Consider the following 109391-nt stretch of genomic DNA (forward strand, 5'->3'; position numbering starts at 1 on the left):
ATGAACGTCCCGACCGTGCAAATTCATCAGTTGCGCCTGCCGTTGCAGCAGGAGGCGCCCCAGCGCGCCTCCGACCTGGCGGTGTCGGAAGCCAACGCCGCGGGCGTGGCCGCCCTGGCCGCCTGGCCCGAGACGCCGGGCGCCGTCCTGGCCCTGTTCGGCCCGGCGGGTTGCGGCAAGAGCCACCTGGCCGCCGCCTGGGTCGAGCGCACCGGCGCCGTCGCCCTGCACGGCGCCGAGGCGGCCCTGGTCGATCCGCTGGAGCTGGAGGGCCGCCCCGTCCTGCTCGACCGGGCCCAGGACGCGGACGACGAGAGCCTGTTCCACCTGATCAACCTGACCCAGTCGGGCGGCGGCGCCCTGCTGCTGGTGTCGCGCGATCCGCCGGGCGCCTGGACGACGGACCTGCCGGACCTGCGCTCGCGCCTGAACGCCATCCGCACCGTGGGGATCGAGGCGCCCGACGACGTGGTGTTCGCCGCCATGCTGCGCCGCGCCTTCGCCAGCCGCAACATCACCCCGGCCGACGAACTGATCGACTATCTGATCCGCCGCATCGACCGCTCGGCCGAGGCCGCCGAGGCCGTCGTCGACCGCCTGGACGCCCTGCACCGCCCGGTGACGCGCGTGCTGGCCCGGCAGGTGCTGGACGGGGAGTAGCCCTAACCCCCCGCTCATCCCGGCGGACGCTGGGATGAGCGGAATTATACGTGGCGTTCCAAAGTCTCGCCTACCGCGACACAATCCCGGTTGCAGCCGTCACAGGCCCGCGCGACAACGGCGTCATGACTGATATCGCGCCTATCGCCGTCGACACCACCGGCGAGGAAGTCCCCTCCTCGCGCGCGCCGCAGCTGGAGCTGTCCGAGGCGCTGATGACCTCGCCCGCGCGCTTCATCAACCGCGAGCTGTCGTGGCTGGCCTTCAACGGCCGGGTGCTGGAGGAGGCGGCGAACGAAGGCCACCCCCTGCTGGAACGGGTGCGCTTCCTGTCCATCTCGGCCAACAACCTGGACGAGTTCTTCATGACCCGCGTCGCCGGCCTGAAGGGCCAGGTGCGCGAGCGGGTGCGCGTGGTGTCGCCCGACGGCCTGACGCCCGCCGAACAACTGGAGAAAGTCAACGCCGCGGCCGGCGGCCTGATGGCCGAGCAGCAGCGCCAGTGGCGCGTCCTGCGCAAGGAGATGGCGGCGGCGGGCATCGAGATCGTCGAGCGCGCTCGCATCACCAAGACCGAGCGCGAGCGGCTGGAACCGGAGTTCCTGAACCAGCTGTTCGCCGTGCTGACGCCCATGGCCATCGACCCGGCGCACCCCTTCCCCTTCCTGCCGAACCTGGGCTTCTCCCTGGCGCTGAAGCTGCGGCGCAACAGCGACAACCGCGTCCTTTACGCCCTGGTGCCGGTGCCGACCCAGGTGCGGCGCTTCTGGGCTCTGGCGACGGACGGGCGCTCGACGCCCGGGCGGACGCGCTACGTCTCGCTGGAAAACCTGCTGCTGCTGTTCATCGACCACATGTTCCCGGGCTGCGAGATCCTGGAAAAGGGTCTGTTCCGCCTGATCCGCGACTCGGACATCGAGATCGAGGAAGAGGCCGAAGACCTGGTCATGGAGTTCGAGGAGGCGCTGAAGCAGCGCCGCATGGGCTCGGTCGTGCGCATCAAGATCCAGGCGGACATGCCGGACGACCTGCGCGACTTCATCATCGGCCAGCTTCACGCCCAGCCGCAGGACGTGGTCCTGGTCGACGGCATGCTGGGGCTGGCGCAGTTGTCCGAACTGATCCCCGGCGGCCATCCCGACCTGAAGTTCAAGGGCTATGAGCCGCGCTATCCCGAGCGGGTGCGCGACAACGGCGGCGACATCTTCGCGGCCGTGCGCGAAAAGGACATGCTGATCCACCACCCGTTCGAGAGCTTCGACGTGGTGGTCCAGTTCCTGCGCCAGGCGGCGCGCGACCCCAACGTCATCGCCATCAAGCAGACGCTGTATCGCACCTCCAAGGACAGCCCCATCGTCGCCGCCCTGATCGAGGCGGCCGAGAACGGCAAGAACGTCACCGCCCTGGTCGAGCTGAAGGCCCGCTTCGACGAGGAGGCCAACCTGCGTTGGGCGCGACAGCTGGAGCGGGCGGGCGTCCACGTCGTCTTCGGCTTCATGGAGTACAAGACCCACGCCAAGATGAGCGTCGTGGTGCGGCGCGAGGGCGACAGCCTTCGCACCTACTGCCACTTCGGCACCGGCAACTATCACCCGGTCACGGCCAAGATCTACACGGACCTGAGTCTGTTCACCTGCGACCCGATCCTGAGCCGGGACGCCACGCGGGTGTTCAACTACATCACCGGCTATGCGACGCCCGACGAGCTGGAGGCTCTGGTCGTCTCGCCGCTGAACATGAAGTCGACCCTGATCGAGCTCATCGGCAAGGAGATGGCCGCCGCCGCCAAGGGCAAGCCGGCCGCCATCTGGGCCAAGATGAACGCCCTGGTCGATCCCGAGATCATCGACGCCCTGTATCGCGCCAGTCAGCAGGGCGTGCGCATCGAACTGGTGGTGCGCGGCATCTGCTGCCTGCGGCCGGGCGTGTCGGGCCTGTCGGAGAACATCCGGGTCAAGTCGATCGTCGGCCGCTTCCTGGAGCATAGCCGCATCGTCGCCTTCGCCAACGGCCACGACCTGCCCAGCAACCGGGCGCGGCTCTACATCTCCTCGGCCGACTGGATGCCGCGCAACCTGGACCGCCGGGTCGAATTGATGACGCCGATCCTGAACCCGACGGTGCACGACCAGGTTCTGGATCAGATCATGGTCGCAAACCTGAAGGATGACGCCCAGAGCTGGGTGCTGGAGCCGGACGGCTCCTATCGCCGGGTCGTGCCCAATGGGGCCGAACGCCCCTTCTCGGCGCACAAGTATTTCATGACCAATCCCAGCCTGTCGGGTCGGGGGCGCAAGGTGAAGACCCTGCCCAGCGCCCTGTCCTACCCCGGCGCCAAGGCAAGGAAACGCCGCGGATGAGCCCCGAGCGCGAATACGATTCGCAGCAGATCGCGGTCATCGACATCGGCTCCAACTCGGTGCGCCTGGTACTGTACCGGCTGGAGGGCCGGGCCGTCTGGACCATGTTCAACGAGAAGGTCCTGGCGGGCCTGGGCCGCGACCTGACCGCCACCCGGCGGCTGTCGGAGCCGGGCGTGGCCATGGCCATGACGGCGCTGCGCCGCTTCGCCGCCGTGATCGAGGGCGTCCAGCCGGACCAGGTGCTGGTCGCCGCCACCGCCGCCGTGCGCGAGGCCGAGGACGGCCCCGCCTTCTGCGAGCGCGTGGTCGCCGAGACGGGGCTGCGCATCCGCGTGCTGAGCGGCGAGGAAGAGGCGAAATACTCGGCCCTGGGCGTGCTGGCAGGCGACCCCGGCGCGCGCGGCGTGGCGGCCGACATGGGCGGCGCCAGCCTGGAGCTCACGCGCATCGGCGACGGTCCCCGCGGCAAGGGGGTGACGCTGCCGCTGGGCCCCTTCGCCCTGCTGGAGGCCAAGGGGTTCGACGCCGAGCGCCTGCGCGCCCGCATCGCCAAGCGGCTAGAGCCGGTTCAGGACGCCTATGCGGCCCAGACGCTCTACGCCGTCGGCGGCGCCTGGCGCAGCCTGGCCCAGATGCACATGGCCATGGTCGACCACCCGATCCGCATCGTCCACCAGTACGCCATGAGCGCCGCCGACGCGCGCGACATGGCCCGGCTGGTCGCGCGCCAGTCCAAGGCGTCGCTGGAGAAGCTGCCGGGGGTGTCCAAGCGCCGCGCCGAGACCCTGCCCTACGCCGCCCTGGTGCTGGAGGGGCTGATCGATCAGCTGGGCCTGGTCTCGGTCAGCTTTTCAGCCTGGGGGGTGCGCGAAGGCCTGCTCTATCACGGCCTGACGCCGGCCATGCGGGCCATCGACCCCCTGCTGGCCGGCTGTTCGGCCTGGGGCGGCCGTCAGGGCGTGGACCCGGCCCTGCCCCGAGCCCTCGACGGCTGGCTGCAATCGGTCGTCTCGGCCCTGCCGGAAGTGTTCGGTGAGGAGCGCGACGCCCTGCTGACGGCCTCGGTCTGCCGCCTGGCCGACCTGGGCGCGCGCCTGCATCCCGACCATCGCATCAACCTCGTCTTCGATCAGGTGCTGTGGTCGCCGATTCCCGGCCAGACCCACGCCGAGCGCGCCTTCATGGCCGTGGCGATGAACGCACGCTACGGCGGCGACGCCAAGACGCCCGCGCCCGAGGCCATCCGGCGTCTTCTGTCCGAACAGGGCCAAAAGCGGGCCCGCGCCCTGGGCCTGGCCATGCGACTGGCCTGCGACCTGTCGGGCCGCTCGCCGCAACTGCTGGCCAACGCCACGGCCACGGTCGAAAAGGGCGCGCTGCGGGTCACGGCGGCCAGCGGCTACGCCGACATGCTGCTGGGCGAACAGACGAAACGGCGCGCCAAGGCCTTGGCCGAAGCGATGGATCTGGCGCTGAAGATCTAAAACCCTCTCCCGATGGGAGAGGGTTGGTCAGCCCTCGATCTCGACCACTTCGACGCGGGCGCCGTTCAGCACCAGGGCGATCTCGCCGCGCTTGAGCTTCAGCGCGTCCTCGCCGAACAACTGGCGGCGCCAGCCCTTCATGGCCTCGACGTCGGCGTGGTCGTTCAGCGCGATCTTCTCGAGGTCGGAGACCGTGGCGATCAGCTTGGAGGCCACGCCGGCATTGTCGCTCTTGGCTTTCAGCAGCACCTTCAGCAGTTCGACCACCGAGGGCGGGGCCGGCTGATTGTGGGCCGGACGTTCCAGCTTGGGCGCATGGGCCTCCGGGTCGGCCAGGACACGCTTCAACTCGGCCGCCAGCTCCAGCCCCAGGCGCGAGCCGCCGAAGCCCTTGGGCACCGAGCGCAGGCGGTTGAAGGCGTCGGGGTCGGTCGGCGCCTGGACGGCGATTTCGTCGATGGCCTCGTCCTTGAGGATGCGGCCGCGCGGCTGGTCGCGCTCTTGGGCCGCGCGCTCGCGCCACACGGCGACGGCGACGAAGGCGGCCAGGTATTTGGCGTTGAACTTCTTGGGCTTCAGCCGCTTCCAGGCGTTCTCGGGCGAGGTGTCGTAGAGCGCCGGGTCCGTGACCGCGCCCATTTCCGACATGACCCAGTCCAGGCGGCCTTCCTTCTGCAGCCGGTCGCGCAGCTTGGGATAGAGGGCGGCCAGGTGCGTCACGTCGCCGACCGCATAGGTCAGTTGGGCGTCGCTGAGCGGACGGCGCGCCCAGTCGGTGAAGCGGCTGCCCTTGTCCAGCTCCTGGCGCAGCATCTGGCGGACCAGGGCCTCATAGCTGACCTGATCGCCGAAACCGGCGGCCATGGCGGCGACCTGGGTGTCGAACAGCGGACGCGGCATGGCGCCCAGCTTGTTGAAGATCTCCACGTCCTGCCGGGCGGCGTGGAAGACCTTCAGAATCGATTCGTCGCGCAGGATGTCGAGGAAGGGGGTCAAATCCAGCCCCTCGGCCATCGGGTCGATGATGGCGGCGTCCGTAGGCGAAGCCGCGGCCTGGATCAGGCACAGCTTGGGCCAGTAGGTGGTTTCCCGCATGAATTCCGTATCAACGGTGATGTACGGGGCCTTGGCCAAACGCTCGCAGAAGGCGATCAGCGCGTCATTGGTGGTGATTGGCGTCATTCCGATGCTATAGCCCCGCGCGACGCCGTCGTGGCAAGAGCGCCGCGACATATTTTCGCCCCCGATTTCGAGCCGTGACCGATGAGCGACACCCCCGAAGCCCTGAAAAACGGCCTCACCTACGCCGATGCGGGCGTGGACATCGACGCCGGAGAAATGCTGGTCAACGCCATCAAGCCCCTGGCCAAGTCGACGCGCCGCCCCGGCGCCGAGGCCTCGCTGGGCGGATTCGGCGCCCTGTTCGACCTGAAGGCCGCCGGGTTCGAGGACCCGCTGATCGTCACCACGACGGACGGCGTGGGCACCAAGCTGAAGATCGCCATCGAAACCGGCCGTCATGACGGCGTGGGCGTCGATCTGGTCGCCATGTGCGTCAACGACCTGCTGGCGCAGGGCGCCGAGCCGCTGATGTTCCTGGACTACTACGCCACCGGCAAGCTGGACGTGGACGCCGCGCGCCGCGTCGTCGCCGGCATCGCCGAAGGCTGCCGCCAGTCGGGCAGCGCCCTGGTGGGCGGCGAGACGGCCGAAATGCCGGGCATGTATTCGGGCGGCGACTACGACCTGGCCGGCTTCTCGGTCGGCGCGGTCGAGCGCGGCAAGGTCCTGCCCTATCTGGACCAGCAGAAGCCGGGCGACGTCATCATCGGCCTGGCCTCCTCGGGTCCGCACTCGAACGGCTATTCGCTGATCCGCAAGGTGGTCGAGAAGTCCGGCCTGGCCTGGGGCGACGACGCCCCCTTCGCCAAGGACCTGTCCCTGGCCCAGGCCCTGATGGAGCCGACCCGCATCTATGTGAAGCCGGTCCTGCCGCTGATGAAGGCGGGCCTGGTCAAGGGCGCGGCCCACATCACGGGCGGCGGCCTGATCGAGAACCCGCCGCGCTGCATCGCCGAGGGCCTGGAAGCCAGCTTCGACTGGGACGCCTGGCCGATGCCCGCCGTCTTCCAGTGGCTGGCCGAGACCGGCGGCATTTCGGACCACGAGATGCGCCGCACCTTCAACTGCGGCGTGGGCTTCATCCTGATCGTCGCGCCCGAGAACGTCGAGCCCGTGCTGGCCGCCCTGCTGAACGCGGGCGAGACGGCGTTTGTGTGCGGGCAGCTGCAGGCGGCGTAAGAGGCCTCCCCGCCCCCTACCACCGTGAATGAAAAAGGCCCCGGTCAGCACTGACCGGGGCCTTTATTGTTGCCAATCCTATCCCGCTCACCCCGGCGTCCGCCGGGGTGAGCGGGATGGAAGGCGCCCTTACCGCAGGCCGCCGTTCTGCGTCTCGTCATAGAACTTGGCCATGTCGGTGTAGAGCTGCTCCAGGGCCTTGCGGCTCGTGTACATCATGTGGCCGCCCTCGTAGTAGGTGAACTCGAGGTTGTCGCGCAGGTGCGGCTCCAGCATCATCTGGGCCAGGTCGTACTCCGTGCTGAAGAAGGGCGTGGCCGCGTCGTAGTAGCCGTTCAGCGCCAGCACCTTCAGATGCGGATTGCGCCGCATGGTCGTGGCCAGGTCGACCGCCGTGTTCGGCGTGGTCTGCGGGCCGCCGACCGGCGGACGGTGGCTCCAGTCCCAATCGAAGCCCGGCAGGCCGCGCGCCGACTGGCGATAGTCCAGATCGGTGCGGTAGTTCAGCGTCGTGGCCACATAGTCGCGGAAGATGCCGAAATAGGCGCCCGTGACGGCGCTGCTCGAGGGATCTTCCTCGGGCGAGCCCCCGATGGCGTTGGCGTCGATGCCCAGATAGCGGGTGTCCAGGCGGCCGATGGTCTGGCGACGATCACGCAGCAGCTCCTTGCGAAAGGGGCTGAGTTCAAGGCGCAGGTTGGCCTGGTCGATGACGGTCGGCGATATGCCGATCAGCTCGCTCATCTGCTGGGCGATCTGGGCGCGCTCGGCGTCCGAGATCAGGTGCCCCTTGGCCAGGGCGGCGGCGTAGGGGCCCATGGCGAAGTCGCGGGCGCGCTGGACGTGCTCCTCGACCGTGGCGGAGCGGTTCGGCACCTTGTTGTGATACCAGGCCGTCGCCGCATAGGTCGGCAGCAAGGTGATGAAGTTCTGCGCATAGCCCGGCTGGCGCACGCCGTAGTTCATGATCGACGACAGCAGGACGACGCCGTTCAGCGCCATGCCGCGCTCTTCCAGCTGGTGGGCCACCGCGCCGGTGCGCAGGGTGCCGTAGCTTTCGCCCAGCACGTATTTGGGGCTGGACCAGCGGTTGAACTTGGTCGTGTAGCGCATGATGGCGCGGGTGAAGGTGTCCGCGTCCTGGTCCACGCCCCAGAAGGTCGAGCCCGGGGTCTCGCCCAGCGGACGCGAATAGCCGGCGCCGACCATGTCGATGAAGACCAGGTCGGTCTTGTCCAGCAGGGTCATGTCGTTCGGGGCGACGTTGAACGGCGCCGGGCGTTCGACCACCGGCGAATCCGTCTGGACGCGCACCGGACCGAAGGCGCCCATGTGCAGCCAGATCGTCGGCGAGCCCGGCCCGCCGTTGTACATGAAGGTGATCGGCCGACGGCCGACCGGCTGGCCGTCCAGGGTATAGGCCACGTAGAACAGGCTGGCGGTCGGCATGCCCGCGTCGTTGCGGACGGTCAGGGTCCCGGCCGTGGCCTTGTAGCGCATGGCGCGGCCGTGGGCGGTGATCGAATGGCTGGTCGTCACCTCCTGCTCTTCGGCCGTGGCGCGAGCCCAGTTCTTCTCGATCTGCTCGGCGTTGGCGTTGCGCAGGCGATCGGCGGCCGAGCGGATCGGCCCCGAACCGCCCGAAGCGGCTTCCTGAGCCATGGAAACGGCCGGCGCGGCCAACAGGGCCGCAGCGCAGGCGGCGGTCAACAAACGACGCATAATGACAGGTACTCCCCCTGAGGCGCCGGACATCCGGCGCGGCGACGCTAACGCCGCAACAGCCGAAGAAGCAACGGAGTTCGCGACAGTTCGGCGACAATGGTTCAACGGCGCCGCGCCCTCCCCCTTCGCCGCGCCTTTCTCTTGCTAAGTCGCCTTCGGGGCCGCATGGCAGTCGCGCTCCCTCCAACGCACGAGCCCGTCATGTCCGTCGTCCCCCAAAGTCCGTCCGCCAAGGTCCGCGTGGCCGTGCTGATCTCGGGGACCGGCTCGAACATGGTCAGCCTGGTCGCGGCGGGTCAGGCGGCCGACGCGCCCTATGAGGTGGTGGCCGTCGTCTCCAACATCGCCGGCGCCGCGGGCCTGGCCAAGGCCCAGGCGGCGGGCGTCGAGGCCCTGACGGTCGAGCATCGCCCCTTCGGCAAGGACCGCGAGGCGCACGAGCGCGCCATCGACGCCCTGCTGGCCGAACGCGGCGTGCAGGTGGTGGCCTTGGCCGGCTACATGCGGCTGCTGACGCCCTGGCTGGTGGGCCGGTGGGCCGGGAGGATGGTCAACATCCACCCGTCGCTGCTGCCCCTCTATCCGGGACTGAACACCCACGCCCGCGCCCTCGAGGCCGGCGACGCCGAAGCCGGCTGCACCGTCCACCTGGTCACCGAAGGCGTCGATGAAGGCCCCGTCCTGGGCCAGGCGCGCGTGCCGGTCCAGGCCGGCGACACCCCGGAAATCCTGGCCGAACGGGTCAAGGCGGCCGAGCACCGCCTGTATCCCCAGGCCCTGGCCGACTTCGTGCGCAGGCTCAAACCTTAACGATTATTAATGCGACAGCGGGTCGCGGGCGGGCGCAGGCTGCCCGCAAGCATGGCCGTGGCCGCGTTTACGGGCCGGTCGTGCACCTTCGCACCACTGGGAAAGACCCGAAGATGAAGACCCGCCTGATGGGCGCCGCCGGACTGGCGCTGGCCCTCGCCCTCTCGGCCCAGCCGACTCTCGCGCAACACGCCCACGCCTCGACGGCCGCCTCGGCCGAGACGCCCGAGATCAAGCCCTGGGGCTTTGACCTGAACGGCCGGGACCTGACCGTGAAGCCGGGCGACGACTTCAACGAATACGCCAACGGGACCTATCTGAAGATCACCGAGATTCCGGCCGACAAGGCCAGATTTGGCCCGTGGGACACCCTGTATGAAAACGCCCAGAGCCAGCTGAAGGCCATCATCGAGGCCAGCGCCGCCAATCCGGTCAACGCCAACGCCCAGAAGGTCGGCGCCCTGTACGCCAGCTTCATGGACGAGGCCCGCGTCAACCAGCTGGGCGCCCAGCCGCTGACCGCCGACCTGGCCGCCATCCGCGCGGTCAAGGATCACTCCGGCATGGCCCGGCTGATGGGCGCCGGCCACGAAGGCTTCGGCGGCTCCCTGTTCGCCGTCGACGTGATGGAGGATCTGAAGGACCCCAACATCAACTCGGCCTATATGGGCCAGGGCGCGCTCGGCCTGCCCGACCGCGACTACTATCTGAAGGCCGATTTCGCCCCGCAGCGCGAGGCCTATGTCGCCTACGTCACCCGCGCGCTGACCGCCGTCGGCTGGCCGAACCCGGCCCAGGCCGCCGCCGACATCATGGCCTTCGAGACCAGGGTGGCCGAGAAGCACTGGACCACGGTCGAGCGTCGTCAGATCGACAAGCTCTACAACCCGGTCGCCGCCGCCGACCTGGGCCAGACGGCGCCCGGCTTCGACTGGCCCGCCTTCCTGCAGGGCGCACGACTGTCGGACGTGCCGACCCTGGTGCTAATGGAAAACACCGCCATCCCCGGCATCGCCCAGGTGTTCGCCGATGCGCCGATCGAGACGCTGAAGGCCTGGCAGGCCTTCCAGACCGTCGATCAGGCCAGCCCCTATCTGTCCGACGCCTTCGTCGACTCGCGCTTCGAGTTCCGCGGCAAGGTCCTGCGCGGTCAGCCCGAGAACCGTCCCCGCTGGAACCGCGGCGTCGTCCTGGTCGATACCCGCCTGGGCGAGGTGCTGGGCCAGGAATACGTGCGCCTGCACTTCCCGGCCTCGTCCAAGACGCAGATGGAGCAGTTGGTCGCCAACCTCGGCGCCGCCATGACCGAACGCCTGAAGGGCCTGGACTGGATGAGCGAGCCGACGCGCGAACAGGCTCTGCTCAAGATGTCCAAGTTCGGCGTGAAGATCGGCTATCCCGAGACATGGCGCAGCTATGACGGCCTGGAACTGACGGCAGGCGACCTCTACGGCAACGTCGAGCGCGCCACCGCCTTCGACTGGGCCTGGAAGCGCGGCAAGATCGGCAAGCCCGTCGATCCGCTGGAATGGCTCATGACGCCCCAGACGGTGAACGCCTATTACCACCCCATGCGGAACGAGATCGTCTTCCCGGCCGCCATCCTGCAGTCGCCCTTCTTCGATCCGAACGCCGACATGGCGGTGAACTACGGCGGCATCGGCGCCGTGATCGGCCACGAGATCACCCATGGCTTCGACGACCAGGGCCGCAAGACCGACGCTGACGGCGTGCTGCGCGACTGGTGGACGCCCGAGGACGCAACCCGCTTCGAGGAACGCGCCAAGGTGCTGGGCGCCATCTACGACGCCCAGGAACCGGTTCCGGGCATGCATATCAACGGCGACCTGACGATGGGCGAGAACATCGCCGACCTGGGCGGACTGCTGATAGCGCTGGACGCCTATCACCGCAGCCTGAACGGCCGTCCCGCCCCGGTGATCGACGGCCTGACGGGCGAGCAGCGCGTCTTCCTCGGCTGGGCCCAGGTCTGGCGCGAGAAGACGCGCGAGGCGGCCCTGAAGGAACAGCTGACCACCGACCCGCACTCGCCGGGCATGGCCCGCGCCGCCACTCCGCCGCGCAACATCGACGCCTGGTACGCCGCCTTCGGCGTCACCCCGGACCAGGCCGAATACATCGCCCCGGAAAGCCGCGCCCGCATCTGGTAAGCGGCGCGTCCGGCGACGGACAAGGAAAGGGCGTCGGCCTCCGCGGCCGACGCCCTTCTTCTTTCTCCTCCCCATGCCATGGGGAGGCGGATCGGCGACGCAATCGACGAGACGGAGGGGCCGCTTGGTTCCGCTGACCCGAGCCAAACCATGGCCTACCTATGGTTCCGCCGCCCTGGCCCCTCCACCGCTACGCGGTCCCCCTCCCACTCGCGTGGGGAGGAAAATCACTCGTGCGGCTTCTTCTTCGGCGTCGTGACGGCGCCGGCGACCGCGCCGATGGCGGCGCCCGCGACCGTTGCGCCGGTGTTGCCGCCGATGGCCTGACCGGCGACCGCGCCGCCGATGGCGCCCGTGGCCGCGCGCTGTTCCGTGGTGGTGCCGCAGGCGGCCAGCAGGGCCGTCAGGCCGATCACCGGGGCGAGCCTCAAGAGCGTCTTCATAGCGGTCCTCCTTGTTCTTGCGAGCGAGAGTAACGAGACCGTGAAAACGAAACGGCCCGCCCCGGGTTCCGGGAGCGGGCCGCCTTATCGCTGAGCCAGGCCGCGCAGGGAGGCCTGTTTCAAACCTTAGCCGACGATGTCGGCGTCGGTGAAGAACTGCTCGATTTCGATCTTGGCGTTGTCCAGCGAGTCCGAACCGTGGACCGAGTTTTCGCCGATCGACAGGGCGAACAGCTTGCGGATGGTGCCTTCGGCGGCGTCGTTCGGGTTGGTGGCGCCCATGACTTCGCGGTACTTGGCGACGGCGTTGTCGCCTTCCAGCACCTGGACGACGACCGGCTCGGCGATCATCTGCGACACCAGCTCGCCGTAGAAGGGGCGCTCGGCGTGCACTTCGTAGAACTTCTTGGCTTGGGCTTCGGTCAGCTTGACGCGACGCTGGGCGACGATACGCAGGCCGGCGCCTTCGATCACGGCGTTGATGGCGCCGGTGATGTTGCGGCGCGTGGCGTCGGGCTTGATGATCGAGAAGGTGCGTTCGGTCATGGGAGTGACTTCTTGTTTGGGTGTTTGAGGGTCGGCGGCTTATAGCGAGCGCCGCACATCTTTCCAATATCCCCGCTTGTAAGCCTTTTTCGTTCCGGATCCCATGCTGCAGATCAAAAACCTGACCTACAACGCTTGGGGCCGAGAGTTCCTGGACGACGCCTCCGTCAGCCTGCCGCCGGGGTCCAAGGTCGGCCTGGTCGGCCGCAACGGCATCGGCAAATCGACCCTGTTCAAGCTGATCCTGGGCGAGCTGGCCGCCAACGGCGACGAAATCTCCCTGCCCAAGACCGCCCGCATCGGATCGGTTGATCAGGAACACCCCGCCACGCCCGTCAGCGTGCTGGACACCATCCTGGAGGCCGACGTCGAGCGCCACGACCTGCTGACCCGGCTGGAAACCGCCGAACCCGAGGAAATGGGCGAGATCTGGGGCCGCCTGATCGAGATCGACGCCGACAGCGCCCCCTCGCGCGCGTCTGAAATCCTGGTCGGCCTGGGCTTCAGCCAGGACGACATGCTTCGCCCGATGGCCGAGTTCTCGGGCGGCTGGCGGATGCGCGTGGCGCTGGCCGCCGCCCTGTTCGCCGAGCCGGACATGCTGCTGCTGGACGAACCGACCAACTACCTCGACTTGGAAGGCGCCCTGTGGCTGGAGCAGCGGCTCAAGCGCTATCCGCACACGGCCTTGATCATCAGCCACGACCGCGAGCTGCTGAACGGCGTCTGCACCCACATCCTGCAGCTTTCGAACCGCAAGCTGGACCTCTACACCGGCAACTACGACACCTTCGAAAAGACGCGGGCCGAGAAGCTGCGCCTGATGGAGGCCAACAAGTCCAAGCAGGACGCCGAGCGCGCCCACCTTCAGAAGTTCATCGACCGCTTCAAGGCCAAGGCCTCCAAGGCCACCCAGGCCCAGTCGCGCGTCAAGCGGCTGGAGAAGATGCAGCGCATCGAACTGCCGCCCGAAGAGCGCGTCGCCCCCTTCACCCTGCCCTCGCCCGAACGCCCCCTACCCCCGCCGCTGATCCGGCTGGAAAAGGCCAACGTCGGCTATGAGCCGGGCAAGCCGATCCTGAAGAACCTGAACCTGCGGATGGACCTGGACGACCGCATCGGTCTGCTGGGCGTCAACGGCGCGGGCAAGTCGACCTTCGCCAAGCTGATCGCCAAGGCGCTGACCATCGAAACGGGCGAGTTCCACCGCGACGGCAAGATGCGCGTGGGCTGGTTCCACCAGCACCAGATCGAGGCGATGGACCCGACCGATACGCCGCTGGAGATCATCCGCCGCGCCATGCCGGACGCCTCAGAAAGCAGCCGCCGCAGCCGTCTCGCTCAGTTCGGCCTGCCGTTCGAAAAGCAGGAAACCACCGTCGGCTCCCTGTCGGGCGGCGAGCGCGCGCGCCTGCTGCTGAACCTGGTGGCGATGGATGCGCCGCACATCTTGATCCTCGACGAACCGACCAACCACCTGGACATCGACAGCCGCCGCGCCCTGCTGGACGCGCTGAACGAATATACCGGCGCGGTCATCCTGATCACCCACGACCGCTCGCTGATGGAGTTGGTGGCCGACCGCCTGTGGCTGGCCGCCGACGGCTCGGTGAAGCCGTTCGACGGCGACATGGACGACTATCAGAAGTTCGTCCTCGACCGCGCCAAACAGGCCGGCATGAAGCCCAGCCAGGTCAAGCATGAAGACGCCGCCGTCGAGGCGCCGGCCCCCGTCGCCGCGCCCAAGGCCGAGAAGAAGAAGGGCCCCTCGCCTTCGACCCTTCGCCATGCGGTGAAGAAGGCCGAGGACCGGATGGCTCAGCTGACCGCCGATCTGGCCCGTCTGGACGACGACCTGGCAAACGCGGCCGTCAGTGACCCGAAGAAGCTGGAAGGCCTGACCCGCGCCCGCGCCAAGGCCCAGGCCGACCTGGATCAGGCCGAGGCCGACTGGATCGCCGCTGAAGAAGCCCTGGCCGAGGTGGCGTGATGAGCAAGGCGCCGCCGCCCGTGCTGACCAAGGACGAGATGCAGGAGGCGGCCGCCCGCCTGCACGCCTATCTCCGTGACGAGATGGAGGTCGAGGTCGGCCGCCTGCCCGCCGAAATGCTGGTCGAATTCATCGGCCGGGACATCGGCCGCCTGTTCTACAACCGCGGCCTGCGCGACGCCGAAACCGTAGTGCGCCAGAAGGTCGAGGACGTCGCCGACGCCCTCTACGGCCTGGAGCGATAGCCCCCTCCGCTCATCCCGGCGGACGCCGGGGCCCAGTGAGAACTTCACCCGCCGCGCTCGCAGCCAAAGCACTGGATCCCGGCATCCGCCGGGATGAGCGGGTAGTTAGCAGTCCTCAGCCGCAGCTGACCCGCGTCACGATCTCGGTCTTGTCGTCGTAGGTGAAGGTCACGCGGTTATCGCGATAGTCCATGGTCGCCGCGCAGCTACTGCACAGGACGCGGAAGATGCGGCCTCGCGGCGCGTCGGCGGGAATGGTCGAGCGGTGACGGCCGACGTAGTCCTGATAGTCGCCGGCCTTGCAGGCCACGGGAGTCGCCTCGCCGCCGGGCGTCGCGGCCGAGCCGCCGGTCTGGGTCGGAGCGCAGGCGGCCAGGGCCAGGAAGCCGACGGCCGCGCTCAGGGTCAGAATCGTCTTCATGAGGCGTCCTTCTCGATCAGCCGCAGCGAACCTGTTCGACCAGGCCGGTCTGCTGATTGTAGAAAATATTCAAACGGTAAGGCGAATAATCTTCGGTGATGGGGCAGGTGGTGCAGGCGACGCGCCGGTTCACCACGTCCACCGGAACGGGAATCTGGCTGCGCAGTTTCCCGACCAGCCATTGAAGCTCCTGTGCCTTGCACAGATCGGCGTCGGTCTGGGGCATCCGCGTGCCGACCGGTTGGCTTTGCTGGGCCTGGGCGACGACGCGGGGGGCGCTCGGCTGCGACGCGGGCGGCGGCGAGGCGCAGGCCGACAGGGCGGCTAGGCCAGCCCCCAGGATCAGGCCGCCTTTTCCCAGCGCCCTTCGTCCGACTGTTTCCAATAGGCCAGGTCGGCGCCCTCGGCCTTCAGCGCCCGCCAGCGCCCGCGCGCGTGCTGCAACGCCTGCTCGTCCCGGCCGTCGAAGATGATGAAGCAACGCGCGTAATCCTCCGTGGCCCCGAGTTCTGAATCATCGACGATGAACAGCGCCTGAGCGCCGTTCAGATTCTCGCCCGATTCGGAAAGGAGCACAGGCTGGCGCGCGGCGTGCTCGCCGTCGGCCCGGCCGTGCGGCAGGAAGCTGTCGTCGCGATAGGTCCACAGCAGCTCGTCGATGTCGTCGAGCCCGTGCGAGGTCGCCCCCCGGATCAGGGCGCGCCAGCCCCGCTGAAGCGTGCGCTCCAGCAGGGTCGGCAGCACCTGATCCAGCGTCGACCGCTCCAGGTGGTAGAACCAGATTTCCGGCTTGGCGTCAGACACCCGGCCCTGCCCTCCTGGACGTGCGTCAGCCTTCGTAGTGGTCGGCGACCAAGCGGTCGAGCAGACGCACGCCATAGCCCACGGCGCCGTCCGGCACGGTCGGGTTCTTGGAGTCCTTGACCCAGGCGGTCGAGGCGATGTCGATGTGCGCCCACGGCACGCCGTTGGTGAAGCGTTGCAGGAACAGGGCGGCGGTGATCGAGCCGCCGGCGCGGCCGTTGCCCATGTTCTTCACATCGGCGATGGGGCTGTCGATGTGGCGGTCGTATTCGGCCGGGATCGGCATGCGCCAGGACTTCTCGCCCACCTTGGAACCGGCGTCGGCGATGTTGGCGGCCAGTTCGTCGCTGTTGGTAAAGACGCCGGCGTATTCCAGGCCCAGGGAGATGATGATGGCGCCCGTCAGGGTGGCCAGATCGACCATGAACTTCGGCTTGAAGCGGTCCTGCGTGTACCAGAGGGCGTCGGCCAGGACGAGGCGGCCTTCGGCGTCGGTGTTCAGCACCTCGATGGTCTGACCCGACATGGAGGTGACCACGTCGCCCGGACGCTGGGCGTTGCCGTCGGGCATGTTCTCGACCAGGCCGAGGACGCCGACGGCGTTGACCTTGGCCTTGCGGCCCGCCAGGGCGTGCATCAGGCCAGCCACGGCGGCGGCCCCGCCCATGTCCCACTTCATCTCCTCCATGCCCTCGGCGGGCTTCAGGCTGATGCCGCCGGTGTCGAAGCAGACGCCCTTGCCGACGAAGGCGATGGGGGCCTCGCCCGCCTTGCCGCCGTTCCACTGGATGACGGCCAGCTGGCTTTCCCGCACCGAGCCCTGGCCGACGCCGAGCAGCGAGCCCATGCCCAGCTTCTCCATCTCGGCCTCGCCCAGGATCTCGACCTTGGCGCCCAGGGCCTCCAGCTCCTTCACGCGGCGCGCGAACTCGGCCGGGTAGAGGACGTTGGCGGGCTCCGACACCAGGTCGCGCGAGAACAAGACGGCGTCGGCCACGGCCGACAGCGGTTGGAAGGCGCCCTCGGCGGCCTTCACGTCCGAGGTCACGACGCGAACGGTCGTTACCGACGGAATCTTCTCCGGCTTCTGCTTGGTCAGGTATTTGGCGAAGCGATAGGCGGCCAGGCGCACGGCGAAACCGGCGCGGGCGGCCAGTTCCGGCGACAGGTGCGCCACGTCCAGGGTCAGGACTTCGGCGCCCGACATCTTGGCCGCGTGATAGGCGGCGGCGGCAGCGGTCTCGACCGCCAGGTCGTCCAGCTTGTCCGCCGCGCCCGCGCCGACCAGCAGGACCGCGTTCGCGTCGATGCCGGCCGGGGCGGCGACGTTCAGGCTGCTGTTGGCGGCGCCGGTGAAGCGGCTGTTGTTCATCGCCTTGGCCAAGGCGCCCGAGGCGGCATGATCCAGCGCCGTCCCTGCGCCCGCAAGGGCTCGTCCTTCATGCACCAGCACGGCGAGAATTTCGGCAGCGCCGGTCGAAGCGACGAATTCGATTTTCATTAAACTGACTCCAGACCGAGACTTCCGCGCCTCGATCACGCTTTGAATTTGCCATGGTCGCGGCGACGGTTCCGTCGGGGCGGCCGGATGTGTATTACATGGCTCGCATCGCCAAAGGTCGCAACACGTTCGCGGCCGATTATCCGACCTTTCCTGCTGCATGACCCTGATCCAGAGGTATCTTTTCCGCCAGATCGGCCTGCCCGTAGTGGCGGCGTGCGCGGCGCTGGCCGGGATCGGCCTGCTGAGCCAGAGCCTGGATCAGCTGGAGGTCATCGTCGAGCGCGGCCAGAGCGTCGGCGTCATGGTCAAGCTGACCCTGCTGGCCCTGCCGCAGCTGATCGCCGTCATCCTGCCCATCGGCCTGTTCGTCGGCGCCCTGATCGCCCTGACGCGGCTGCAGCGCGAGCAGGAGCTGACCGCCGCCTACGCCGCCGGGGTCAGCCGCTGGGCTCTGATCCGGCCCGCCCTGCAGATCGCTCTGATCGTGACGGTCGCGGCCCTGCTGGTGAACGTCTTCGTCCAGCCCTGGGCCCAGCGCGAGGGCCGCCGCCAGGCCTTCGCCATCCGCACCGACCTGGCCGCCTTGCTGGTCGAGGAAGGCCGCTTCGTCCAGGGGCCGGGCGGACTGACCGTCTATGTTCAGCAGATCGAGCAGAACGGCCTGATGAAGAACCTGTTCGTCTATCTGGACAACGGCAAGACGGTCACGACCTGGGACGCTGAGACCGCCCGTTTCGGCCGGGTCGACGGCCTGCCGGTCCTGACCATGCAGAACGGGTCGATGCAGCGCTATTCCTCGCGCCAGGTGTTGAACCAGCTGTCGTTCGACCAGCAGGTGTTCGACCTGTCGCCCTACGCCAAGACCACCGAGCGCATCCGCTTCAAGCCCTCTGACCTGTGGCTGACCGACCTGTTCGATCCAACCCCCGCTCTGCTGGAAAGCGCCGGCACGCGCGGGGAACTGGCGGCCGAGGGGCACTCGCGTCTGGCCTCCCCCTTCTACGCCCTGGCGGCCATGGCCTTCGCCCTGGCGGCCATCCTGGGCGGCGCCTTCAGCCGGACGGGCTACGCCGGACGAATCGCGCGGGCGGCGGGCGCCTTCCTGATCCTGCGGGTGATCGGCTACGGCCTGGTGGCGGCCAGCGCCTGGAACGAGGCGCTGAACATCCTGCAATACGTCGTGCCGCTGGCGGCCACGGCCCTGGCCCTGCGCATCCTGTTCCGCGCCCTGAAGCCGCGCCGCCGTCGCGCCTGGGCGCCGCTTGAACGCCTGAAGGCGAGGTTCGCATGAAGCTCCCCAGGTTCCGGTTGGGCCGCATCGAACGCTATGTGCTGCTCCAGCAGATGAAGTCGCTGGGCGTGGCCCTGGCGGTCATCGGCGCCCTGGTCATGCTGATCGACTTCGTCGAGGTGTCGCGCGGGCTGAACTCCTCGGGCGAACTGTCGAGCGCGCGGATCTTCGGCCTGGTGCTGGTCAAGTCTCCCTCGGTCATCATCCAGCTTCTGCCCTTCGTCTTTCTGTTCGGCACCCTGGGGGCGTTCGTCAGCCTGAACCGGCGCAGCGAACTGATCGCCATGCGGGCGGCGGGCGTCTCGGCCTGGCGCTTCGTCCTGCCGGCGGCCGGAGCGGCGGTGGCGCTGGGGGTGCTGACGGTCACGGTTCTGGGCCCGATGGCGGCGGCTGGCGACGGCATCTGGCAGCGCGAGCGCGCCCGCATCTCGGGCTCCGTGCCCGGGAGCGAATCGCATGAAGCGGTCTGGCTGCGCGAGGGCGACGCCAACCGGCAGATGATCATCCGCGCCGCGCGCCAGGAACAGGCCAGCGGCCGCCTGCTGGACGCGACCTTCTTCATCTACACCACCACCTCGTCGGGCCGTCGCGTCTTCACCGAACGCATCGACGCGGCCACGGCCGCCCTCAACGCCGGGCGCTGGCGCCTGACCGATGCGGCAGGCGCGCAGACCGGCCAGCGGGCCGTGCGCTACGCCACCCTGGACCTGCCGTCCAACCTGGCCGACGAAGAGGCCTTCCAGCGCTTCGCCCGGCCTCAATCGACGCCCTTCTGGTCCCTGCCCAACCAGATTCGCCGCATCGAGGACGCGGGCTTCGCCTCGACCGCCTACCGGCTGCGGCTGCAACAACTTCTGGCCACGCCGCTGATCTTCGGCGCCATGTCGATCCTGGCGGCAGCCTTCTCGCTGCGGCTGATGCGGCTGGGCGACCTGGCGCGGATGACGGTGGCGGCCGTGGTGCTGGGCTTCGCCTTCTTCTTCCTGAACCAGTTCTCGTCGGCCATGGGCTCGGCCGAGGTGGTCGCCCCGGTCATCGCCGCCTGGCTGCCGCCGGTCTTGACGGCCCTCGCAGCCTTCACCTTGCTGTTCTATACCGAAGACGGCTAATCGGGCGGTTCCGCCCAGCCGGCAATGAGTGGACACCGCATGACCAACCGCCGTCTCCCCCGCATGGGAGCCCTGCGCCTTCGGCTGCTGACCGGCGCGGCGTTGGTCATAGGCGCGCCCCTGTCTCAACTGGCGCTGCCCCAGCTGGCCCTGGCCCAGGAGGCGCCGGCCCCCGCAGCGGCCCAGCCCAAGGCCCAGACGACGGCGCAGGCCCCCGGCGCCGACGGCCTGACGCCCGACGCCGTCTTCATCGACGCCGATTCCGCCCAGCGTGACGGCGACGTCGTCTCGGCCCACGGCTCGGCCGAGGATCGCGTCTTCGCCCGGTTCCAGGACCACAGCCTGCGCGCCCAGGACGTCACCTACGATCTTCAAAAGCGCATCGCCACGGCCTCGGGCGACGCCGAGCTGACGGCGCCGGACGGCTCGGTCGTCCACGCCAGCCGCATCGAACTGGACTCCGACCTCAAGGCCGGCGTCGCGGTCGACCTGGCCACCCGCCTGTCGAACGGGGCCAGCCTGATGGCCGCCACGGCGGTGCGCCGGTCCGAGACGGTCAGCGAGCTGAACTCCGTCATCTTCACCCCCTGCCCCATCTGCGACGCCAACGGCCCCAAGACGCCGAGCGTCTCGATCCAGGCCGAGAAGGCGGTGCAGAACGAGGAACTGCGGGCGATCCTGTATCGCAACGTGGTATTCCGCCTGGGCGGCGTGCCTGTCTTCTACCTGCCGGCCTTCGCCCATCCCGACCCGTCGGTCGACCGCGCCTCCGGCTTCCTGGTGCCGACGGTCGACTATGAGGCCGGGCGCGGCTTTTCGCTCGAAGTTCCCTATCTGCGCGTGGTCTCCCCGTCCGAGGACTGGCTGTTCAGCCCGCAGTTCAACACCAAGGTCGCGCCCCTGATGAACGTGCAGTGGCGCCGCCGCTTCACGGACGGGACCATCGTCGCGCGCGGCGGCTACACCTACGGCCGCAGCTTCGGCGATTTCGACCTGGACGGCGACGGCCACGCCGAGAGCAATGTCCGCTTCGGCGATCGGACCAGCCGCAGCTATCTGCTGGCCCACGGCACGTTTGACCCCGACGGCGCCTGGCGCTGGGGCTTCACTGCCGAGCGGGTCTCGGACAAGACCCTGTTCGACCGCTACGACGTGCGCGACGCCTATCAGGACAACGGCCTCTACTACGGCGACAGCCGCCGCCTGATCAGCCAGATCTACGCCGAGCGTCAGACCACGCGTTCCTATCTGTCGGTCGCGGCCTTCACCCTGCAGAGCCTGCGCGTGGCCGAGATCAATCCGATCACGCCCGCCCTCAACGTCTTCGAGGACGACCACACCCTGCCCCTGGTCGCGCCCCTGATCGAGGCCCGCTGGGAGCCCGAGGGGCCGGTGTTCGGCGGACGGCTGCGGCTGCGCGGCTCGGCCGTGGCGCTGACCCGCCAGGCCTATGTCGGCTTCCCCACCCTGTCGCCGGAGCTGATTCCCCCGGGACCGACCGAAGGCCTGCCGGGCGTCGACAGCCGCCGCGTGACCGGCCAGGCCGAGTGGCGCCGCACCCTGATCTCGCCCCTGGGCGTGCGCTGGGAGCCGTTCGTCGACCTGCGCGCGGACTTCTATTCGGTCGGCGACCTGCCGCCCTCGCTGGGCATCGACGACGTCAACCACGCCCGCGCCCGCACCAGCGCGGGGGTCGACATCAGCTATCCGCTCTATCGTCGCCTCAGCGCCTCGTCGGACCTGATCCTCGAGCCGATGGCCCAGCTGTCGATCTCGAACAAGGCCGACCTGGACCCCCGCATCCCCAATGAGGACAGCCAGGTCACCGAACTGGATCACCTGTCCCTGTTCCGCATAGACCGCTTCCCCGGCTACGACCTGCTCGAAGGCGGCCTGCGCTTCACCGCCGGGGCGCGCGCCACCCTGCGCTGGGACGAGGTGCGCTCCGCCAGCCTCTTCATCGGCCGCAGCATGCGCGCCGACGACCTGGACGAGTTTCTGACGCCCATTCCCGACGATCCGACGCGTCTCTACGATCCCTCGGGCCTGGCGCACCGGACCTCGGACTGGGTGGTGCACGCGACGTTCAATCCCTCGGACCGGATGCGCGGCTGGTTCCACGCCACCCTGGACGGCGCCGGCGAAATTCACCGGGCCGAGGCCACGGTCGATGGCCGCTGGGGCCGCCGCAACCTGGCCAGCGTCAGCTACATCGTCGACCGCTCCAACCCGCTGGCGGGGCCGCTGAACCGCAACTATGAGTTCGTCCAGCTGTCGGCCAACCAGTTCATCTGGGGCAATTGGGGCGTGGCGGTGAACGGCATCGCCGACCTGGAGCGGGACATCATCACCCGCTCGGAGGTGGGCGTTCTGTTCGACGACGACTGCTTCCGGATCGAGGTGGGCTGGCGTCGCGACAACACCCGCGTGCGCCCCACCGGCCCCGCCGAGGGCGTGTATTTGCGTCTTAACCTCGCCACGTTTGGAGGTTCAGGCTATGATCGTGACAATATGCGGTAGGCATGGCGTGCATGGCGGCTTACGGGGACGTTCGCCCCTGGTTCGGCGGGGCTGCGCGCGCTGCCGGAACCGGGTCGGGACCGCTTTAGGGAATCAGGACTGACGATGCGTTTGATGCGTTACTCTACGGGAGCCGCCCTGGCCGCCCTCTTGGTCGTTGCGGCCGTGGAACCCTCGTCGGCCCAGACCAGCCCCGCCGCTCCGGCGCCGGCGGCCGGCGCCCTGAACCCGGCCGCCGAGGAGGCGCCGCAGCGCGCCGCGCCCGCGCCGCAGTTCCGCATGGCCGACGGCATCATCGCCACGGTCAACGACCGCATCATCACGGGCTATGACCTGCGCCAGCGGATGCTGGTGCTGATGGCCATGACCCAGGTCCAACCGACCGAGGAAAACATCGGCGCCATCCAGCAGCAGGCGCTGAACGACCTGATCGACCAGCACCTGCAGGCCGCGGAACTGGCCAAGTTCGAGCAGCTGAAGATTTCGGACCAGGAAGTCGATCAGGAAATCGCCGACATGGCTCGCCAGGCGGGCACGACGGCGGCCAACTACCTGGGCTTCCTGCAGCAAGGCGGCATCAGCATCCCCGCCTTCCGCGAGCAGATGCGCACCGAGATCGGCTGGCGCGAACTGGTCGGCGGCCGTTTCCGCGACCGCGCCCGCGTCAGCAAGAGCCAGGTCGAGCAGTCCATGCGCCAACTGACGGAATCGGCGACCAAGCCCCAGTATCTGGTCGGCGAGATTTATATCGAGGCCGCTCGCGTCGGCGGCATGCAGGAAGCCATGAACGGCGCTCGCCAGCTGGTCCAGCAGATGATCCAGGGCGCTCCCTTCATGGCCGTTGCGCGCCAGTTCTCGGCCGCCCCCTCGGCCGCGCGCGGCGGCGACGCCGGCTGGATCGTCAAGGGCACGGTGCAGCCCGCCCTGCAGACCGCCATGGACACCCTGGAGGTCGGCCAGCTGTCGAACCCGATCCCGGTCGATGGCGGCGTCTACATCCTCTACATGCGCGACAAGCGCTCGGGCGCCTCGACCAGCATGGTTCAGATGAAGCAGGTCATGATCGAACTGCCCGAGAACGCCGACGAGGCCCAGGTCGCGGCGGCGACCCAGCGGCTGGAGGCCCTGCGTGGCCAGCTGACCTGCGACAACATCCTGACCCGCGCCCGTTCGGAACAGGGGATGCTGGGCGCCGACCTTGGCGAGAGCGACGTCGACGACCTGCTGCCGCAGTTCCAGCAGGTCGCCCGCTCGGCCGAGGTGGGCTCGGTCAGCACGGCGGTACGCACCCCGCTGGGCGTTCACCTGCTGGCCGTCTGCGGCCGCCGCCTGGGCGGCCCCGAGGCGCCCTCGGCCCAGCAGGTCGAGGCCCGGCTGCAGAATCAGAATTACGCCATGCTGGGCCGTCGCTACCTGCGCGACCTGCGGGCGGACGCCCTGATCGAAATCAAGCAATGACCATGGGCCGGCCGCTCATCGTCACGATGGGCGATCCGGCCGGGGTCGGGCCCGAGATCATCGCCCGCGCCTGGCCGATCCTGGCCACGCCGCCCGGCCCCCTGGCCCCGGTCACGCCCTTCGTCGTGGTCGGCGACGCCGACGTCCTGGCCGCCCAGGGGCAGCCGGTCGAGCCGGTGCTCGGCCCCGCCGACGCGGCCGCCGTCTTCGGCCGCGCCATCCCCGTGCTGCACAGCCCCGCGCCCGCGCCCGTCGTGCCCGGCCGCCCCGATCCCGCCAATGCGCCCGCCGTGGCCGACTGGATCGAGCGGGGGGTCGACCTGATCCTGTCGGGCGAGGGCTCGGGCCTGGTCACGGCCCCCATCGCCAAGGCGCCCATGTATGCGTCCGGCTTCCGCTTCCCCGGCCACACCGAGTTCATCGCCGAGTTGACCATCGACGTTCCCTTCCGCGGCACGCGCGGCCCGGTGATGATGCTGACGGCCAAGAATCTGCGGGCCTGCCTGGTCACCATCCATGTCCCGATCGACCAACTGCCCGAACTGGTCACGGCCGAGCGGGTCAGCCGCGTGGCGCGGGTCGTCCATGAATCGATGAAACGCGATTTCGGCATCGCCGCCCCGCGCCTGGCCATGGCCGCGCTCAACCCCCACGCGGGCGAAGGCGGCGCCATCGGCCTGCAAGAGGTGACGGTGCTGCGCCCCGCCGCCGAAGCCCTGCGCGCCGAGGGGCTGAACATCACCGATCCCCTGCCCGCCGACACCCTGTTCCACGAGGAGGCGCGGGCGCGCTACGACGCCGTGGTCTGCCTCTATCACGACCAGGCGCTGATCCCGGTGAAGACGCTGGACTTCTGGGGCGGGGTGAACGCCACGCTCGGCCTGCCCATCATCCGCACCTCGCCCGACCACGGCACCGGCTTCGACATCGCCGGCAAGGGGATCGCCCGCGCCGACAGCTTCATCGCCGCCGTCCGCCTGGCCTCGGAGATGGCGGCGACGCGCCGTCAGCGATAGGCTGCCCTTCTCTCCGCTCAACATTAGAGATGGGAGAACTTCACGCGAAGAGACCATTCCAGCGGACAAATCTCCTCGGTTTGCGTATGAAGCTACAATACTGGTCCCCGCCAAAGGGGATGAGCGGATGGAGTTTCAGTGGCTGACGCCCTGCCGAGTTTGCGTGAAACGCTCGACGCCCATGGCCTCCTGGCCAAGAAGAGTTTCGGCCAGCACTTCCTGCTGGACCTGAACGTCACGCGGAAGATCGTCCGCTACGCCGGGCCGTTCGAGGGCCGCGCCGTGATCGAGGTCGGCCCCGGCCCCGGCGGCCTGACGCGCGCCCTGCTGGAAAGCGACGCTGGCAAGGTGGTGCTGGTCGAGAAAGACCCGCGCTTCATCCCCCTGCTGTCCGAACTGGACGACGGCTCGGGCCGCCTCAGCATCATCGAGGGCGACGCCCTGCGGGTGAAGGAGGCCGACCTGGTCGAGGGGCCGGCGCATCTGGTCTCCAACCTGCCCTACAACGTCGGCACGCCGCTGCTGATCAAATGGCTGACGGGGCCGTGGACGCCCTGCGCCCTGACCCTGATGTTCCAGAAGGAGGTCGCCGAGCGCGTGGTGGCCCAGCCGGGCGAGGACGCCTATGGCCGCCTGGCGGTCATCACCCAGGCCGTGGCCGAGGCGCGCATCGTCATGCACCTGCCCGCCGCCGCCTTCACCCCGCCGCCCAAGGTGGCCTCGGCGGTGGTGCATCTGGTACCCTTGGCCGAGCGCCCCGCCCCCGACCGCCTGAAGCGGCTGGAACGGGTCACGGCGGCCGCCTTCGGCCAGCGTCGCAAGATGCTGCGCTCCAGCCTGAAACAACTCGGCGGCGCCGCCCTGTGCGAAGCCGCTGGAATCGAACCCGACGCCCGCGCCGAGACCATTGACGTGGCGGGCTTCCTCAGATTGGCCGATGCTTTGAAATGACAGTAGAAATTCAACCCTTCCGCGCCATCGCCATCAGCCGCATCGCCCACGACCTGAAGGCCCAGGGGCGTTCGGTCATCCACATGGAGTTCGGCCAGCCCTCGACCGGCGCGCCCAGCCGCGCCATCGCCGAGGCCCACCGCGTGCTGGACGCCGAGGCCGGCGGCTATTGGGAAAGCCCCCTGCTGCGCGCCCGCGTGGCCAAGCTGTACAAGGACCGCTACGGCGTCGAGATCGACCCCGAGCGCGTCATCATGACGGCCGGCGCCTCGCCCGCTCTGGTGGTGGCGCTGAACATGCGCTTCGCCCCCGGCGACCGGGTGGCCATCGCCCGGCCCGGCTACGTCGCCTATCGCAACACGATGAAGGCCCTGCACATCGTCCCGCAGGAGATCGACTGCGGCGCCGACGTGCGCTTCCAGCTGACGGCCAAGGCCCTGCGCGAGCTGGACCCGGCGCCCCAGGGCGTCATCATCGCCAGCCCGGCCAACCCGACCGGCACCGTCATCGCCGAGGACGAGCTGAAGGCCATCGTCGAGGTCTGCCGCGAGCGCAACATCAGCATCATCTCGGACGAGATCTATCACGGCATCACCTACGGCCATGACACGCCCTGCATGCTGCAGTTCGATCCCAAGGCCATGATCGTCAACAGCTTCTCCAAATACTGGAGCATGGCGGGCTGGCGTCTAGGCTGGCTGATCCTGCCGGAAGAAGAGGTCCAGCAGGCCCGCGCGCGCATGGGCAACATGTTCCTGACGCCCGCCACGCTCAGCCAGTTCGCCGGCCTGATCGCCATGGACTGCGAGGACGAGCTGGAAGCCAACATCGCCGTCTATCGCGCCAACCGCGAGCGGATGCTGGAGGCCCTGCCGGCCATGGGCCTGCGCTCGATCGCCCCGCCGGACGGCGCCTTCTACATCTATGCGGACATCGGTCACCTGACCAACGACAGCATGGCCTTCTGCGAAAAGCTGGTGCGCGAGACGGGCGTGGCGACGGCGCCGGGCGTGGACTTCGACCCGGTTAACGGCCACCGCTTCATCCGCTTCAGCTTCGCCGTCTCGACGCCCGAGATCGAGGACGCCTTGGCGCGCATGAAGCCCTTCTTCGCCGCGCACACGGAAGCCGCGCAGGAACAGCAGACGGCCTAGGGGCGTTCGTCAGGCCCCGAAACCGTCTCGGAGCCTTCATGTCGAAATCGCGTCTCGCCGTCGCCGCCCTTCCCTTCGCCCTGGCCGCCTTGACGGCCTGCGGATCGCCCGCCGAAACGCCGAGACCCGAGCCGCAGCCGCCGGTCGTCGAAAGCCCGGCGCCGGCCCTGACGCGCGAGGCGGTCGAGACCGCCGTGTTCGAATCCGTGGCGGCCGCCCCCGTAGAGGGCCAGCCGGCACAGCCGGACGCGGCGACAGCGCGCGCTCAGATCCTGCTGGACCGGGCCAACTTCTCGCCGGGCGTGATCGACGGTCTGGGCGGCGACAACACCCGCCAGGCTGTCGCCGCCTTCGAAAAGGCCGCCGGCCTGCCGCAGGACGGGGTGCTGGACGCCGAGGTCTTCCGCCGCCTGACCGCCGGGGACGACGGCCGCGTCCTGACCGACTACGCGATCACCGCCGCCGACCTGGCCGGGCCCTTCATCGGTCAGGTCCCGGCCAAACTGGCCGACATGGCCAGGCTCCAGACCGTCGGCTACGCCACGCCGCTGGAGATGCTGGCCGAGAAGTTCCACATGACCGAGGGCCTGCTGCAGGCGCTCAACCCCGGCGTCGACTTCGGCAAGCCGGGCCAGACCATCGTCGTCGCCGCCGTGACCCAGACCGATCTGACGGGCGACGTGGCCCACATCGTCGTCGACAAGGCGGAACGGTCCGTGCGGGCCTATGACGCGTCGGACAGGCTGCTGGCCTTCTATCCGGCCACCATCGGCAGTTCCGCGCGCCCGGCGCCCTCGGGCGAGCTCCGCGTCGTCGGCGTCGCGCCCGAGCCCAACTACACCTACGACCCGGACCGGGTCAGCTATGACCGGGGCGACCGCAAGGTCATCGTGCCGCCGGGGCCGAACAATCCGGTCGGCTCGGTGTGGATCGACCTGTCGCGCGACACCTACGGCATCCACGGCACGCCGGACCCGTCCAAGGTCGGCAAGACCTTCTCCAGCGGCTGCGTGCGCCTGACCAACTGGGACGCCGAACAGCTGGCGTCCAAGGTCAAGCCGGGCGTTCGGGTGACCTTCCGCTAGGCGGCGTAAAGCTCCGCCGCCGTCCGCCCCGGCACGTCCAGTTGCCTCATCGGCAACGGCGGCGGGTCCAGCCTCACGCCCAGCGCCTGATAGGTCGCCGCGCTCGAGAAGCCGTAGGCCTCGGCGTCGTCGTTGCTGAAGGCGTAATAGACGGCGCTGACGCGCGTCATCACCGCCGCAGCCAGGCACATGGGGCACGGATGGCCGCTGGCGTAGAGGACAGCGCCCGACAGGTCGACCGTCCCCAGCGCGGGCCCCGCCTGGCGCAGGGCCTCCATTTCGGCGTGGGAGCTGGGGTCGCAGGTGGCCAGCATCCGGTTGACACCGGTCGCGACCACCGCGCCGTCCTTGACCAGCACCGCGCCGAACGGCCGCCCGCCGGCCTTGACGTTCTCCAGCGCCAGGTCGACGGCCTGGGCCAGCCAGCGGCGGTGCTCGGCGTCGCTCATGGCGTCAGACCACTTCCTTGAGCAGGGCCGCCTTGTAGCCCTCGACCCACAGGTTGCGGTGACGGCGGCTGCGCTCGGCGTGATAGATGTGGGCCAGCTCGGCGTAGGAGCGGTCGAAGTCCTCGTTGACCAGGACGTAGTCGAAGTCGTCGCAGTGTTCGATCTCGCCCTTGGCGTTGGCGACCCGGCGCTCGATCACGTCCTCGGCGTCCTGCGAGCGCGTCACCAGGCGGCGGCGCAGCTCTTCTAGGCTAGGCGGCAGGATGAAGACCCGCACGGCGTCGCCGGGGCATTTGACGGCCACGTCGCGGGCGCCCTGCCAGTCGATGTCGAACAGGACGTCGCGGCCCTCGGCCAGCGCCCGCTCGACCGGGGCGGCCGGGCTGCCGTAGCGGTTGCCGTGCACGTCGGCCCATTCCAGGAAGGCGTCGGCGTCGATCAGCCGCTGGAATTCTTCCTTGCTGACGAAGTTGTAGTCGCGACCGTCCACCTCGCCCGGGCGGATGCCGCGCGTGGTCATGGAGACCGACAGCTCCAGCCCCTTGTGATCGGCCATCAGGCGGCGGCACAGCGAGGTCTTTCCGGCCCCCGACGGACTGGCCACGATCAGCAGGACGCCACGGCGGGGGGTGCGGTTATTCGACATTCTGAACTTGTTCTCGAAGCTGCTCGATGACGGCCTTCAACTCCAGGCCGATTCCGGTGAGCGCGGTCGTAGCGGATTTCGAGCAGAGGGTGTTCGCCTCGCGCATGAATTCCTGCATCAGGAAGTCGAGTTTTCGACCGGCGGGGGGTTGCTGCAACAGTGCCCGGGCCGAGGCGACGTGGGCGGCCAGACGGTCCAGCTCCTCGCGCACGTCGGCCTTGGTCGCCAGGGCGGCCGCTTCCAGAAAGATGCGCTCGTCCAGGCCCGGCGCCTCGGGGGCCAGGTCCGCCATGCGGCGGGTGAAGCGGTCGCGGATCGCCTCGGTCTGGGCCGACGCCTCCAGTTCGGCGCGCGCGACCAGGGCCTCGATGGCGCCGACGAAGTCGTGGATGACCGGCGTCAGCTGCTCGCCTTCGCGCAGGCGCGAGGCTTTGAGCGCGTCCAGGGCGTGTTCGACCGTGGCGGCCATGGCGGCCTCCAGAGCGGCGCGGGCGTCCGCGTCCTCGTCCTCTTCTGCCACCTCGATGACGCCGCGCAGGGCCAGCAGGCCGTCGGCCGAGGGCGGCGTCGCCCCCTCCTCCGCGAGCTGGTTGGCCAGCCGCAGATAGGTGGCCAGCACGGCCTCGTTGACGCGAGGCGCGGGCTCGAAACCCTCGGCGCGCTTGGCCTGCAGGCCCAGCGTCACCTGGCCCCGGTTCAGGCGCGCCTGCGCCGCCGCCTTGGCCAGCCGTTCCAGGTTGTCGAAGCCGCCGGGGCCGCGAAAGCGCGTCTCCAGCGTCCGGCCGTTGACCGAGCGCGCCTCAACCGTCCAGGTCCAGCCGTCCAGCGTCCCGTCGGCCCGGCCAAAGCCCGTCATGCCGGAAATTTGGCCCGAGATCGCGTTGCTCATCGTCCAGCCTCCGTCGGCACGCGAATGACCTTGGCGCCCGGCGGAATGGCGATGGCTGGGCCAGCCGCTTCATCCGTCATCGGCGCAGGCGACGTCTCCGGCGCGTTTTCCCCCGCCGTCAGGCCGGCCTTGCGGCGCTCGATCTCGCGCCAGCGGGCCACGTTCAGCAGATGCTCCTGATAGGTGCGGGCGAAGACGTGGCCGCCGGTGCCGTCGGCGACGAAGAAGACGTATTCCGAACGCGGCGGGTTCAGCACCGCCTTCAGCGCCTCCTCGCCCGGATTGGCGATGGGCGTCGGCGGCAGGCCGTCGATCAGATAGGTGTTCCACGGCGTCGGCTTGCGCAGTTCCGACAGCAGGATGGGGCGTCCTAGAGGCCGCCCCTTGGTCACGCCGTAGATGATGGTCGGATCGCTCTCCAGCCGCATCCCCAGGCGCAGGCGGTTGGTGAAGACGGCCGCCACCTGCGGCCGTTCGGAGGCGATGCCCGTCTCCTTCTCGACGATGGAGGCCAGGACCAGGGCCTCTTGCGGGGTCGTGACCACGGTGGCGGGCGAACGGGCGGCCCACAGGGTCTCCAACTTGGCCTTGGCGGCGCGCTGCATGCGGGCGACGACGGCGGCGCGGGTCTCGCCGCGCGTGACTTCATAGGTCTCGGGCCACAGGGAGCCCTCGGGCGGGACCTCGACCTCGCCGGTCAGGACCGGCTGCTTCATCAGGATGTCGACCGCCTGGGCGCTGGACCAGCCCTCGGGCAGGGTCACGTAGTGGCGCACCACCTTGCCGTCGACCAGCAGGCCGACCACGGCGGCCAGGGAGGCGCCCGACGGCACCTGATATTCGCCCGCGCGGATCTTGCGGTCGGCGCCGGTCAGGCTGACGGCCGCGCGGAACAGGTCGGTGGAGCGGATCACCCCCGCCGACTTCAGATTGGCGGCGATGGCCGGCACGCCCGCCCCGGACGGCAGGGTGACGATGGTCGCCTGCCCTTCCGCCGCCTTCGGCCCCGGTCCCCAATAGACGGCCCACAGCGCCACCAGCGCCGCGACCAGGAACAGGCCCAGCGTCCCGGCGGCGGTGATCAGGCCCACGCCGAGACCTGAACGAGAGCCTCCGCCCCCGCCGCCCTTTTTCGGAACGCGCGACTTGGGAATGCGAACCTTGGGGGTGCGGCGGGACGGAGCCTTGGCCAAGTCAGTCGACCTTCTTGAAGATCACGGCCGCATTGGTGCCGCCGAAACCGAAGCTGTTGGACATCGCCACATCGATCTTCCTGGCCTTGCCCTTGTGCGGGACCAGGTCGATCGGCGTCTCCATTTCGGGATCGTCCAGGTTGATGGTCGGGGGCGCCATCTGGTCGCGGATGGCCAGGACCGAGAAGATGCTCTCGATGGCCCCGGCGGCGCCCAGCAGGTGGCCCGTCATCGACTTGGTCGACGACACGGCCAGGTCCTTGGCGTGGTCGCCGACCAGCCGTTCGACCGCCTTCAGCTCGATCCAGTCGGCCATGGTCGAGGTGCCGTGGGCGTTGACGTAGTCGATGTCGGAGGGCTGCATCCCGGCCCGCTTCAGCGCAGCCTTCATGGCCCGCAGGCCGCCGTCGCCGTCTTCCGACGGGGCGGTGATGTGATAGGCGTCGCCGCTCATGCCGTAGCCGACGACCTCGGCGTAGATCTTGGCGCCCCGCGCCTTGGCGTGTTCGTATTCTTCCAGAACCATCACGCCCGCGCCTTCGCCCATGACGAAGCCGGCGTGGCCGCGGTCATAGGGGCGCGAGGCCTTCTCGGGCGTGTCGTTGTAGGCGGTGCACAGGGCCTTGCAGGCCAGGAAGCCGGCGATGCCGATCGGCACGACCGAGCTTTCGGCGCCGCCCGCCACCATGACGTCGGCGTCGCCCAGGGCGATCATCCGGGCCGCGTCGCCGATGGCGTGGGCGCCGGTGGCGCAGGCGGTGACGACCGCGTGGTTCGGGCCCTTCAGGCCGTGGCGGATCGAAATCTGGCCCGAGGCCAGGTTGATCAGGGCCGAGGGGATGAAGAAGGGACTGACGCGGCGGACGCCCTGTTCCTTAAGCACGATGGCGGTGTCGGCGATGGGGCCCAGGCCGCCGATGCCCGACCCGACCATGACGCCCGTCGCTTCCTTGTCCTCTTCCGATTCCGGCTTCCAGTCCGCATCGGCCAGCGCCTCGTCGGCGGCGGCGATGGCGTACAGGATGAAGTCGTCGACGCGCTTGCGGTCCTTGGCCGACATCACCTGGTCGGGATCGAAGACGCCCGGCTGACCAGGCTCGCCGCCACCGCGCCCGTCGACGCTGGGCACCTCGCCCGCGATGGTGCAGCCGTAGCCCTCGGTGTCGAAGGCGGTGATCGGACGGATGCCCGAGCGGCCTTCCAGAATGCCTTTCCAGACGTGCTCGACGCCCGTTCCCAACGGAGTGACCAGGCCGAGGCCCGTGATGACGACGCGGCGCATGGTTCGCGCTCCTTCTTGGTCAGAATCGTAGCCAGAAACACTAATGGCCGCCGGACGGTCCCGCTAGGGTCCCGTCACGGCGGCCATCAGCTTGGTAGGTGCGACGAATCGCAGCCGGATCAGCCGGCCAGCTTCTCGTCGATGAACTTCACCGCGTCGCCGACGGTCTGGATGTGCTCAGCGGCGTCATCCGGGATCTCGACGTCGAATTCTTCTTCGAAGGCCATGACCAGTTCGACGTTGTCGAGCGAGTCGGCGCCCAGGTCGTCGATGAAGGAAGCCTTCTCGGTGACCTTGTCCGGATCGGCGTCCAGGTGGTCGATCACGATCTTGCGGACGCGTTCGAGGGTGTCGGACATGAGTGTCTCTCTTGCCTGTTTGAAATCGCCGTGAAGGCGGGTCTTGGGTTGCTTCGCCGTGTCACGGCTGCCTGCCGGGTGCAAGTCCGAATGAGACTCACCCCCGAAAGGCGTCCGTGCCCTTTAGCACAGGGGAGCGGGCTGGAAATAGTCTGTCGCGCGTCGTGATGACGGCGCACGACCGCTTAAATCATGGCCATGCCGCCGTTGACGTGCAGGGTCTGGCCCGTGACGTAGGCGGCTTCGTCCGACGACAGATAGACGGCGGCCGAGGCGATCTCGCCGCCCGTGCCCAGGCGGCCGGCCGGAATCTTGGTCAGGATGGCTTCGCGCTGCTGGTCGTTCAGCACGTCGGTCATCGGCGAGGCGATGAAGCCCGGCGCGATGCAATTGACCGTGATCCCGCGCGAGCCGACTTCCTGGGCCAGCGACTTGGAGAAGCCGATCATCCCGGCCTTGGAGGCGGAATAGTTGGTCTGGCCGGGGTTGCCGGTCACGCCCACCACCGAGGTGATGCCGATGATGCGGCCCGAACGGCGCTTCATCATCCCCTTCACCGCCGCGCGGGTCAGACGGAAATAGCTCTCCAGGTTGATCGACAGGACGGACAGGAAGTCCTCGTCCTTCATCCGCATCAGCAGGCCGTCCTTGGTGATGCCGGCGTTGGCGACCAGGATGTCCAGCGGCGCGCCGGCGGCTTCCTCGGCCTTGGCGACCAGGCCGTCGACCGATTCGGGGTCCGACAGGTTGGCGACGGCGTAGTGGGCGCGCTCGCCCAGTTCCTTGGCCAGGTCGGCCAGCACGGCTTCGCGGGTGCCGGACAGGACGACGGTCGCGCCCTGGGCGTGCAGGGCGCGGGCGATGGCCCCGCCGATGCCGCCGGTGGCGCCGGTCACGAGGGCGGTCTTGCCGGTAAGGTTGAACATCTCTGTCTCCTCTTCCTTCTCCCCTTGCGGGAGAAGGTGGCCCGTCAGGGCCGGATGAGGGGTCGCGCCGACCCCTGCCGTGTTTTCAATCCGAGAAACCGCTCAGGTGGAGCGACCCCTCATCCGTCTGGCTTCGCCAGCCACCTTCTCCCGCAAGGGGAGAAGGATCAAAGGCTTTTCGCGAACGCTTCCAGCTCTTCGGCCGTGTTCAGCGCCAGGGCCTCGGCGTCGGGGGCGATGCGCTTGGCCATGCCGGTCAGCACCTTGCCCGCGCCGACCTCGACGAAGCGGGTCACGCCGCCTTCAGAGGCCATCCACTCCATGCTCTCGCGCCAGCGCACGCGGCCGGTCACCTGCTCGACCAGCAGGCGGCGGATGACCTCGGCGTCGGTTTCCCGGCGGGCCGTGACGTTGGCGACCACCGGCACGACGGGCGCGATGATCTTCGCATCGGCCAGCGCGGCGGCCATTTCATCGGCGGCAGGCTGCATCAGCGGGCAGTGGAAAGGAGCCGAGACGTTCAGCGGGATCGCCCGCGCGCCCAGTTCCTTGGCCTTCTCGATGGCCAGGTCAACCGCGGCCTTGTCGCCGGAGATGACGACATTGCCCTTGTTGTTGTCGTTGGCGACGACGCAGACGCCCGCCGCCGAACCGGCCTTGGCCGCCTCTTCAGCCAGCGCCAGATCGGTCTTGGGGCCGATCAGCGAGGCCATCGCCCCCTTGCCCACCGGCACGGCGCGCTGCATGGCCTGGCCGCGCAGCTTCAGCAGGCGGGCGGTGTCCGACAGGCTGATCGCGCCCGCCGCCGCCAGGGCCGAATATTCGCCCAGCGAGTGACCCGCGACGAAGGCGGCGCGCGCCACGTCGACGCCGAACTCGACCTTCAGCACCCGCGCCGTGGCGACCGACACCGCCATCAGCGCGGGCTGGGCGTTTTCGGTCAGGGTCAGCTGATCCTCGGGCCCTTCGCGCATCAGCTCGAACAGCTTCTGGTTCAGGGCGTCGTCCACCTCGGCGAAGATTTCGCGCGCGCTGACGAAAGCGTCCGCCAGGGCGACGCCCATGCCCACCGACTGGCTGCCCTGACCGGGAAAGAGAAGCGCGAGGCTCATCCGGGATCGTCCGTCATCCGTTGAATCAAGCCGCGAGGGGTAGGCGAATCCCTCCCCTACGGCAAGAAAAAGGACAGTCGAACGCCCGGTCGACGCCCCCTGCGCCTTGCCATTGCGGGGGTTTTCCCGTATAGGCGCGCCCTTTCCAGGGCTTCGGTCCTGCTGCGGAACGTCAAAGGGCCGGGAAACTCCCGTCCGCCGCATCAGGAGCCATCGTGGACGAACTCCCCGGTTCGCCCGCGCCGATGTCCGCCAAGGGAGAATACCGCATGGCTCTTTACGAGCACACGGTCATGACGCGCCAGGATATCTCGGCGCAACAGGCCGAAGCGCTGAACGACACCATCAAGGCTCTGATCGAAGAAGGCGGCGGCTCCGTCGCCAAGATCGAGTACTGGGGTCTGCGCAACCTGACCTACCGGGTCAAGAAGAACCGCAAGGCTCACTATTCGCTGCTGGCCGTCGACTGCCCGCCGGCCGCCATGGCCGAAGTCGAGCGCCAGCTGTCGATCAACGAAGACGTGCTGCGCTGGCTGACCATCCGCGTCGAGGAACTCGACCTGGAGCTGTCGCCCCTGCTGGCCCGCCGCGAACGCGAGCGTGACCGCAGCGCCCCGCGCGGCGAAGACGCCGCGGCTTCGGAATAAGGAACCGGATCATGACCGATACGACTGCCCCCATCCCGGGCGCTCCGGCCGGCTCCGGCCCGGCCCGTCGCCCCTTCTATCGTCGCCGCAAGGTGTGCCCGTTCTCGGGCGCCAACGCGCCGAAGATCGACTACAAGGACGTGAAGCTGCTGCAGCGTTACGTCTCCGAACGCGGCAAGATCGTGCCTTCGCGCATCACCGCCGTTTCCGCCAAGAAGCAACGCGAACTGGCCAAGGCCATCAAGCGCGCCCGCTACCTGGCCCTCCTGCCGTACGTGGTGAAGTAAGATGAAGGTCGTTCTGCTGGAACGCGTCGAGAACCTCGGCGCCATCGGCGACGTCGTCACCGTCAAGGACGGCTTCGCCCGTAACTACCTTCTGCCGCGCGACAAGGCGCGTCGCGCCACCGAAGCCAACCTGAAGGCCTTCGAAATCGAACGCGTCGCCATTGAGCAGCGCAACGAGAAGAACAAGGCCGACGCTCAGAAGATCGCCGACAAGATCGACGGTCAGAGCTACGTCATGATCCGTCAGGCTGGCGAAACCGGCCAGCTGTACGGTTCGGTCGCTGGTCGCGACGTGGCGGAAGCCATCCGCGCCGAAGGCGGCAAGGTCGAGCGGTCGCAGGTCGTCCTGAACACGGCGATCAAGACGCTGGGCGTCCACGAAGTGCTGGTCCGCCTGCACGCCGAGGTCTCGGCCACCGTCAAGATCAACATCGCCCGTTCGGCCGACGAAGCCGAGCGTCAGGCGAAGGGCGAGGACGTGATCCGCGCTCAGTTCGACGACGAGCGTCAAGCTGCTGACCAGGCCGCTCAAGAGCTGCTGGAAGGCGGCGCCGGCCAACAGGAAGGCTTCGGCGACGAAGCCTGATCCTGTCGCTTCGGCGAGATGATCGAGGGGCGCTTCCGCAAGGAAGCGCCCCTTTTTTCTTCTTCACCCTCTCCCAATGGGAGAGGGAAAAAGGTTAGTTTCTCTAAACATCCCCTCACACAATCTCGATAGGCGTCGCCGCTTTCGCACCGCAATATCGCCATGGCTCGTCGCCGTTGACGGGCAGGAGATGACGATGCGCCCCGGCCTTTACGCCCGACTGCATCGCCCGGTCGTCCGACCGGCGCGATGTCCGTGCCAAGCACCCTGAAGCCGCCCTCCCCGACCGGTCCGCCGCCGGTCTGCGGTTTCCGCCCGCTTCCATAGCTTCGCTTCCCGACGCGCCCGACGCCCGCCCTCCCGCGGCGGCGTCCCCTGACGCGCGTCCAATCAGAAAAGACGACCTCTCGAGATGACCCCCCCCTCCGCCCCGCCCTTCTGGCCGCCGCATCCGGCGTCGCCCTGTTGATCGCCGGCGCCGCCAGCGCCCAGACCCTTCCCAATCTGGCCGCTCCTGACGACGCGACCTCGGTCGACGACATCGTGGTGACGGGCACGCGCGCCCCGGCCCGCTCGCGCCTGGACACCCTGGCCCCCGTCGACGTGGTGACGGCCGAGACGCTGCAGAACCGCGGCACCACCGAGTTCGCCGCCGCCCTGGCCCAGACCGTGCCGTCCCTGACCTTCCAGCGTCCCTCGGCCAACGACGGCACGGACTCGATCCGCCCCGCCACCCTGCGCGGCCTGTCGCCGGACCAGACCCTGGTGCTGGTCAACGGCACGCGCCGCCACGCCTCGGCCCTGGTCAACGTCAACGGCACGGTCGGGCGCGGCTCGGCCGCCGTCGACCTGAACGCCATCCCCAGCGGCGCCCTGGACCGGGTCGAGGTGCTGCGCGACGGCGCCTCGGCGCAATACGGCTCGGACGCCATCGCCGGGGTCGTCAACCTGCGCCTCAAGGAAGCCCGCGAAGGCGGCGGCGCCAGCATCACCACCGGCCAGTACTTCACCAATGTGAAGACCGCGCGCGGCGAGCGGGACGAGGAAGACGGCCGCGCCGTCACCGCCTCGGCCTGGCAAGGCTTCGGCCTGGGATCGGACGGCTTCCTGACCCTGTCGGCGGAATACTCCGACCGCGATCCCACCAACCGTTCGGACTACGACCCGCGCCCCGCCGCCAACGGCGCCGTGACCGCCCGCTTCGGCGACCCCGAGGTCGAGCAGTGGAGCGTCTTCGCCAATGCGGGCAAGCCGCTGAACGCCGATTGGGAAGCCTATGGCTGGGCCGGCTATCAGGCGCGCGACAGTTCTTCGGCCGCCTTCCCGCGCCTGTCGGACAACGCCAACAATGTGCCGTCCATCTATCCGAACGGCTTCCTGCCCAAAGTCGCCGTCAACTCCCAGGACGTTTCGGCCGCCGGCGGCGTGCGCGGGACGCTGGCCGGATGGGACGCGGACTTCAGCCTCGTCTATGGCCGCAACGCCCTGGACTTCCGCACCGAGGATTCGCTAAACGCCACCTATGGCGCCGACTCGCCGACCAGCTTCGATTCCGGCGGCCTGACCTATAACCAGCTGGTCTTCGGCGCCGATTTCACCCGCCAGTTCGAGGTCGGCCTCGACGGCGGCCCGCTGAACTTCGCCTGGGGCCTGGAGGCCCGCAAGGAGACCTACAAGATCGACGCCGGCCAGCCGGAATCCTGGAATCGCGGCCCGCTGGGCGCCAACACGGCCCTGGCCGGCGGCGCCCAGGGCTTCCCCGGCTTCCAGCCCTCGAACGAGGTCGATGAGGACCGCGACGCCGTCGCCCTCTACGCGGACGTCGAAATCCCCCTGACCGAAAAGCTGACGGTCGAAGGCGCGGTCCGGGTCGAGGACTACTCCGACTTCGGCGACGCCCAGACGGGCAAGCTGGCCGCCCGCTACGACTTCACGCCGAACTTCGCCCTGCGCGGCTCGGTCTCGACCGGCTTCCGCGCCCCGTCGCTGCAGCAGAGCTTCTTCACCTCGACCTCTTCGGTGATGCAGGACGGCGCCGTGGTCGAGACCGGCACCTTCCCCGCCACCAGCGCCGTCGCCTCGACGCTCGGCGCCCGGCCGCTGAAGGCCGAGACCTCGACCAACTACAGTCTGGGCGCGGTGATCCGCCTGGGGAATTTCGACCTGACCGTCGACGCCTACCGCATCGAGATCGAGGACCAGATCGTCCTGTCGGAGCTGATCAACCGCAGCTTCTCGCCCCAGGTCCGCGGCCTGCTGGACCCGCTGGGCGTCCAGGCCGCGCGTTTCTTCCTCAACGGCGTCTCCACCGAGACGCAGGGCGTCGACGTCGTCGGCCGCTATCGCCTGCGCACCGAGACGGCGGGCGACTGGGACTTCACCGTCGCCGCCAACGTCAACGAGGTCAGCGTGACACAGGTCCCGACCTCGTCCTCGGTTCTGAACCCGGTCCCGACCCTGTTCGCGCGCCAGCGCATCCTGACCATCGAGGAAGGCACGCCGGCCGCCAAGATTTCGGCGTCGGCCGACTGGAGCCTGGGCCGCTGGGGCGCGACGGCGCGGGCGACCCACTACGCCAGCGTGGTGCAGCCCGGTTCCGTCCCGGCCAACGACTACTTCACCGGCGACAAGACCACCGTCGACCTGGAAGGCCGCTTCCAGATCACCGACCGGGTCGGCCTGGCGGTCGGGGTCGACAACGTCTTCGACGAATACCCGGACTTCGTGCCCGCCAACCTGAACAGCAATGGCGTGCTGGGCTTCCCCTACTACTCGCCGTTCGGGTTCAACGGCCGCTACGGTTACGCTCGGCTGAGCGTGAAGTGGTGATTGGGTTGGAGCGCGCGCACAGGGGCTCACTCCCTGCCCTTTGAGCACGCGCTCCCTTGTCAGGCGCGGCGGCCGGCGCGGCCCCGCGCCTGACAAAAACTTAACGAATGACACGGTTCGTCGGCCATGGTTCCGCCATCGAGCCCGCGCTAAGCTTCGCCTTCCCTTGGGGAGGACACCATGAAAGCCGCCACATTCGCCGCCATCGCCGCCCTGGCGCTGTCCGCCGCTCCCACCATGGCGGTCGCCATGACCGTGCAGGAATTCCTGACCACCGCGAACCGCATCCCGCGCAATCCCACGGCCCTGCTGCGATCCGACGCGCGGCGCCTGATGAGCGAGATAAACGGCGCCTTCAAGTCGGTTCGCGACGATCAGGCAGCGGCCACGGCGGCGGGGCGGCGTGGCGCCACCTGCATTCCCGCAGGCACCAAGATCAGCGTGTCGCCCGACATGATCTTGAATCGGTTCAACGCCATCCCCGCCCACCGACGCAGCATCAGCGTCACCCAGGCCGTGCGCGAATGGATGGCGGAGGAGCATCCCTGCCCGGCCTGACGGCCGGCGGCGATCTTGCTTCGTGAAGCGTTGCAGCGCATCTAGCGCGCATGCTTTTCCGCGCCTTCCTCCGCCCCGCCGCGCCTGTCCTGGGCGCCGTGATGCTGCTCGCCTCCCCCCAGGCCGCCAAAGCCCAGTCGTCGGACATGACGGTCCAGCAGTTCCTGGCGATCGGCCAGAACATCCCGCGCAACCGCGCCGCCGCCGTCATGCGCCCCGACACCCGCCGCCTGATCCGCGAGGTCACCAGCGCCGTCAGCACGGTCAAGGCCGAGCAGGCCTCGGCCCTGTCGGCGGGCCGCCGCCCGGCCCACTGCATCCCCGCCTCCGGCACCGGCATCACGCCTGAAGCCCTGGTCGCGCGCTTCGAGACCATGCCCGAGCCGCGTCGCCGCATCACCGTGACCCAGGCGGTGCGCGACTGGATGGCCGAGCGCTACCCCTGCCGCGGCTGACGCCCGCGCACTGATCGGACAGCGGTTTTTGAGCGCCGTCCACAGACCTCGCCGACTGTCCACGATGACGAGGGCGCCCGCCTCTGACGCAGGGCGCGCCTATGCGTATTGAATGATGCCGATGAACGCCTTCGCCCCGATGCCCTACGACTCCGCCCCCGACGCCGTCCAGGTGTCGTCCATGCCCCACAACCTGGAGGCGGAGCAGGCCCTGCTGGGCTCGCTGATGTTCGACAACGCCGTGTTCGAGCGCCTGTCGGACCGGCTGCGCGGCAGCCATTTCTACGAGCCCTTCCACCAGCGCCTGTTCGACGCCATCGAGGACCACATCCGTCAGGGCCTGCTGGCCGAGCCCACCATCCTGATGGAGCGGTTCAAGCAGGATCCGGCGTTCCAGGAATTCGGCGGCCTGCGCTACCTGGCCGACCTGGTGGACCGGGCGCCGCCCGCCGCCAACGCCCCCGACTACGCCCGCGTTGTCTATGACCTGGCCCTGCGCCGCGACCTGATCCGCATCGGCGGCGAGATCATCAAGGAGGCGCCCAACCCCGAGACGCCCGCCGACGAACAGATCGAACAGGCCGAGCAGACGCTCTACTCCCTGGCCGAGACGGGCAAGCCGTCGTCGGGCTTCGTCAGCTTCTCGCAGGCCCTGTCGGGCGCTGTGGAAATGGCGGGCGAGGCCTATCAGCGCGAGGGCAAGCTGGCGGGCCTGGCCACCCGTCTGGACGACCTGGACCAGAAGCTGGGCGGCCTGCACCCCTCCGACCTTCTGATCCTCGCGGGCCGACCGTCGATGGGTAAGACGGCGCTGGCGACCAACATCGCCTTCAACGTCGCCCGCAACTATCGCTGGGAGCCGACCCCGGACGGCGGGCGCAAGACCGTCGACGGCGGCGTGGTCGCCTTCTACTCGCTGGAAATGAGCGCCGAACAGCTGGCCATGCGTATCCTGGCCGATGCGTCGGGCGTGTCCTCGGATAAGCTGCGCAAGGGCGAGATCGACGCCTCCGACTTCGGCAAGATTCGCGACGCCGCCATCGAGATCGGCGAAAGCCCCCTCTACATCGACGCCACCGGCGGCCTGTCCATCTCCAAGCTGGCGGCGCGCGCCCGACGCCTGAAGCGGATGGAGCACGGCCTCGACCTGATCGTGGTCGACTACCTCCAGCTCGTCACCACCGGCGACAGCGGCGGCCAGAAGAACCGCGTGCAGGAAGTGTCCGAGATCACCGGCGGCCTCAAGGCCCTGGCCAAGGAGCTGAACGTCCCCATCATCGCCCTGTCGCAGTTGTCGCGTCAGGTCGAAAACCGCGAGGACAAGCGGCCCCAGCTGTCGGACCTTCGTGAATCGGGCTCGATCGAGCAGGACGCCGACTGCGTGATGTTCGTGTACCGCGAAAGCTACTACCTGGGCCGGGCCGAGCCGCGCGAGGGCACCGAAGAGCACCTGAAGTGGCAGGAAGACATGGACCGCCTGCAGCATCAGGCCGAGGTGGTCATCGGCAAGCAACGTCACGGCCCCATCGGCATCGTCAAGCTGGCCTTCGATTCCAACACCACCCGCTTCGGCAACCTGGCCAACGACGGCCGCTACGGCAGCGCCTATGCGGATATTCCGGAGTAGGGCGAGACGTCGCCCCTCTCCCATTCTCCGTCATCCTCGCCCCCATTCTCCGTCGTCCTCGCCCCCATTCTCCGTCATCCTCGGGCTTGACCCGAGGATCGAGCGCAGGGCGCGCTCAGCCTTTTCCAATGTCGCGCAGACGGACAGCCCGATCCTCGGGTCAAGCCCGAGGATGACGGCGGAAAGCGCGGATGGCGGCGCCAGAACAGCCCAAGACGCAAAAGCCGGTAGCGCGGCCTGAACAGCGGCCTATAACCGCCTTCATGACCTCCCCCGCCTTCGCTCCCGCCGTGCTGCACGTCGACCTGGACGCGCTCGCCCGCAACTTCCGCACCCTGGGCGCCGTCACCGGCGTTCCGGTCAATCCGGTCGTCAAGGCCGACGGCTACGGCCTGGGCGCGGCGGCGGTGGCCAGGCGGCTGATGGCCGAGGGGGCGCGCACCTTCTTCGTGGCCCGCGCGGCCGAGGGCGTGCGCCTGCGCGAGGCGATCGGCCCCGAGCCGGTCATCTACATCCTGGACGGTTGCCACGGCGACGGGGCGGCCCTGCTCAAGGCGTCCAACCTGCGGCCGGTGATCAACCACCCGACCCAGCTCCAGACCTGGCGGGCGGCGGGCGGCGGCGCCTGCGCCCTGCAACTGGACACCGGCATGAACCGGCTGGGCTTCCGCGTCGAGGACGCGCCCGAACCGTTCGAGGGGCTGGAGCTGGTGATGACCCACCTGGCCTGCGCCGACGAGCCCGCCAACCCGATGAACCGCGCCCAGCGTGACGCCTATGCGGCGGCGGTCCAGCGCTATCCCGGCGTGACGCGCTCCTTCGCCAACTCGGGCGGCTGCTTCCTGGGGCCGGACTTCGCCTTCGACGTGGTGCGGCCGGGCATCTGCCTGTACGGCGGCGGGCCGGAAGGCCGCCCGCATGACAGGATCGCCCCCGTCGCCAGCCTGATCGCCCAGGCGGTGCAGGTGCGCGACGTCCCGGCCGGCGAAACCGTCGGCTATTCGCAAGGGTTCAAGGCGGAGCGGCCGATGCGCGTGGCCACCTGCGGCGCGGGCTACGCCGACGGCGTGCTGCGCAGCTACAGCCCCAGGGGCCAGGTCTTCGTCGGCGGCGAACTGCGGCCGATCATCGGCCGGGTGTCGATGGACGTGCTGGCGGTCGATGTGACCGGCCTGGACGTGCAGGCGGGCGATCCGGTCGAGATCTTCGGCGCCAACCGTCTGATCGACGACGCGGCCACGGCGGCGGGCACCATCAGCTATGAGCTGCTGACCTCGATCACGCCGCGCGTGCCGCGCGTCTATAAGGGCTGAGGCTGAGGCTGACGCTATCCATCCGTCATCGTCGGGCCTGACCCGCGATCCAGCCGCGCCGCCATTTGACGGCGCACCCTTCCCGATCGCGCCTGCTGGATGCCCGGATCAAGTCCGGGCATGACGGCTCAGGGGGACGGCACAGGGGACAGTCTGCCCGTCCCCTTCCGTCGCCTCAGCTCAGAGCGAACGCCGCCGCGCCCAGGCCGACGATGGCGAAGCTGGCGATCACGGCGCCGACCAGGGCGGCCACGATGGTCCACAGGATGATGGCCGCGACCACCACCACGATGGTGTAGCCCAGCGCCTTGTCCGCCGTGGTCTTCATCAGCGCGGGCAGGCCCAGATACAGCAGGTAGAAGCCGTAGAGGCCCAGCAGGCCCGCCAGCCAACTCAGGGTCGGCACGACGTTCAGCACGCCCGCGACCCAGGCCGGCGTCATCGAATAGACCGCGACCTGCATCGCCTTCACCGGGTTCCTGGTCCCGCCAAAGGTCGGCGCCAGGGCGTCGATGATCAGGCCCAGCACATAGACGCTGACCAGGGACAGCACATAGCTCATGACCGCGCCCAGCAGCGGCGCGACCGGCCCGCGGTGCCAGAAGGCGATCTGGCCGACCAGGGTCGCCACCGCCGGAATGGCCGCCAGCACCATGGCGTAGCGGGTGAACAGCCCCTTGATGGTCGCCGACTCGGCGTCGATCACCGGCCATTCGAACTTGGGCCGGCTCAGGATGTATTTGACGCGCGAGACCAGCGACGGATCGATGGCGGGGGGATTTTCCAGGGTCATGCGATAGCCTTCGGTTGAGTCGGGACTCGGCCTAATCATGGCAGAATGACGGCGATAGGGGCGCAGGCGCAAGCTTGACGATAAAGCCACGTCAGAATCGGACGTCGCCGCCCACGCCCCGCCTCCCTTCGGCCCGGCGATCTGCTAGGTCTGGGCCATGGCGCGCGACTCTCTTCTCTTCGTCTGCAAATCCTGCGGGGCGGTTCATTCCAAATGGGCCGGGCAATGCTCGTCCTGCGGCGAGTGGAACGCCCTGGTCGAGGAGTCCAAGGCGGCCCCGCCGGGCGCGATGAAGCCCGCGGCGACCGCGCGCGGGCGCGGCGTCCAGTTCGAGACGCTTCAGTCCGACACGCCCGAGCCGCCGCGCATCGTCACCGGCGTGACCGAGTTCGACCGCGTCTGCGGAGGCGGCGTGGTGCCCGGCTCGGCCATCCTGCTGGGCGGCGACCCCGGCGTCGGCAAGTCGACCCTGCTGCTGGAAGTAACGGCCAAGGCGGCGCGCAACGGCGCGCGCGTGGCCTACATCTCGGGCGAAGAGGCGATCGAGCAGATCCGCGCCCGCGCCAAGCGCATGGGGGTGGCCGACGCAGCCGTCTCCCTGGCCTCGGCCACGGCGCTGCGCGACATTCTGACGACGCTGAAACGCGATCAGTTCGACATCGTCATCATCGACTCCATCCAGACCCTGTGGTCCAACGTGCACGAGGCCGGCCCCGGCTCGATCACCCAGGTGCGCGCCTGCGCCGCCGAACTGGTGCGCCTGGCCAAGAACGGCGGCCCCGCCATCGTCCTGGTCGGCCACGTCACCAAGGACGGCCAGATCGCCGGGCCGCGCGTGGTCGAACACATGGTCGACGCCGTGCTCAGCTTCGAGGGCGAGCGCGGCTATCCCTTCCGCATCCTGCGCGCGGGCAAGAACCGTTTCGGCGCCACGGACGAGATCGGCGTCTTCGAGATGGGCGACTCCGGCCTGCGCGAAGTGCCCAACCCCTCGGCTCTGTTCCTGGGCGAGGGCAAGGACCGGGCGCCCGGCGCCGCCGTCTTCGCCGGGATCGAGGGATCGCGCCCCGTTCTGGTGGAAATTCAAGCTCTTGTCGCGCCATCCGCATACGGCACGCCAAGACGCGCCGTCGTCGGTTGGGATTCCGGCCGCCTGGCCATGCTGCTGGCGGTGCTGGAGGCGCGCTGCGGCCTGGGGTTCGGGGACAAGGACGTCTATCTGAACATCGCGGGCGGAATGCGGATCAACGAGCCCGCCGCCGACCTGGCCGCCGCTGCCGCCCTGATCTCGTCGACGCTCGACATGCCCCTGCCGCAGGGCTGCGTCGTCTTCGGCGAGATCGGCTTGTCGGGCGAGGTGCGCGCCGTCGGCCGCGCCGAGGCCCGCATACGCGAGGCGCAGAAGCTGGGCTTCGAACGCGCCCTGGCCCCGCCCCATGCCAACGGCAAGGTCAAGAAGGGCGACGTCGCCCTGACCGTCGTCAATCGCCTGGCCGAAGCGGTCGAGCGAATCTCCCAGAACCGCTACTGAGGGCGTCTTCCCACTCGATGAGGCTGACGCGCGCGTGACCGGCTACGACGTCTTCGTGATTCTGGCCCTGCTGGCCTCGGGCGCCGCCGGATGGTTCCGGGGCGGCGTGCGCGAGCTGACGGCCGTGTTCAGCTTCTTCCTGGCTGGACTGCTGGCCCTGATCACCCTGCCGTGGACCGCCCCAGTCGGCCGGTCCCTGGTCGATCCCGACTGGGCCGGGTCGGTGCTGGCCGTGGGCCTGGTCTTCGTCGTCCTCTATTTCGGCTTGCGCTTCCTGGGCTCGGCCATTTCGCAGGGCGCGCGCGGCCACGCCCTGGGCGTATTGGACCAGACCCTGGGCCTGGGCGTCGGCCTGGTGCGGGCCCTGGTCCTGGTGGGGGCGGTGCACCTGATCATCATGGGCGCCATGCGAGACAACCCGCCCCGCTGGCTGGGGGAGGCCGCCACCGCGCCGCTCAGCCAGGGGTCCGCCCGCGCCATCCAGATCGTGCTGCCGACCCTGGGCAAGGGTGCCGACGTCCTGACTCCCGTGGTCGGTTCTTCCGTTCGGGAAGGGTTTTCCGATCAATGAGCCTTGCCCCGGACGCAATCGCGGACTACGTGCGCGACGCCGCCTACTGAGTTATCCTGTCCCGGTCATCGGAGCCTGACGATGCGCCACCATATCGCCGAACCCGTCGTTCACCGTGAGCATCAGCGTGAGCCGGGAGATGACCAGCTTCGTCTCGAGTGCGGCGTCTGCGGCGTCTGGGGCGCGCCGGACAACGAGGCCTCCTCCATCGTCGCCCTGGGCCTGCACGCCCTGCAGCATCGCGGCCAGGAAGCCTGCGGCATCGCCAGCGTTCATGAAGAGCGCTTCTACACCGAACGGCATCAGGGCCTGGTCGGCGACGCCTTCGGCAACGCCGAACTGGGCGCCCGCCTGCCGGGACAGTCCGCCATCGGCCACACCCGCTACTCCACCGCCGGCGGCAGCTTCCTGCGCAACATCCAGCCGATGTTCGCCGACCTGGACCAGGGCGGCATCGCCATCGCCCACAACGGCAACCTGACCAACTTCAAATACCTGCACGCGCAACTGGTGCAGGAAGGCGCGATCTTCCAGTCGACCTCGGACTCCGAGGCCATCCTTCACCTGATCGCCCGCAGCCGTAAGGCCAAGATCGTCGACCGCTTCATCGACGCCCTGAGCCGGATCGAGGGCGGCTACGCCCTGGTGGCCCAGACGCGCCTCAAGCTGATCGGCGCCCGCGATCCTCTAGGCATCCGTCCCCTGGTGCTGGGCAAGATCGGCGAGGCCTGGGTGCTGGCGTCCGAAACCTGCGCCCTGGACACCATCGGCGCCACCTTCGTGCGCGACGTCGAGCACGGCGAGGTCGTAGTCATCGACGACGAGGGCCTGACCTCCATCAAGCCCTTCCCTGCGCGCCCCGCCCGCCCCTGCCTGTTCGAGTACGTCTATTTCGCCCGCCCCGACTCGGTCGTGAACGGCCTGCCGGTCTATGAGGTCCGCAAGGAGATGGGCCGCCGCCTGGCGCGCGAGCACGTGGTCGAGGCCGACGTCGTGGTGCCGGTGCCCGACTCGGGCGTCCCGGCCGCCCTCGGCTACGCCCAGGAAAGCGGCCTGCCCTATGAGATGGGCATCATCCGCAGCCACTACCTGGGCCGCACCTTCATCCAGCCCAGCCAGGGCGCCCGTCAGAAGGGCGTGCGCATGAAGCACAGCCCCAACCGCGCCGCCCTGGAGGGCAAGCGCGTGGTGCTGATCGACGATTCCATCGTGCGCGGCACCACCTCGCTGAAGCTGGTCCGCGCCGTGCGCGCGGCGGGCGCCAAGGAGGTGCACCTGCGCTCGGCCAGCCCGCAGATCCTCTTCCCGGACTTCTACGGCATCGACATGCCCGAGCGGTCGCAGCTGATGGCCGCCACCCACACCATGGAAGAGATGCGCGCCGTGCTGGAGGTCGATTCCCTCGGCTTCCTGTCGATCGACGGCCTCTATGGCGCCATGGGCGCGGGGGCGAGGGACCAGGCCAATCCGCAGTTCACCGACCACTATTTCACCGGCGACTACCCGACCCGCCTGCTGGACCGGGAGATCGAGGAAGGCGGCCGCGACGTGCGCGGTCGGCAACTTTCCCTGCTGGTGACCGCTTAAGGCTGGATGATCCAGCTCGGCTACTTCACGCTCGACACCCCCGACGTCGACAGGGCGCGCGCCTTCTACGCCGCCCTGTTCGGCTGGCGCTTCGACGAGGACTCGTCCAGCCCGACCTACGCCCATGTGGCGGAGGGGACGCCGCCGTTCGGCTTCACAAAGGGCGAGCACAAGGCCTTTCCCCACCTCTATTTCCGCGTCGACGACATAGAGGCCGCCTGCGACCGCGTGGTCGAACTGGGCGGCAAGGCGGCGGTGCCCGCCGAGAGCCCCTCGGGCATGTCGGCCGTGGTCTGCGACGACCAGGGCGTCAGCTTCAGCCTGTGGCAGCCCGCGCCGGGGTACTAACCCTCTCCCGATGGGAGAGGGTGGTGGCGCTGCCCTTCCACCCCGCGCCCGCGCGCGCTATCAGCGGGCCATGTCCGAACATGCTTCCCTCCCCCTCGCCAACCGCGTCGCCCTGGTCGTCGGCGCCTCTCGCGGCATCGGCTATGAGGCCGCCCTGGCCCTGGCCAAGGCCGGCGCCCACGTCATCGCCGCCGCCCGCACCCAGGGCGGGCTGGAGGAGCTGGACGACGCCATCTTCGCGGCGACGGGCCGCCACGCCACCCTGATCCCGTTCGACCTGGTCGACGGCGGCGCCATCGACCGCCTGGGCGGCGCCCTCTACGAACGTTTCGGCAAGCTGGACATCTGGGTCCAGGCGGCGGCCACCATGGGCCCCTCGGGCCTGACGCCCGTGTCCCACGCCGAGCCGCGCGAGTTCGCCAAGGTCGAGAAGATCAACTTCACCGGCGTCTATCGCCTGATCCGCTCGCTGGAGCCGCTGCTGCGCGCCTCGGACGCCGGCCGCGCCATCCACCTGACCACTAGCGTGGCCAGCGCGCCCCGCGCCTTCTGGGGCATGTACGCCGCCACCAAGGCCGGCGCCGAGGCCCTGGTGAAGTGCTGGGCCGATGAGATCGAGAGCACGCCGATCCGCGTCGCCATCGTCGATCCGGGCCGGATGCGCACCCAGTTGCGCGCCCAGGCGTTCCCGGGCGAAGATCCCGAGACCCTGCCCCATCCCTCGGAGATCGGCCCCCTGATCGTGGAACTGGCCCGCCCCGACTACGTCCCGCCGCTGACGGTCAGCTTCAAGGAATGGAAGCACGGCCTCTCGGCGGAAGCCCTGGTCTGACCCCCCGGTGGCCGGGGGGACGCCTGCGAGCGCAAGGATCGGCGTCGCGCCGCGACGCCCGGCCGCTCCCCTGGTTCGCGCCGTCCCCTACGGCGACATCCTGGCCTTCGCCGCCTCGGTCGGCCTGATCCTGATCTTTTCAGGGTCGTGGGGCGCGATACTGACCGACTATGGCAAGAAGTCCGCCGACTTCCTGCGCAACGGCTACTACCCCGGCTATCTTCTGGCCCTTGCCCTGGTCGCCAGCCGCCCCAGCGCGGCGGCCCTGGCCGTGCTGCGCTCGCCCCTGCTGATCGGCCTCCTGCTGCTGACCGCCGCCTCCTTTTTCTGGTCGATCGCGCCGGACCTGACGCTCAGGCGCTTTCCCGCCCTGGCCTTCACCACCCTGGCCGGGGTGGCCCTCGCGGCGCGCTGGCGGTGGCGGACCCTGGCCGAGATCATCGCCGTGTCCATGGCGGTCATGGCCGTCGCCTCCTTCCTTCTGGGCGCCCTTCTGCCCGACATGGGGCGGATGCAGGAGCTGTTCCCGGGCGCCTGGCGCGGCCTGTGGCTGGAGAAGAACGGCCTGGGCAACACCATGGTCATGGGCGTCGGGGCCATGCTGGCCGCGGGCGCCATGGTCCCCGAGCGGCGGCGGCTGTGGTTCGCCCTCTCGGCGGTTCCTCTGGCCCTGATCGTCCTGTCCACCTCCAAGACGGCGCTGATCGTCCTCGTCCTGTCCCTGGCCAGCATGGCCTTCGTCGGCCTGGTCAAGGCCGGGCCGCTCCGGGCGGTGATCGTCACCTGGCTGGCCGTCGTCGGGGTCATCGCGGCGGCCCTGCTCATCACCACGCGCTCCGAACTGTTCTTCGACCTTTTGGGCAAGGACGCCACCCTCACCGGCCGGACCGAAATCTGGGCGGGCGCGATCCAGCAGATGGCCGACCATCCCTGGCGCGGCTTCGGCTATGGCGCGGTCTGGGACGATCCCAACCTCACCGGCCCCAAGGCCTGGATCGGCCACCGGGCCAACTTCACTCCCGCCAACGCCCATAGCGGCTGGCTGGAGATCTACCTCGGTCTGGGCCTGGGCGGGGTCATCCTGTTCGCGGCCTGGCTGCTGCAGGTGTGGGGGCAGTCGCTGTGGGCGGCCTACACCAGCCCCTCGGCCTGGCTGCTGATGCCGATGATGACCTCCTACACCGTCACCATGCTGAGCGAGAGCATCAGCATGAACTGGCACGACCTGCGGTGGATCCTGTTCGTCGCCCTGGCGCTGAAACTGGCGCTGGGCGAGACGTCGACCGCCGCAGGCCGCGTCCAGACGCCGCCGTCGCCTAGGCCGACACGCTGATCTGGGCCTGCATCGCCGGGTGAAAGCGGCAGTAGTAGGCGATGGTCCCCGCCCGGTTCATCACCGCCGAGGCCGAGGCGCCCGGCGGCAGATCGACGTTGAAGGCCCCGTTTCGCGCCGTCGCCGTGTGGCGGACGATGTCGCGGTTGGTCCAGGTGACGGTGTCGCCGACCTTGATCCCCATCGGCGCCGCGCCGAAGGCCATCTTGTCGACGACGATCACATGGCTCCGCCCGCCCGCTCGCGCCGGCAAGGCCGGGGCCAGCGCCGCCAGGGCCGCCGCGGTCAGGACGCCGCGCCGCGACAGCCCCCTCTTCGCGCGATCAGTGGACATGACGGGCCAACTGTTCGGCATGGGCCTGATGCTGCTCGAACAGGGCCAGGCCGCGCTCCAGCAAGGCTTTCAGCTCGGCGTTGTCGGCGCTGGGGATCAGGGTCCCGCGCAGGGCCTCGTTGACGGTGCGGTGATAGGCGACCTCGTTGTCGATGTAGGCCTTGTCGAAAGCCATGCCCGACAGGCCCGCCAGCCGCTGCCGCTCGGCCGCCGCCGACTGGGTCAGGGCCGTCGAGGTCGGATTGGCCTCCGGCGTCACCTTCAGCCGCCCGACCAGGGCCAGGGCCTGTTCATTCACCGCCGTATGATCGCGCTTCATCGTCTCGGCGAAGGCCCGGACCTCGGCGTTGGTCGTCTTGGCCAGGGCCTGGTCCGCCGCCTCAATGTCCAGCTGGCCCGCCGTATAGGCGATGTGGGCGATCTGGGGGTCGCTGGGTCCCGCACTTTGGGCCTGGGCCGCAGCGAGGGGCGCCAGCGCCAGGGCGCCGGCCAAAACAAGGCTCTTCAACATGGCTTCGCTTCCTCTCTCGCGGCGGCCAAGCGCCGCCGTCTGGCCATTGGAGGTTCACGCTCGCGAAAAGGTTCCCGTTTCTGTCCGCAGGCGGCCCGCCCGCTCCAGCCGCGCCAGCACCCGGTCGGTGATCCGGCTGCAGCGCAGACCCAGGAAGGGAAAGGCCCCCACCAGGGTGGCCGACACCCGCGCGTCCAACGCCTGGCGCAGCATTCGCCGCGCGCGATGCAGGCGGGTCTTCACCGTTTCGATCTTGAGGCCCAGGCTCGCCGCCGTCTCCTCGGTCGTGCATTCCTCAACGTCGCGCATGATGAAGACGACGCGATAGCCGGGCGGAAGGTCGTCCACCGCCTGTTCGATCAGGCCGCGAATCTGGCTGCGCGCCGCGTCGCTTTCGGGTCCGGCGTCGACCGGCGCGCCCGGAAACGGGATGATCTGCCCCTTCCCGCCCTGAGCCTTTTCGACGGCGTCCAGGGACTCGCTCGGACGGCGGCGGCGCAGACGGCTGCGCGACTCGTTCAGCACGATCCGGGTCAGCCAGGTGACGATGTCCGCGTCGCCGCGAAAGCGGGCCAGGCCGAGGAAGGCCCGCACATAGGCGTCCTGGAGCGCGTCTTCGGCCTCGATCTCATCGCGCAGGACCGAGCGGGCGACGCGGAACAGGCGCTGGTTGGCGCGCTGCATGATGACGCGGAAGGCGTCGGGATCGCCGCCCTGCGCCCGCCCGACCAGATCGGACGTCTTCAGGGCGACATAGTCGATGCGGGCGCTGTTCATGGGACCTGCTCCGTCTATTGCGCCACAACTGACGCCCTGGACGGAGCAAAAGTTCCCGCGGGCGTCAGCGCTTGGCGCCGCCCTTCTGGCCCGTGCGGACGCGGCCCGAACGGGACACCTGACGCGCCCCGCCGCGCGCGCCCTTGCCGACGAAGGCGTTGGAGCCCGACTTCTTGGACGCGCTGGCCTTGAGCCCGCCCAAGGGCTTCACCTTGGGCTTGATGCCGGCCTTGGCCTTCTGCTCCAGCGCCTTGCCGGGCAGGTTGGACAGCTTCTCTTCCTTCTCGGCCTTCAGCACGCGGCGCGGCGCGGTCTTGGCGTCGCCCTTGAAGCGTTCCGGCCCCGACTTGGCGCCGCCCTCGGCGTAGGGGTTGGCCGAGCCCGACTTGACCGTCAGGCGGATCGGCGTGCCCGGCAGGTCGAAGCTCTCGCGGATCGAGTTGATCAGATAGCGCTTGTAATGGTCCGGCATGGCCGAGGCGCGGCTGGCGAACATGACGAACGTCGGAGGACGCGCCTTGGTCTGGGCCACGTATTTCGGCTTGATGCGCTTGCCGTCCACGGCGGGCGGCGGGTGCCTCTGGGTCGCCAGGGACAGCCAGTCGTTCAGGTCGCGGGTCTTCACCTTCACCGACCAGGTGTCATAGGCCTGCAGCACGGCGGGCATCAGCCGCTCGACCCCGCGCCCGTTGAAGGACGACAGGGCCACGAAGGGCGAGCCGCGCAGCTGCGGCAGCTTCTCGTCGGCCAGGCGCTTCAGCTCGGCCAGGCGCGACTGGGGCTCTTCTTCCAGGTCCCACTTGGAGGCGACATAGACCAGCGCCCGCCCTTCCCGCTCGACCAGATCGGCCAGTTGCAGGTCCTGGGTGTCGAAGGCGTCGTCCTTGTCCATCACCATGATCACCACCTCGGCGAAGGTGATGGCGCGGATGGTGTCGGCGACCGACAGCTTCTCGAGCTTCTCCTGGACGCGGGCCTTGCGGCGCATCCCGGCCGTGTCGATCAGGCGGATGTTCTTGCCTTCATAGACCCAGTCCACCGAGATGGAGTCGCGGGTGATCCCCGCCTCCGGCCCGGTCAGCAGGCGATCGTCGCCGATCAGACGGTTGATCAGGGTCGACTTGCCCGCGTTCGGACGGCCGATGACGGCGATGCGGATCGGCTTGTCCGGCGCGTCGACCTCTTCGACGTAGATGTTTTCGGAGGCGGCGACGATGGCCTGATACAGGTCGGCCATGCCCTCGCCGTGCTCGGCCGAGATCGGCACCGGCTCGCCGAAGCCCAGGCCGTGCGCCTCGCCCACGCCCCCGCCGCTTTCACGGCTTTCGGACTTGTTGGCCAAGAGGACGACGGGCTTGGGCGTCTTGCGCAGACGGTCGGCGAAGATGCGGTCCAGCGAGGTCACGCCTTCGCGCGCGTCCATCATGAACAGGATCAGATCCGCGTCCTCGATCGCCGCCTCGGTCTGCTCGCGCATCCGCGATTCCAGGCTTTCGTCGGTGACGTCCTCATACCCCGCCGTGTCGATCAGGGTCAGATCCATGTCGCCGATCACGCCGTCGGCGTAGCGGCGATCGCGAGTCACGCCGGGGCGATCGTCGACCAGCGCCAGGCGCTTGCCGACGAGGCGGTTGAACAGTGTCGACTTGCCCACGTTGGGGCGGCCGACGATGGCGACCTTCAGAGCCATGTCGGCCTTCTAACTCAAAATCGGTGAAAAGGTCAGCGAATGCTGACCAGCTGGCCCTTGTCCGTCAGGACATAGAGGGCGCCGTTATAGGCGGCCGGGGCGATATAGGCGGCCGCGCCCAGCTTCAGGCTGGCGGTCTGCGTCCCCGTCTTCGGGTCGAAGGCCACGGCCTCGCCGTCCGAGTTGACCAGCACCAGGCGGTTCGAGGCCAGGATCGGGCCCGACCAGATCGGACGCACGGTGCGCTTGCCGAAGCCCAGGAGGCCGCCTTCCTTGCGCACCCGGCCTTCGTTCAGGTCGCGGGTCCAATAGACCTGGCCCGTCTCACGGTTCAGCACCGTCAGCTCGCCCGACTTGGACACCACATAGACCACGTCGCCTACCGGCAGGGGCGCGTTCACGCCCGCGACCGGCAGGGACCATTTCGGCTGGCCGGTTCGGATGTCCATGGATTCCAGGACGCCCGACTGGCTGACCGCATAGACCTGGCCGCGGCTGATGACCGGGCGTCCAGCGATGTCGCGCAGTTCCGAAAGGGCGCTGGTGCGGCTGGTGCGCGACAGCACCTGCTCCCACACCGGCTGGCCGTTGGTGGCCTGCAGGGCCACGATCTGACCCGAGGAGAAGGGCGCCACCACCGTGGCGCCGCTGACCGCCGGGCTGGAGGCGCGCATGATGCGGGCCGGCTCGGTGATGCCGCGATAGGACCAGTCCTGCTGGCCGTTGGCGACGTTGAAGGCCATCAGCTGGTTATCGACATCGACCACATAGACGCGCTGGCCCGACACCGTCGGCGCGCCGTGGATCGGCAGGTCGACCGAGGTGCGCCACAGCTCGGCGCCCGTATTGGCGTCGAAGGCCGTCATGATCCGATAGCCGGACGAGACGAAGACCTTGCCCTCGGCGACGGCCACGCCGCCGCCGAAGCCGCCACCGCCCGATCCGCCGCCGAAGCCCACGCCGAGGATGCGACGGCCGCGATCGGCCTCGTCCACCTTGACGCTGGCCTTCCACAGGACGGCGCCCGTGCCGGCGTCGACGGCGGTCACGCCCGCCTCGCCGTCCAGGACGAAGACCTTGCCGTCGTCGGCCACGACCGGGGCCATGACCTGGCGCGTGCGGCTGGAGCCGACGCCGATGTCGCGCCGCCAGGCGACGGCGAAGTCCGGCGCGGCGATGACGTGCTCAACAGCGTTCTCGGCGTTGCCGCCGGGCTGGGTCCAGGCGGTCGCCGCCTGCGGTCCCGGCAGGAAGAAGTCGCGGCCCGACAGGGCGGCCGAGGGGGCCAGCTGCTGTTCGAACTCGAGGATGGAGATGCGCTGCCCCGCGGTGGCGGTGGCCACCGGCTCCTTGTCGCCGCCCAGGCCGAACGGCAGGGCGTTGCGGACCGTGCCGCACGAGGCGACGGTCAGGGCCAGACCGGTCAGCAGGGCGACTTTCAGGGTTTTGGTCATGGAAGGCATCCCGAAGGAAAACAAATCAGGGAGCGGGCGCCGGCGCGGGCGCCTGGGCCGGAGCGACGGAAGCCTCGACAGCCTGGGCCAGGGCCTGCCCCGGAGCCGGCAGGGCGGCGGCGGCCTTGACTATGGCGGCCAGGTTGGCGGCGGTGCCCGTGTCGATGGCCTGGACGGCGGCCTGGGCGCGCTGACGCACGCTGTCCGGCACGTCCTGGCCGAGTTGCAGCTGGACGAAGACCTGGCGCGCCTCGGCCGTCTTGCCGTGCTGCAGCTGGGCCATGGCCAGGGCTTCCTGGGCGAAGGCGGCCATCGGGCGCTTGTCGCCGGTCAGCGGCTCCAGACGCTTCTGCACGTCCTCCAGCGAGGCCGTGTCCATCACCAGGAAGACCGCCTTCAGCGCGGCGATGTCCGACAGGATCGGGTCCTTGGCCGCCTTGGCGGCCTCGTCGAACAGGGCGACGGCTTCAGTCGTCTTGTTCTCGGACAGGGCGATCCCCGCCTGCTGCATCAGGGCCAGGGCCTTGTAGCCGCCGCCGGCCTTGGCCGATTCGGCGAAGGCGGCCTTGGCCGCGTCGGCCTTGCCCGCCTGCATCGCCTCGACGCCCTGTTCATAGGCGGCCGAGGCCTTGTCGGCCTGGGAAGTCACATAGCTCTGCCAGCCCCACCAGGCCAGGGCCGCGACCAGGGCGACCGCCAGAACTCCCGCCAGCACGGGCAGCCAAGTGCGGGCCAGACGCTTATAGCGTTCGGAGCGAAGCTCCTCCTCGACCTGTTCGAAGACATCAACCACGAAACGTCGCCCCAAAAATCGCTGCCAAGACCGGTCGCTAACTCGCCGCGACCCTAGAGGCTCGGCGCGGCGCCCGCAACGCAGGCGTTGGACCTGAGCGGGCTTTTTCCAGCACTAGGCGGGGACTTCGGCAGGAAAACGGCGCTCAGATCTGCTGCGACAGCTTCACCGCGCCTACCGCCAGCAGGGCGACCAGCACGCCGGTCGTGGCCCAGAACAGCTGCATCCCGCCCAGGGCCCCTGTGGTCAGCTCCGCCAGACCGGGCCGGTCCAGCAGGCTTTGCAGGGCCAATCCGCCTTCGTTCACCAGGGACAGCCCCGTCCCGGACGTCGGCGCCGCCGCAGCCGAAGCCGAAGCCGCCGCTCCGCCGAAGTTCAGATCGACATTGACCAGTTCGCGCACCGCGATGACGCCCCCGATCAGGCCCGCCAGCGACAGGGCGATGGAGCGCACCCGCGACGCCTTGGACAATCGGGCCGCCACATCGGCCTCGAACCGCGCCGAATCAGGGAAGACCGGCGTCTGGGCGAACAGGCGCTCGATGACGGGATCGAACTCGTCAGCCGACATGGGATGCGCTCCTGTGAGCGAGCGGTTCCGGCTGGAGCCGGAGCCGAAGTTTATCCAGACCACGCTTGACATGAGATTTCACCGTTCCGAGCGGCAAATTCATGGCCGCCGCGATTTCAGGGTGAGACAGGCCGGCGCCGTGGCATAGGGAAACGCACAGACGCTCGACCTCGTTCAGCGCTTTCAGCGCCTCATCCAGGTCGACCCGGCCGACGCTGTCGACGACCGGGGCCGCCTCTTCCGTCGCGCTTTCAGCCACATAGCGCGCCTCCTTCGAGATACGTTTCAGATACAGACGCGCGGCGATGCGCTTGATCCAACCGGCGAAGGTGCCCTCGCCTCGAAACTCGGCGCATTTCTCGAACGCCAGAAGAAAGGCGTCCTGGGCTACGTCGTCGGCCAGGGCGGGCTGGGCGCCCATGCGGCGCAGCAGGGCGCGCACCGCCGAGCCGTGGCGGCGCACCAGCTCGCCGAACTCGCGGCGGCCGCCCGCCGCCGCGAGGCCGACCAGTTCGACATCGTGCAGATCACGTAAGGCCTGGGCCATGACGGTCCTCCCTCCGGTCCCGCCTCACCCCTTGTTCTTGTTGAAGATGCTCAGGATGATGAAGGCGAGGCCGATCATGCCCGGGATCGCGGCCACGCCCGACACGGCGTAGAAGGCGTCCATGGCATTGAAGCGGAGGGCGTAGCCCATGATGGCGATGCCCATGGCCACGGCCAGCAGGATGACGCCGGTGCGCAGGTCGCGCGCGGCCGTCGCCGGCGGCTTCGCATTGTCCTTGGTGATCGATTCGATCACCTCGGGGGGCAGCGGCTGGCCCTTTTCGATCGCGCTACGCAGGGTGGCCTGCATTTCACGCCGGTCGCGGCTCTTCAGCCAGTTCGGTACGATCACGATCGCGCCGATCATGATGAAGAACGCTATGGGAATGAATTCTTCCATGGGTTTTCGCCCCTGATAATGTCGTTCGGCCAAGCCTGACGCTATGGCCTTCTGACTACAAGAGGCGATGATCATCCCCGGCGGATGCAGGCTCCGCCATGAACTCTTTGTAATGTGCGAGGATCAGGCGCCGAAGGCGGCGGCGTAGGCCTCGGGCTTGAAGCCGACCAGGGTGCGCCCGTCGCCCAGCTCCAGCACCGGCCGCTTGATCATCGACGGCTGCGCCAGCATCAGTTCGATCGCCTTGTCCCGGTCGACGCCCGCCTTGTCGGCGTCCGACAGCTTGCGGAAGGTCGTCCCGGCCCGGTTCAGCACCGTCTCCCAGCCATGCGCCTCGACCCACCGCTCCAGCGCCGCGCGGTCGGCCCCGACGGCCTTGTAGTCGTGGAAGTCATAGGCCACGCCGTTCTGATCCAGCCAGGCCCGAGCCTTCTTCATCGTGTCACAGGCCTTGATGCCGTGGAGGGTGATGGCCATGGCGGTCTCCTTACGTCGCGGTCCAGCGCGCTCTCGCATCGAACGGCGGAGCGGTCAATTTTCGCGGTTCGGACGATCCCAACCGACGGCTTCCGCCCCCGCCTGAGGACAAACCTCCGCACGCTGACGCCTATCCCGAAGGCGCGCTCTCCACTAGCTTGGCGGCTGTATAACGGGGGTTTCAGCCTTGCTACCTGCTCCAGCCGATCAACGGATAGGCGGTTGCCGTGGCCGTCTCTGGTCCATGGCCTTCGCCGCTCTTTCCCTGTCAGCCTGCACTTCAACGGAAAATCTGGTCACTGACCTGATCAGCAGCGAAAGCCGCTTGCCGGCCGAGGCCCGAACCCATGAAGCCCTGGCCAATGAAGATTTGATGGTGTTTGGCGAGCCTGGCCTCAGACAATTCGAGATGGCCCGTCGGTTCGAAGCGGGCACGCACGGCTTTCCCGTCAGCCTTGATTGCGCGCTCGCCTTTTATCGGGTGGCCGGACAGACAAGGACCGTTTTGCGAGAGGACCGCGCCGCAGGTGGATCCGGCCAACGGATCACTTACCTCGGCTTTCCGCCAGGTCGCGCGGCCGCTCGTCGTCTCGAGGCCGCAGGCGTGACCGGCGCCCCTGCCGAAGCGGCCTGCCTGTCCGCCATCCAGAGACCAGCCCCGTGAGCCCGAGGGATGCCCCGGCGCCCGCCTTACTGGGCGTGGGCGGGCCGCCGGATCGTCGCGGAACGCACTTCCCTGCCGCCCTCTGAGCCGACATCGACGCCTTGGACCAGGAGCCAGATCGCCAGCGACAGTTCGGCAATAAGGCAAGGGACGAGGATCTGCGGCGACACGAAGCGCCATTGGTCAGGCGCCACCAGCATCGACATCGTATTGGCGGCGTAACAGCCGCCGGCGACGACCAGGGAGATCAGCTTAGCGGCGCCCCTGCGCCCGGCCAGTTAAGGATCGTTAACGCCACGCTCCCCCCCCCTGATCTGACGAAGGCGAAGCCTGCTCCAGGGTCTGGTCGCCAACGTCCGGCCCAGGACCGCATTCGACCCGAATGCTGACGCTTGTTGCGTCAACAGCCAGGGTGCTGCATCTGACCGATGCCCCCTCTCCTGCGAGACTTTGTCATGGACCAACTCCAGCACAGAAGTCTGGCTGTCGCGCGTGACATCGCCGCGAGCGTGGTAGCCATGGCGGCATACATTCTAGCTGCCTTGTGCGTAGGCTGGGTTGTTTCGATCCTGCTCAAGCCCATGGGCTACGTCTGGCCCCGCTTTGCGATCGGGGCCGCCATTTCCACCTGCCTGGGCATGATCGCCAGTTGGCGTTTGACGAACGCTCTGTTTCCAAGGCGATCGGGCAAGGCCATCTTCGCGGCCTTCGCGGGAGTGGTCTTGCTCGTTTCCCTGACGGGCCGAAGCAATGCTGTGAACTGGCTGCATACGGGGCAGGCTCTGCTGCTCGTCGGCCTGGCATACGGCCTGTTCTGGCCGCACCGGAGACGTTCTCGCTGACGGCGCACTGTGGCATTCATTGACCCGTCTGAGAGCGAGACGCACACGAGCCCGGAACATCTGTTCCGGCGCCGAAGGCTGACACGACGCGGGCAAAACATTCGGGCGCTGCGAAGGGCAGCATGTGAGCCCCGGACACCACGGTGGCGAACGTCACTTCACCGGCCTCAGCCAATTTCGCGGCATGAGCGACAGCCCCTTCGTAGGGCGTATTGGGGTCAAGCGTGCCGTGGATCACCAGCGTGCGCGGCAATGCCGCCGGGCTGCGGCCGAAGTAGATGTCCCGCTCGTAGAGCGGCGCGGACGGACCGACGAGCAGCCCCGGCAGGGGGCTAGTGAAAAGCGCACCACGAGCTTCGACCTCCACATCCGCCGCTGTCAGATCACGACGGCCGTTATTCTCGGACGCGTTCATCAGAACGACCAGCGGAAGAGCGGGCGAGGACTGCGGGTATCGGCCCAACTGATCGAATTCAGTTTCCAGCGCGGCCCGAACGACCAAAAGCGGTGAAGCGTCGCCCTCGGTCAAAGCGGAGATGATCGCCGGGATCTGGTCGCGTAGCTCGGGGAAGTTAAGCAGCGCCGCCAGAAACTGGCGGAGGTCGCCGCGCGGTGCGATTTCCGCCCAGAGGGCATGCCGATCCGGGGCAGCGAGAAGAGCCTCATAGGCCTGGACCTGGTCATCGCTCAGCAGGCTTCTGCCGACCTTGTCCACGACCGCCGTCCGATGACTCAAATCCAGCTCCGGAGACGCCTCCAGCGGAACGAGCCCGTCAAGAACGATGGCGTCGAGAGCCACTGGCGCGGTTTGAAGCATCCGCAGGATGAGCTGCGTACCGTACGAAACGCCATAGACCTGGACTGATCCCTCACTCCGGTGACGGGTGATAAGCGCCGACAGATCATGCGAAGCGTTGGTGACGGTAAACGCCTGGGTACGGTCGAGGTCGGCGTACATTCCACCGATGCAGGAGCCCCATTCTGCGCCCGTCAAGGCGTGGCCGCCCGGACTGCCTGCAGCCTCTTCGGCGGGACAGAGCCGGGTTGAATAGCCCGTGCCGCGATGATCCGGGATCATGAGGTCGCGGTCCGGAAACGCGGAGCGCAAGGTATCGAGAAATGGGTAGAACGACGCCCCGCTTTCTCCCGGGCCGCCGGCGATGAGCCAGACCTGGCCGGTTGTTGTTCCGCTTGTTGACGGGAATTTCCGGACGAAGAGATCCACGACGCCTGCCGCCGGATCGCTTGGTCGGAGTGGCGTGTGACTTGTTGCGCAGAGACTGCCTGCCAGACCCGGCAAAGCGGTATCGCCGCAAGGGGTGAACCCGTCCCCGGCGACGGCGGCGCCGCAAGATATCGCGGCGATCAGACACCCAAGGGCAAGCCGTGGACCGGCACGATAGATGGTCTTCGACATGTTGGATCCCCAGGCACGACTGTCATGCCGTGACTGAAGAGCCTCTAGGCGAGGCCAGCAGATGCGCTTCGCGGCATTAAGTTTCCGCAATTAATGTTGGTCGAACTGCTCCCCAAAAATGACGTCCGCTCACCACCCTCATCGGCCATTCGCCGTGTCCGCTTCCATGACGCCGAGCAGATCGTCAGGCCCCGCCCCATGGCGGATTTCGCGGTTACGTCGTCGATCCAGACGACCATGCCTGGGAGATCGCCTGGAACCCGGCCTGGGCGATCGACGAGCAGGGTCGGGTGACCTTCGGACTCTGACCTCAGGGGCGCCTCGACGTTTCCCCGCGCACGGCCGAAAATGACGCATGACCACGCCTCCCTCGTCGCCTCCCCCTGGGCCGCCATGACCGCAGAACCCGATGATCGGTCGAGGCCCGCCGCGCCCGTCGGCACGCCGGGCGAGGTATTCGGCGCCTTTCTCAAGCTGGGCCTGACCTCGTTCGGGGGTCCCGTCGCCCACCTCGGCTATTTCCGCGACGAACTGGTCGAGCGCCGCCGGTGGATCGACGAGGCGGGCTATGCCGACCTGGTCGCCCTATGCCAGTTCCTGCCCGGCCCGGCGTCCAGCCAGGTGGGCTATGCCCTGGGCCTGCTCAGGGGCGGCCCGCTGGGCGGACTGGCCGCATGGTGCGCCTTCACCCTGCCGTCCGCCCTCCTGCTGGCGTCGTTCGCCTTCGGCGCGGCCTATCTGCAAGGGCCCGTCGGCGCCGGTCTGGTCCACGGGCTGAAGCTGGTCGCCGTGGCGGTCGTGGCCCAGGCCGTGTGGAGCATGGCCCGCGCGCTCGCGCCCGACCGCCCGAGGGCGGCGATCGCCCTGGCCGCCGTCCTGGTCGTGGTCCTGTTCGGCGGCGCCCAAAGCCAGGTCGCGGCGATCCTGGCCGGGGCCGTGGCGGGCGTCGGCTTCTGCCGGGGGGCGGGCGGCGCGCCCCGCGGCCGCCTGACCTTTCCCGTCTCGCGCCGGGCCGGCCTCGTCGCCCTGGCGGCCTTCTTCATCCTTCTGGCCGGCTTGCCGCTGGCCTCGATGGCCACCGGGGCGCACGGCGTGGCCCTGGTCGACGCCTTCTACCGCGCCGGCGCCCTGGTCTTCGGCGGCGGCCACGTGGTCCTGCCCCTGCTGGAGGAAGGCGTGGTACGGCCCGGATGGATCGGCCCGGACGCCTTTCTCGCCGGCTATGGCGCGGCCCAGGCCGTGCCCGGCCCGCTGTTCACCTTCGCAGCCTTTCTCGGCGCCGCCATGGAGCCTTCGCCCAGCGGGATCGTCGGCGCGGCGCTCTGCCTGGCGGCGATCTTCGCGCCGGGCCTTCTGCTGGTGACGGGAGTGCTGCCCTTCTGGGACGCCCTGCGCGCGCGGCCGCTGGCGCAGGCCGCCATGCGCGGCGCCAACGCCGCCGTCGTCGGCGTCCTGGCTTCGGCGCTCTACAGTCCAGTGTGGACCAGCGCGGTGCTGAGCCCCCGCGACTTCGCCGTGGCGCTGGTCGGCTTCGTCCTGCTCACGGTCTGGAAATGCCCGCCCTGGATCGTCGTGGTGCTGACCGCCGTCGGCAGCATGGGCCTGGCCCTGATTTGACCGCGCGAGAAAAACAGCGCCCGCTCTGGGGCGGAACCGGCCGCCGTTCGTTCGCTGACCGCCCAGGCGGCGCCGGCCGCGCAAGAAACCGAGGAGATCGACCATGACGACCGCCCCCCCGCAGCGCATCACCCCCTGCCTCTGGTTCGACGGCCAGGCGGAAGAGGCGGCGGCCTTCTACGTCTCCCTGTTCCCCGATTCGCGGATCGACCAGGTGGCGCGCGCCCCGACCGACTATCCCGGCGGCAAGGCGGGCGACGCCCTGACCGTGGCCTTCACCCTGAACGGCGTCGCCTTCACCGGGCTGAACGGCGGCCCCTACTTCAAGTTCAACGAAGCCGTGTCCTTCCAGATCGACTGCGAGGACCAGGTCGAGATGGACCGGATGACCAACGCCCTGTCGGCCGTGCCCGAAGCCGAGCAGTGCGGCTGGGTCAAGGACCGCTACGGCCTGTCATGGCAGATCGTGCCACGCCGCATGAGCGAGATGCTGACCAGCGGAACCCCCGATCAGTCCCGCCGCCTCATGGAGGCGATGATGCCGATGAAGCGCCTGGACCTGGCCGCCCTGGAGCGCGCCTGGGCGGGCGGCTGATCAGTCGGCCAGCAGGGGCAGGATAGCCTCGACCGGGCGGCCGATGGCCGCGCCCTTGGGCGTCTCCACGATGGGGCGCTCGACGAGGACGGGGCTGGCCATCATGGCCGCCAGGACGGCCGCGTCATCGGCGTCGGCGGCCAGAAGCTCGGCGGCCTCGGCCTCCTTCTTGCGCAGCAGGCCCTTGAGGCCGCCCCCCGTCTCGCGCGCCAGACGGTTCAGGGTCTCGGCGTCCCAGCCCGTTTTCAGATACTCGACCACGTTCGGCTGAACGCCCTTCTCCTGCAGCATCTCCAGCGCCTTGCGCGAGGTCGAGCATTTCGGGTTGTGAAAGATCGTGACGGTCATGGTTCAGACGCTCCGTTTCAACTGCTCAAGCATACGCCCGCCGCGCAGCGCGGCCACATGGACAAGGCCCGTCGCCAGCATGACGACCCACTGGACGACGGCCAACGGGGTATAAAACTGGCCGGCCTTCTCGCCCAGCATCGCCACCCCGCTCAGGGCGCTAAGCAGGCTGTAGGCCAGCAGGCCGAGCATGACGGCCGGGATGACCCAGGTCATCCGTCGCCATTGCACCACGGCCAGCACCAGATAGAGGATCGAAAAGACCACGACGCCGATCATCATCATCGGCGTCATCGCCGCCATGGCGGCCTCTATGAAGGCTTGATCTTCAGCGGCCAGGCCTGCCCCCTGCTGCATCATCAGGTCCGTCGACTGCGTCATCCTTTCGGGCATCAGTGGAAGGATGGCCAAGCTTTGGATCGCGCCGATCGCCAACGCCACAGCGCCGGCCCGCGCAGCCCGCTGCGCCTCGGCCATGCCGCGCGGCGGCGTGAAGGGATTGGCCGCCCGCAGCCAGAGTTTCAGGTTCCGGTTCATCTCGCCCCCTTGGGTTCAAGGCTTGCCGGCAGGCCGGGTAGGCGCGGACTGCGCCAGCGCCGCCGCCCCGCGCAGGCCGCCGATGTGCAGCAGCAGGCACAGGACCATGGCCGCCCCCGCCAGGGCGATGCTCCAGTCCGGCAGCCCCGGCGCCGCCAGGGGCGCGCCGACCAGAAGGCCGACCGACAGGGCGCTGAGCTCATACAGCGCCCAGGCCAGGCCGAACCCCGGCAGGATGCGGTTGGGGCGTCGCCACTGCATCCATCCCAGCAGGATCGCGAAACCGGCGAAGACGATCATGAAGCCCGTCGTCGCCCCGCGCGTCTCCTGGTGCGCCGCATCGCCGTGGAACCAGACCAGCCCCGCCTGCATCAGGCCGATCCCCGCCCAGATCCAGAAGGCCCAGGCGCTGCCGCGCGCGAGCGCCTTCGCCGTCTCGGTCGAATCGACCGGGGCGAAGGGTTGAGGCGGTGCGATCCGACGGTTCATGCGCGACTCCCTGACTGAGGCGGCGAAACTATCCCGCCGCGCGCCGTTTTCCCAAGGGCGCGGGAGAGAAACCGCCTCGCCTTCACCTTTGCCGTCGCCCCGTTTAGGGTTTCAGCCATGCGGATCGACCCTCACGACCACGCCGTCCTGGATCATGTCGCGGCCCAAGGCGACGCCATCGTCCAACGGGCGGTGGACTGGTCCAACCTCAACTCAGGCAGCCGCCACGCCCAAGGGCTGGCGCGGGTTCTGGATGTGCTGGAGACGACGGCGCGCGCCGCGTTCAGCCAGACCGCGGTCGAGCGCTTGCCGACGCAAGGGTCGACCACCGTCGCCGACAGCGGCGCGGTGATCCCCGAGAGCTACGCCGACTGTCTGAAGATCACCGCCCGGCCCGAGGCGCCGATCCAGGTCGTCCTGACCGGCCACTACGACACCGTCTTCCCCGCCGACAGCGCCTTCCAGACCGTCGTGAGCCGCGCCGACGGCGCCCTGAACGGCCCCGGCATCGCCGACATGAAGGGCGGGATCAGCGTCATGATGGCCGCGCTGGAAGCCTTCGAGACGCACCCGGACAAGGCCCGCGTCGGCTGGACCGTGCTGCTGTCCCCCGACGAAGAGATCGGCTCGCCCGCTTCGGCGCCCCTGCTGGCGGAACTGGGCGCGCGGGGCCATGTGGGCCTGACCTATGAGCCCGCCCTTTCCGACGGAACCCTGGCGGGCGAGCGCAAGGGCAGCGGCAACTTCCACCTGATCGTCACCGGCAAGGCCGCCCACGCGGGCCGCGCCTTCCACGAGGGCGCCAACGCCGTCGCCGGCGCCGCCATCATCGCCGCCCGCCTGCACGCCCTGAACGGCCAGCGCGAGGGCGTCACCGTCAATGTCGCCAAGATCGCCGGCGGCGGCCCGCTGAACGTCGTGGCCGACAACGCTGTCGTGCGCTTCAACGTGCGCGTGCCGGACGCCCAGAGCGCGACGTGGATCGACGAGACGGTGCGCGCCCTCGCCGCCGAGCCGCCCTTCCCCGGCCTGACGCTGGACCTGCACGGCGGCATGACCCGGGCGCCCAAGCCGATGGACGCATCGCAGACGGCCCTGTTCCACGCCGTGCGCGACGCAGGCGAACTGCTGGGCCAGACCATCGCCTGGAAACCCTCGGGCGGCGTCTGCGAGGGCAACAACCTGCACGCCGCGGGCCTGCCCAACGTCGACACCCTGGGCGTCGTCGGCGGCGACATTCATTCGGATCAGGAGTTCGCCTGGCCCTCCAGCTTCGTCGAGCGCGCCCAGTTGTCAGCCCTGATCCTGTGCAAGATCGCCTCGGGCGAGATCGACGCCCTCAAACTGAAACAGCTCCGACTGGAGACGATGTAACCGCATGCTCGTTGTTCGCCCCGCCGGTCCCGCCGACCTCCATCACCTGCTCGAACTGGCCATCCTGTCGGGCCCCGGCTTCACAAGCCTGCCCGAGGACGCCGATGTCCTGAGCGAGCGGCTGGAACTCAGCAAGGCCAGCTTTGAAGGCAAGGTCGCGCCCGAAGAGGCCTGGTACACCCTGATGCTGGAAGACGGCGACACGGGCGATGTCGACGGCATCGGCTCGGTCAAGGCGACGGTTGGGCTGAAGCGGCCCTTCTTCAGCTTCCGCGTGGTCAACAACACCGTCCAGTCGCCGTCGCTGAACGTGAAGCTGAACCATCAGACGCTGGTGCTGGTCAACGAATGCACCGGCTGGACCGAGGTCGGCTCCCTGTTCCTCAAGGCCGACCGGCGCAAGGGCGGCGCCGGGCGCCTGCTCAGCCAGTCGCGCTATATGCTGATCGGCGCCCAGCCGGACCTGTTCGCCGACAATGTGTTGGCCGAACTGCGCGGCGTCTTCACCCCCGACGGCTACTGCCCGTTCTGGGATCACGTGGCGCACAAATTCTTCCCGATGGACTTTGACGACGCCGACCGCATGACCGGCTCGACCGACAAGCAGTTCATCCTCGACCTGGCCCCGCGCCACCCCATCTACATCGACTTGCTGCCCGAACCGGCCCGCGCCGTGATCGGCAAGGTCCACCCGCAGGGCGTGCCCGCCATGGCCCTGCTGGAAAGCGAGGGCTTCCGCCCCAACGGCCTGATCGACATCTTCGACGCCGGTCCGACCGTGGCCTGCGGCCGCGACAATATCCGCACCGTCCGCGACGCCCGCGCCCTGACCGCCCGCATCGAGACGGAGGTCGAGGTCGACCTGCCCTCCCTGGTCTCGACCGACAGCGTCGCCGCCTTCCGCGCCGTCCGCGCCCGCGTCCTGATCGACGGCGACCAGGCCCGCATGACTCCCGACGTCGCCGCCGCCCTTAAGATCAAGGACGGCGCCACGGTACGGGTGAAGTCGTGATACCCGCGCTCAAGCAGCCGCAGGCGATAGCGCACAAGAATGTCCTTCTCCCCTCGTGGGAGAAGGTGGCCTGCGAAGCAGGTCGGATGAGGGGTGTCGCCGCGACGTCCACCCTTTATCCTGGCGACAGCGCCGCCCTGTCAGACGTCGCCGCAACCCCTCATCCGGTCGCTGCCGCGACCACCTTCTCCCACAAGGGGAGAAGGGGAGAAAACGCATGACCCACTTCACCTCCACCAACCCCGCCACCGGCGAAACCGTCTGGGAGGGCGAAGCCGCCTCCGCCGAACAGGTCGGCGCCGCCGTCGAAGCCGCCCGCGCCGCCTTCCCCGACTGGGCCGACCGCCCGCGTCAGGACCGCATCGACGCGGTGAAACGCTATCAGGCCATCCTGAAAGAGCGCGCGCCCGAAATCGCCGAGACCATCGCCAGGGAAACCGGCAAGGCCCTGTGGGAGACCAAGGCCGAAGCCGCCGCCATGCAGGGCAAGGTCGACATCTCCATCCGCGCCTATGACGAGCGCACCGGCGAGCGCAGCAGCGACACCGCCTTCGGCCGCGCCGTCCTGCGGCACCGCCCGCACGGCGTCTCGGCTGTGCTCGGCCCGTTCAACTTCCCCGGCCACCTGCCCAACGGCCACATCGTCCCGGCCCTGCTGGCGGGCGATACGGTCGTGTTCAAGCCGTCCGAGGAAACGCCCCTGACCGGCCAGCTGATGGCCGAATGCCTTGAGGCCGCCGACCTGCCGACCGGCGTGTTCAACATGGTGCAGGGCGGGCGCGACACCGGCGCGGCCCTGCTGGATCAGCCGATCGACGCCCTGATGTTCACCGGCTCGGGCGCGGCGGGCGCCCACTTCCGGCGCAAGTTCGCCGACGATCCCCACGTCATCCTGGCGCTGGAGCTGGGCGGCAACAACCCGCTGGTCGTCTGGGACGCCGCCGACGCCGAAGCTGTCGCCGGCATCGTGGTCCAGTCCGCCTTCGTCACCACCGGCCAGCGCTGCTCCTGCGCGCGCCGCCTGATCGTGCCGGAAGGCGCGCAGGGCGACGCCATCGTCGAGGCCGTCGCCGCCCTGTCGGATCGCCTGAACTTCGCCCCGTGGGACAGCGACCCTGAGCCCTACGCCGGCCCTCTGATCTCGGAAAAGGCCGCCAGCAACGCTCTGGCCGCCCTGCAACAGCGCATCGACGCGGGCGCTCGCGTGATCCGCGCCTCAGGCCCCGTCGACAACCTGCCGGGCGCCTTCGTGAAGCCTGCGATCATCGACGTCACCGGCGTCACGGTCGAGGACGAGGAAATGTTCGCCCCCTTCCTGCAGGTGCTTCGCGTCCCGAGCTTTGACGCCGCCATCGCCGCCGCCAACGCCACCAAGTACGGCCTGTCCGCGGGTCTGGTCAGCGATGAGGCGAAGAACTGGGACCGCTTCATCAACCGCATCCGCGCCGGCGTGGTGAACTTCAACCGCCCGACCACGGGGGCGGCGGGCGACATGCCTTTCGGCGGCCTCGGCGCCAGCGGCAACCACCGCCCCAGCGCCTGGTACGCCGCCGACTACTGCGCCTACCCGGTCGCCAGCTTCGAGGCCGGTTCGGTCAAGAACATCGAAAGCGAGATCAAGGGCTTGCGGGGATGATCACCGACTGGCGCGGAGATCGTCGGATAGGTCCTCCTCCGCTGATCCAGCGGCTGGATATCTATTGGAAGCTCCCGCTCATCGCTTTCGTCGGTACTGCGTTACTCGTGCCCTTCATATTGCTGGTGAAGTTCGGTTGGCCTCCGGCGCTTGAGCCTCGCCGACTTGTCTTCATGTGGTGTGCGATGTTCACGCTAATGATGGTGGTCGTCAGTGAAGCTATTTGGCGCAATGGGCTATGGCGGGAACTCGCCGGGCTCATCGTCGTCACTGCAACCATTGTCACCGTCGTGTGGCTTTTCGCCTTACCTGTGGCGGCCGCCATCGGGCTGAGCCCGCCAGTAATGATCATCCCGGTGAGTTCATGACCCACGCCATCGAAGCCAACGCCGACGGCCTGATCGGGCCGACGCACTCCTACGCGGGGCTGTCGCCCGGCAACCTCGCCTCCAGCCTGAACAAGGGCCAAGCGTCGAACCCGGGCGCGGCCGTGCTGCAGGGCCTCGACAAGATGAAGACCCTGGCCGACCTGGGCCTGCCCCAGTTCGTCCTGCCCCCGCACGAGCGGCCGAACATCCCCTTCCTGCGCGACCTCGGCTTTGCGGGCTCCGACGCCCAGGTGCTGGAGCGGGCGTGGAAGGACGCGCCCTCCTTCGCCGCCGCCGCCTGTTCCGCCTCGCCCATGTGGGCCGCCAACGCCGCCACGGTGACGCCCAGCGCCGACGCCGCCGACGGCCGCGTCCACTTCACCCCCGCCAACCTGATCACCAACCTGCACCGCAGCCTGGAGCATGATCAGACGAAGCGCGCGCTGGACGCCCTCTTCCCCGACGCCAGCCGGTTCGCCGTCCACGACGCCCTGCCCTCCGTCGCCCACCTCGCCGACGAAGGCGCCGCCAACCACGTCCGCCTGTGCCGCGATCACGGCGAGGCGGGCGTCAATCTGATGGTTTGGGGCCGCGAGGCCTGGGAGCATTGGGACGGCCCCTACCCCGCCCGCCAGACGCGCGAGGCGTCCGAGGCGATCATGCGCCGCCACGCCGCGTCCGGCGCCGTCCTGGCCCGTCAGGGCAAGGCCGCCATCGCCGGCGGAACCTTCCACAACGACGTGGTCTGCGTCGGCGCCCTGGACACCCTCTTCTTCCACGAGCTGGCCTTCGAAGATACGAACGGAACCAAGGCCGCCATCCGCGCCGCCGCCGACGGCCGCTTCGAGCCGCAGTTCGTCGAGGTTTCGGCCGCCGACCTGCCGCTGGCCGACGCCATCAGCTCCTACCTGTTCAACTCCATGCTGATCCGGGTTCCGGGCCAGGACCGCCTGACCCTGATCTGTCCGACCGAGACGCGCGACAACCCGCGCAGCCATGCGGTGGCGCAGAGCCTCGCCGCCTCCAACGGCCCGATCGGCCATGTCGAATACGTCGACGTGCGCCAGTCGATGCGCAACGGCGGCGGCCCGGCCTGCCTGCGCCTGCGCGTCGTCCTGACCGAAGCCGAACTGGCGGCGACCAACCCGGCCATGCGCCTGACCGACGCCCTGCACGTCCGTCTCAGCGACTGGGGCCGCCGCTGGTATCGCGACCGCCTGACCGCCCGCGACCTGGCCGATCCCAGCCTGCTCGACGAGACGCGCGGCGCCCTGGACGAGCTGACGCAGATCCTGAACCTGGGCGGCGGCTTCTACCCGTTCCAGCGCTGACGCCCTCCATCTCCCTTCTCCCCTTGTGGGAGAAGGTGGCCCGCGCAGCGGGTCGGATGAGGGGTCTTGCGACAGTAGATGAAGCGGATGATCGGTGAGGGACGGCGCAACCCCTCATCCGTCAGGCTTACGCCTGACACCTTCTCCCACAAGGGGAGAAGGAAGACGCCAGGGCATCGCCAAACATCCTAATCCGACGCCTCTATCCCTGAAAAACATGGGGTTTGCGGGCGTCCGGAACGCTTTTGCGCGCCCGCCCTTCGTCGCGCGCCATCATCGCCTCCCAGCCAGCGCCACGAAGGAGATTTCAGACGATTCAGACGAATTGGACTCTGTTTTTCCGAGAGCCGCTCAGGCGGCGAACCGCCCGCCCTTGGCGGCGTAGGCCTGCGTCCCGCGCGTGAAGACGTGATCGGTCGGCAGGATGGTCTCGATCGGCAAGTCCTCGGCCCCCTTCAGCCGCTCGTAGATCGGGCCGAAGTCCTGCAGCGTCTCGCGCTTCAGCTGCTCGATGCTGTCGATGACGAAATAGACCTGCTGGAAGTCGTCGATGCGATAGAGGGTCTTCATCACCCGCTCCAGGTCGAAGCCCAGGCGGTTCGGCGAGGCGTCCTCAAGGCTAAAGACGCTCTCGGTCGCCGACGACACGATGCCCGCGCCGTAGATGCGAAGGCCGCCCGCCTCCTGCATCAGGCCGAACTCGACCGTGTACCAGTAGAGCCGCGCCAGGTTCTGCAGCATCCCCAGCGACGCCGCGCGCTGCCCGCCCTTGCCATAGGCCTCCATATAGGCGGCGAAGTCGGGATCGGTCAGCATCGGCACATGGCCGAACACGTCGTGGAAGATGTCCGGCTCCTGCAGATAGTCCAGTTGATCCGGCTTGCGGATGAACTGCCCCGAGACGAAGCGGCGGTTGGCCAGGTGGTCGAAGAAGACGTCGTCCGGCACCAGGCCGGGAACGCAGACCACGGTCCAGCCGGTCAGGGCCTGAAGCTTGGGGTTCATCACCTCGAAGTCGGGGATGCCGCCCATGTTCAGGTCAAGGGCGTCCAGCCCGCGCAGGAAGGCCTCGCAGGCCCGGCCCGGCAGGATCTTCATCTGCCGCGCATAGAGGGTGTTCCAGGTCTCGTGCTCGACTTCGGTATAGGCCCCCCAATTCTGGGGAATGGTCCAGTCGGCGGCGGCGCCTTCCGGCGGCTGCTCGAAAACGTGCTCGAAGTCGGACATGGGGACGCTCCTCTCGGCTCTACGGCCGTTTCGAGGCAGATTAGCGCGCCGTCTCGCCCGCGTCACGCACGGCTATTGCAACGTTTGAGAGCGGGGCGCGTGGCGGCCATGGGCATCGATGGTGAACCACTCCCGCTCGTCTTCGGGGGACAAGGGTTCGATCTCCGGCGTCGCGACAAGGACGTCCTCGGCTGCGTAGGCCATCACGCCGCCTTCGGTGTCCGCGATGAGGATGCGGTAGAAAGGCTGGTCGCTGACGACCACGCCCGTCTCTGCGGCCGAACCTGCGTATTGGGCGTCCACATCGAGAACCAGACCATGGAAGGCGTGGTCGCGATGCCGGACGATCTGTCCGAGGCCGAACCGGGCTGTGTGAACCTGGGTCATGACCGCAGCATAGGCCGGGCCGTCTGAAGCCCATGAGGATGCGCTGTTCATCCTCCGGTCATCAGGTCGGCCGTCAGGTCACGGCTTTGCAGATGACGGCTTGGCGCGACAGGGCGCGAGGGTTTACCTTGTCGGGGACGGGCGCCGCTTCGGACCGCCCACATGAGAACTCGGCCCATGCCGGAGACCCCTGGCGCGCCCGGACGGCGCGACACGCGGTCCCTGCCTCGAAGGCCCCGCAGCAGCGGGCATTTCGATCGGGACGCGCCCCTCTATGGCGCGCTCGACCTGGGGACCAACAATTGCCGCCTGCTGATCGCGCGCCCCGCGCGCGACGGCTTTCGCGTGGTCGATTCCTTCAGCCGCATCGTGCGCCTGGGCGAGAGTCTGTCGCGCACGGGCCGCCTGGACGACCGCGCGATGGACCGGGCCTATGACGCCCTGGCCCTGTGCGCCGAACGTCTGGTGCGCAAGGGGGTCGATCCCCAGCGCCTGACCGCCGTCGCCACCCAGGCCTGCCGCATGGCCGAGAACGGCCCCGCCTTCGTCGAGCGGGTGCGGCGCGGCACGGGCCTGCGCCTCACGATCATCGACCCGGCCGAAGAGGCCGCCCTGTCGGTCGCGGGCTGCCTCAACCTGTTCGACCCGCGCGCCGAGGCGGTGCTGGTCATCGACGTCGGCGGCGGCTCGACCGAGCTGTCCTGGCTGATGAAGGGCGCGCGCGGCTTCGACACCGTGGCCTGGATGTCGGCGCCGCTGGGTGTGGTCAGCCTGGCCGAGCGCCATCCCGAGCCCGAGGGCAGCCCGCCCGAGTGGTACGAGGCCATGGTCTCCGACTTCGGCGCCGCCATCGCCGCCGGGGGCCCCGGGGCCGCCGACTTCATGGCCCGCGTCCGCGACGGCCGTGGCCACATGGTCGGCACCTCGGGCGCCATCACCAGCCTGGCCGGCATTCACCTGGGCCTGAAACGCTATCAGCGCGACCTGGTCGACGGCCTGTGGATGACGCGTGGCGACTGCGAGAAGGCGGCCGACCGCCTGATCGCCCTGGGCCCCGCGGGCCGCGCGGCGGAAAGCTGCATCGGGCCTGACCGCGCCGACCTGGTGCTTGCCGGCGCGGCCATCCTGGAGGCGGTGCAGCGCGCCTGGCCGTGCGAGCGGGTGCGCGTCGCCGACCGCGGCCTGCGCGAAGGCCTGCTGCTGCGGAAGATGCGCGAGGACCGGCAGCAGAAGCCGCGTCGACGCAGGCGTCGCAAGCGTGGCGGCGGCGGCGGCGAATAACAGCCTTCTCCCCTTGTGGGAGAAGGATGCCGCGTCACTTCACCTCGACCGGCAGGTCGATGTCGCAAACCGAAAAGTCCGCGCCCCGCGCCGTTCGCGTCCTCTCAACCAGATCGCGGAACGGCGCGCTCGCCGTGCTCAGCACCCGCGCAACCGGCCGCTCCGCCTCGGCCATGTCGCCGGCCACACGCACACGCGTCATCCGGTCTGGCTCGGCGACGATGCCGTCCGGCTTGGGGCTGAACTTCAGGGCGCGGACCACGTCCAGGCCCGACACAACCCGGCCCCACACCGTGTAGCGCTTGTCCAGCGCCGGATAGGGCTGGCGCATCAGGAAGAACTGGCTGTTGGCGCTGTCGGGGGCCTCATCGCGCGCCATGCCGGCGACGCCGGGGCAGTACAGGCCCCAGGCATGGACCTTGCCGTCCGCCGTCGTGGCCATCACCGCGTCGGGCTGGGTCTGGACCGGCAGGGACTGGACGAAGCCGACCAGGGCGCCCGCCGGGGCGGCCACGGCGGCGAAGGGCGTCTGGGCGTCGCGGCGGAAGGTGAACTCGGCCTTGAGATCAGGGTGCCAGCTCTGGCCCTCGCCCGTGCCGAGCGGATCGCCGGTCTGGGCCATGAAGCCGTCGATGACCCGATGCCAGGGCACGCCGTCATAGAAGCCCGCCTTGGCCAGCAGGCGGATGCGGGCGACGTGGCCGGGCGCGGCCTCGGGCGTCATCTCCACCAGGACGCGGCCCTTGGTGGTGTCGATGACCAGCAGATTGTCGGGTGCCACGACGCGCCAGTCGCCGGCGGCGATCACCGGCGTGGCGTCGCTGGGCGCCGGGGCCTGCGCCCAGGCCACGGGCGCCGCGCAGGCGGCCGCCGCCAGAATAGCGGCTCCCGCCGCCCGAAGTCCTTGCCTCGTCATGCCTCGCCCCTCCCCGGCGTGGTTAGCGGCGTTCAGCCTCCCTGGACGGGCGGCTGGACGTCGCAGATGTTGAAGGTCGCGCCCTTCTCGGCCCGAGCGGCCTCGACGGCGGCGTTGAACGGCGCCGAGCCGGGCACGGCCACGCGCACGGTCGGCCGCTCGGCCTCCGGCAGGGCCGAGGCCAGGCGCACGCGGGTCATGGCGTCGGCGTCGGGACCGACAGCGCCGTCGTTGGCGTCATTGCCGGCCTTGAGCGCGTGCACCACGTCCAGGCCCTGCACCACCCGGCCGAAGACCGTGTAGCCGCCGTTCAGATTGTCATTGCGGCCGGTCATCAGGAAGAACTGGCTGTTGGCGCTGTCGGGCGAACCGGCGCGCGCCATGCCCGCGACACCCGGGCAGAACAGGCCCTGGGCCGAGGTCTTCAGGTCGGCGGTAACGTACATCTGGGCGTCGGGCTGGGTGACGATGGGGATGGAGCCCATGATCCCGCGCAGGCCCGCGCCACTGTTGTCGACCGGGGCGAAGCCGCTGTCGCGGCCGCGACGGAAGGTGAACTCCCCCTTCAGGTCCGGCAATTCGCTGCCGCCCGCGCCAGTGCCCTGCGGGTCGCCGGTCTGGGCCATGAAGTTCGGGATGACGCGGTGGAACTTCAGCCCATCATAGAAACCCTGGCCCGTCAGGGCGCGGATGCGCTCGACGTGGGTGGGCGCCGCGCGCGGCTCCAGCTCGACCAGGACGCGGCCCTTGGCCGTGTCGATCACCCAGAGGTTCTCCGGCGCCACCGTGCGCCACTCGTTCGACTGAGCCGCAGCTCCGCCGGCCAGCAGGGCGGCGGCCGCCGCCAGCGCCATCACAGACTTGATCTTCAAACCCGACCTCAACCCTTCTTGACCTTGGCCAACACGCTCGCGGCGACCGCCGGGCTGACGAAGCTGTCGATCCGGCCGTCGAGCCGCGCGATTTCCTTCACCAGCCGCGAGGCGATGGCCTGGTGCCGCGGATCGGCCATCAGAAACACCGTCTCTATGTCGCTGTTGAGGCGCTGATTCATCGCCGTCATCTGGAACTCATACTCGAAATCCGCGACGGCGCGCAGTCCGCGCACGATGACGTTGGCGTTCAGGTCCTCGGCGAAATGCATCAGCAGGCTGGAGAAGGGCCTGACCTCGATGTCGGCGTTGAAGCGCGCCACCTCGGCCTTGATCATCTCGACCCGCTCGGCGGTGGAGAAGAGCGGACCCTTCTCGTCGTTCTGGGCCACGCCGATGACCAGGCGATCGACCAGCTTCACCGCCCGCCCGATGATGTCGAGGTGGCCGTTGGTGACCGGATCGAAGGTGCCCGGATAAAGTCCGATACGCATGGCCAGCGGCCTCCCCGTCGTTTGGGCCCGTTTAGCAGGTGCGAAATGAACGGCCTAGATTTTCTGACACGGCTGTGAACGCCAAAGATCGCCGATCCGCTGCACGGCGGCCGCGCCGGGCGGAAAGACATGCCCGTCGATGGCGGCGATCGCGGCGGCAGGCGTGGCGCTGTTGCACAGGAAGGCGGCGTCGAAGCGCGACAGGTCCGAAAGACGCACGACCTCGGTCCGCTGCGGCGATCCCGCGCGGTCCAGGGCGTCGCGGATCAGGGCCTGGGCCACGCCGTCCAGCATGGGCGCGTCGGGCCAGACCACCGTCTCGCCCGCGATGAAGCCGATGTTCCACAGCGAGCCTTCGGAAATCCGCCCCTGCCCGTCCGTGAACAGGGCGTCGTCGAAGCCCGCCAGCCGCGCCGTGCGCCGCGCCCGCAGCAGGCCCATCGTCGCGACGTGCTTCAGGTGCAGCGCCTCGCGCTCATGGACCTGGCTTTGCAGGCGCACCCCGTGCGGCAGAGGCGGCGTCGGCGGCGACACGCTGATCATCACCTGCGGGACGCCGATCCAGTCGGGACGGCGCAGGGTCAGTTCGCTGGAGAACAGGCTAACCCGCAGCCAGGCGTCCCAACGCCCGGCCAGGGCCGTCCGCATCAGCTCGCGCAGGCGGTCTTCGTCAACGGCCTCGCCGAAGAGTTCGACCGCCGAGCGATTGAGGCGGTCCAGATGCCGGTCCAGCCCTCGCACCCCTCCCGCCTCCACGCCGAAGGAGGTCAGGGCGCCGTAGTTGACCAGGGCCTGACGGCCCAGGTCTTCGACCGTGGCGGGCCGGCCGTCGATCCAGAGCTCAGGAACGACGGCCATGCGGGATCAGGCCTCGCCGCCCTCGCTCGTCGGGGCCTCGCCCGCGTCGCCGTCTTCATCGTCCCCGCCGGAGTCGGCCAGGCGCTCGACCGAGACGACCTTCTCGTCCTTGCCGGTGCGGAAGATGGTCACGCCCTGGCTGGCGCGGCCGACGATGCGGACCTGACCGACCGGGGTGCGGATCATCTGGCCGCCGTCGGTGACCAGCATCAGGTCGTCGCTTTCCTCGACCGGGAAGGCGGCGGCCAGGCGCGTGCCTGCACGACCGCCCAGGCCGTGGGCCGTCAGCCCCTGCCCGCCGCGGCCGGTGCGGCGATACTCATAGGCCGAGGACCGCTTGCCGAAGCCGGTCTCCGTGACCGTCAGGATGAACTGCTCGGCCGCGCCCAGTTCGGCGATGCGCTCGACCGACAGGACGGCGTCGCCAGTGGCCTCGTCGTCCGCGTCCGGGGTCTCGACCTCGTCGCCGTCGCCCGCCGCCTTGCGCATGGCGTTGGCGTGCTTGACGTAGGCGGCGCGTTCTTCCGGCGAGGCGTCCACGCGGCCCAGGACCGCCATGGAGATGACCTCGTCCCCGTCCTGCAGGCGGATGCCGCGCACGCCGGTGGAGTCGCGGCCCTTGAACACGCGCACGTCGTCGGCCTTGAACCGGATGGCCCGGCCAAGGGCGGTCGTCAGCAGGACGTCATCCTCGGCGGTGCACAGGCCGACGCCGACCATGCGATCGTCGTCTTCCAGCTTCATGGCGATCTTGCCCGCGCGGTTCACCGTGGCGAAGTCGCTGAGCTTGTTACGGCGCACGTCGCCCGACTTGGTGGCGAACATGATGTCGTAGTCGCCCCAGGTCGCCTCGTCCTCGGGCAGGGGCAGCACGTTCATGATGCTGTCGCCCGGCTCGATCGGCAGCAGGTTGACGAAGGCCTTGCCGCGCGACTGCGGATTGCCCAGCGGCAGTCGCCACGTCTTGAGCTTATAGGCCTTGCCGTTGGTGGCGAAGAACAGCACCGGCGTGTGGGTCGAGGCGCTGAACACGCCGGTGATGGCGTCCTCGTCCTTCATCGACATGCCGCTGCGGCCCTTGCCGCCGCGATGCTGGGTCCGATAGGCGTTCAGCGCTACGCGCTTGACGTAGCCCGAGTGGGTGACGGTGACGACCATGTCCTCGCGCGGGATCAGGTCTTCGTCCTCCATCTCGGCGTCGCCCTCGCCGATAAGGGTGCGGCGGTCCACGCCGAACTGATCCTTCACCAGCAGCAGGTCTTCGCGGATGATGGCCAGGACGTTCTTGCGGTCCGACAGGATGGTCAGGTGGCCCTGGATGGTGTCGGCCAGGCTGCGCGCCTCACCGAAGATGTCGTCGCGGCCCAGGCCGGTCAGGCGCGACAGCGTCAGGGCCAGGATGGCGCGGGCCTGTTCGTCGGTCAGGCGGATCTTGTCGCCCTCGACCAGCACGGTGCGCGGATCGGCGATCAGTTCGACCAGGGCCATCATGTCCCCGACCGGCCAGGCCTTGCCCTGCAGCCGTTCGCGCGCCTCAGCCGGGTCGGCCGAACTGCGGATGATGTGGATCACCTCGTCGATATTGGCGACGGCGACGGCCAGGCCGACCAGGACGTGGCCGCGGTCGCGAGCCTTGGCCAGCTCGAACTTGACGCGGCGGACCACCACCTCCTCGCGGAACTCGAGGAAGGCCTCCAACAGGGCGCGCAGGCCCATCTGCTCGGGCCGGCCGTGGTTCAGCGCCAGCATGTTGACGCCGAACGAGGATTGCAGCGCCGTATAGCGATACAGCTGGTTCAGGATCACGTCGCCCGAGGCGTCGCGCTTGAGCTCGATGACGATGCGCATGCCCGCACGGTCCGACTCGTCGCGGACGTCGGCGATGCCTTCCAGACGCTTCTCGCGCACCATTTCGGCGATGCGCTCGATCAGGGTCTGCTTGTTCACCTGATAGGGCAGTTCGGTGATGATGATGGCGTCGCGATCCTTGCGGATCTCTTCGACCGACGCCTTGCCGCGCACGATGACCGAGCCGCGCCCGTCGCGCAGGGCGTTGCGCGGGGCCGTGCGGCCCATGATCTCGCCGCCCGTGGGGAAGTCCGGCCCCGGCACGATGTCCAGCAGGGCCTCGTCCGACACGTTCGGATCGTCCAGCAGGGCGAGCGATGCGTCGATCACTTCGCGCAGGTTGTGCGGCGGGATGTTGGTGGCCATGCCGACGGCGATGCCGCCCGCGCCGTTGACCAGCAGGTTCGGAATCCGCGCCGGCAGGACGACAGGCTCCAGTTCCTTCTCGTCGTAGTTCGGCTGGAAGTCGACCGTGTCCTTGTCGATGTCGGTCAGCAAGGCCACGGCGGCCGGGGCCATCTTGGCCTCGGTGTATCGCATCGAGGCCGGCATATCGCCGTCGACCGAGCCGAAGTTGCCCTGGCCGTCGACCAGCATCAGCCCCATGGAGAAGTCCTGGGCCATGCGGACCAGGGCCATGTAGACCGAGGCGTCGCCGTGCGGGTGGAAGCGGCCCAGCACGTCGCCGACCACGCGGGCGCACTTCGAGTACGACCGCTCGGGCGTCATGTTCAGATCGTGCATCGAATAGAGGATGCGCCGGTGCACCGGCTTCAGACCGTCGCGCGCGTCCGGCAGGGCCCGGCTGACGATCACGCTCATGGCGTAGTCGAGGTAGGAGCGTTTCAGCTCATCCTCGATGGTGATGGTCGAAATATCGCCCGGCGCCGAAGGGGCGGCGTTTTGGTAGCTGTCGTCGGTCAAGGAAATCAGGCTTTAAATGGCCGGAATCGGAACGTGATCCGCTGTTCCGGTTTCTAGCATCCGGGGGCCGTGGTGGCAAAGAAACGCCGCTGAAATCCCCATGCCGAAATGGACAGGAAAGCCATGCGTTTAACCACTTCGACCCTGATCACCTCCAGCGCTCTCGCCCTGGCGCTCGTCGCCGGGGCGGCCTCGGCCCAGCAGCACGAGGGCCACGCCGCCCACACGCCGGACCAGCACGCCGCCCACATGGCCATGATGCGCGCCACGCCGGGCCAGACGACCCAGGCCGCCATCATCAACGGCCAGGGCGCCGCCATCGGTCAGGCGACCCTGACGCAAGGCTCGACTGGCCTGCTGATCAAGGTCGAGGCCTCGGGCCTGACGCCCGGCTGGCACGGCATCCACATCCACGCCACGGGCCAATGCGAGTCGCCTTTCACCTCGGCCGGGGCCCACATCAACCACGGCGATCCCAAGAAGCCCCACGGCCTGCTGAACGCCGAAGGGCCGGATGACGGCGACCTGCCGAACGTCTTCGCCGACGCTACCGGAGCCGTACACGCCGAGGTCTTCACCAGCCACGCCCGTCTGTCCCAGAACGGCCCCGGCCAGTGGCTGCTGGACGCCGACGGCTCGGCCCTGGTGATCCACGCCAACGCCGACGACCACTCCAGCCAGCCGATCGGCGGCGCCGGTGAGCGCGTGGCCTGCGCTGTGATCAAGGCGCCGTAAGCGATTGAAGGATCAGGCCTTGGCGGCGCCCGCGCGCAAGCCGCGCTCCGCCAGGGCCACCGTCGCCACCCCGGCCATTGCGATGGCCACGCCGCTCAGGATTTGCGGCGTCAGCACGTCGCCCATGAACAGGCCGCCGATCAGGATCGACACCACCGGCGAGCCCAGCAGATAGGGCGTCACCCGCCCGGCCTCGCGCCGCTGCACCAACCAGAAGACCAGGCTGGTCGCGAACACCGAAGAAATCAGCCCCGCCCAGACCAGCGTGCCCCAGACCAGAGGCGTCGCCGCCTTGGCTGCCTCCCACTGCCCCGTCTCGAACACGGCCGACCCCAGGGTCAGGACCGGCAGGGCCATCAGAGCCAGAAGCCCCTGCATCTTCAGCGGCGGGATGGAGGTCGTCCGTCGCGCGATCACCGTCACCAGGGCCCAGGCCGAAGCCCCCGTCGCTCCCACCAGGATGGCCTTCCAGTCCTGCAAGGCATGAGCGTCCAGCGTCATCCACGCGACGCCCAGGAAGGCGATGACCAGGCCGGCCACCGCCCCCTTCGACAGCCGCTCGCCCAGCATGAGGAATGCGAACAGCGACGTCAGCGGAATCCACAGCTGGGTCGAGACCGTCACCGGACTGACGTCATGGGCCAGCCAGAAGGCCAGATAGATCAGGCCGTAGTGGATCGGACCGCCCACCAGGGCGATGATCAGCAGGCTCTTCCAGTTCGGAAACGGCGGCCGCACGAACCAGACCAGGCAGGCGGCGGCGATGGCGAAGCGCAGCGCCCCCGTCATCAGCGGCGGCAAGATTTCGGTCGCGACCTTGGCGGCGGCGTTGTTCACGCCCCAGATGACCAACACGGCCACAATGGCGGCGATTTCGAGCGGCGTCAGCGATTGCGAGGATCTGGACACGCCCCAATGCTTGCCACAAGGCGCGACGATTGGCCTCTCACGAAGCATGACCACAGGTTACCCTGACACGGCCCCTGCCCCGCCATGCCGAAACGGCTATAGAACGCCCGCCGCCGCACGGAGCCCCGCCATGAAGATGTCCGCCGTCCTGTTCGCCCTGGCCGCCCTGGCCCCCGGCCTCGCTGTCGTCGGACCCGCCGCCGCAGGGCCGACGGTCGTGGTCTCGCCCCAGCCCCTGCCGATCGACAGCGCCCGGCCGCGAGTCTTCCTGGGCGGCAGCATCGACATGGGCGGCGCGCCCGACTGGCAGGCGGCGCTGACGGCGGCGCTGGGCGACATGGACGTCACCATCCTGAATCCGCGCCGTCCGGACTGGAACCCCGCCTGGCGTCCCGAGGCCGACGAGCCCGAGTTCCGCCGCCAGGTCGAGTGGGAGCTGGCTGCGCTGGAAAGCGCCGACGTCATCGTCATGTATTTCGCGCCCGGCACGCAGAGCCCGATCAGCCTGTTGGAAATGGGCCTGCACGCACGCGGCGGAAAGCTGATCGTGCTGGCGCCCGAGGGCTTCTGGCGCAAGGGCAATGTCGACATCACCGCCCGCGTCTATGGCGTGCGCCAGGTGCAGGCCATGGACGAACTGACCGCCGCCGTCCGCCAGGCCCTGAGCAACGCCGCCGCGAAGGGCCGCTTCGCCCGCTAGAAGACGGGCTTGGCCACCATCAGCCAGTAGATGGCGATGACCCCGGCGAAGGCGGGCCAGCCCAGGACGAACTAGCCCCGGAACAGGCGGTGATAGGCGGGCGGCAGCGCCTCGCCCGCATCCGCCGCCGCCTGGGCCAGGCGCGTCATCTTCATCTGCATCACACCACCGTCAGCCAGCAGGCGCCGATCAGCACATAGAGGGCGTAGGCCGCCAGCAGCCACGGCTCGGTCAGGGCGTAACCCTGCAGGTGGATCAGGCCCAGGCCGCTGATCGGCTGGACCACCACGGCTGTCGCCGTGAAGACGAAGTCGGCCAGCACCACCATCTTGCCCACCGCCGCAATGGTCGCGATGTTGCGGCTCATGTGGGCGCGCAGCATGAAGAAGGCGATGCCCGCCCCCGTGCCATGCTGACCGCCTCCGGCCCCGGCATGTCGAAGGTTTCCCGCACCGGCGCGCCCGGCTTCAGGGCGGCCACAACCGCCTCGCCCAGATCGGCCAGGGCGACAGGACGGAACACCTGATCGCCGCCCACCACCGGACTGAACAGCGGAAAGGCCGCCAGCGCCCGGATCAGGCCGGTCCCGCCGAACGCCGCCCGGTCCACTACCAGCGAAGGACGCAGGATCAGCCAGTGCAGGTCGGCGGCGCGGACCAGCCGCTCGGTCTCGGCCTTGGTGCGGGCGTAGGCCGTGCCCGCCGCCTCGTCGGCGCCCACGGCGGAAATATGGATCAGGCGGCGCACGCCCGCCCGCTCGCACGCCTGGATCAGGGCGCGCGGCCCCACGACGTGAGCCAGCGACGTGCTGTCCCCGGCGCCATCCTGCAGCACACCGACGCAGTTCACCACGGCGTCGACGCCGTTCAGCAGCGGCGCCCACGCTTCCGGCGTCGTCAGGCGGGCGAAGTCAGCCTTGACCCAGTCGAAGGCGGGCGCCCGGCGCGCGGCCTCGAACGGCCTCCGCGCCCCAGCCCGAACCGTCCAGCCCGCGACCGACAGGGCCGCCGCCAGATGCGATCCGATGAAGCCGTTGGCCCCCAGGACCAGAACCCGTCCGCTCATGATCGCCGCATCACCCCAGCACCCGGTCCGTCATGTCCACGCCGTCGGGCGGCAGGGCGCACCAGGCCTGGCCCGGAAAGCGCCGTCGATGACGTGCGACCCAATCATAGAGGGCGTCCCGCAGCGGCCGCGGAACCAGGCGTCCCGCCGTCGCCAGGCGATAGGGAAACGGCAGGGTCGCGGCCAGATGCAGCACCCCGTCCGAGCGGCCGATGGCGCGCCCATTCTCGATCACCAGCATGGTCGAGGGATCGTCAGGCGACAGGCCGTAGTGCCGCAGCAGGGCCCGACCCAGTTCCGACTGCGTCGGCGCCAGACGGAACCTCGGCCCGTGCTTCAGCAGGGTGCGCGCGGAGTGGGAGCACAGGGCGCAGTCGCCGTCGAACAGGACCAGCGGCCGGTCGTCCGCAAAGGACGGCACGGCCGGGTCGTCGCGATAGCTGTAGGCCCCCTGCCCCACGCCGCGCTCGTTCGCGTCGAACTTAGAACGGAATGTCGTCGTTCAGGTCGTAGCTTTCCTTCGGGCCCGAGGGCTTGTTGGCGCCGCCGGTCGAGAAGCCCGAGGAGTAGTCGTCGTCGCGGCCGCCGCGGTCACCGCCGCCCATGCCGCCGCCCTGGCTGTCGCCGCGGCCGCCCAGCATGGTCAACTGGCCGTTGAAGCGCTGGATGACGATCTCGGTCGTGTATTTCTCGACGCCCTGCTGATCGGTCCACTTGCGCGTCTGCAGCGCGCCTTCGACGTAAACGGTCGAGCCCTTCTTCAGATAGTTCTCGGCCACCTTGACGATGTTGTCGTTGAAGATGACCACCGAGTGCCACTCGGTCTTTTCCTTGCGCTCGCCCGTCGCCTTGTCGCGCCACGTCTCCGAGGTGGCGATGCGCAGGTTGGCGACGCGGTCGCCGTTGTTCAACGAGCGGATTTCCGGGTCCCGCCCCAGATTGCCGACCAGAATGACCTTGTTGACGCTGCCCGCCATGACCGATGTCCTTTTATTTGTCTTGTCGTCCGTCCCTTAACCGAGACCGACGAAATGTTCCAGTTTTGTTCGCTCCACAAAGGGAGGCGGATTTAGTTGGGCGCCACGGCGACGGGGCGCCCGTCGATTTCCCGCTGGATGGCGCCCGGAATGGCCAGACGGCCGTCGCCGGTGCGCGCCAGGGCGAAATAGCGCTGGCCTGTCAGGCTCTTGCCGAACTGAACACCTTCGCGATCAACGAAGATGAACTGCCCCTGATAGGCGCCGACCACCTCGCTCTTGCTGCCCCCCAGGCCGAGAAAGCGCAGGCGCATCTCTTCGAGCCGTGCAGCGCAGAACTCGATCTGCGGCTGGTCGCGGGCCACCACGTTGAACAGGGGCTTGCCGCTGGCGATCTCGCCCGCGTGATAGCAGACGCCCTCGTCCAGAGGCGCCTTGACCTGCTGGCTGTTGCAGGCGGCCAACCCCGTCGCGCCGAGCACGGCGACCAGTCCAATGATGGGGAAACGCATCGTCGTCACAGCTCCGGGAACTGACAGTTGCGGTCCTGTTGGGCCAGGGTGCGGAAGCGGCTGTTGTCGGTGGACTGCTCCACGCGACGCGGCACCAGGCGCAGGGTGGTGTCGCCCCAGCGGCCATAAAGGGCGTCGCCCGGCCGCACGCAGGTGCCAGCGTAGAGCGCCTGGACGCAAGCCCCAAGGCTCATGCCGCCAGACACCTGGCGCCATTCCGATCCCGTGTGACGCAGGCAGGCCGAGCCGGAGGCGGCGGGCGCGGGACGCGGGGCCTCGGCCGGGCTCGGCTGGCCGGCGGGGGCGACTTCGACCATGGCGACGGCGGGGGCCTCGGGCGGAGGAGCGAAGGAGGCCGTCGGAGCCGCCGCCAGGGCGCCCGTCGAATCCAGCCCCACATCCAGGGCGCTGGTGGCCACGCCGTTGCGTCTGGCGCAGTCGGCCAGGGTGGCTAGGCCGACGAACTGGCCATCAACGAAGCAGCGCAACTCACGCGTCGGCTCCAGCGTCGGCGCCTCGGCCACATCGATGGTCAGCCCGCCTTTGGACGCCGGCGGCGCCTCGACCGGACCGCCGCGCCCGCCGCTGAAGACCAGGGCGGCCGCCACCGCGCCGACGACGGCCAGGCCGGCGCCGACGATGAGGACCGTGCGATTGTCTTTGGAAAGGGCCATGCAGCTCTCAACGCTAACGAAGGCCCCACTAACCCCGTCCGCCCCACGGCCGTCAACCGAAAGCGCCGTCCGCCCCAGCTTAGCCTGTGAGTCGCGCCAAAGCCGCCTGATAGTTGGCCAACTGAGCCTTAAGATAGGCGGGCGCCTTGCCGGTGACGGGCGGCTTGGACGCCTCGGGCGACAGGGCGCGATAGGCGTCGCGCATGGCCTTGATCGCCAGCACGAGCTGATCCTTGGCCTTGGCGATGCCCTCGGCGCTCGACAGGTTGAGCGTGGCCGGCAGGTTCACGCCGAAGGTCTTCTTCTCGTCCGCCGTCTTGCCGATGAAGCCGGCTGACAGGCCCAGCCCCGCCAGAGCATCGCGGCCCGCCTCGCCGGGAATCAGCACCGCCCCGCCCCGCCCGTCGGCGCCGGTGATCGACAGGCGCTGGACCCCGCCGCTGGTCACGCGGGTGTCGCCGTCCATGCCGGTGACATAGTCCCGGTCGGTCTTGATCGTCACCTTGAGCTGGCGCCCGGATGCCAGTTCGATCTTGCGCGCCAGGGTTTGCAGGGTGTCCTTGGCCTCGATGGTCACGGCCGTCTGGCGCCCCGTCGCGGGGTTCTGCACATAGAAGCGATCGCCCGCGCGCAAGGCGGTGGCGTCCACCAGGGCCTTGGAATCCTTCTGGTCGATCTCGCCCTGGGGCAGACCCAGCCGGTCCAGGACGCTGGCGCCGCCGGACGACACCGTCAGGGCCAGCGGCTTGGCCTGATTATCCGCCGCCGCCCAGGTCTGGCTCCATTCGACCTGACCGGTCAGGGGATCCAGTCGCGCCAGATAGCCACGCGACGGAACATCCTCCTTGGCGCCCAGGGCGCGATCCGAGACGCCGGTCAGCCAGACCTTGCCGTCGTGCACCTTGACGTCGGCGGCGCTGTCGTCCCCCGCCCCGCCGTAATAGGTCAGCCGATCAGCGCCGGAAGCGGTGAGGTCAGTCGACAGGGCGGCGACGAAGGCGTCCATGCCGCCCGCATGGGCGTTGTTTACCTGGCCCGCGTCCAGGCCGCCGTTCCGCGTGGCGCCCGAGACGATCAACCGCCCGTTGGCCACCGCCAGGCCGGCGATCTCTCCGCCCCGGGCCGCCCCGAGATCGCGCGTGGCCAGGAGTTCGGGCGCGCCGCTGGGACCAATGCGAAAATGGCGGATGACGAAGGCGCCGTTCTCGACCCCCGCCGTATAGAGGTTGTCGCCGTCGACGGTCATGGCCTGGACGTTGTCGTCGCCGGCCGTGCCGAACTGGGTCGATCCCGTCGCCGTCGCCTTGATCGGGGCCAGGCTGTGAACCTGGCTCTCGCTGAAGGCCTGCACGTAGCCGTCCCAGCCGCCCACAACCGAGGCGCCCGGCATGGCCGACTTGGCCCGCCCCGCCACATAGACGCGCCCGTCAGCGTCGAAAGAAACGGCCGTGGCCTCGTCCTCGGCCTTGGCCCCGCGCCTATGGGTCCACTGCTCGCGGCCGTCGGCGTCGAAGACCGTGACGAAGCTGTCCGCCAGCGTCGTCGAGACGCCGGTTTCGCCTGGCGCCAGCCCGCCGACCACCGAACCCGCCACCGCCACGCGCCCGTCCGCATCCACGGCGATGGCGTAGCCGCTGGCCGTCGAGGCGGCGCCCAAGGCGCGGCTGACCACGACCTTGCCCGCCGAATCCAGCTTCATCAGGACGACGTCGGCCTGCCCCTTGATGGGCTGGGTCGACGATCCGGCGCTGACGTCGGCGACGACCCACATCGAGCCGTCCGGCCCGGCCGCGCTGGCCCGAACCGTTTCGACGCCTTCGGGCAGGCCGGAGACGCCGCTGCGTCCTTCGACCCAGAAGCGCTCTCCCGGTCCTGCGGCCGGATTGCCGTCGGGGTCGAACTTGAGCACCTCGTGCCCGCCCTTGGTCCCCGCGCCCTGCACCACCTGGACCGCGTCGCGGCTTTCCGCCGGAACGAAGCTGATCGTCTCGATCGACGTTCCGCTGACCGTCAAGCCCCAGCGCGTCGGCCCGGCCGGCAGGGTGATGGTCTTGTCGCCCACCTTAAGGGTGCGCGGCTCGCTCTCGATCTGCTGGCGATGAATGCGCGTCTCGACGCCCGCGGCCTCCAGTTTGCCGTTGATATGCCCCAGCACAGCGTCGAGCGTGCGCGGCGTCGCCCCCATCTCCGCCAGGTCGATGTCGACCGTCCGGGTTCCCAGGATCGTCTTGACCGAGATGCCGAAGCGCACGTCGCCCTGGAAGGCTGCGACTTCGTCCGCCAGGCCGCCTTCGTGAATCGGGCCCGTCATATATTTCGGATTGTCGCGCGCGACGGCCGCCGTGGTCTGGCGCTGCGTCGCCGAGGTTCCCTGCACGATGTTCACGCCCTCGAACTGGGCCGACGCCAGGAAATCCGTCACCTCGGTCAGGCCCACCGTGAAGCGGCGAGCCAACTGATCGGATTCCAGCCGGGTGAGGTTCCGCTCCGACGCCCGCATGACGATGGCCTCGAGCATGGACAGGCCCTGATACAGGGCGAAGATCTTGCGATAGTCCCCGGCCGACGCGCCTTTGACATCAAGGACAGCGCTGTTCTCGTTGACGAATTTCCGACCGCTCAGCGCCGTGCGGAGAAGCTCGGTCTGGCTGGGCTTTTCCTGGGCCGCCAGGTTCCAGGGCGCCGTGGGCTGGGTCTTGGGCTTGCGTGCGGACGGCAAGGCGCCGACGCCGCCCTCGGCGCCGAACAGACCAAGCAGATAGCTGTTATTGATCGCCGCCACCCAAACCTCCGCGAACCACCTTCGCCCGCCACGGTAACGAACTGTTTAACAGTCGCCCGGAACCGTCGCTGTTCGCCGCCGTTCCCGCCTCGCTACAGCCGAGGTGAGATCGCCCATGTCACGCGTGCGCTGGATGTTGATGAGGCTGATGAGCCTCTACGGCCTGTTCCCCCGACCGGCGCGTCGTCGACCGCCGCCGCTGTCGCTGGGGCACGGTCCGTCCCGCCGCCTCGGCTAGGAGCCCCCTCAGCCCTTGAACAGGGACAGGATGATCTGCGGTGCCTGGTTGGCGATCGACAGGGCCTGGGCGCCCAACTGCTGCTGGACCTGCAAGGCCTGCAACCGCGCGCTTTCCCGCGCCATGTCCGCATCCACCAGATTGCCGATGCCGGTCTCCAGCGAGTCCATCAGCTTGCCGACGAAGATGGTGTGCTTTTCGATCTGCTTGGCCTGAGCGCCGAGTTCGGCCAGACGGCTGTTTGCCGTAGTCAGCGCCGTTTCAACCGCCGCCAGGGCCGTGTCAGCGTTGGTCTGGCTCGTCAGATCCAAGCCGCCATCGAGCGCCAGGCCGACCAAGGTCAGATTCTGCCGGTTCATCGAGATCGTTTCGGACGCATCGGCGTTGGCGAGGAAGTCGAGCACTGCCGCCGAACTTCCATCAAGAATGTTTTCGCCGTCAAAGGACGCATTCTTGGCGAAGGACTCCAGCGACAACAGCAGCGACTGGAACTCATCGTCGAACGCCTTGCGCGTCGCTGCCGAAGCGGACGGATCCGCCGCCGCCGTCGCCTTCTGACGGATTTCCACCAGAATGTCAGAGATCTGCTGCCCCGCAGCCAGAGCCACGTCGGCGACCGAGGTCGCGCGATTCAGGCTGGTCTTGACCGATTCCAGCGCGCTCATGTCCGAACGCTGGTTCTGGGCGATGGCCCAGGTGGCGGCGTTGTCCTTGGCGCCCTGAACCTTCAGGCCCGTATTCACTCGTCCCTGAGTCGCCGCCAGCTTCTGTGTGGTGGCGTTCAGGTTCTGAAGCGCGATCAGCGCCGGCGCATTCGTGATTACGCTGTTGGTCATGGCAGTTCTCGCCCCAGATTCGATTCTGGCGAGCAGTAATGACGCTGATTCCTGATCGTATGGTTAACGGCGCGGAAAGGCCTGAGCCGCCGTCCGGTCAACCGGCGGCTCCAGGCGACAAAGCTACGTTCGACTAAGCCTTGGTGGCGATGAGCTCGCCGACGTCATAGGCGGGGCTTTCCCGCATCTTGAGCACTTCTTCACGCGGCAGTTGGCGAATGACCTCGCCGGTCACGCGATCAAGGGTCTTGTAAACGAAGCCCGAGGCTTCCTTCTCGATCGTCAGGCGATAGCGCCCGGCGTCGATGGTGTCGTCCTGCGTCGCGCGCGCGGCCTGCTGGACATCGTAGCCGGCGGCGTGGGCGTCGGGATTGATGAAGGTTACGCTGGACAGTCCTGCGACATTATCAGCCATTTCCTTATTGCGCGGCCTGGCCGCGCCTCCCGTCATGACGCGGGATCAGGGGCGGACCTGACGATCCGCCCCCTTTCAACCGTGTCGTGTTTAGCGGAACAGACCCAGCAACATCGAGCTGGACTGGTTCGCGATCGACAGCGCCTGCACGCCCAGCTGCTGCTTGGTCTGCAGAGCCGTCAGGCGAGCGCTTTCCTTGGCCAGGTCGGCGTCCACCAGGTTGCCGATGCCGGTTTCCATGGCGTCTTGCAGCTTGGTGTTGAACGTCAGCTGACGATCCAACGTCTTCGACTGCGTGCCCAGCTCTTGCATCACCGTGGCCAAGCCGTCGATGGCCGCCTGGACATCATCGGCGGTCGAAGCCGAAGTCAGAGCCGGATCCGCATAGGCGACGCCCAGGTCGACCGTGCTGGCGCTATCCAGGCCGGTCCGAACGCCGCCCGTGCTGACGGCGAAAGCGTTGACGTCGTCGAACTTTGCTGCGCCGTGCGCGGCGGTGATTTCCGCGGCCAGCGCCGTCATATCCGTCTCATAGGCCGTAGTATCTTCGCCGGCGGCCGTGCCGGCTTCGATGGCGACGGCCAGAGCCTTCATTTCGCTCAGAGCCGCCATGATCGTGTCGCCGGCGGCCAGGCCGACGTCCACCACCGAGCGGCCGCGCTGGATCGAGTTCTGGACGGCGTCCAGCGCCCCCATGTCGGCGCGCAGCGTCTGAGCAACGGCCCAGATGGCGCCGTTGTCCTTGGCCGAAGAAACCTTCTGGCCGGTGTTGACGCGGTTCTGGGTGGTTTCGAGCGCCTTGTTGGTGGCGTTCAGGTTTTGCAGCGCAATTTGAGCGCCATAGTTCGTGTTGATGCTGTTAGCCATTTTGGCTGTCCTTTGTCTTCGACGATGTCCGACGCCATTTTGGCTGCCGGGAGCATTCTGCTCGGTCGACCCCGTCGCAAGGAGCGGGCCAAGGCAGGCCGCCAGGGACCAAATCTCAGGTCATTGAATTTGCTGCGTTAGGTTTTGGAAACCATGTCGCGCCACCCGGCACTTTCTGCCGCTGGGCGGCAAGGGCGGCAGAAAGTGCCGAGCGGGTCGGCAGGATTTGCCCTCCCCCATCGTGGGGAAGGGCTTTGGCGGTTCAGGCGGCGGTGCGCGCCCAGGCGTCGATCAGGGCGCGTTCGGCGGCCAGGGTCTCGACCGCCAGACGCCGCGCGGCGTCGCAGGCGACCAACTGTCCGCCGCGCCGCGCATAGGCCGCCTCCAGATCGGCCGCCGTAGCCCCTTCCGGAAGAACCGCCAGATCGCACGGCCTGGCCGCGGCCTCAGGCAGGATCAGCCGGGGCGGCGCAACCGGCGACGGCGGGCGCGAGGCGGCACAGCTCGCGGTCATGATCATGCAGGCGCTGAGCGCGAGCAGGGTCCAGGGGCGTATCGGCGTCATCGGCGGTCCTCGCTCGGGTTTCGGCCGTGGCGGTCGCCCGTTCCACGGCCTGGGCATGACGGTGAAAGGCGTCGAGGCCTTCGATCTGGCGGCCGCGCGCTGCGGCCTCCAGCGCGCGGGCGGAGGTCTCGGCCTCGGCTCGCTCGGCCCGGCGCTGGGCGGTTTCGAGCCGGCGCGCCTGGAGGTGCAGCGGGTCCCAGCGCAGGCCCAGCCCCCGCCCGGCGATCAGAAGCAGCAGCAGCGCCGCGCCGACCACCGCCAGCCAGCCCAGCGGCGTCAGCACCCGGAAGTAACGGCCGCTCATGGGTAGATCCTCCGATCCAGTTCGAAGTGCGGCCCGTCGCGCAGGCGCGGCCAGTCGCCGCCCCAGACCAGGGCCACGTCCGAGGCCGCAGCCGCCGCCTTGAAGGCCTCGGCGATGCGAGGATAGAGCGGCCAGTCCCAGCGCACCCCGCCGTCGACCCAGGCCGCCACGTCGACAGCATGGCCGGTCAGATGGCGCGAGTTCAGGGTTCGGCTGGCCCCCGCGCGGACCAACTCCGTCTGACGCGCCGGCGTGCGCAGGCCCTCGGTGATCATGAAGTCCACCGGCGTCAGGCGGATCGCCGTCTCGACCACGGCGATCAGATCGGGATGGACGCCCTTCAGCCGGTCGCGCGAGCGTTGCGACAGGCGAAAGCTCATGACCGCCCGCCCGCGCGCAAGCGCATCAGGTTGAGAACCTGCTGGGCGCTGGGCGCCACCAGATACAGCAGCAGCATCAAGGCGATCAGCCCCATCAGCCCCTCGGCGATGCGCGGCAGATCGGACGCCGCCGCCCGCGTCACCGCCAGGCGCAGCAGCAGCCACAGCGCCAGGCTGGCCGCATAGACGTAGAGACGCCGCCACAGCCAGCGGCCTTCAGCCAATTCTGCGGGGGCCGGGGCCGGTTCCACGGCCGGCTTGTCGAGATGATCTGACATCATTGCTCATCTTCTGGATCATGTGGACGGACGGGACCGCGCCAGTCGCTGCCCAGGTGGTCGAAACAGTCGTCGGACGAGAGGCGCTCGGGCGCGGCCCAGGTCTCCTCGTCCAGCAGGGCCTCCAGCTCGTCCAAGGCGGGCAGGAGCTCGGTCTCGATGAGGCGGTGCAGGCGCCGGGTCATGGCCATCACCCGATCGCCGTCAGCCAGACGACGCCCGGCGCGCCCGCGCCTCCGGCCCCGGGCGAGGTCAGGCCCGCGCCGCCGCCTCCGCCTCCGGCGCCATGGAGGCCGCCCGCGCCGCCCGCATGGCCCGCGCCCGAGGCGTTGGCCCCGCCGCCCGAGCCGCCGCCGCCCGCCCAGTGCAGGCTCGGCTGCGGCGCCGCCTGTCCCGCCGCGCCCGTCGAGGCGCCGCCGACGGCCCCCGCCGCCCGCACGCCCAGGAGCGCGCCGTCCCCGCCCGATCCGCCCGCCTGAGCCTGATTGGCTGCGCTGAGACCGCCGCCCGCGCCGCCGCCGCCCGGTCCGTCGGGTCGCGACAAGGCCTGCCCCGCGGCGCCCGCCGCCGAGATCGAGGACGCCCCGCCCGCGTTGGAGGACGGCAGACCTCCGCCACCGGCGCCGCCCGCGCCTGAGGCGGCCGAGCCGCCCGCCCCGCCTCGGCCGCCCTCGCCGGTCAGCAGGGTCGAAGCGCCGGTCTTGATCAGGCTGGCCTCGCCCGGGCTTCCGGCCGCGCCGGAGCTGCTTCCGCCCGCCCCGCCGCCGCCGACCGTGACCGCCAGCCCGGCGGACAGGGCATCGGCCGGCCACAGGGCGGTCATGACGCCGCCCGCGCCGCCGCCCCCGCCGCCGTGCCGGGCCGAGCCCGAGGCGCCGGACAGGCCGGCCCCGCCGCCCCCGCCGCCGCCGAGACAGACCGCCTCGACCCAGCGCGCCCAGGCGGGCGGGCTCCAGCTGCCGTTGGCGCTCAGGATCGTGGTCTCGCGCCGCGTCGCGCCCTGGGCGAACCAGGCCCGGCCGGTGTTGCGGTCGGCCATCAGCACCTCGCGCCAGTTCCCGCCGTCGGAGCTGACCTTGAGCCGCAGGTCGTCGTCGCCGACCAGGCCCAGTTCGGCCCGCCCGCCCCAGCCGCTCTGGAACAGCAGGGACAGGACGTCGCCCGCCGTCTGCTTGTTGAAGGTGAAGCGCAGGTCGCCGTCGCCGCCGCTCTCGCTTTCCAGCGCGGTCCACAGCGCCTTATTGGCCCGCACGGCGACGACGTTGACGGCGTCGGCCGTGGTGTTCACGCCCAGGCGGGTGATCTGCTGGATTTCCTCGGGCAGGCCGAACGACAGGGGCGACCAGGCGCCGCCGCGCCGGACCAGGATCTCCTCGCTGTCCAGCACCGCCGCCAACAGGCCGTCAGGCGCGGGGACCGGGGTCCAGCCGCCGCGTTCGTGGCGCATCAGTTCGCCCGCCGCGCGGCCCGACCAGTCCGCGCCGCTCGCGCCCTCCGGCAGGATGTAGAGGGCCCCCTCGGCCGGATCGGCGGGCTGGTCCGGGGTGGCGCGGCTGACCACGGCCGTCTGGATCAGAGCGTCCAGCCGTGTCAGGGCCTCGTTCAGGGTCACGTGTTTCTGCAGCTGTCCGGCCGCCAGATAGGGCAGGCCCAGCCGCGCGCTGACGTCGTCGTTCATGGCGGTCTCCAAGGTTGAGACCGCAGTCTGCTCAGGCCCCGAACCCCGGCGCGCCGATGCGGCCCGGCGCCCGCCAATGCCGGGAATCTACAGGGATTGGCCCGCCCTGACGCGCTATCGCGAGGCCTCGGGCGCGCGCATGGGCCGCGCTCGACAGGACGGGCGGCGGCGCGCTAACCGATGCCCCTCCCCCTTCTTTCGCCAAGACGGACGCATGACCCCGACCCAGGCCCTGATGCGCGCGGCGGCCCTGGCCCTGCTGGCGCCGCCCGCCCTCGTCGCCGTCGCGGCGCTGAGCCACGTCGGCCACCGCCTGCCCGACCTGCTGACCCAATTCACGGCGCCCGCCCTGATCGCCGCCGTGGTGCTGTGCGGCGTCTTCCTGCTGGGCCGCCTGTGGGGCATGGCGGCGCTGGGCGCGGGCGTGGCGGGGCTTCTGCTGCTGGCGGCCTGGCCCCAGTGGACTCCCGAGCGGGGCCGCGCCGTCGGGCCGGAGAGCCTCACCGTCTATTCCGCCAACTTGTGGGCGCGGAATGCGGATGTGGACGCCATCGCCCGCTCCATCGAACAGGCCGACGCCGACGTGGTCATGCTGATCGAACTGGGCGACGCCCCAGCCGCGCGGCTGGACACGATCCTGGCCGCCTATCCCCACCGCGTCAGCACCCCGCGCCGGGACCGGACCAGCGGGGCGGCGCGCTCGGTGATCGCCTCGCGCCGCCCGCTGAAACGGCTGCGCGACGCCGAGGGCCAGGGGCTGGCCGTTCTGGTCGCCGAGGCCGAGACGTCATTGGGGCCGATCAACCTCGTCGCCGTCCACCTGACCCGGCCCTGGCCCTTCCAGCACCCTTACGGCCAGATCAGCCAGGCCCGGCGCCTGGCCGGGCTGCGCGCCGGACTGGACGGGCCGGTCGTCGTCGCCGGGGACTTCAACAGCGTGTCCAGCGGGCGCATCGGCCGTCAGATCCAGGCCGAGACCGGCCTGATCCCCGCCCCCGCCTGGCCGGGCACCTGGCCGTCAGCCCTTCCGTCCTTCCTCGGCATCGCCATCGACCACGTCTGGCGCTCGCCCGACCTGGCCCTAGTCGAGCGGCGGCTGGGCGCGAAGACGGGGTCGGACCACCGGCCGGTGATCGTGCGCCTCAAGCGGGCGGAGCCATAAGCGCCTTCAGCCGCGCCTCGTGGCCGTGGTCGGGGAAGTCGTCGGCGATCCAGCCTTCCTCGAAGGCCTTGAGCAGCCGTCCCGTCTCCGGCCCCGGCTTGAGGCCCAGCCGCGCCAGGTCGCGCCCGCCGACCGGCATCCGGGGCGGGGTCCAGTCCGCCGCCAGGGCCAGCAGGCATCGAACGGCCTCTCCCTCCGCCCCCGCCGCCCAGGCGCGATGCAGCCGGTCCTCGACGGCCTGACGCCCGGCGCGCCAGACGGCGGCGCGCGCCTCGGCGTCGCTCATCGCCGGATCGGCCTCGACGGCGACGGCGGCGACCAGCCGGTCCCTCTGAGCGTTCGACAGCCGCAGCCGCAGCGCCGCCGCCCCCACGGCCTCGCCGTCGTCGGGCAGCAGGGCCGACAGGCGCAGCAGGGGATCATCGGTGACTTCCACCATGGCCTCGAACAGGCCGAGGCCTACCGGCGGTGGCAGGACGCGGCCCAGCACGCCCGCCTGATCCATCAACCGCACCGCCGGGCGCGGGTCGGGCGCGGCCAGCAGCTTGAGCAGTTCCTTGGACACCCGCTCGGCCGACAGCCGCTCCACGCCCTCGGCCAGGGCGGCGCAGGCCGCGACCGCCGCCGCATCGGGCGCGCCGCGCCCGTACCAGGCGTAGAAGCGGTAGAAGCGCAAGATGCGCAGATAGTCCTCGGCGATGCGCTGCTCCGGGTCGCCGACGAAGACGATCCGGCCGGCCTGGGCGTCGTCATAGCCCGCGCCCGTGGGGTCCAGGATCACCCCGTCGGCGTCGGCGTAGAGGGCGTTCAGGCGGAAGTCCCGCCGCGCCGCGTCCTCGGCCCAGTCGTCGGTGAAGGCGACCGTGGCGCGTCGCCCGTCGGTCGAGACATCGCGCCGCAAGGTGGTGATCTCGAACGGCTGGCGCTCGGCGATGGCGGTCACCGTGCCGTGCTCGATGCCGGTCGGCACGCTTTTCAGACCCGCGGCCTTGAGGGCCTTCACCACCGCTTCGGGTTGAAGGGTGGTGGCGATGTCCACGTCGTCGATAGGCGCGCCCAGCACGGCGTTGCGCACGCAGCCGCCGACGAAGCGGGCGCAGCCCGGCCCGCCCGCCGCCGCCAGGGCCGCCATCACCGCCTGGGTGGCGCCGGCCGTCAGCCAGGCCTGGTCCTGCAGGACGCGGCTCATTCCGCGCACTCGATCGCGTCGGCCTGGGCGGCCTCCAGGGGGGCGGCCTCCTCGCCGTACAGCCGTGCGAACAGGCCCTTGAGGATGCCCGCCGTCGCCCCCCAGATGTAGCGCTCGCGATAGGGCATGGCCCAGAACCAGCGGCGCGGTCCGGTGTCGGGGTCGTAGTAGTCGCGGCGATGGTTGACCGGGTCCATCAGGAAGTTCCACGGGGCCTCGAACACCTCGGCCACCTCGGCGGGCGACGGCGTGACCTGCGGCGGCGCCGCCAGCCAGCCGACCACCGGCGTCACCAGGAAGCCCGTGACCGTCTCATAGGGATCGCCCAGCCCCAGGGGCTCGACCACGGCGGGATCCAAGGCGATCTCCTCCCAGGCTTCGCGCAGGGCGGCGTCGAGGGCGGTCTCGCCGGGATCCAGGCGGCCGCCGGCGAAGGCGATTTGGCCCGTGTGGCTGGCCAGGCTGTCCGAGCGGCGGGTCAGCAGGACGCTCGGCCCCTCCGCGCGGGCGATCACCGGCACCAGCACCGCCGCCGGGCGCAGTTCGCGCGCCGGTCGGCTGTGGCCGGGGTTCAGGTCGTAGTCCGAGCGCCCCGCCGTGCGCCCCGGCGACCAGGCGGAGACCGGGTCCAGCCGCGCCTCCAGACGCGCCTTCAGGCTGCTGCAGGTCACAGGCCCGCTCCTTGCGGCCCAAGCGGAAAGGCCAGGCCGCCGGAACGCACGACCAGCCGCCCGTCCTGCTCCACCGCCCGCTCGACCAGTTCATAGAAGACCGGGCGCGTGATCCGCGCCCACAGGTCGCCGCGCACATGGACGCGCGGCGCGGGCTCGCCCGTGGCCGGGTCCGTGTCGACCACCAGGGCGTGGTCCGGCCCGGCGCCCGCCTCGTCGCCCTGATCCGTGGTGAAGACCAGGGCGTCGCCCGCCTCGCGCACGGCGACAGCGCGGAACGGCAGGTCCTCGACCGCGATCTTCAGCTTCTCGACCGGCGTGACCAGGTGATAGCCGTCGGGGTCCTTGCGCAGCACGGTCGAGAACAGCCGCACCAGTTCGGCCCGGCCGATGGGCGAGCCTTCGTGCATCCACACGCCGTCGGCGCAGATCACGATGTCGATCTCGCCGCAATGGGCGGGGTTCCACAGGTGAACCGGGGGCAGGCCCCGTCCCGGCGCCTGGCGCGCGGCTTCGGCCACGCTTTTCAGGCCGCCCTCAGACTGGCCCGACGATGTCGGTTTGTTCGGCATAAGCAAACTATGGGGCGCGCCGCGTCCCAAAGGAAGGTCGGGCCGAAGCCGTCGTCAGGCGGGACGCACCGCGCCGACCGGCGCCGCCTCGGTGATCGGCAGCCACATGACCCGGCGCTGATCCACCGGCCCCGGCAGCACGGCCTGGGGCGCCGGCAGGAAGCCGAAGCGCGAGAAATAGGGCGGATCGCCGACGAGCAGGATTCCGTCCAGCTGCTGCGCCCTGGCCTCGGCGATGCAGGCCCGCACCAGATGCCCGCCCAGGCCGGTGCTGCGGCTGGACTTGTCCACGGCGATGGGGCCCAGGAAGACCGAGCGCGCCTCGCCCGTGAGGATGGACCACAGGCGGACCGAACCGATCAGGCGCCCGTCTTCATGCAGGCAGAAGCCCGCCGCCAGGGACGCCCGTTCACGCAGCCGCTCGGCCGTCTTGGCGAAGCGGCCGGGACCGAAGGCGGCCATGACCAGGGCGTCGACGGCGGCCGCGTCCTGCGGCGTCTCGCGCGTGATCGCCCCGGCGGGTTGCGGGTCATCTGGAGGGACGGAGGCGGGCGCGGCGTTCATGCGCGGCCCGTAGTCCCCCGCGCCCCTCGAATCAATCGCGTTCTGGCGAAATCGCGTTCTGGCGAAATCAGCCCAGTTTGGAGAAGTCGGGCACCCGCTTCTGGGTGAAGGCCATGAACGCCTCCATCGCCTCGGGGCTGCGCATCTGCGAGCCGAAGGCCTCGGCCTCGCGCTGCATCACCGCCCACAGCACCTCGGCGTCGCGCATCAGGGCCTTGGTCTTGCGGATGGAGTTGGGCGCGCGCGCCGCCAGCCTGGCCGCCAGATCGGCCGCCGTCGCCTCGACCTGATCGGCCGGAACCGCGCGGTTGGCCAGCCCCCAGGCCAGGGCGGTGCGGCCGTCGATCGCCTCGCCCAGGGCGAACAGCTCGAACGCCCGCCGATGACCGATAGTGGCCGCCAGCAGCAGGGAGGACGCCGCCTCGGGCGCCAGGGCCAGGTTGACGAAGGGCACGGACAGAAGGGCGTCCTCGGCCACCACCACCATGTCGCAATGCAGCAGCAGGGTCAGGCCGATGCCCACGGCCCGGCCGCGCACCGCCGCCACCGCCGGCTTGTCCAGATCGGCCAGGGCCTTGAGGAAGCGGAACACGCCCATCTGGACCAGGTCGCCCGTCGTCTGGCCGATGGCGATGAAGTCGGCGATATCGTTGCCCGCCGAGAAGGCGTCGCCCTCGCTGCGGAACAGGATGACGCGCACGGCGTCGTGGGTCCGCGCCCGCTCCGTCGCATCGGCCAGGGCCGAATACATGGCCTGGGTGATGGCGTTCTTCTTGTCCGCCCGGTCGAAGACGACCGTCAGGACGCCGCCGTCCAGATGGGTCCGAATATGCTCGCTCATGCGCCTGTCTCCCAAAGGCTCCACCAGTCCACGCCGTCCCCGTCCCGCGCGCGGCGGACCCGTCCCTGGCGTTCCAGATAGTTGAGGTGCGCCAGCGCCTCGCCGGTCGCCATGCCCAGCACGGCGTCCCCGACCGGGCGGGCGAACAGGGCGCCGAAAACGTCGACGGCGCGACACGGCGTCCGCAGCGTCTTTTCCAGCCGTTTCAGCGCCACCTCATGGCCGCGCAGCAGGGCCTCCAGCCGCGTCGTCACGCCGTAGAAGGGCTCGCCATGCGACGGCAGCACCAGCAGATCGCCCGGCAGGCGCGCCTTCAAATCCTCCAGCGAACGCAGCCAGTCGCCCAGGGGATCGGCGTCCGGCTCGGTCGGCCAGATGGAAACGTTCGAGGAGATGCGCGGCAGGATCTGGTCGCCGGCGATGAAGACGCCGTCCGTCTCGCGCCACAGGCAGACATGCTCGGGGCTGTGGCCTTCGCCGACCACCACCCGCCAGGCCTCGCCCCCGAGAGTCAGGACATCGTTCTCGGCAAGCCGCCGATACTCGCGCGGGAAGGCCTCCACCGCGCGGCCGAAACCGCCGTAGCCGCTGCGCCAACGGCCGATCTGTTCATCCGTCCAACCGGCGGCGCGGTAGAAGGCCTCGGCCCCCGCCGGCGGCCCCAGGGCCTCGTCAGCGAGCAGAATCCGCGTCGTGACGAACTCCAGCCGCGACATCAGCATGGGCGCGCCGAAGCGCTCCGCCAGCCAGCCGGCCAGGCCCACGTGGTCCGGGTGCATGTGGGTGCAGATCACCTGCGTCACCGGGCGGCCGCCCAAGGGACCGGCCAGGGCCGCCTCCCACCCCGCCTTGGCCGCCGCGGTCGACAGGCCCGTGTCGATGAGGGCCCAGCCCTCGCCGTCCTCGACCGCATAGACGTTGATGTGGTTCAGCGCCAAGGGCAGCGGCAGACGCAGCCACAGCACGCCGGGCGCGACGGACACGGCCTCGCCGACCGAGGGAACGGCCCTGAACGGATAGGTCAGTCCGCGTTCCACGCGGCTCCCTGCGAAAGCATCACCGTCGGCCAAGTCCGTCTCCAATTGCAACTATCGTTGTAAGGAGGTTTTCGGGCCACGTCCATTCTTGACCCGGGACGTCGCGGCCTTCAGGGATGTTCAACCTGTTCAAAGGAGCGCCTTCGTGTCTCGTAATGCTCGCACCCTCGTCGCCCTGACCGCGGCGGTCCTCATCTCGGGCTTGACCTCGCCCGCTTTCGCCCAACAAGCGCCTCAAGACTCGGAGCACCCGCAGGTCACCGAGGCCCAAAACCGCACCGCGCGCAACCGCCAACGCCAGTCCCGCCAGGCTCAGCCCAAGCCGCCCAGCGCCGAAGAGATTCAAGCGGCCGCCCAGGGCGTCCTGACCGCGACCAACACCAACTGCAGCATCACCGAAGCCAAGCTTCTGGGCCAATCGGCCGCCAAGGAGTCGCTGTACGAAGTCTCGTGCGCGTCCGGCCCCGGCTATCTGCTGCTGACCTCCACCCCGCCGCAGGCGACCGACTGCCTGGTGCTGGCCGCCTCGGCCCAGCAGGTGCGCGCTCGTGACCCGGAGGCCGACGTCGGCTCCCAGTGCACCCTGCCCGCCAATGACAACGCCATGGCCGTGTTCACCGCCTTCGCCAAGGAAGCCGGCCTCGCCTGCACGGTGGATCAGGGCGCCATCATCGGCAGCAAGCCGGGCGGCGCCGTGGTCTATGAAATCGGCTGCGCCGGCGTCGACGGCGCCCAGATCAACAAGGCCGCCGGCGGCTGGGAGATCGCCTCCTGCCTCGAACTGGCCTCGGCCAACGCGACCTGCCGCTTCACCACGCCCCAGGAACAGGCCGCCACCCTGAAGCGCTGGCTGGCCGGCTCGGAAGCTGCCGGCTGCGACGTGGCTCAGGCCCGCTACATGGGCAAGAACGCCAACGGCGCCTTCTATGAGGTCGCCTGCCAGGGCGCCGAGGGCTTCATCACCCGCCTGAATGCCGAACACGCCGTGCAGCAGATCTACCCCTGCGCCACCGCCCAGCAGATCGGCGGCGGCTGCAAGCTGACCGCGGCCGCTCCGGCCGCGACCGAGCCGAACAGCTGATCCTCGGCCCAGGCTGACCTTCAGACGCCGTCGGAGCGATCCGGCGGCGTCTTTGTTTTGCGCGGCCCTCTTCCCGTTCGGCGCGGCTCACCTTAGCCTTGCGTCCCATGCGCATCGCCACCTGGAACGTGAACTCGGTCAACGCCCGCCTGCCCACGGTGCTGGAGTGGATTCAGGCCGCCAACCCCGACGTCGCCTGCTTCCAGGAAATCAAATGCCTGGACGAGAAGTTCCCGCGCGAGGCGTTCGAGGACCTCGGCTACAACGTCGAGACCTACGGCCAGAAGAGCTACAACGGCGTCGCCCTGCTCTCGAAATATCCGCTGTCGGACGTGCGGCGCGGCCTGCCCGGCGATGATGGGGACGAACAGGCCCGCTATCTCGAGGCCCTGATCGAGGCGCCCCGCCCGATCCGCGTCGCCTCCATCTACCTGCCCAACGGCAACCCGATCGGCACCGAGAAGTTCGCCTACAAGCTGGCCTGGTTCCAGCGGCTGCACAACCACGCGCGCGAGCTGCTGGCGCTGGAGGAGCCGCTGGCCCTGTGCGGCGACTACAACGTCATCCCCGAGGCCGAGGACGCCAAGAACCCCGCCGCCTGGGCCGACGACGCCCTGTTTCAGGTCGAGAGCCGCGAGGCCTTCCGCGCCCTGAAATGGCTGGGCCTGGCCGATTCCCATGAACTGGGCAGCGAGCCCGCCGGCACCTTCACCTTCTGGGACTATCAGGCGGGGGCCTGGCGGCGGGACCACGGCATCCGCATCGACTTCGCCCTGCTGTCGCCCCAGGCGGCCGACCGCTTCCGGGCCATCGAGACGCACCGCGAGGCCCGCGACATGGACAAGCCCAGCGATCACGTCCCGGTCGTGGTCGAGCTGGATCTGGGGGCCTGATCCATGGGGGAGACGTTCAGGGCCATTCTGCTGATCGCCCTGATCGCCGCCTTCCTGACCACCGGCGCCCTGTTGCTGTCCTGGTGGATGGAGTCGGAGCGGCGGCTGCGGCGAGCGATGAAGAAGGCGCTGGGCGCGCCCGCCGACACCCTGGCCCTGTCCGCGTCCGAGGGCCGGGCGGCGGGTCTGGACCTCGACGGCGGTCAGTTGGCCGTTCTGTGGAACCGCGGCGGCCTGGGCCTGATCTATGCCTTCGAGGAGGTGCTGGGCGGCGAGATCATCGTCGACGGCCATGTGATCGCCCGCGTCCTGCGCGGCCAGTTGCGCAAGGAGATCGACCTGGACGCCCCCGACGCGGAACTGGTGGTGCTAAGGCTGATGTTCAGCGACCCGCACAACCCCGAATTCGAGGTCGCCCTGTGGAACGGGTCGCGCACGGCGCCCGCTTCCGAGGTCGAGACGGCGACCGGCACGCGGTCCCCCGGCGAAGGCCTGCGTCTGGGGCGCCGCTGGTTGTCGCATGTCGAAGCCTTGATGCAACGCTGATCGCCCTTCACGGCTTGAGTATGGACGGCTAGAAGCCCCCGTTCCTGTTCTTTCGCTTCCTTTCTTCAGGAGCCCCCGTGGCCCGCCTTTTCGACGCCTACATCATCGCCAACTGGACCGCCGCCGAGGGCAAGAAGCTGGGCGAACAGACCCTGTGGGTCGGCGTCGCCAAGCGCGACGTGCGCTTCCGCCTCTATGCCGAGACCCACAACGTCGCCACGCGCGCCGAGGGCGAGAAGCTGATCGCCGACCTGCTGGCCGAGCACCGCAAGCGGGGCGACCGCGTTCTGGTCGGCTTCGACTTCGACTTCGGCTTCCCGGCCGGCACGGCCGCGCGGCTGAAGCTGGACGGCCGCCCGTGGGACGCCATGGGCAAGTTCCTGGCCGCCAACATCGTCGACAAGGCCGACAATTCGAACAACCGCTATCAGGTCGCGGCCAAGATGAACCGCCTGATGACGGACGAGCCCTGGCCCTTCTGGGGCGCGCCCGCCAGCCAGGCCCAGCGCTGGCTGACCACGACCAAGCCGCCCGAAGGCGCCGGCGCCGACATCCCCGAATTCCGCGCCACGGAACTGGCCGCGCGCAAGGACAAACTGCCGCCCAAGAGCGTCTGGCAGATGCACGGCGCGGGCGCCATCGGCGGCCTGACCCTGGTCGGCGTGCCCATGCTGCGTCGCCTGCTGGATACGCTGGGCGCGTCGGCGGCGGTCTGGCCGTTCGGCACCGGCTGGCGCGAGCTGACCGAGGCCGACATCGAGCCCCTGTCGGCCGTTGTGGTCGAGGTCTGGCCGCTGATGTTCGAGGCCAAGCGCGCCGTGAACGCCGAAGGCGTCAAGGAATACAAGACGCAGGCCCAGGTCCGCGCCGCCGCCGAAGCCTTCGCCCGCATGGACGACGCGGGAACCTTGCAGAAGGCCTTTGCGCCGCCTGCGGGAGCCACGGCGGAGCTGGTGGAGCAGGTCGAGGGCGAAGAAGGCTGGATTCTGGGCGTCTGAGCCTTCTCGCCTTATGGGAGAAGGTGGCAGGCGGAGCCTGACGGATGAGGGGTGGCGCTGGCCTGACATCCCGCCCCCTTCATCCGCTGTTGCAAGACCCCTCATCCGAGCGCCTCCGGCGCCCACCTTCTCCCACAAGGGGAGAAGGAAAGACTCAGCCGATCAGCACCCGCGCCGCGGCGCGGGCCTCGTCGGTGATCTCGGCCCCCGACAGCATCCGGGCGATCTCTTCCTGACGCGGGCCAGGCTCCAGCACGTCGATGGAGGTGCGGGTGCGGCCCTCCACGTCGGCCTTGCGAACCTTCCAGTGCGCGTGGCCGCGCGCGGCGACCTGGGGGCTGTGGGTCACGACCAGGACCTGAGCCCCGCGCGACAGGCGTTGCAGGCGCCCGCCGACGGCTTCGGCCACGGCGCCGCCGACGCCCTGATCCACTTCGTCGAAGATCATGACCGGCTGGCGCTGATCCTCGCGGCTGGCCAGGGCCGCCTTCATGGCCAGGGCGAACCGCGCCAGTTCGCCGCCCGAGGCCACCGTGTCCAGCGGCCCGAAGGCGGTTCCGGCGTTGGTGGCGACCTCGAAGCGAATCGTCTCGACGCCCAACGGACCGCGACGCCCCTCGATCGGCTCCAGCGTCACGCGGAAGCGGGCTCGCTCCAGCTTCAGCGGACCGAGCTCGTCCATGACGGCGGCGACCAGGCGGTCCCCCGCCGCCTCGCGCGCCGAGGTCAGCAGCAGGGCGGCGACGTCATAGGCCTCGATGGCGGCGGCGACGTCGCGGCGGGCCTTGGTCAGGGCCTCCTCCCCGTCCTCGATCAGGCGCAACTGTTCGCGCAGGCGCACCCGCAGGGCCGGCAGGGCGTCGACCGTGGTGTTCAGCTTGCGGGCGGCGGCGCGCAGGGCGAACAGTCGCTCCTCCGCCTTGTCCAGTCGGCCGGGCTCGAAGTCGAAGGCGTCGGCGGCGGCGTCGACGGCGGCCACGGCCTCGGTCGCCTCGACCAGGGCGCGGTCGACCGCCTCGGCCGCCAGGCCCAGTTTCACGATGACGGGGTTGTCGCCCTCGGCCCCCGCCTGCGCCGCGCGCTGGCGCGCGTGCTCCACGGCGCGCAGGGCCGAGGCCAGGCGCTGGCTCAGCTTGTCCCCGCCCAGCAGGTTGCGCGCATCGGCCAGGTCGGCGACCGCCTTTTCCGCCGCCCCCAGCATGGCGCGTTCGCCCGCCAGGTCGACTTCCTCGTCCGGCTGGGGATCAAGGTCGTCCAGGTCGGCCAGGGTGAGGATGATTTCTTCCTGGCGTGCGGCGGCCTCGGCGGCGGAGGCTTCCAACTCGTCCAGTCGGGTCTGCGCGGCCTTCAGCCGGTCGGCGGCGTCGGCGACGCCTCCCAGCTGGGGCTGAAGCCCGCCGTAGTTGTCGAGCAGGGCGCGGTGGGTCTTCCAGTCCAGCAGGCCGACGGTCTCGTGCTGGCCGTGCACCTCGACCAGCAGGGCGCCGATCTCGCGCAGGGCCGTCACGCCGGCGGGCTGGTCGTTGACATAGGCGCGGCTGCGGCCGTCGGCCGAGACGACGCGGCGCAGGATCAGTTCCTCGCCCGGCGCGACCTCAAAGCCGCGCTCGGACAACAGGACGATCAGGGCCTCGTCGTCAGGCGCGGTGAAGACGGCGGTGGCCGAGGCCTGCTTGGCCCCTGCCCGCACTAGACCGGCGTCGGAGCGCGCGCCCAGGGCCAGGCCCAGGGCGTCGAGAATGATGGACTTGCCGGCGCCGGTCTCGCCCGTCAGCACGGTCAGGCCGTCCTCGACCTCCAGGTCGAGGGCGTCGACGAGGACGACGTCGCGGATCGAGAGGGTGGTCAGCATGGGCGATCTGATTCGAGGTTTCGCCGCATCCTAGACAGAAACGGAACGGGAACGCAGCGTCTTAATCGCCATGCCCCCTTCCCTTTTCGACAGGATCAGGCGCCGCCGGGGATCAGGCGCTGCAGCCAGGATTCACGCTTGCCCTGCGGCGCGACGTCGGGGCGCTGGCCGCGCTCGGTCAGCAGGGCGTAGGCTTCGGCGTACCAGGGGCTGCCCGGGAAGTTGTAGCCCAGAACGGCGGCGTTGCGCGTCGCCTCCTCGGTCAGGCCCAGGCTCAGGTTGACCTCGACCAGGCGATACAGGGCCTCGGGCGTGTGCGAGGTGCGCTGGAAATCGGGGTTGTTGATGACCGCCTTGTAGCGGTTCAGGGCGCCCAGCGGCTGGTTGGCGCGCTGATAGAAGCGGCCCACGGCCATCTCCTTGCCCGCCAGCTGGTCGTTGACCATGTCGATCTTGACCCGCGCGTCGGTGGCGTAGGACGAGCCCGGATAGCGGCGCACCACGTCGCGCAGGCCCGCCAGGGCGGCCTCGGCGTAGCCCTGGTCGCGGCCCACGTCGACGATCTGCTCGAAGTTGCAGACGGCCTTCATGTAGAAGGCGTAGCCCGCCGAAGGATTGCCGGGGAACAGGGCGATGAAGCGGTCGGCCGCGGCGATCGCGTCCTGATAGTTGTTGTTCTGATAGTAGGCGTAAACCTGCATCAGGATCGCGCGGCGGGCCCACTCCGAATAGGGGTGCTGACGCTCCACCTCCTGGAAGTAGTCGACGGCATCCATCCAGCGCTTGGACTGCAGGCGCTGATAGCCGGTGTTGTAGAGAGCCTCGACCGGACGCTCTTCATAGGCCAGGCGCGTGCGGGGCTTGGTCCCCGAGCAGGCGGCGACCGACAGGGCCGCGACCACGGCGGCCAGCACGACCAGGCCGGAACGAGACTTCGAAGCGAGCAAGGGCGACCTCATCAAGATGCCTTCGGGACGCGGACACGCGACACGCGCCCTCGGTAGCAGGTTGTGTTCTCTATAACAGCGCCCGCGTCCAAGCCAATCCGCCGAAATCGATGATCGAACCGGAACACGGCTGGACGCCGCATCGTTCGCCGCCTAGAGAGCGCGTCCAGAAACGCATCCGCAACTATTGGCGGAGCGATGACGGCGAAAGGATGACCGGTCAATGAAGCTGCTTGCTGGCAATTCGAACCGGAGCTTGGCCCAGGCCATCGCCACCCACCTGGACATGCCGCTGACCAAGGCCCAGGTGAAACGCTTCGCTGACAACGAGGTGTTCGCCGTCGTCGAGGAGAACGTCCGCGGCGAGGACGTCTTCATCATCCAGTCGACCTCCTATCCGGCCAACGACAACCTGATGGAGCTGCTGATCATGACCGACGCGCTGGTGCGCGCCTCGGCCAAGCGGATCACGGCCGTCATGCCCTATTTCGGCTACGCCCGTCAGGACCGGAAGACCGGCGGCCGCACGCCCATCTCGGCCAAGCTGGTGGCCAATCTGATCACCCGCGCGGGCGCCGACCGGGTGCTGACCATGGACCTGCACGCCGGTCAGATTCAGGGCTTCTTCGACATCCCGACCGATAACCTGGTCGCCACCCCCGTGCTGGCCCAGGACATCAAGGATCACTATCCGAAGGGCGACGACCTGATGATCGTCTCGCCCGACGTCGGCGGCGTGGTGCGCGCCCGCTCGCTGGCCAGCCGCCTGAACGCCGACCTGGCCATCGTCGACAAGCGCCGCCCCAAGGCCGGCGAGAGCGAGGTCATGAACATCATCGGCGACGTCGAAGGCCGCCGCTGCATCCTGTTCGACGACATCGTCGATTCGGGCGGCACCCTGGTGAACGCGGCCAAGGCCCTGATCGACCGCGGCGCGACCGAAGTGTCGGCCTACATCAGCCACGGCGTCCTGTCGGGCCCGGCGGTCAACCGCGTCGCCGACGGCCCGCTGAAGGAGCTGGTCATCACCGACTCCATCGAACAGCCTGACGAAGTTTTGAACTGCTCGAAGATCCGCCGCGTCTCCGTGGCGCCGCTGATGGGCGAGGCGATCCGGCGCATCGCCAACGAAGAGTCGGTCTCCAAGCTCTTCGATTAAGCGTCGGCTAACCATTCCCTTCGCGATATAAGGGCTCGAAGATCAGGGGGCGCGCATCCCGTGTCCCCTGTCGCTTTCAGTGCGTATCGCTTGCTCAAAGGGAAGACCGCCGATGTCCCAGGCCTTCTTGCGCCGCGGCCTGTCCGTCGCCGCCATCGCCGCCGCCGCCGTCCTGGCCAGCTGTTCGACGCCGCAGCCCGAGGCCCCGCCGCCCGCCCCGCCGCCCCCGCCGCCTCCGGCGCTGGCCCTGAACCAGAGCGTGGCCGAGGCGGCCTCGGTCTATGTCGCCTTCGTGCGCGAGGTCGGATCGATCCAGGCCGGCTTCCCCAACGCCGAATCCATCCAGGCCGCCCTGCGCAAGGGCGCGGCCGTCGAAGCCGGGCAACTGTCGCGCGGCATGATCGCCTACGGCGCCATCCTGGCCCTGCAGTCCCCCGAATACGTCGCGGGCGTGCGCCAGTTCGCCGCCGATCCCGCCCAGCGCCAGCAGATGGTGGCGCGAATCATCGCCGACCCGGCCTACGCCGCCACCCTGCCGGGCGCGGATTCGGCCGCCGGCCTGATCGTGTCGACCATGGGCAAGGACATCGCGGCCATCACCGCCATCGCCGAGGCGGTGGAAGGCGACGCCTACACCATTCAGGAACGCCGCGATCCGCGCCGCCGCTGGGCCGTCCAGCCCGTCGCCGACCGTGTGGGTCGACTGGAGGGCGCCAAGTCTCTGTCGGCGGTCCCGCGCCTGCCCTCCGCCGAGGACAGCGCCCGCCTGTTCGCCGCCGCCAACAGCGGCTCGGGCCTGAACCTGACGCCCGCCCAGCGCAGCGCTCCCTTCACGCCCGCGATCGCCAACTCCCTGGCCATCGCCGCCCTGGCCGCCCTGGGCGCCGCAGGCGACGACGCCAAGGCCAACACCGACGCGCTGACCAGCGAATCAAACAACGAATTCTGCTTCAACATGTCCAAGCTGATGCTGTTCCAGTGCCTGGCCGCGTCCAAGCCCAGCTACGAGGACATGTTCTGCGCCGGCCGCCACATCGCGCGCGACCTGGCCCAGTGCACGGCCCAGTACACCGGGCCGATGCCGACCCTTACGGCGGAGCTCCCGCCGCCGGGGCCGACCCCCATGGCGGCGGCGGCGGCTTCCGCGCCTCCCAAGGGCTGAGAACGATATACCGGGCGCGGCGGAGCCGGGGCGGTTGCGTCCGCCCCGCGTTCCGTGTAATAGCCCGCGCTCTTGAATTCGAAGGGTTCATGACCCCGCCGCGCGGGACCCGGTTCTGCGACGGCGTTTACTTGTATTGAAGGCGAGCCCGATGGCCGAGATCATTCTGAACGTTGACTTGCGCGAAAACGTGGGCACCGGCGGCGCCCGCGCCGCGCGCCGCGACGGCGCCGTGCCCGGCGTGCTGTACGGCGGCGACAAGGCCCCGGTGGCCCTCTCCGTGAACGAGCGCGAGTTCCGCAAGTCGCTCTACACGGGCAAGCTGATCGGTCACCTGGTGACCCTGAAGTACGGCAATGAGACCCAGCCGGTCATCGCCAAGGACATCCAGTTCGATCCGGTCACCGACCGCCCGCTGCACTTCGACCTGATGCGCGTCGGCGCCAAGGAAGAGATCAAGATCGAAATTCCGGTCGCCTTCGTCAACGCTGACGAAGCTCCCTACACCCGTCAGGGCGGGATGCTGGAAGTCGTTCGCCACACCGTCGAGATCCTGGTCCGCGCCGACCGCATCCCGTCCGAGCTGATCGTCGACCTGAAGGGCCGCGAGATCGGCGAGAACATCCGCATCTCGGACATCCAGCTGCCGGAAGGCGCCACGCCGGTCATCACCGACCGCGACTTCATGATCGCCGCGATCAAGAACTCGGCCGCCTCGCAGTCCGACGCCGGCGACACGACGGCTGAAGCTGAATAAGCTTCCTTTCCCGTCGAAGATTTCAGCCCCGCCTGGTTCGCCCGGCGGGGCTTTTCTTTGCCCGAAGCACGGGGCATGAGGGCCGTATGATCATCATCGCCGGGCTGGGCAATCCGGGGCCCAAATACGAAAAGAACCGCCACAACATCGGCTTCATGGCCGTGGACGAGATCGCCAGCCGCTGGCGCTTCGGCCCGTCGCGCGCCAAGTTCCAGTCGATCGTCGCCGACGGCGAGATCGAGGGGACCAAGGTCCTGCTGATGAAGCCCCAGACCTATATGAACGAGAGCGGCCGGGCCGTGGGCGAGGCGGCGCGTTTCTACAAGGTGAAGCCCGAGCACGTCATCGTCTTCCACGACGAGATCGACCTGGCTCCGGGCCGCTTCCGCATGAAGAAGGGCGGCGGCGCAGCGGGCCAGAACGGCGTGCGCAGCCTGATCAGCCACCTCGGCGCCGACTTCCGCCGCGCCCGCATGGGCATCGGCCACCCTGGCGAGCCGCAGCTGGTCCACGCCCACGTCCTGGGCGACTTCCACAAGGCCGACAAGCCCTGGCTGGACGCCCTGCTGCAGGCCTGCGCCGACGCCCTCCCCTTCGCCGTGGCGGGCGACGACGAACGCTATCAGGGCGAGGTCATGCGCCTGGCCCCCGCGCCGAAGTTCAGCCCGAGGCAGGCGGCCAGAGGCGACTGACCCTCTCCCATCGGGAGAGGGTTGATCAATCCGTCGTCGTCCAGGCGGCCTTCAGCGTCGCCGCGCCGTTGGCGGGCACGGTCAGCGTCCAGACCGGATAGCCGGTGTCGTCCACCCGACTGCGCACCGACTGGCTGCGGATACGAAAGCCGCGCTGCATGGCGGCGTTGGCGACCAGTTCCACAGTGACCGCCTCGGAGCGGGCGTTGGTGACCGTGGTCTCGATTTCGGAACGCTGCGTCGTCACCGCCCCCCGTCGGGAACTCTCGCTCTTCACCAGCCGCGTCTGCACCTGAACATCCGGCGACTGACCGAAGTTCAGCCGCACCGGCAGGCCCACGCCCTTGTCCTCGAATCGGTCCTGACCGGCCAGCAGCACGCCGCCCGCGCCATCCGGCTGCATCACCGCCACCGAGCCGCCCGGCAGGGCCACGCCGAGCCCCGCGCGCTCCTCGTTGCGCAGCTTCATGACGATGGCCGTGGGCTGCGTCTCCTCGTCTGCGTTCAGCACTCCGGCGCGATAGACGCGCTCATAAGCCACGCCCTCGCGCTCCAGAAA

General features: G+C 69.3%; 116 protein-coding genes (1 of these 116 running past the window's edge). 52 read left to right on the top strand and 64 right to left on the bottom strand.

Annotated elements, in window-relative coordinates; genetic code table 11:
* The 3 genes from D8I30_RS00005 to D8I30_RS00015 all read left to right on the top strand — a co-directional run bounded on the left by D8I30_RS00005 (position 1) and on the right by D8I30_RS00015 (position 4507).
* Positions 1–660, top strand: coding sequence for a DnaA ATPase domain-containing protein (locus D8I30_RS00005; protein ID WP_121480900.1), 660 nt, complete (start codon positions 1–3; stop codon positions 658–660).
* A 125-nt stretch (positions 661–785) separates the two neighbouring features.
* Positions 786–3020, top strand: a complete 2235-nt coding sequence (locus D8I30_RS00010; RefSeq protein ID WP_121480901.1) for an RNA degradosome polyphosphate kinase — start codon at positions 786–788, stop codon at positions 3018–3020.
* Positions 3017–4507 carry a Ppx/GppA phosphatase family protein gene (locus D8I30_RS00015; protein WP_121480902.1) on the top strand — a complete coding sequence of 497 codons (1491 nt, stop codon included), beginning with the start codon at positions 3017–3019 and terminating at the stop codon, positions 4505–4507. The genes D8I30_RS00010 and D8I30_RS00015 overlap by 4 nt, the downstream gene beginning before the upstream one ends.
* A 27-nt stretch (positions 4508–4534) precedes the next feature.
* Here D8I30_RS00015 and rnd read toward each other — a convergent pair whose 3' ends face one another.
* Positions 4535–5689, bottom strand: coding sequence for a ribonuclease D (rnd, locus tag D8I30_RS00020; protein ID WP_121483319.1), 1155 nt, complete (start codon positions 5687–5689; stop codon positions 4535–4537).
* An 81-nt stretch (positions 5690–5770) separates the two neighbouring features.
* Between rnd and purM the strand changes: the two genes are divergently transcribed.
* A complete protein-coding gene (gene purM / locus D8I30_RS00025; RefSeq protein WP_121480903.1) occupies positions 5771–6808 on the top strand; it encodes a phosphoribosylformylglycinamidine cyclo-ligase in 1038 nt (345 codons plus the stop codon).
* Positions 6809–6937: 129 nt separating this feature from the next.
* Here the strand turns inward: purM and D8I30_RS00030 are convergent, their stop codons facing one another.
* Complete coding sequence (locus D8I30_RS00030; protein WP_121480904.1) at positions 6938–8530, bottom strand: S10 family peptidase; 1593 nt, start codon at positions 8528–8530, stop codon at positions 6938–6940.
* 204 nt (positions 8531–8734) lie between these two features.
* On the opposite strand from D8I30_RS00030, the gene purN reads away from it, so the two are divergent.
* Entirely contained in the window at positions 8735–9343 is a 609-nt protein-coding gene (gene purN / locus D8I30_RS00035; protein WP_121480905.1) for a phosphoribosylglycinamide formyltransferase, read from the top strand.
* A 113-nt stretch (positions 9344–9456) separates the two neighbouring features.
* Positions 9457–11514, top strand: coding sequence for a M13 family metallopeptidase (locus D8I30_RS00040; protein WP_121480906.1), 2058 nt, complete (start codon positions 9457–9459; stop codon positions 11512–11514).
* 227 nt (positions 11515–11741) lie between these two features.
* Here D8I30_RS00040 and D8I30_RS00045 read toward each other — a convergent pair whose 3' ends face one another.
* Positions 11742–11957 carry a glycine zipper 2TM domain-containing protein gene (locus tag D8I30_RS00045; RefSeq protein ID WP_121480907.1) on the bottom strand — a complete coding sequence of 72 codons (216 nt, stop codon included), beginning with the start codon at positions 11955–11957 and terminating at the stop codon, positions 11742–11744.
* A gap of 126 nt (positions 11958–12083) precedes the next feature.
* Positions 12084–12503: a nucleoside-diphosphate kinase gene (ndk, locus tag D8I30_RS00050; protein WP_121480908.1), complete on the bottom strand. Its 420-nt coding sequence runs from the start codon at positions 12501–12503 to the stop codon at positions 12084–12086.
* A gap of 103 nt (positions 12504–12606) precedes the next feature.
* Here ndk and D8I30_RS00055 point away from each other — a divergent pair, with 103 nt between their 5' ends.
* Both D8I30_RS00055 and D8I30_RS00060 read left to right on the top strand, forming a co-directional pair.
* Complete coding sequence (locus D8I30_RS00055; protein ID WP_121480909.1) at positions 12607–14493, top strand: ABC-F family ATP-binding cassette domain-containing protein; 1887 nt, start codon at positions 12607–12609, stop codon at positions 14491–14493.
* Positions 14493–14738: a DUF2164 family protein gene (locus D8I30_RS00060; protein ID WP_121480910.1), complete on the top strand. Its 246-nt coding sequence runs from the start codon at positions 14493–14495 to the stop codon at positions 14736–14738. Before D8I30_RS00055 ends, D8I30_RS00060 begins: the two co-directional genes overlap by 1 nt.
* A gap of 115 nt (positions 14739–14853) precedes the next feature.
* On the opposite strand, the gene D8I30_RS00065 is transcribed toward D8I30_RS00060, so the two are convergent.
* From D8I30_RS00065 to D8I30_RS00080, 4 genes are all read right to left on the bottom strand, one after another.
* Positions 14854–15159, bottom strand: coding sequence for a hemolysin (locus tag D8I30_RS00065; RefSeq protein WP_121480911.1), 306 nt, complete (start codon positions 15157–15159; stop codon positions 14854–14856).
* Positions 15160–15175: 16 nt separating this feature from the next.
* The gene (locus D8I30_RS00070) at positions 15176–15385 is read right to left on the bottom strand and encodes a hypothetical protein (protein ID WP_240387263.1); all 210 of its coding nucleotides are present in this window, start codon (positions 15383–15385) and stop codon (positions 15176–15178) included.
* 116 nt (positions 15386–15501) lie between these two features.
* Positions 15502–15963 (bottom strand): DNA polymerase III subunit chi, encoded by a 462-nt coding sequence (locus D8I30_RS00075; protein WP_121480912.1) that lies wholly within the window; start codon positions 15961–15963, stop codon positions 15502–15504.
* A 25-nt stretch (positions 15964–15988) separates the two neighbouring features.
* Positions 15989–17464, bottom strand: coding sequence for a leucyl aminopeptidase (locus tag D8I30_RS00080; RefSeq protein WP_121480913.1), 1476 nt, complete (start codon positions 17462–17464; stop codon positions 15989–15991).
* Positions 17465–17624: 160 nt separating this feature from the next.
* Between D8I30_RS00080 and D8I30_RS00085 the strand changes: the two genes are divergently transcribed.
* The 8 genes from D8I30_RS00085 to D8I30_RS00120 all read left to right on the top strand — a co-directional run bounded on the left by D8I30_RS00085 (position 17625) and on the right by D8I30_RS00120 (position 28051).
* Positions 17625–18758 (top strand): LptF/LptG family permease, encoded by a 1134-nt coding sequence (locus D8I30_RS00085; protein ID WP_121480914.1) that lies wholly within the window; start codon positions 17625–17627, stop codon positions 18756–18758.
* Positions 18755–19867: an LptF/LptG family permease gene (locus D8I30_RS00090; protein WP_121480915.1), complete on the top strand. Its 1113-nt coding sequence runs from the start codon at positions 18755–18757 to the stop codon at positions 19865–19867. The genes D8I30_RS00085 and D8I30_RS00090 overlap by 4 nt, the downstream gene beginning before the upstream one ends.
* Before the next feature lie 39 nt (positions 19868–19906).
* A complete protein-coding gene (locus D8I30_RS00095; RefSeq protein WP_240387264.1) occupies positions 19907–22387 on the top strand; it encodes an LPS-assembly protein LptD in 2481 nt (826 codons plus the stop codon).
* 105 nt (positions 22388–22492) lie between these two features.
* Positions 22493–23845, top strand: a complete 1353-nt coding sequence (locus D8I30_RS00100) for a peptidylprolyl isomerase (protein ID WP_205570726.1) — start codon at positions 22493–22495, stop codon at positions 23843–23845.
* Positions 23842–24861, top strand: a complete 1020-nt coding sequence (pdxA, locus tag D8I30_RS00105) for a 4-hydroxythreonine-4-phosphate dehydrogenase PdxA (RefSeq protein ID WP_121480916.1) — start codon at positions 23842–23844, stop codon at positions 24859–24861. Before D8I30_RS00100 ends, pdxA begins: the two co-directional genes overlap by 4 nt.
* A 138-nt stretch (positions 24862–24999) precedes the next feature.
* Entirely contained in the window at positions 25000–25812 is an 813-nt protein-coding gene (gene rsmA, locus D8I30_RS00110; RefSeq protein ID WP_205570727.1) for a 16S rRNA (adenine(1518)-N(6)/adenine(1519)-N(6))-dimethyltransferase RsmA, read from the top strand.
* Positions 25809–26966 carry a pyridoxal phosphate-dependent aminotransferase gene (locus D8I30_RS00115; RefSeq protein WP_121480917.1) on the top strand — a complete coding sequence of 386 codons (1158 nt, stop codon included), beginning with the start codon at positions 25809–25811 and terminating at the stop codon, positions 26964–26966. The genes rsmA and D8I30_RS00115 overlap by 4 nt, the downstream gene beginning before the upstream one ends.
* A 38-nt stretch (positions 26967–27004) precedes the next feature.
* Positions 27005–28051 (top strand): L,D-transpeptidase family protein, encoded by a 1047-nt coding sequence (locus D8I30_RS00120; RefSeq protein ID WP_121480918.1) that lies wholly within the window; start codon positions 27005–27007, stop codon positions 28049–28051.
* Here the strand turns inward: D8I30_RS00120 and D8I30_RS00125 are convergent.
* The 8 genes from D8I30_RS00125 to fabD all read right to left on the bottom strand — a co-directional run bounded on the left by D8I30_RS00125 (position 28048) and on the right by fabD (position 34907).
* On the bottom strand, positions 28048–28500 hold the full coding sequence (locus D8I30_RS00125; protein WP_121480919.1) for a nucleoside deaminase: 453 nt from the start codon (positions 28498–28500) through the stop codon (positions 28048–28050). The two genes, D8I30_RS00120 and D8I30_RS00125, sit on opposite strands and share 4 nt — an antisense overlap.
* A 4-nt stretch (positions 28501–28504) precedes the next feature.
* Complete coding sequence (gmk, locus tag D8I30_RS00130; RefSeq protein ID WP_121480920.1) at positions 28505–29146, bottom strand: guanylate kinase; 642 nt, start codon at positions 29144–29146, stop codon at positions 28505–28507.
* A complete protein-coding gene (locus D8I30_RS00135; RefSeq protein WP_121480921.1) occupies positions 29136–30035 on the bottom strand; it encodes a YicC/YloC family endoribonuclease in 900 nt (299 codons plus the stop codon). The genes gmk and D8I30_RS00135 overlap by 11 nt, the downstream gene beginning before the upstream one ends.
* Positions 30032–31228 carry an endolytic transglycosylase MltG gene (gene mltG, locus D8I30_RS00140; RefSeq protein ID WP_121480922.1) on the bottom strand — a complete coding sequence of 399 codons (1197 nt, stop codon included), beginning with the start codon at positions 31226–31228 and terminating at the stop codon, positions 30032–30034. Before mltG ends, D8I30_RS00135 begins: the two co-directional genes overlap by 4 nt.
* 1 nt (position 31229) lies before the next feature.
* Positions 31230–32510, bottom strand: coding sequence for a beta-ketoacyl-ACP synthase II (gene fabF / locus D8I30_RS00145; protein ID WP_121480923.1), 1281 nt, complete (start codon positions 32508–32510; stop codon positions 31230–31232).
* Positions 32511–32629: 119 nt separating this feature from the next.
* Positions 32630–32869, bottom strand: coding sequence for an acyl carrier protein (locus D8I30_RS00150; RefSeq protein ID WP_105564338.1), 240 nt, complete (start codon positions 32867–32869; stop codon positions 32630–32632).
* 185 nt (positions 32870–33054) lie between these two features.
* Positions 33055–33795 carry a 3-oxoacyl-[acyl-carrier-protein] reductase gene (fabG, locus tag D8I30_RS00155; RefSeq protein WP_121480924.1) on the bottom strand — a complete coding sequence of 247 codons (741 nt, stop codon included), beginning with the start codon at positions 33793–33795 and terminating at the stop codon, positions 33055–33057.
* Positions 33796–33962: 167 nt separating this feature from the next.
* Complete coding sequence (gene fabD, locus D8I30_RS00160; protein ID WP_121480925.1) at positions 33963–34907, bottom strand: ACP S-malonyltransferase; 945 nt, start codon at positions 34905–34907, stop codon at positions 33963–33965.
* A gap of 269 nt (positions 34908–35176) precedes the next feature.
* On the opposite strand from fabD, the gene rpsF reads away from it, so the two are divergent.
* The 8 genes from rpsF (at position 35177) to alr (ending at position 43209) form a co-directional block, all read left to right on the top strand.
* On the top strand, positions 35177–35554 hold the full coding sequence (rpsF, locus tag D8I30_RS00165; RefSeq protein ID WP_121480926.1) for a 30S ribosomal protein S6: 378 nt from the start codon (positions 35177–35179) through the stop codon (positions 35552–35554).
* Positions 35555–35565: 11 nt separating this feature from the next.
* Positions 35566–35841 (top strand): 30S ribosomal protein S18, encoded by a 276-nt coding sequence (gene rpsR, locus D8I30_RS00170; protein WP_003167100.1) that lies wholly within the window; start codon positions 35566–35568, stop codon positions 35839–35841.
* Between the two features lies 1 nt (position 35842).
* On the top strand, positions 35843–36427 hold the full coding sequence (rplI, locus tag D8I30_RS00175) for a 50S ribosomal protein L9 (protein WP_121480927.1): 585 nt from the start codon (positions 35843–35845) through the stop codon (positions 36425–36427).
* A gap of 465 nt (positions 36428–36892) precedes the next feature.
* The gene (locus tag D8I30_RS00180) at positions 36893–39256 is read left to right on the top strand and encodes a TonB-dependent receptor plug domain-containing protein (RefSeq protein WP_430804993.1); all 2364 of its coding nucleotides are present in this window, start codon (positions 36893–36895) and stop codon (positions 39254–39256) included.
* Positions 39257–39436: 180 nt separating this feature from the next.
* Positions 39437–39814 carry a hypothetical protein gene (locus D8I30_RS00185; protein ID WP_121480929.1) on the top strand — a complete coding sequence of 126 codons (378 nt, stop codon included), beginning with the start codon at positions 39437–39439 and terminating at the stop codon, positions 39812–39814.
* Positions 39815–39915: 101 nt separating this feature from the next.
* A complete protein-coding gene (locus D8I30_RS00190; protein ID WP_162938748.1) occupies positions 39916–40269 on the top strand; it encodes a hypothetical protein in 354 nt (117 codons plus the stop codon).
* A gap of 121 nt (positions 40270–40390) precedes the next feature.
* Complete coding sequence (locus D8I30_RS00195; RefSeq protein ID WP_121480931.1) at positions 40391–41896, top strand: replicative DNA helicase; 1506 nt, start codon at positions 40391–40393, stop codon at positions 41894–41896.
* A 263-nt stretch (positions 41897–42159) separates the two neighbouring features.
* On the top strand, positions 42160–43209 hold the full coding sequence (gene alr / locus D8I30_RS00200; protein WP_121480932.1) for an alanine racemase: 1050 nt from the start codon (positions 42160–42162) through the stop codon (positions 43207–43209).
* A gap of 175 nt (positions 43210–43384) precedes the next feature.
* Here the strand turns inward: alr and D8I30_RS00205 are convergent, their stop codons facing one another.
* Positions 43385–44002 (bottom strand): Yip1 family protein, encoded by a 618-nt coding sequence (locus D8I30_RS00205; protein WP_121480933.1) that lies wholly within the window; start codon positions 44000–44002, stop codon positions 43385–43387.
* 157 nt (positions 44003–44159) lie between these two features.
* On the opposite strand from D8I30_RS00205, the gene radA reads away from it, so the two are divergent.
* The 6 genes from radA to D8I30_RS00235 all read left to right on the top strand — a co-directional run bounded on the left by radA (position 44160) and on the right by D8I30_RS00235 (position 50204).
* Positions 44160–45533, top strand: coding sequence for a DNA repair protein RadA (radA, locus tag D8I30_RS00210; RefSeq protein ID WP_121480934.1), 1374 nt, complete (start codon positions 44160–44162; stop codon positions 45531–45533).
* 34 nt (positions 45534–45567) lie between these two features.
* Positions 45568–46104 (top strand): CvpA family protein, encoded by a 537-nt coding sequence (locus tag D8I30_RS00215; RefSeq protein WP_121480935.1) that lies wholly within the window; start codon positions 45568–45570, stop codon positions 46102–46104.
* 81 nt (positions 46105–46185) lie between these two features.
* Positions 46186–47691 (top strand): amidophosphoribosyltransferase, encoded by a 1506-nt coding sequence (purF, locus tag D8I30_RS00220; protein ID WP_121480936.1) that lies wholly within the window; start codon positions 46186–46188, stop codon positions 47689–47691.
* Between the two features lie 6 nt (positions 47692–47697).
* Complete coding sequence (locus tag D8I30_RS00225) at positions 47698–48039, top strand: VOC family protein (RefSeq protein ID WP_121480937.1); 342 nt, start codon at positions 47698–47700, stop codon at positions 48037–48039.
* Between the two features lie 70 nt (positions 48040–48109).
* Entirely contained in the window at positions 48110–48871 is a 762-nt protein-coding gene (locus D8I30_RS00230; protein WP_121480938.1) for an SDR family NAD(P)-dependent oxidoreductase, read from the top strand.
* A gap of 7 nt (positions 48872–48878) precedes the next feature.
* Positions 48879–50204: an O-antigen ligase family protein gene (locus tag D8I30_RS00235; protein ID WP_121480939.1), complete on the top strand. Its 1326-nt coding sequence runs from the start codon at positions 48879–48881 to the stop codon at positions 50202–50204.
* On the opposite strand, the gene D8I30_RS00240 is transcribed toward D8I30_RS00235, so the two are convergent.
* The 10 genes from D8I30_RS00240 to D8I30_RS00285 form a co-directional block, all read right to left on the bottom strand.
* A complete protein-coding gene (locus D8I30_RS00240; protein WP_205570728.1) occupies positions 50188–50538 on the bottom strand; it encodes a plasmid stabilization protein in 351 nt (116 codons plus the stop codon). The two genes, D8I30_RS00235 and D8I30_RS00240, sit on opposite strands and share 17 nt — an antisense overlap.
* Positions 50528–51049, bottom strand: a complete 522-nt coding sequence (locus D8I30_RS00245) for a DUF4142 domain-containing protein (RefSeq protein WP_121480940.1) — start codon at positions 51047–51049, stop codon at positions 50528–50530. Before D8I30_RS00245 ends, D8I30_RS00240 begins: the two co-directional genes overlap by 11 nt.
* A 54-nt stretch (positions 51050–51103) precedes the next feature.
* Complete coding sequence (locus D8I30_RS00250) at positions 51104–51826, bottom strand: RNA polymerase sigma factor (protein WP_121480941.1); 723 nt, start codon at positions 51824–51826, stop codon at positions 51104–51106.
* Positions 51827–51890: 64 nt separating this feature from the next.
* On the bottom strand, positions 51891–53516 hold the full coding sequence (gene der, locus D8I30_RS00255; RefSeq protein ID WP_121480942.1) for a ribosome biogenesis GTPase Der: 1626 nt from the start codon (positions 53514–53516) through the stop codon (positions 51891–51893).
* A gap of 32 nt (positions 53517–53548) precedes the next feature.
* Entirely contained in the window at positions 53549–54970 is a 1422-nt protein-coding gene (locus D8I30_RS00260) for a PQQ-like beta-propeller repeat protein (protein WP_121480943.1), read from the bottom strand.
* A gap of 25 nt (positions 54971–54995) precedes the next feature.
* Positions 54996–55763, bottom strand: coding sequence for a tetratricopeptide repeat protein (locus tag D8I30_RS00265; RefSeq protein WP_121480944.1), 768 nt, complete (start codon positions 55761–55763; stop codon positions 54996–54998).
* A 145-nt stretch (positions 55764–55908) separates the two neighbouring features.
* Complete coding sequence (locus D8I30_RS00270; protein ID WP_121480945.1) at positions 55909–56334, bottom strand: hypothetical protein; 426 nt, start codon at positions 56332–56334, stop codon at positions 55909–55911.
* A complete protein-coding gene (locus D8I30_RS00275; protein ID WP_121480946.1) occupies positions 56324–56881 on the bottom strand; it encodes an RNA polymerase sigma factor in 558 nt (185 codons plus the stop codon). Before D8I30_RS00275 ends, D8I30_RS00270 begins: the two co-directional genes overlap by 11 nt.
* A 24-nt stretch (positions 56882–56905) precedes the next feature.
* Positions 56906–57280 carry a DUF6249 domain-containing protein gene (locus tag D8I30_RS00280; RefSeq protein WP_121480947.1) on the bottom strand — a complete coding sequence of 125 codons (375 nt, stop codon included), beginning with the start codon at positions 57278–57280 and terminating at the stop codon, positions 56906–56908.
* 123 nt (positions 57281–57403) lie between these two features.
* Complete coding sequence (locus D8I30_RS00285; RefSeq protein WP_121480948.1) at positions 57404–57757, bottom strand: ArsC family reductase; 354 nt, start codon at positions 57755–57757, stop codon at positions 57404–57406.
* Between the two features lie 244 nt (positions 57758–58001).
* Here D8I30_RS00285 and D8I30_RS14255 point away from each other — a divergent pair, with 244 nt between their 5' ends.
* Positions 58002–58421: a hypothetical protein gene (locus D8I30_RS14255; protein ID WP_162938749.1), complete on the top strand. Its 420-nt coding sequence runs from the start codon at positions 58002–58004 to the stop codon at positions 58419–58421.
* A 26-nt stretch (positions 58422–58447) separates the two neighbouring features.
* Here the strand turns inward: D8I30_RS14255 and D8I30_RS00290 are convergent, their stop codons facing one another.
* Positions 58448–58627: a hypothetical protein gene (locus D8I30_RS00290; protein ID WP_121480949.1), complete on the bottom strand. Its 180-nt coding sequence runs from the start codon at positions 58625–58627 to the stop codon at positions 58448–58450.
* 249 nt (positions 58628–58876) lie between these two features.
* Between D8I30_RS00290 and D8I30_RS00295 the strand changes: the two genes are divergently transcribed.
* Entirely contained in the window at positions 58877–59263 is a 387-nt protein-coding gene (locus D8I30_RS00295) for a hypothetical protein (RefSeq protein WP_121480950.1), read from the top strand.
* A 16-nt stretch (positions 59264–59279) separates the two neighbouring features.
* On the opposite strand, the gene D8I30_RS00300 is transcribed toward D8I30_RS00295, so the two are convergent.
* Positions 59280–60680 carry an alpha/beta fold hydrolase gene (locus D8I30_RS00300; RefSeq protein WP_121480951.1) on the bottom strand — a complete coding sequence of 467 codons (1401 nt, stop codon included), beginning with the start codon at positions 60678–60680 and terminating at the stop codon, positions 59280–59282.
* A 393-nt stretch (positions 60681–61073) separates the two neighbouring features.
* On the opposite strand from D8I30_RS00300, the gene chrA reads away from it, so the two are divergent.
* Together chrA and D8I30_RS00315 are read left to right on the top strand one after the other, a co-directional pair.
* Entirely contained in the window at positions 61074–62297 is a 1224-nt protein-coding gene (gene chrA, locus D8I30_RS00310; RefSeq protein ID WP_121483325.1) for a chromate efflux transporter, read from the top strand.
* A 103-nt stretch (positions 62298–62400) separates the two neighbouring features.
* The gene (locus tag D8I30_RS00315; protein WP_121480952.1) at positions 62401–62892 is read left to right on the top strand and encodes a VOC family protein; all 492 of its coding nucleotides are present in this window, start codon (positions 62401–62403) and stop codon (positions 62890–62892) included.
* Here the strand turns inward: D8I30_RS00315 and arsC are convergent, their stop codons facing one another.
* Genes arsC through D8I30_RS00330 form a run of 3 tightly spaced genes read right to left on the bottom strand, consistent with a single transcriptional unit; the run spans position 62893 to position 64266 of the window.
* Positions 62893–63240 (bottom strand): arsenate reductase (glutaredoxin), encoded by a 348-nt coding sequence (gene arsC, locus D8I30_RS00320; protein WP_121480953.1) that lies wholly within the window; start codon positions 63238–63240, stop codon positions 62893–62895. It abuts the gene before it with no gap.
* Between the two features lie 3 nt (positions 63241–63243).
* Entirely contained in the window at positions 63244–63777 is a 534-nt protein-coding gene (locus D8I30_RS00325) for a hypothetical protein (protein WP_121480954.1), read from the bottom strand.
* A gap of 15 nt (positions 63778–63792) precedes the next feature.
* Positions 63793–64266 (bottom strand): hypothetical protein, encoded by a 474-nt coding sequence (locus D8I30_RS00330; protein ID WP_121480955.1) that lies wholly within the window; start codon positions 64264–64266, stop codon positions 63793–63795.
* 117 nt (positions 64267–64383) lie between these two features.
* On the opposite strand from D8I30_RS00330, the gene D8I30_RS00335 reads away from it, so the two are divergent.
* The 5 genes from D8I30_RS00335 (at position 64384) to astB (ending at position 69987) form a co-directional block, all read left to right on the top strand.
* Entirely contained in the window at positions 64384–65640 is a 1257-nt protein-coding gene (locus D8I30_RS00335) for a hydrolase (RefSeq protein ID WP_121480956.1), read from the top strand.
* A 4-nt stretch (positions 65641–65644) separates the two neighbouring features.
* Entirely contained in the window at positions 65645–66652 is a 1008-nt protein-coding gene (locus D8I30_RS00340; protein ID WP_121480957.1) for an arginine N-succinyltransferase, read from the top strand.
* Between the two features lie 217 nt (positions 66653–66869).
* Entirely contained in the window at positions 66870–68288 is a 1419-nt protein-coding gene (astD, locus tag D8I30_RS00345) for a succinylglutamate-semialdehyde dehydrogenase (RefSeq protein WP_121480958.1), read from the top strand.
* The gene (locus D8I30_RS00350) at positions 68285–68656 is read left to right on the top strand and encodes a hypothetical protein (RefSeq protein ID WP_121480959.1); all 372 of its coding nucleotides are present in this window, start codon (positions 68285–68287) and stop codon (positions 68654–68656) included. Before astD ends, D8I30_RS00350 begins: the two co-directional genes overlap by 4 nt.
* Positions 68653–69987, top strand: coding sequence for an N-succinylarginine dihydrolase (gene astB, locus D8I30_RS00355; protein WP_121480960.1), 1335 nt, complete (start codon positions 68653–68655; stop codon positions 69985–69987). Before D8I30_RS00350 ends, astB begins: the two co-directional genes overlap by 4 nt.
* 351 nt (positions 69988–70338) lie before the next feature.
* Here the strand turns inward: astB and phhA are convergent, their stop codons facing one another.
* The gene (phhA, locus tag D8I30_RS00360) at positions 70339–71214 is read right to left on the bottom strand and encodes a phenylalanine 4-monooxygenase (RefSeq protein ID WP_121480961.1); all 876 of its coding nucleotides are present in this window, start codon (positions 71212–71214) and stop codon (positions 70339–70341) included.
* A 72-nt stretch (positions 71215–71286) separates the two neighbouring features.
* Complete coding sequence (hspQ, locus tag D8I30_RS00365) at positions 71287–71601, bottom strand: heat shock protein HspQ (RefSeq protein ID WP_121480962.1); 315 nt, start codon at positions 71599–71601, stop codon at positions 71287–71289.
* Between the two features lie 177 nt (positions 71602–71778).
* Here hspQ and D8I30_RS00370 point away from each other — a divergent pair, with 177 nt between their 5' ends.
* A complete protein-coding gene (locus tag D8I30_RS00370) occupies positions 71779–72882 on the top strand; it encodes a Ppx/GppA phosphatase family protein (RefSeq protein ID WP_121480963.1) in 1104 nt (367 codons plus the stop codon).
* 34 nt (positions 72883–72916) lie between these two features.
* Here the strand turns inward: D8I30_RS00370 and D8I30_RS00375 are convergent, their stop codons facing one another.
* Genes D8I30_RS00375 through gyrA form a run of 5 tightly spaced genes read right to left on the bottom strand, consistent with a single transcriptional unit; the run spans position 72917 to position 78794 of the window.
* Positions 72917–73798, bottom strand: a complete 882-nt coding sequence (locus D8I30_RS00375) for a peptidylprolyl isomerase (RefSeq protein ID WP_121480964.1) — start codon at positions 73796–73798, stop codon at positions 72917–72919.
* 32 nt (positions 73799–73830) lie between these two features.
* The gene (locus D8I30_RS00380; protein ID WP_162938910.1) at positions 73831–74652 is read right to left on the bottom strand and encodes a peptidylprolyl isomerase; all 822 of its coding nucleotides are present in this window, start codon (positions 74650–74652) and stop codon (positions 73831–73833) included.
* Positions 74653–74678: 26 nt separating this feature from the next.
* A complete protein-coding gene (gene coaD, locus D8I30_RS00385) occupies positions 74679–75164 on the bottom strand; it encodes a pantetheine-phosphate adenylyltransferase (RefSeq protein WP_121480966.1) in 486 nt (161 codons plus the stop codon).
* A 54-nt stretch (positions 75165–75218) separates the two neighbouring features.
* Positions 75219–76022 (bottom strand): aminotransferase class IV, encoded by an 804-nt coding sequence (locus D8I30_RS00390; RefSeq protein WP_121480967.1) that lies wholly within the window; start codon positions 76020–76022, stop codon positions 75219–75221.
* A 6-nt stretch (positions 76023–76028) separates the two neighbouring features.
* On the bottom strand, positions 76029–78794 hold the full coding sequence (gyrA, locus tag D8I30_RS00395) for a DNA gyrase subunit A (protein ID WP_121480968.1): 2766 nt from the start codon (positions 78792–78794) through the stop codon (positions 76029–76031).
* 249 nt (positions 78795–79043) lie between these two features.
* Between gyrA and D8I30_RS00400 the strand changes: the two genes are divergently transcribed.
* Positions 79044–79529 carry a superoxide dismutase family protein gene (locus tag D8I30_RS00400; protein ID WP_430805162.1) on the top strand — a complete coding sequence of 162 codons (486 nt, stop codon included), beginning with the start codon at positions 79044–79046 and terminating at the stop codon, positions 79527–79529.
* Between the two features lie 12 nt (positions 79530–79541).
* Here D8I30_RS00400 and D8I30_RS00405 read toward each other — a convergent pair whose 3' ends face one another.
* Positions 79542–80486 carry a DMT family transporter gene (locus tag D8I30_RS00405; protein WP_121480970.1) on the bottom strand — a complete coding sequence of 315 codons (945 nt, stop codon included), beginning with the start codon at positions 80484–80486 and terminating at the stop codon, positions 79542–79544.
* Positions 80487–80568: 82 nt separating this feature from the next.
* Here D8I30_RS00405 and D8I30_RS00410 point away from each other — a divergent pair, with 82 nt between their 5' ends.
* Positions 80569–81138 (top strand): nucleoside 2-deoxyribosyltransferase domain-containing protein, encoded by a 570-nt coding sequence (locus D8I30_RS00410; protein WP_121480971.1) that lies wholly within the window; start codon positions 80569–80571, stop codon positions 81136–81138.
* 160 nt (positions 81139–81298) lie between these two features.
* Here the strand turns inward: D8I30_RS00410 and D8I30_RS14600 are convergent, their stop codons facing one another.
* From D8I30_RS14600 to D8I30_RS00445, 7 genes are all read right to left on the bottom strand, one after another.
* Positions 81299–81505 carry a DUF2269 family protein gene (locus D8I30_RS14600; RefSeq protein WP_240387266.1) on the bottom strand — a complete coding sequence of 69 codons (207 nt, stop codon included), beginning with the start codon at positions 81503–81505 and terminating at the stop codon, positions 81299–81301.
* On the bottom strand, positions 81502–82203 hold the full coding sequence (locus tag D8I30_RS00420) for an NAD(P)H-binding protein (protein ID WP_205570729.1): 702 nt from the start codon (positions 82201–82203) through the stop codon (positions 81502–81504). The genes D8I30_RS14600 and D8I30_RS00420 overlap by 4 nt, the downstream gene beginning before the upstream one ends.
* A gap of 10 nt (positions 82204–82213) precedes the next feature.
* Entirely contained in the window at positions 82214–82663 is a 450-nt protein-coding gene (locus tag D8I30_RS00425; RefSeq protein ID WP_121480972.1) for a thiol-disulfide oxidoreductase DCC family protein, read from the bottom strand.
* 22 nt (positions 82664–82685) lie between these two features.
* The gene (gene ssb / locus D8I30_RS00430) at positions 82686–83180 is read right to left on the bottom strand and encodes a single-stranded DNA-binding protein (protein WP_121480973.1); all 495 of its coding nucleotides are present in this window, start codon (positions 83178–83180) and stop codon (positions 82686–82688) included.
* Between the two features lie 92 nt (positions 83181–83272).
* The gene (locus D8I30_RS00435; protein ID WP_121480974.1) at positions 83273–83692 is read right to left on the bottom strand and encodes a hypothetical protein; all 420 of its coding nucleotides are present in this window, start codon (positions 83690–83692) and stop codon (positions 83273–83275) included.
* A 5-nt stretch (positions 83693–83697) separates the two neighbouring features.
* Positions 83698–84366 (bottom strand): hypothetical protein, encoded by a 669-nt coding sequence (locus D8I30_RS00440; protein ID WP_121480975.1) that lies wholly within the window; start codon positions 84364–84366, stop codon positions 83698–83700.
* 79 nt (positions 84367–84445) lie between these two features.
* Positions 84446–87148, bottom strand: coding sequence for a transcriptional regulator (locus D8I30_RS00445; protein ID WP_121480976.1), 2703 nt, complete (start codon positions 87146–87148; stop codon positions 84446–84448).
* A 115-nt stretch (positions 87149–87263) separates the two neighbouring features.
* Here D8I30_RS00445 and D8I30_RS14900 point away from each other — a divergent pair, with 115 nt between their 5' ends.
* Positions 87264–87386, top strand: coding sequence for a hypothetical protein (locus tag D8I30_RS14900; protein WP_276118713.1), 123 nt, complete (start codon positions 87264–87266; stop codon positions 87384–87386).
* Between the two features lie 8 nt (positions 87387–87394).
* Here D8I30_RS14900 and D8I30_RS00450 read toward each other — a convergent pair whose 3' ends face one another.
* From D8I30_RS00450 to D8I30_RS14905, 8 genes are all read right to left on the bottom strand, one after another.
* Entirely contained in the window at positions 87395–88222 is an 828-nt protein-coding gene (locus D8I30_RS00450) for a flagellin (RefSeq protein WP_121480977.1), read from the bottom strand.
* A 133-nt stretch (positions 88223–88355) separates the two neighbouring features.
* Positions 88356–88637, bottom strand: coding sequence for a flagellar protein FlaG (locus D8I30_RS00455; protein ID WP_121480978.1), 282 nt, complete (start codon positions 88635–88637; stop codon positions 88356–88358).
* A 90-nt stretch (positions 88638–88727) separates the two neighbouring features.
* Positions 88728–89504, bottom strand: a complete 777-nt coding sequence (locus D8I30_RS00460; RefSeq protein ID WP_121480979.1) for a flagellin — start codon at positions 89502–89504, stop codon at positions 88728–88730.
* A gap of 446 nt (positions 89505–89950) precedes the next feature.
* Positions 89951–90373 carry a hypothetical protein gene (locus D8I30_RS00470; RefSeq protein WP_121480980.1) on the bottom strand — a complete coding sequence of 141 codons (423 nt, stop codon included), beginning with the start codon at positions 90371–90373 and terminating at the stop codon, positions 89951–89953.
* On the bottom strand, positions 90370–90753 hold the full coding sequence (locus tag D8I30_RS00475; RefSeq protein ID WP_121480981.1) for a M15 family metallopeptidase: 384 nt from the start codon (positions 90751–90753) through the stop codon (positions 90370–90372). The genes D8I30_RS00470 and D8I30_RS00475 overlap by 4 nt, the downstream gene beginning before the upstream one ends.
* A complete protein-coding gene (locus D8I30_RS00480; protein WP_240387267.1) occupies positions 90750–91031 on the bottom strand; it encodes a hypothetical protein in 282 nt (93 codons plus the stop codon). Before D8I30_RS00480 ends, D8I30_RS00475 begins: the two co-directional genes overlap by 4 nt.
* A complete protein-coding gene (locus D8I30_RS00485) occupies positions 91031–91216 on the bottom strand; it encodes a hypothetical protein (protein ID WP_121483327.1) in 186 nt (61 codons plus the stop codon). The genes D8I30_RS00480 and D8I30_RS00485 overlap by 1 nt, the downstream gene beginning before the upstream one ends.
* Before the next feature lie 5 nt (positions 91217–91221).
* Positions 91222–92709 carry a DUF2793 domain-containing protein gene (locus tag D8I30_RS14905; protein WP_121480983.1) on the bottom strand — a complete coding sequence of 496 codons (1488 nt, stop codon included), beginning with the start codon at positions 92707–92709 and terminating at the stop codon, positions 91222–91224.
* A gap of 214 nt (positions 92710–92923) precedes the next feature.
* On the opposite strand from D8I30_RS14905, the gene D8I30_RS00495 reads away from it, so the two are divergent.
* Positions 92924–93871 carry an endonuclease/exonuclease/phosphatase family protein gene (locus D8I30_RS00495; protein ID WP_121480984.1) on the top strand — a complete coding sequence of 316 codons (948 nt, stop codon included), beginning with the start codon at positions 92924–92926 and terminating at the stop codon, positions 93869–93871.
* On the opposite strand, the gene D8I30_RS14910 is transcribed toward D8I30_RS00495, so the two are convergent.
* The 6 genes from D8I30_RS14910 to D8I30_RS00525 all read right to left on the bottom strand — a co-directional run bounded on the left by D8I30_RS14910 (position 93852) and on the right by D8I30_RS00525 (position 98745).
* Positions 93852–95060 (bottom strand): CCA tRNA nucleotidyltransferase, encoded by a 1209-nt coding sequence (locus D8I30_RS14910; RefSeq protein ID WP_121480985.1) that lies wholly within the window; start codon positions 95058–95060, stop codon positions 93852–93854. The two genes, D8I30_RS00495 and D8I30_RS14910, sit on opposite strands and share 20 nt — an antisense overlap.
* A complete protein-coding gene (locus tag D8I30_RS00505; RefSeq protein ID WP_121480986.1) occupies positions 95057–95731 on the bottom strand; it encodes a CoA pyrophosphatase in 675 nt (224 codons plus the stop codon). The genes D8I30_RS14910 and D8I30_RS00505 overlap by 4 nt, the downstream gene beginning before the upstream one ends.
* On the bottom strand, positions 95728–96303 hold the full coding sequence (locus D8I30_RS00510; protein ID WP_205570730.1) for a DUF1285 domain-containing protein: 576 nt from the start codon (positions 96301–96303) through the stop codon (positions 95728–95730). The genes D8I30_RS00505 and D8I30_RS00510 overlap by 4 nt, the downstream gene beginning before the upstream one ends.
* Positions 96304–96357: 54 nt before the next feature.
* Positions 96358–96867 (bottom strand): GNAT family N-acetyltransferase, encoded by a 510-nt coding sequence (locus D8I30_RS00515; protein ID WP_121480987.1) that lies wholly within the window; start codon positions 96865–96867, stop codon positions 96358–96360.
* A gap of 67 nt (positions 96868–96934) precedes the next feature.
* The gene (locus D8I30_RS00520; RefSeq protein ID WP_121480988.1) at positions 96935–97708 is read right to left on the bottom strand and encodes an enoyl-CoA hydratase-related protein; all 774 of its coding nucleotides are present in this window, start codon (positions 97706–97708) and stop codon (positions 96935–96937) included.
* Complete coding sequence (locus tag D8I30_RS00525) at positions 97705–98745, bottom strand: MBL fold metallo-hydrolase (protein ID WP_121480989.1); 1041 nt, start codon at positions 98743–98745, stop codon at positions 97705–97707. Before D8I30_RS00525 ends, D8I30_RS00520 begins: the two co-directional genes overlap by 4 nt.
* A 145-nt stretch (positions 98746–98890) precedes the next feature.
* On the opposite strand from D8I30_RS00525, the gene D8I30_RS00530 reads away from it, so the two are divergent.
* The 4 genes from D8I30_RS00530 (at position 98891) to D8I30_RS00545 (ending at position 102263) form a co-directional block, all read left to right on the top strand.
* A complete protein-coding gene (locus D8I30_RS00530; RefSeq protein WP_121480990.1) occupies positions 98891–99826 on the top strand; it encodes a hypothetical protein in 936 nt (311 codons plus the stop codon).
* A 107-nt stretch (positions 99827–99933) separates the two neighbouring features.
* Entirely contained in the window at positions 99934–100719 is a 786-nt protein-coding gene (locus D8I30_RS00535; protein ID WP_121480991.1) for an exodeoxyribonuclease III, read from the top strand.
* A 3-nt stretch (positions 100720–100722) separates the two neighbouring features.
* Positions 100723–101265, top strand: coding sequence for a hypothetical protein (locus D8I30_RS00540; RefSeq protein ID WP_121480992.1), 543 nt, complete (start codon positions 100723–100725; stop codon positions 101263–101265).
* A 77-nt stretch (positions 101266–101342) separates the two neighbouring features.
* Complete coding sequence (locus D8I30_RS00545; protein WP_121480993.1) at positions 101343–102263, top strand: cobalamin biosynthesis protein CbiG; 921 nt, start codon at positions 101343–101345, stop codon at positions 102261–102263.
* Positions 102264–102417: 154 nt separating this feature from the next.
* Here the strand turns inward: D8I30_RS00545 and recN are convergent, their stop codons facing one another.
* Both recN and D8I30_RS00555 read right to left on the bottom strand, forming a co-directional pair.
* On the bottom strand, positions 102418–104115 hold the full coding sequence (gene recN / locus D8I30_RS00550) for a DNA repair protein RecN (RefSeq protein ID WP_121480994.1): 1698 nt from the start codon (positions 104113–104115) through the stop codon (positions 102418–102420).
* Between the two features lie 95 nt (positions 104116–104210).
* Positions 104211–105074 carry an outer membrane protein assembly factor BamD gene (locus D8I30_RS00555; RefSeq protein WP_121480995.1) on the bottom strand — a complete coding sequence of 288 codons (864 nt, stop codon included), beginning with the start codon at positions 105072–105074 and terminating at the stop codon, positions 104211–104213.
* 211 nt (positions 105075–105285) lie between these two features.
* On the opposite strand from D8I30_RS00555, the gene D8I30_RS00560 reads away from it, so the two are divergent.
* From D8I30_RS00560 to pth, 4 genes are all read left to right on the top strand, one after another.
* Positions 105286–106221, top strand: a complete 936-nt coding sequence (locus tag D8I30_RS00560) for a ribose-phosphate pyrophosphokinase (protein ID WP_121480996.1) — start codon at positions 105286–105288, stop codon at positions 106219–106221.
* 112 nt (positions 106222–106333) lie between these two features.
* Positions 106334–107383, top strand: coding sequence for a hypothetical protein (locus tag D8I30_RS00565; protein WP_121480997.1), 1050 nt, complete (start codon positions 106334–106336; stop codon positions 107381–107383).
* Between the two features lie 151 nt (positions 107384–107534).
* Positions 107535–108140, top strand: a complete 606-nt coding sequence (locus D8I30_RS00570) for a 50S ribosomal protein L25/general stress protein Ctc (protein ID WP_121480998.1) — start codon at positions 107535–107537, stop codon at positions 108138–108140.
* Between the two features lie 86 nt (positions 108141–108226).
* Entirely contained in the window at positions 108227–108832 is a 606-nt protein-coding gene (gene pth / locus D8I30_RS00575) for an aminoacyl-tRNA hydrolase (RefSeq protein ID WP_121480999.1), read from the top strand.
* A 25-nt stretch (positions 108833–108857) separates the two neighbouring features.
* On the opposite strand, the gene D8I30_RS00580 is transcribed toward pth, so the two are convergent.
* On the bottom strand, positions 108858–109391 hold the 3' portion of the coding sequence (locus D8I30_RS00580; protein WP_121481000.1) for a DUF4139 domain-containing protein. Its footprint extends 1083 nt past the window's final position; 534 of the gene's 1617 nt are visible here — the last part of the coding sequence; its start codon lies off the right edge, out of view; it ends in the stop codon at positions 108858–108860.

The sequence above is a fragment of the Brevundimonas naejangsanensis genome (assembly GCF_003627995.1).
Classification (GTDB): Bacteria; Pseudomonadota; Alphaproteobacteria; order Caulobacterales; family Caulobacteraceae; genus Brevundimonas; species Brevundimonas naejangsanensis_B.

Excerpts from the sequence above, each read along its gene's own strand:
- D8I30_RS00005 (WP_121480900.1), top strand. The coding sequence starts at position 1 with ATGAACGTCCCGACCGTGCAAATTCATCAGTTGCGCCTGCCGTTGCAG.
- D8I30_RS00010 (WP_121480901.1), top strand. The coding sequence starts at position 786 with ATGACTGATATCGCGCCTATCGCCGTCGACACCACCGGCGAGGAAGTC.
- D8I30_RS00015 (WP_121480902.1), top strand. The coding sequence starts at position 3,017 with ATGAGCCCCGAGCGCGAATACGATTCGCAGCAGATCGCGGTCATCGAC.
- rnd (WP_121483319.1), bottom strand. The coding sequence starts at position 5,689 with ATGACGCCAATCACCACCAATGACGCGCTGATCGCCTTCTGCGAGCGT.
- purM (WP_121480903.1), top strand. The coding sequence starts at position 5,771 with ATGAGCGACACCCCCGAAGCCCTGAAAAACGGCCTCACCTACGCCGAT.
- D8I30_RS00030 (WP_121480904.1), bottom strand. The coding sequence starts at position 8,530 with ATGCGTCGTTTGTTGACCGCCGCCTGCGCTGCGGCCCTGTTGGCCGCG.
- purN (WP_121480905.1), top strand. The coding sequence starts at position 8,735 with ATGTCCGTCGTCCCCCAAAGTCCGTCCGCCAAGGTCCGCGTGGCCGTG.
- D8I30_RS00040 (WP_121480906.1), top strand. The coding sequence starts at position 9,457 with ATGAAGACCCGCCTGATGGGCGCCGCCGGACTGGCGCTGGCCCTCGCC.
- D8I30_RS00045 (WP_121480907.1), bottom strand. The coding sequence starts at position 11,957 with ATGAAGACGCTCTTGAGGCTCGCCCCGGTGATCGGCCTGACGGCCCTG.
- ndk (WP_121480908.1), bottom strand. The coding sequence starts at position 12,503 with ATGACCGAACGCACCTTCTCGATCATCAAGCCCGACGCCACGCGCCGC.
- D8I30_RS00055 (WP_121480909.1), top strand. The coding sequence starts at position 12,607 with ATGCTGCAGATCAAAAACCTGACCTACAACGCTTGGGGCCGAGAGTTC.
- D8I30_RS00060 (WP_121480910.1), top strand. The coding sequence starts at position 14,493 with ATGAGCAAGGCGCCGCCGCCCGTGCTGACCAAGGACGAGATGCAGGAG.
- D8I30_RS00065 (WP_121480911.1), bottom strand. The coding sequence starts at position 15,159 with ATGAAGACGATTCTGACCCTGAGCGCGGCCGTCGGCTTCCTGGCCCTG.
- D8I30_RS00070 (WP_240387263.1), bottom strand. The coding sequence starts at position 15,385 with ATGCCCCAGACCGACGCCGATCTGTGCAAGGCACAGGAGCTTCAATGG.
- D8I30_RS00080 (WP_121480913.1), bottom strand. The coding sequence starts at position 17,464 with ATGAAAATCGAATTCGTCGCTTCGACCGGCGCTGCCGAAATTCTCGCC.
- D8I30_RS00085 (WP_121480914.1), top strand. The coding sequence starts at position 17,625 with ATGACCCTGATCCAGAGGTATCTTTTCCGCCAGATCGGCCTGCCCGTA.
- D8I30_RS00090 (WP_121480915.1), top strand. The coding sequence starts at position 18,755 with ATGAAGCTCCCCAGGTTCCGGTTGGGCCGCATCGAACGCTATGTGCTG.
- D8I30_RS00095 (WP_240387264.1), top strand. The coding sequence starts at position 19,907 with ATGACCAACCGCCGTCTCCCCCGCATGGGAGCCCTGCGCCTTCGGCTG.
- D8I30_RS00100 (WP_205570726.1), top strand. The coding sequence starts at position 22,493 with ATGCGTTTGATGCGTTACTCTACGGGAGCCGCCCTGGCCGCCCTCTTG.
- pdxA (WP_121480916.1), top strand. The coding sequence starts at position 23,842 with ATGACCATGGGCCGGCCGCTCATCGTCACGATGGGCGATCCGGCCGGG.
- D8I30_RS00115 (WP_121480917.1), top strand. The coding sequence starts at position 25,809 with ATGACAGTAGAAATTCAACCCTTCCGCGCCATCGCCATCAGCCGCATC.
- D8I30_RS00120 (WP_121480918.1), top strand. The coding sequence starts at position 27,005 with ATGTCGAAATCGCGTCTCGCCGTCGCCGCCCTTCCCTTCGCCCTGGCC.
- D8I30_RS00125 (WP_121480919.1), bottom strand. The coding sequence starts at position 28,500 with ATGAGCGACGCCGAGCACCGCCGCTGGCTGGCCCAGGCCGTCGACCTG.
- gmk (WP_121480920.1), bottom strand. The coding sequence starts at position 29,146 with ATGTCGAATAACCGCACCCCCCGCCGTGGCGTCCTGCTGATCGTGGCC.
- D8I30_RS00135 (WP_121480921.1), bottom strand. The coding sequence starts at position 30,035 with ATGAGCAACGCGATCTCGGGCCAAATTTCCGGCATGACGGGCTTTGGC.
- fabF (WP_121480923.1), bottom strand. The coding sequence starts at position 32,510 with ATGCGCCGCGTCGTCATCACGGGCCTCGGCCTGGTCACTCCGTTGGGA.
- D8I30_RS00150 (WP_105564338.1), bottom strand. The coding sequence starts at position 32,869 with ATGTCCGACACCCTCGAACGCGTCCGCAAGATCGTGATCGACCACCTG.
- fabG (WP_121480924.1), bottom strand. The coding sequence starts at position 33,795 with ATGTTCAACCTTACCGGCAAGACCGCCCTCGTGACCGGCGCCACCGGC.
- fabD (WP_121480925.1), bottom strand. The coding sequence starts at position 34,907 with ATGAGCCTCGCGCTTCTCTTTCCCGGTCAGGGCAGCCAGTCGGTGGGC.
- rpsF (WP_121480926.1), top strand. The coding sequence starts at position 35,177 with ATGGCTCTTTACGAGCACACGGTCATGACGCGCCAGGATATCTCGGCG.
- rpsR (WP_003167100.1), top strand. The coding sequence starts at position 35,566 with ATGACCGATACGACTGCCCCCATCCCGGGCGCTCCGGCCGGCTCCGGC.
- rplI (WP_121480927.1), top strand. The coding sequence starts at position 35,843 with ATGAAGGTCGTTCTGCTGGAACGCGTCGAGAACCTCGGCGCCATCGGC.
- D8I30_RS00185 (WP_121480929.1), top strand. The coding sequence starts at position 39,437 with ATGAAAGCCGCCACATTCGCCGCCATCGCCGCCCTGGCGCTGTCCGCC.
- D8I30_RS00190 (WP_162938748.1), top strand. The coding sequence starts at position 39,916 with ATGCTGCTCGCCTCCCCCCAGGCCGCCAAAGCCCAGTCGTCGGACATG.
- D8I30_RS00195 (WP_121480931.1), top strand. The coding sequence starts at position 40,391 with ATGAACGCCTTCGCCCCGATGCCCTACGACTCCGCCCCCGACGCCGTC.
- alr (WP_121480932.1), top strand. The coding sequence starts at position 42,160 with ATGACCTCCCCCGCCTTCGCTCCCGCCGTGCTGCACGTCGACCTGGAC.
- D8I30_RS00205 (WP_121480933.1), bottom strand. The coding sequence starts at position 44,002 with ATGACCCTGGAAAATCCCCCCGCCATCGATCCGTCGCTGGTCTCGCGC.
- radA (WP_121480934.1), top strand. The coding sequence starts at position 44,160 with ATGGCGCGCGACTCTCTTCTCTTCGTCTGCAAATCCTGCGGGGCGGTT.
- purF (WP_121480936.1), top strand. The coding sequence starts at position 46,186 with ATGCGCCACCATATCGCCGAACCCGTCGTTCACCGTGAGCATCAGCGT.
- D8I30_RS00225 (WP_121480937.1), top strand. The coding sequence starts at position 47,698 with ATGATCCAGCTCGGCTACTTCACGCTCGACACCCCCGACGTCGACAGG.
- D8I30_RS00230 (WP_121480938.1), top strand. The coding sequence starts at position 48,110 with ATGTCCGAACATGCTTCCCTCCCCCTCGCCAACCGCGTCGCCCTGGTC.
- D8I30_RS00240 (WP_205570728.1), bottom strand. The coding sequence starts at position 50,538 with ATGTCCACTGATCGCGCGAAGAGGGGGCTGTCGCGGCGCGGCGTCCTG.
- D8I30_RS00245 (WP_121480940.1), bottom strand. The coding sequence starts at position 51,049 with ATGTTGAAGAGCCTTGTTTTGGCCGGCGCCCTGGCGCTGGCGCCCCTC.
- D8I30_RS00250 (WP_121480941.1), bottom strand. The coding sequence starts at position 51,826 with ATGAACAGCGCCCGCATCGACTATGTCGCCCTGAAGACGTCCGATCTG.
- der (WP_121480942.1), bottom strand. The coding sequence starts at position 53,516 with ATGGCTCTGAAGGTCGCCATCGTCGGCCGCCCCAACGTGGGCAAGTCG.
- D8I30_RS00260 (WP_121480943.1), bottom strand. The coding sequence starts at position 54,970 with ATGACCAAAACCCTGAAAGTCGCCCTGCTGACCGGTCTGGCCCTGACC.
- D8I30_RS00270 (WP_121480945.1), bottom strand. The coding sequence starts at position 56,334 with ATGTCGGCTGACGAGTTCGATCCCGTCATCGAGCGCCTGTTCGCCCAG.
- D8I30_RS00275 (WP_121480946.1), bottom strand. The coding sequence starts at position 56,881 with ATGGCCCAGGCCTTACGTGATCTGCACGATGTCGAACTGGTCGGCCTC.
- D8I30_RS00280 (WP_121480947.1), bottom strand. The coding sequence starts at position 57,280 with ATGGAAGAATTCATTCCCATAGCGTTCTTCATCATGATCGGCGCGATC.
- D8I30_RS00285 (WP_121480948.1), bottom strand. The coding sequence starts at position 57,757 with ATGGCCATCACCCTCCACGGCATCAAGGCCTGTGACACGATGAAGAAG.
- D8I30_RS14255 (WP_162938749.1), top strand. The coding sequence starts at position 58,002 with ATGGCCTTCGCCGCTCTTTCCCTGTCAGCCTGCACTTCAACGGAAAAT.
- D8I30_RS00290 (WP_121480949.1), bottom strand. The coding sequence starts at position 58,627 with ATGTCGATGCTGGTGGCGCCTGACCAATGGCGCTTCGTGTCGCCGCAG.
- D8I30_RS00295 (WP_121480950.1), top strand. The coding sequence starts at position 58,877 with ATGGACCAACTCCAGCACAGAAGTCTGGCTGTCGCGCGTGACATCGCC.
- D8I30_RS00300 (WP_121480951.1), bottom strand. The coding sequence starts at position 60,680 with ATGTCGAAGACCATCTATCGTGCCGGTCCACGGCTTGCCCTTGGGTGT.
- chrA (WP_121483325.1), top strand. The coding sequence starts at position 61,074 with ATGACCGCAGAACCCGATGATCGGTCGAGGCCCGCCGCGCCCGTCGGC.
- D8I30_RS00315 (WP_121480952.1), top strand. The coding sequence starts at position 62,401 with ATGACGACCGCCCCCCCGCAGCGCATCACCCCCTGCCTCTGGTTCGAC.
- arsC (WP_121480953.1), bottom strand. The coding sequence starts at position 63,240 with ATGACCGTCACGATCTTTCACAACCCGAAATGCTCGACCTCGCGCAAG.
- D8I30_RS00325 (WP_121480954.1), bottom strand. The coding sequence starts at position 63,777 with ATGAACCGGAACCTGAAACTCTGGCTGCGGGCGGCCAATCCCTTCACG.
- D8I30_RS00330 (WP_121480955.1), bottom strand. The coding sequence starts at position 64,266 with ATGAACCGTCGGATCGCACCGCCTCAACCCTTCGCCCCGGTCGATTCG.
- D8I30_RS00335 (WP_121480956.1), top strand. The coding sequence starts at position 64,384 with ATGCGGATCGACCCTCACGACCACGCCGTCCTGGATCATGTCGCGGCC.
- D8I30_RS00340 (WP_121480957.1), top strand. The coding sequence starts at position 65,645 with ATGCTCGTTGTTCGCCCCGCCGGTCCCGCCGACCTCCATCACCTGCTC.
- astD (WP_121480958.1), top strand. The coding sequence starts at position 66,870 with ATGACCCACTTCACCTCCACCAACCCCGCCACCGGCGAAACCGTCTGG.
- D8I30_RS00350 (WP_121480959.1), top strand. The coding sequence starts at position 68,285 with ATGATCACCGACTGGCGCGGAGATCGTCGGATAGGTCCTCCTCCGCTG.
- astB (WP_121480960.1), top strand. The coding sequence starts at position 68,653 with ATGACCCACGCCATCGAAGCCAACGCCGACGGCCTGATCGGGCCGACG.
- phhA (WP_121480961.1), bottom strand. The coding sequence starts at position 71,214 with ATGTCCGACTTCGAGCACGTTTTCGAGCAGCCGCCGGAAGGCGCCGCC.
- hspQ (WP_121480962.1), bottom strand. The coding sequence starts at position 71,601 with ATGACCCAGGTTCACACAGCCCGGTTCGGCCTCGGACAGATCGTCCGG.
- D8I30_RS00370 (WP_121480963.1), top strand. The coding sequence starts at position 71,779 with ATGCCGGAGACCCCTGGCGCGCCCGGACGGCGCGACACGCGGTCCCTG.
- D8I30_RS00375 (WP_121480964.1), bottom strand. The coding sequence starts at position 73,798 with ATGACGAGGCAAGGACTTCGGGCGGCGGGAGCCGCTATTCTGGCGGCG.
- D8I30_RS00380 (WP_162938910.1), bottom strand. The coding sequence starts at position 74,652 with ATGGCGCTGGCGGCGGCCGCCGCCCTGCTGGCCGGCGGAGCTGCGGCT.
- coaD (WP_121480966.1), bottom strand. The coding sequence starts at position 75,164 with ATGCGTATCGGACTTTATCCGGGCACCTTCGATCCGGTCACCAACGGC.
- D8I30_RS00390 (WP_121480967.1), bottom strand. The coding sequence starts at position 76,022 with ATGGCCGTCGTTCCTGAGCTCTGGATCGACGGCCGGCCCGCCACGGTC.
- D8I30_RS00400 (WP_430805162.1), top strand. The coding sequence starts at position 79,044 with ATGGCCATGATGCGCGCCACGCCGGGCCAGACGACCCAGGCCGCCATC.
- D8I30_RS00405 (WP_121480970.1), bottom strand. The coding sequence starts at position 80,486 with ATGCTTCGTGAGAGGCCAATCGTCGCGCCTTGTGGCAAGCATTGGGGC.
- D8I30_RS00410 (WP_121480971.1), top strand. The coding sequence starts at position 80,569 with ATGAAGATGTCCGCCGTCCTGTTCGCCCTGGCCGCCCTGGCCCCCGGC.
- D8I30_RS14600 (WP_240387266.1), bottom strand. The coding sequence starts at position 81,505 with ATGAGCCGCAACATCGCGACCATTGCGGCGGTGGGCAAGATGGTGGTG.
- D8I30_RS00420 (WP_205570729.1), bottom strand. The coding sequence starts at position 82,203 with ATGAGCGGACGGGTTCTGGTCCTGGGGGCCAACGGCTTCATCGGATCG.
- ssb (WP_121480973.1), bottom strand. The coding sequence starts at position 83,180 with ATGGCGGGCAGCGTCAACAAGGTCATTCTGGTCGGCAATCTGGGGCGG.
- D8I30_RS00435 (WP_121480974.1), bottom strand. The coding sequence starts at position 83,692 with ATGCGTTTCCCCATCATTGGACTGGTCGCCGTGCTCGGCGCGACGGGG.
- D8I30_RS00440 (WP_121480975.1), bottom strand. The coding sequence starts at position 84,366 with ATGGCCCTTTCCAAAGACAATCGCACGGTCCTCATCGTCGGCGCCGGC.
- D8I30_RS14900 (WP_276118713.1), top strand. The coding sequence starts at position 87,264 with ATGTCACGCGTGCGCTGGATGTTGATGAGGCTGATGAGCCTCTACGGC.
- D8I30_RS00450 (WP_121480977.1), bottom strand. The coding sequence starts at position 88,222 with ATGACCAACAGCGTAATCACGAATGCGCCGGCGCTGATCGCGCTTCAG.
- D8I30_RS00455 (WP_121480978.1), bottom strand. The coding sequence starts at position 88,637 with ATGGCTGATAATGTCGCAGGACTGTCCAGCGTAACCTTCATCAATCCC.
- D8I30_RS00460 (WP_121480979.1), bottom strand. The coding sequence starts at position 89,504 with ATGGCTAACAGCATCAACACGAACTATGGCGCTCAAATTGCGCTGCAA.
- D8I30_RS00470 (WP_121480980.1), bottom strand. The coding sequence starts at position 90,373 with ATGAGCGGCCGTTACTTCCGGGTGCTGACGCCGCTGGGCTGGCTGGCG.
- D8I30_RS00475 (WP_121480981.1), bottom strand. The coding sequence starts at position 90,753 with ATGAGCTTTCGCCTGTCGCAACGCTCGCGCGACCGGCTGAAGGGCGTC.
- D8I30_RS00480 (WP_240387267.1), bottom strand. The coding sequence starts at position 91,031 with ATGTCAGATCATCTCGACAAGCCGGCCGTGGAACCGGCCCCGGCCCCC.
- D8I30_RS00485 (WP_121483327.1), bottom strand. The coding sequence starts at position 91,216 with ATGACCCGGCGCCTGCACCGCCTCATCGAGACCGAGCTCCTGCCCGCC.
- D8I30_RS14905 (WP_121480983.1), bottom strand. The coding sequence starts at position 92,709 with ATGAACGACGACGTCAGCGCGCGGCTGGGCCTGCCCTATCTGGCGGCC.
- D8I30_RS00495 (WP_121480984.1), top strand. The coding sequence starts at position 92,924 with ATGACCCCGACCCAGGCCCTGATGCGCGCGGCGGCCCTGGCCCTGCTG.
- D8I30_RS14910 (WP_121480985.1), bottom strand. The coding sequence starts at position 95,060 with ATGAGCCGCGTCCTGCAGGACCAGGCCTGGCTGACGGCCGGCGCCACC.
- D8I30_RS00510 (WP_205570730.1), bottom strand. The coding sequence starts at position 96,303 with ATGCCGAACAAACCGACATCGTCGGGCCAGTCTGAGGGCGGCCTGAAA.
- D8I30_RS00515 (WP_121480987.1), bottom strand. The coding sequence starts at position 96,867 with ATGAACGCCGCGCCCGCCTCCGTCCCTCCAGATGACCCGCAACCCGCC.
- D8I30_RS00520 (WP_121480988.1), bottom strand. The coding sequence starts at position 97,708 with ATGAGCGAGCATATTCGGACCCATCTGGACGGCGGCGTCCTGACGGTC.
- D8I30_RS00535 (WP_121480991.1), top strand. The coding sequence starts at position 99,934 with ATGCGCATCGCCACCTGGAACGTGAACTCGGTCAACGCCCGCCTGCCC.
- D8I30_RS00540 (WP_121480992.1), top strand. The coding sequence starts at position 100,723 with ATGGGGGAGACGTTCAGGGCCATTCTGCTGATCGCCCTGATCGCCGCC.
- recN (WP_121480994.1), bottom strand. The coding sequence starts at position 104,115 with ATGCTGACCACCCTCTCGATCCGCGACGTCGTCCTCGTCGACGCCCTC.
- D8I30_RS00555 (WP_121480995.1), bottom strand. The coding sequence starts at position 105,074 with ATGAGGTCGCCCTTGCTCGCTTCGAAGTCTCGTTCCGGCCTGGTCGTG.
- D8I30_RS00560 (WP_121480996.1), top strand. The coding sequence starts at position 105,286 with ATGAAGCTGCTTGCTGGCAATTCGAACCGGAGCTTGGCCCAGGCCATC.
- D8I30_RS00565 (WP_121480997.1), top strand. The coding sequence starts at position 106,334 with ATGTCCCAGGCCTTCTTGCGCCGCGGCCTGTCCGTCGCCGCCATCGCC.
- D8I30_RS00570 (WP_121480998.1), top strand. The coding sequence starts at position 107,535 with ATGGCCGAGATCATTCTGAACGTTGACTTGCGCGAAAACGTGGGCACC.
- pth (WP_121480999.1), top strand. The coding sequence starts at position 108,227 with ATGATCATCATCGCCGGGCTGGGCAATCCGGGGCCCAAATACGAAAAG.